This window comes from Planktomarina temperata RCA23 (genome assembly GCF_000738435.1).
Classification (GTDB): Bacteria; Pseudomonadota; Alphaproteobacteria; order Rhodobacterales; family Rhodobacteraceae; genus Planktomarina; species Planktomarina temperata.
This window is the reverse complement of the sequence record NZ_CP003984.1, coordinates 2,686,837-2,799,847: the sequence shown is the minus strand read 5'-3', so window position 1 is coordinate 2,799,847 and position 113,011 is coordinate 2,686,837. Positions and strand designations below refer to the sequence as shown.

Here is a 113,011-nt window from a genome sequence, read left to right as displayed (position 1 = left end):
AGCAGCTAGGCCAGTAGGCCAAGGACCAAGGTCCGTGGGGCTACTGCCGCAGCTGTTTACTAAGGACCGCACTTCTTGGACCTCGGTCCTTGGATCTGAGGTGAAACGCAACAATCTCACGGAGGGGATCAATCATGCATGAAGCATTCTTTGAAGCAGGGAAGGGCTGGGAGCTGGGGCCAGATTGGCCAGGAGCGCGTTGTGGCGCAAAGACACGTCAGGGAACGCACTGTCAGAACCCAGCAATGAGGGGCAAGGCGCGCTGCCGCAACCATGGTGGCAAGTCTACAGGTGCTAAGACTGCAGAGGGTTTGGCGAAGCTGGAAACCCTGCACCTAAAACACGGACGCTTCACCAAAGCCGCGAAGGCTGAAGCGAAGCGTCGTGCCCAGATTGGACGGGAGATCCGAGCGGAGCTGCGAGACATCGAAAAGGAGGCCATTGCAGCGGGGACCTTGGGCAAGGACTGGAGGGAAATGTTCAAACCCTGACAGCGGCCACCTAAATAGCGCTACTTTGTCTTCGTGACCTTGATCCGCCGCAGTGTAGCTACACCGCCTACTTTCCGTTCGACGGTGTAGCCCGAGACACTTTGGTCGATCTTGGCAAGAACCCGGCTGCGGCGGTCCTTCCCTGAAATCCCCGCGCAATCCCAGACCTGTTGCCGTAACTCCAGCGCGTCCAAGGTGGGTGTCTTCATTTTCATGAAGGCCGAGCGTCACAGCTATCAACTGTATCTGGCCATGGAAGATATTGATCACAGCAAGACAAAAGCCAACCATCCCCAAACAAACGGGATCTGTGAACGCTTTCATCGCACCATGAAAAATGAGTTCTATGACATAGCGTTCCGCAAGAAAATCTACGGATCGCTGGAAGAGCTGCAAACAGACGTTGATCATTGGTTGGCAAAATACAACGAACAGCGACCCCATTCGGGAAAACATTGCTACGGAAAAACGCCCATGCAAACATTCCGTGAAGCTCGACATTTGGTAGGCGAAAAGACTATCCCTATCACAAACCAATCTGACAGCATGTACGAAATGACACACGCTGGATGATAACAATGTCAGATTAAATAATGTCTTTTACATGTTACTCTAGCCGCAGAATAGGAACTAAATCGTCTCCGGTAAACCTGGTCTGGTTCACTCTCGTTCAAGATCAGCTTGTCGAGCTGAAGGTCCGCAACGATTTTCGTCAGCCTCTCATTTTCCTTCTTCAATGCTCTCATCTGTGAAAGTTGAGGCCGGCCAAGGCCACCAAACTTCTTACGCCAGTCATAATACGTCTTGTCCGAAATCCCCGCTTTGCGACATGCGCTCACGACGTCCAAACCATGGTGCAAATGAACATCAATCTCGCGCAATACCTTCAGCGCGTCCTCCTCCGAATACCGTTTCCGTGCCAGTCTTTGCCACTCCATTGGTCAACAAATACTGGCACAGTTTTAGGGGGCCAAGACAGAACCGCCGCTCTCGCTGAGTGGCGCCAACTATTGAGCGCATAGATTCAGGCTGCGCCAGCAATCTGATGCGAGTTCTCATTCGTCTGACAGTACCCCACGTCAGTTTTCCAGCGGCAATTCGGCAAGCAACGCCGCCCAAGATGCGCCGTGCATGTCGGGATCAAGGGTTGATCCTTGCACATGGGGGCGGGGCAGACTGAATTTCACCACATGTAAGTTGGCAATGTCAAAACGCTTGATATCTTGGGTGTTCACACCAAAGGCTTTGGCGACAGTAGCACTAAAAAGCCTCGCGATTACATATTCATAGGCATGAGGCGTGCCGCAGAAGATATCGACCGTTAACCAAAATGGGCCTGCATTTTTGGATCGTATTTTTTGTACTATTTCACCAAGATTAGCCAATTTGTACCTGTTCCAGCCGAAAGGCGCTCATTGGATCATCCAGCGTCAGGACGTGATTGAGGCAAAACTCATAGGTTTGGCCACGGGAAATTTCGGCCGGTGAAAATGGAAAAGCGAAGGTGGGCTGTTCCTCGGCTTGTGTCAGTGGATGGTGCAGCAAATAGGGGTTTAAGAATTGGCCGATTTCCATGGCCAATGCGTTGGATTTTGCAGTGACGATCGCCAGCACGCCTATTTCATGGGGTTGTGCAGCATGGGTTTCCAGCGTTCCAAAGCTGGCGTTCTGTCCCATCAGGCGCAGTTCAATTTCAAATTCTTCTGGGGCCACCCCAAGCCGCCTGATAACCTTGCTGCGACATTTGCTGATGATGTCATTGGCCCAAATCTGCGCATTTTTAACATAATGCGCATCGCGCAACAGGCACAGCAACACGCATTGAAAACCCGCAGGTCGCGCACCCTCTAGCTTGACGGTATAACGATCTGCCGGTACCCATTTTGACCCTGTGACGCGCACGCGGGTATCGTCAAGCGCAGCATAGGTCGCGTCTGTTACATCCAGATACCCACCCGGTTCATACAGGATAAACGGGTCAGAATTTTCATAAAGCATATGGGCGGAAACCGTATGGGGCGTGGCTTTCGCGCCATCGGCCAGCGGGATCACAGTAAAGCCGTCATTGTCAAATTCCATCATTACTACGCCGGATTGCGGGTTGGATGCGCAAAGCGCGCCGCATTCGCCGATTTTTGCCCCATGCCAAGCGGCTCCTGCATCATTGCCGCGCATTATGGGCAAGGCGGCAATAATGGCGGTATCTGTGGTGCGACCAGCGATTACGATGTCGGCGTTAGTTTCAAGCGCTGCGGCGATTTGTTCGGCGCCAGCTAGTGCGACGATATTGGTGCAGGTGGCAAAATCGTCTGCGGTTACATTTGGCGCGGCGGGCAGGGGAGTGATGCGACCATCGGAAAAGGCTGTGCTCATTACCGCTGTATCTTGGGAACAGCGCAGCACTGCGATTTTCAAACTTTGCCGCAGATCGGTGGCGATTTCACGCGTGATATCCAGCATCCAATTTACCGCATTGTCGGCCCCGCAAGTGCCAGATGTGCCTATAACCAATGGTACACCCGCCTTTGCTCGTGCTTCCATCAAGCCGCGCCATTCGATCTTTGTGGATGCACGTGAATATTTTGACACACCTCGCCCTAGATAGGCAGGGCCACTGTCGGTTGATCCCCCATCGATTGCAATGATGTCAGGTTTCATGGCGATGCCACGGTCCAGTGCTACTTGGTCATAGTTCAGGCCAAGGGCACCAGAGGGGATCAAAACACGTGTTGTCATATTAACCTTTTATGGCTTGCGGTTTTGTCAGTATTTTACGCAAAAACATCGGTGCGACAAAGCCCGCAATTGCCGCGATCCAAAAACCTATCGCAATGGGTGAGCTGAACAAATACATAACATCCCCGTCGGACAATGTCATTGCACGACGTAAAGCGTTTTCCATATGACCACCCAGAAGAATGCCAAGGATCACTGGCACCGTAGGAATATCCAGCTTGCGCAGGATGTATCCCAGCATACCAAATCCCACCATCATCAGCAGATCAAAGTAACTGCCTGACAGGGAATAAATGCCTACGAATGACACCATGGTGACGCCGGGCAATAGAACCCATGCCGGAACTGTCAGGATTTTCACGAAAATTTTGACCATGGGCACGTTCATCAACAGCAAAACAAAGTTGGCGATTAGCAATGATGCAATAAGGCCCCAAACAACCTCGGGCCGTTCGGTAAATAATGTTGGTCCAGGCGTAATATTTAACGTCATCAATAGTGCCAACAAAACCGCGGTGGTGCCTGAACCTGGCACACCCAAGGTTAGCATTGGCACCAAGGCACCTCCAGCAGCTGCATTGTTTCCGGCCTCTGGTGCGGCGATACCTTTTGGCACGCCAGTGCCAAAGCCGCCTTTTTCACCGGCAATGGATTTTTCCGTCATATAGGCCAAGAATGATCCGAGCGAGGCACCCGCGCCGGGCAAGATGCCTGCAATGAAACCAACGCCAGAAGAGCGCAGCATAGTCCATTTGGTGGAAAAGATATCAGCCCAAGGGATGCGCACTTTGTCCAGTGTTACACCGATAGACGACCCTTTGCCGTGGCTTTCGATAAACAAGAATACCTCAGAAATAGCAAATAAGCCGACGATGGCGACAAGAAAATCAACGCCGTCATAAAGGTGCAGATTGCCCCCCGTAAGGCGCGGCAAGCCGGATGAGGTATCGACACCGATCATTGCAATACCTAGGCCCAAACAAGCAGCAATTGCTGATTTGGCCTGATTGTTTGATGCCATGCCGCCAAGCGTGCAGAAGGCTAATAAATACAGCGCGAAATATTCGGCAGGACCGAATAAAAAAGCGACACGCGCTAGCGACGGGGCCAAAAGCATCAGCCCGATTGTGGCTAGGAGCGCTCCTACAAATGAGGCAACGCCTGATAATACCAAGGCGTCCCCTGCGCGCCCCGCTTTGGCCATGGGATACCCATCAAGGGTTGTCATCAACGCAGGTTCATCGCCCGGGATATTTAACAAAATAGACGAAATGCGCCCTCCATACATGGCGCCGTAATAAACCGAGGTCATCAATACCAAGGCACTGGTTGCATCAAGGCCAAGGGTAAAGGTGATTGGAATCAGAATGGCCACGCCATTAGATGGGCCAAGGCCCGGCAATGCACCGATCACCGTGCCAAGAAAACAGCCACATACAGCCAACATCAGCGTGTAAGGTGACAATGCAACGCTAAAACCAAGCGCGAGATTAGCAAGAATATCCACGTCAGTGCCCCACAAATGGAATAAGAACTGAAATTGCTTCCCACAGTTTTGCGGGGGTCGGAATACGGTAAGCTACGATGTTGCCAAGGCCTAAGAGGAACTTGAACAAAACGAACAATCCTAACGACAAGCCCACACCGGAAAATAGAGCAGGTAACTTGCGTGGGGAAATTTGATAGCTGACGATGCCTGCTGCAAATGCAGTCGGAAAAATAAAACCAAGGGGTTTCAGAAAAATGGAATATAGCGCCAGAACAGCAACGGCGATGGCCATATTTTTCCAAGCTCTGGATGCCGGCCATTCAGGTTCTGGGTCTGGTTTGAAAATCATCACCAGCGCTGAGATCGCCGCCACCGTGCCAATCATAATTGGAAAAAGTTTAGGCAGGTACTGGCCTGAGAAAAAGTTTGTTTGAATCTGAGTGGCGGCCGCGATGTACGCGACCGCCGTGATCAGAGTGACCAAACCAAAAATTCGGTCAGAGGCCATTACTGAATAACTCCCAGCTCTTTTGACATGGCGTTGATATCGGCCACCAGGCCGTCAACATAACCTTGGAAGTTGCCACCAACTTTGGTGAATGGCGCTAAACCATTTGCGGCCATAGCTTCTTTCCACTCAGCGCTGTCTGCAACCATTTGCAATTTGTCAGCCCATGAATTGAATGTATCGTCCGACACACCTTTTGGAACATAAAGACCACGCCAGTTCACAGCCACAACCGAGTAACCCTGTTCAGTTGCCGTTGGGATGTCTTCAAAACCTGGCACTCGTTCATCTGTAAGGACCGCAATGACACGGATGTCACCATTGGCCAAGAACGATACAACTTCTGACATGTCGCCAGTCATAGCTTGAGTAAAGCCTCCAACTGTTTGTGTGATCGCATCTGCACCACCATCAACACCGATATATTTGATTTTGGTGATGTCGGTGAAACCGGCTTCTTTTAGAACCATCAACGGCTTCAAGTGATCAAAGCCACCGACCGCAGAACCGCCAGCAAAGGCAACTGAACCCGGATCAGCAAGGATTGCGTCCACCAGATCTTTCAGCGAATTATAAGGGCTGTCAGCCGCAACCGCAATGATGCCGGGATCGGCTCCGATGGCACCCACAAAGCGAACCTCGTCAGCCGTGCGACCAGCGTAAGCATTTTGTGCCAGACGTGTTGTTGTAGCAGAGGATGCCGCGATGATTAGATCGGCGTCGTCGTTCCGTTCGTTTACAACTGTGTTGAAGGCCAAGCCGCCGCCCGCACCGGGCATATTGGTAACTTGAACTGGTTTATCAACAGCACCAATATCGTACATGATTTTGCCGATTTGACGGCATGTGAAATCCCAACCACCACCTGGGTTTGCTGGGGCGATACATTCAGCCGCGGATGCAGCAGAAGCCACACCAACAGTAATTGCCGCGCTGGTTGCCAGCGCTTTGAAAAAGCGATTTGTCATTAGTTCCTCCCATTTGACATAGGCGGGGTTCCCCGCACATGGTGACAACAGAACCAGGAAAGCTGACAGCAACCTGTCACCATGAACGAAAGTGGAAATTGATGCGATTTCTCTTGGTAGAAGATAATGCCCAACTGGCTCGTGCCGTCTGCGAGCGTTTTGCATTGGATGGTCATGCGGTGGATCACGCCGCTGGGCTTATTGATGCCAGTGCTTTTGTCGATACAACCGATTACAATCTGATTTTGCTTGATATTATGTTGCCAGATGGTGATGGTCGCGATTTTTTGGCGCGCCACAGGCTGGCCAAAAACAAAACGCCTGTGATCGTTTTGACAGCCCGCTCGCAAGTTTCAGATCGCATAACATTGTTGGATTTGGGCGCCGATGATTATGTCACGAAACCTTTCGATTTCGCCGAATTAGAAGCAAGATGTCGCGCTGTTTTGCGTCGGCAAGGCGGGGCGGCACAGAATCGTCTGGAATTTGCCGGCGTGATTTTAGATCCGCAAGAGGCAACTTTAATTGCCAATGACAACATTCAGAATTTGCGAAACCGTGAATTACGGCTTGTTGAGATATTTTTTGCCGCACCCGCGCAAATTTTTTCCAAGAACCATCTTATCGACCGTCTGTTTTCGCTGTCTGAGGATGTCTCTGAAAATGCGATCGAAGTATATGTAGGGCGGATTCGTAAAAAGCTGGCTGGCACGCGCGCGGAAATAGAAACAGTGCGCAGTTTGGGTTATCGTTTGGTCGCAAGGCCATGACGGGCCTTTTGCCAAAAGGTTCTATGCAGAGACGTTTGGTAATCCAATTGTCGTTGATCGCGTTGCTATTGTCGCTGGTATTGTTCTTGATCGTACGTGGCATGGCCGAACGAGCAGCGGCTGATACCCAGGACAATATTTTGGCGGCTTCAGCGACGTCGATTGCCGATGCACTTTTTGTCGAGGGCGGACAGGTGCGGCTGGAATTGCCTTATTCAGCGTTGTCCATGTTGGGTACTATCAGCGAAGATCGCGTGTTTTACAGTGTATTGGTGGATGGTGAAACATTGACAGGCTATGATGATCTGGTGGTCAAAGCGGCGCTGGCCGTACCTAATCAGCCGGAATTTTCCACCTTTGAGTATCGCGGTGAACAGGTCCGCGCCGTGGTTGTAACACGCCTTGTCGGCAGCCAAAGCCAACAGGCATTGGTGCGCACCGTCGTGGCGCAGACCCGTCTTGGGCTGGTACAAATATCGTCGCGCATCACGCTTTGGGCGGTGGCAATTGGCATCGTTTTTTTCTTCGTTGCCGCCGGGCTGAGCCTATGGGCCGCCCACAGCGCACTTGCCCCGCTCAATCGTGTGGCCGGTTCTGTGACCCGCCGCGGACCCAGCGATCTACGCGCGGTTCAAACACAGGCACCGGCGGAATTGGTGCCGTTAATCACCGCGTTAAATTCGTTGATCGCGCGGCTGAAATCCAGCCTTACCCGATCTGAGGATTTCATCGTCGAAGCCGCGCATCGCGTGCGCACGCCATTGGCGACGGTGCGTACACAAGCCGAGGTGATCCACCGCGGATTAGAAAAATCCAAAAACAAAACGGCCTTGCGGGAAATGATCCGCGCCATTGATGAAAGCTCGCGGTCGGCTGGGCAACTGCTGGATCACGCGATGGTGAATTTCCGAGCCGATCAGCTTCAAACCGAGGCCTTAGATTTGCGCAAATTGACGGCAGAAACCGTTGAGCGCCTGTCGCCCACGGCGGAACTAAAGGATATTTCAATAATAATGCAGGATCAGGGCGGCGATTTCGGCTTTGATGGTGACCCGATCATGTTGCAAAACGCATTGCGAAATATCTTGGACAATGCAATAAAATATTCGTTCTCCGAAAGTGACATCACAGTTGCTCTTGGTCGTGATGCTCATAACTACATTATCAGTTTTGCCGATCAAGGCCGAGGTTTTGCCGGGGCTAATTTGAGCGACCATTTACAGCGATTTAAACGTGGCACAAACGTCAAGGACATCGTTGGTTCTGGTCTTGGTTTAACCATTGTTGATGAGGTTGCCCGTGCCCATGGCGGACGTGTCAAAATTAACAATAATACAGACACCAAAGGAGGCGGCGCATGCGTGTCACTTTATTTTCCATTGGTATGATTTTAAGCTCTTTTCACCCAAGTTTCGCTTTTGAGGTCGAGGATCGCCGCCTGTACACGGCACCCATGCCCACGCAAACCATAAGGGTGATCTCAACCGCCGACATTGCCGCCTTTGATCCATTGATCCGCACGTTTCAATCAATCAATCAAGGGATCACAGTTGATTATACTGTGGCCAGTAGCACCGAGGTAATGGCGGCAATTTATGAGGAGGGTGCGCCTTTTGATCTGGTGATTTCATCGGCCATGGATTTGCAAACCAAACTGGTCAATGACGGGTTTGCACAACAGTATGTTTCGTCCCAAACCGCGCAACTTCCGGGGTGGGCTAAATGGCAGGACCAGCTGTTTTCTTTTACCCAAGAACCTGCGGCTTTGGTTATTTCAGACGCGCTTTTTGCAGGATTGGAAATACCAAAAAACCGTGAACAGCTGATCGATTTGTTGCGCGTGCACCCAGAGATTTTTGATCAACGCATCGGCACTTATGACGTGCGCACCTCGGGCCTTGGGTATTTGTTTGCTACGCAAGATAGCCGCAATACCGACAGTTTTTGGCGTTTGACCGAGGTGATGGGCCGTCTTAACACCCAGCTTTATTGTTGTTCCGGGGCAATGATCGACGACGTTTACCAAGGTCGTTTGGCGCTGGCTTATAATGTGCTGGGCTCTTATGCGGAAAATCGGCTGGCGCATGAACCGGGCATCACGATTGTGCCGATGCAAGATTATGTCACGGTGATGATGCGCACCGCATTTATTCCGCAATACGCGCAATATCCGGATGTTGCTGGGCGTATGATAGATTTTCTATTGTCTAAACCAACTCAGGAAAGCTTGGCTGAAACAACTGGCTTGCCACCAGTTTTTGATGGTGCATCCGACAAACAAAAGGCGCTGCGCCCCATTCGTCTGGGCCCGGGATTGTTGGTGTTTTTGGATCGTTTGAAAAGACAAGCCTTCTTACGCAATTGGGAAAATTCGATACGCCAAGAATAGAAATCTTAGGGCACTACATTGATCCGGGAAAGCCGCAGTAGAATGCCTTCATCGAGTCATTCAATGGCAGCCTCCGGGACGAGTTGCTGAACGAGGAGATGTTCGACAGCCTGGAAGATGCCCGGCGAGAGCTGGCGCTCTGGCGATATGACTACAATAACGTCAGGCCGCACTCATCGCTCGCCAACCAAACACCCGCAGAAGCGCGTCGGACGCTTGAGCAATTTGAGGGCTCCGCGCCCGACGCGCTTGCCCAAACCAACGACGAAGACTATAAAACCCAAATCCGCAAACTCTCGTTATCAATGAGGGAGCCTCGGGGGGCAGGTCAGAACATTTGTTGCCCAAGCCGCCAATGAGTTTTGTTATAATCATATCGCGTCTTTTCTAGTTGATGCCAAAAGCCCTAGCGCTTCGAAATCAATGGTGACTTTCTATTTTGATAACATGGTTTCTATAAAAAATAGAAGGCGTGTATGGGGTCTTCTTTTAATACGCAAGCGTCTGAATTTTTTAGACCCGAAAGGCAGCATTACTTTGCCATGCAATTGCGGGCTTGCTGGCTGACCATGCTCTCCAGATTTGATCTGCTCAATAATTCTGACCAGTGCAGGAAATCTATTGTGATAGGTAAGGCACAAATCGCGCGCCTCTTTTAATTCGGCTTTGTATTTCAGATCATATCTTTCCGAGATTGCCGTTTTTATCAGTGAAATCGAAGCATCGTAATCTTCCAAATCTATTTGTAAAAACGAGTTTTTTGGGAAGTATTGATCTAAATTTTTACAGCCATAATATATTGGATAGGTGCCAGCTAGAAAACAATCTGTAATTTTTTCTGTAAAATATCCATCGTAACTTGAGTTCTCAATTGCTATGTGGAAGCGATAATCTCTTAGCGACTCTAACTTGTCGTCCATGGACACAAAGCCACAACCAAAAAAATCTAATTTGTTACCAAAATCAGCTTTTAATCGCTTTGCGAATTCTATGCGTTTTCTGTGCGCCTCTGTGAAAGCTTTATTGGATGTTACGATTGAAATATTTTTGGTTTTCTCTTCGAAAAATATCTGTTCCATCTGCTCATAGGATAGCAAGCCACGATCATCTTCTGCGTCAGGTTGCCAGCCAATATACCAGTTTAGAAGAGGAGGGCTTTGTATCACGCCATTGCGATAAGCATGTTTTACATGTGTTAGCAACCAGCCGAATTGATCCGTAAATTTTCTATGATATGCAAATACACTCTGTGGCTCTGTCGTGATGTGAATAGTGTTTTCAACAGGGCATTTGGGTGACATAATTTCATGCAAATCGTAAAAGGCTACGAGATAATCATAGGGTTGATCATCAGCATTAAAAATGAATTTATAACCTCCCCATTCAGGCGATTGATTGGGGAATTGCCTGAGCCAAGGAACTCGGTGTGGAGTGGAAATGTTGATAGTGCACATGTCGATTGCTCTCCTTCTTACCAGTTAGAATCTTTTCATCGAGTTCACACCGGCTCATGCAATTACAACAGGTATCGAGCTAAATTTTAGAGATCACACCTGATTGAATTTTGCTCACTGATCGTTTTGTCCAGTTTTCCCAATAAAATGTATAAAACCATGTTCTTTTGTTATTTAAAGCTAGGGGCTTAGTTATCTTTTTGCGCATTTGAACAGCTTGTTCAATGAAATTGTATTTGGCAGTCTCCTACCACATCCAGGGCACTGTCAGACAAAACGAGCTTGAGACGGGGCGGGAGGCTTTATATCCTCTCCGCATGACAAAACACGCCCCATTCAGGTACGTCAAAACAAGCCCAGGGATCATCCACCTGGCTGTGATGCTTTATGTTCGGTTTCCGCTTTTGCGCCGTAATGTGGAGGATTAATTGAGAGCCTTTGTCTGTCCGAGGACCGCTTTCGGGACCGCTTTTTGAAACCGAAACCAATCTAAGTAACTGATTAAATACTATATTGCTGAAGTCATTTTGCCGTGTGAGGCGCCATTCAAGAAATTGAAAATAAACGATAAAAGAAAAAGAACCTCTCGATGTCGGAGTCATTTCCAAACGTTTTTCAAACACAAGAGTGTTTAGTGATCGCTTGTTTCCACTACTAAGAACCCAAAGAGCGGCGTTGATTGGAAATGCGTTGCAACATGAGTGGAAGCCGCGCTGACCAGCAAAAAGTCAAAATACCTATAGCTGCGGTGGCACTGGCAAGAATACGAATGTGAAGTTCGTCAAAATCAGTTGTCTCACCAGCAGTAAGCCACTTGAAGGCAAGAGCTAAGAAAAGTGCCAAATAGTAAATTCGAAACAACATTAATTGTCCGAGTGCCATATCTTCATCATCTTGCTTTACGAGTTTCGTCATTCGTGAAGCCTCATCGCTGTCTTTTGCGTTGTCTTGCGTAACCGAGAAAGGCGAACTCAGCACAGCAATTACCGCAAGAGATACGCCGATTAGTATCGAAACTATCGTAGCTAGCAAATCGATTACACCTGCAAATTTCTCTGCATCACAAAAGGCAAAATACCCCGCTGAAGCCGCAATTGAGAGACTAACAATTAGCCAGAATATGGAACTACGTGCTGCCATGTCAGGCTCCAAGCGATCCATCACTTGCCAAAGCCTTGTAGTATTCCTCTAGTTCCATTTTAGCATTTTCGAATGAATAGCTATTGGCGTGCCGTCGAAGTTGCACTGATTTTGATTTACGCAAATTTGAGTTGGAAATCTTAGTTTTATCTTCGAGGACGATTGTGAAATGATCGGATGAACCTGCAATCATCAATTCTTTTCCAATTGCCGTGAGCCATGCATCCTTTGGGATTTCATCGCGTTCGAATCTTCCGCGCTTAAGTGTCATTCGGCCAATCGCATTTGCACGCTTTCTAAGCTCAGCATCTTGTGCTGGCATAGCAAGAATCATTCGCATAATGCGAGAGCCAGCTTGATCCCTAGTGGATATGTTTAGATTTTCCATAAACGAGGTAATAGAAAAATCTACTTACTTCACACCAACGGTCGCAATCTGCTCTAACGTTGTTTTGTCTGGTACATCCGCAATTTTCATTTTTACATCCTGACCCAAAACATCTCCCTTTTGTGCCAACTGTAGCACATTGCTAGCCAATGTTCCCTTTTTGTTCTTAACGTTGCAAGCGACTATATGATCTCTAACAACATAAAATACGATCTCTTCCTTTAAGAAGTCTTGTTTGGATGAAAAAATTCTTCAACCGCCGCGCTATTATCTGTCGTATCCAAGTTGATGACACCGATAGCACCTTGTTCAAATTCAAGAATTCGAACAAAATACCCTCACCGCTGTTTGCCTCTTCAAAGCCTGCAAATAGTTGGTTGGAAACTAGATCTACCGTGACGATTCTATCTTGCGCTTTAGGTAATTTTAAAAATGCATTCCTTAATGTATTTTCGAGCGTATCGTTGAAGCCTTCATTGAAATATGCTCGTTGCAGGGAAAGCGTTTTTGTTCTGAATGACATTGATAACCTTATAATTAAATCTCGAATATTCACGTATACTCGCGCATAGGATGTAATGAGTCAAATGTACTGCGCTGATACCTAGAGCACTCTAACACTGATGGGTATCCGAGTTTTCGAGAGTTTCTAATTGAGTTTGATTATATAGTCCGTATTCCAAAATGAAATTTCAGAACAGCAATGTAGCCGTCCCTGTGAGGTTACATGAGAAGGCATTCAGGCTTCATTTCCGCAATCCAACTTTGTAACGGTTGGAATTCTTGTCTAGCCCCAATTTCTGTACCATAAATTCGCGTTTCTTTAATAAGGTTTCAGGAACAGGCGGTCGCATACCAAGCGCGTGGTATGGCCTGATGTGATTGTATTCTTTAAGCCAGATGTTGATAGCAACCTGGGCCTGTTTGACGCTGTAGAACCACGTAGAATTTCCTCATTTGATACTTGATTTGTGAGTCCATTTTCGCCACGCGCCCGCCCGCCTGCGCATCGCTGCAAACAGGTTTGCTTTGGCACGGGGTTGCGCGGCTGTTTGCGTGTTGTGGCCGTAGTTGTCCACTGAAGGCGCCACAAGGGCTGGGTGTTGGGCTAGGTTGGGCGTGTGGGGCTGCCGGAGTTCAGGCTGCGCTAGCAATCTGATGCGAGTTCTCATTCGTCTGACAGCTCTGAGCGGTCAATTGCTTGCGCTGTCAATTCCGAAATACTTGACTGTTAAAGCACATGCGTCATTGTGGAATCCATAGCCCATTGGGGCACAGGTTTATTCATGTGATGGACGGTGGAATGCGCCAGAACGAGATCGATGATTTACGGGTTCGGCTCGTTTCACCTCCTAAAATGATAATTGGTGGCGCCAGTGTTAATGCTGTTTCCGAAGCCGTTTTGGATGTGGTTTCACCAATTGATGGCTCGCTTTTGGCAAAGTTACCAGATGCCTCGGAGGCGGATGTGGCGGATGCGGTCGCGGCTGCGCGCAGGGCGTTTGAAACGGGTTCTTGGGCGAAAATGGCTCCGGCTGCCCGAAAGAAAATCCTGCTGGATTGGGCACAGTTGATTGATGATCACGCGCTTGAATTGGCCGTGTTAGGCGTGCGCGATAATGGCACTGAAATTTCCATGGCGATTAAGGCGGAGCCAATGTCCGCCGCAAATACAATCCGCTATTATGCTGAAGCCATCGATAAGATTTATGGTGAAGTCGCGCCAACCGATGCTTCTACATTGGCCATGATCCTAAAAGAACCCATTGGTGTCGTGGGTGCCATTGTGCCATGGAATTTCCCGCTGATGATATCCGCCTGGAAGATCGCGCCGGCGTTGGCGATGGGAAATAGTGTTGTCTTAAAGCCTTCTGAGATTGCCTCACTCTCTGCTCTGCGATTGGTGGAATTGGCGCATGAGGCTGGCCTGCCCGATGGTGTTTTGAATGTGGTGACCGGGCAAGGCGCTGTCGCAGGACAGGCGTTGGCAAGGTCCATGGATGTCGATTCTTTGGTTTTTACGGGATCCGGCCGCGTTGGGCGACTGCTGTTGGAACATGCCGCACAGACCAATCTCAAGCGTGTCTATTTGGAGCTTGGGGGTAAATCGCCGCATGTGGTTTTTGAGGACACCGATGACTTAGAGGCGGCGGCACAGGCCGTCGTTGCAGGAATTTTTCGAAATTCTGGACAAGTGTGCATCGCAGGCTCGCGGTTGCTGGTCCAAAACAGTATTCATGATGCCTTCGTGGAGAAAATCGTTGCGGTAACTCAGACAATGCGGGTCGGAGATCCACTCAGTCTCGCAACACAGATCGGCGCTATGAGTTCGGAGGCACATTTAAATCGGGTTTTGCAGTCGCTCGAGTCTGTAAAGTCCATTGTCGCGGGTGGTGACAGAATTTTGACAGAAACCGGAGGCTATTACATGCGCCCGGCAATTGTCACCAACATGGGCCCCGAAGATCGGTTGGTGCAAGATGAGGTGTTTGGACCGGTCTTGACCGTCACGCGCTTTACATCAGAAAAGAATGCCATCGATTTAGCCAATGCGACAGAGCTTGGCCTGTCAGCCGGTGTCTGGACATCTCAGTTGAGCCGCGCACATCGGATGGTGTCAGCGCTGCGCGCCGGAGTGGTTCATGTGAATACATATGGCGGAGCCGACAACACAGTGCCTTTGGGGGGATATAAACAATCGGGAAATGGTCAGGACAAATCTCTGCATGCCTTGGATAAATACGTGAACACAAAAACGGCTTGGATTAAGCTATGAGGGCGCCAGTAGATAAAAATAACGACCTGTTTTTGTTTCCAGAGGGGCTGCCATGCACGCAAGCTGAACAATTTCGCAGTGAGTGCCCACCAGACAAAAAAACCAAGGTAGAAGACCTGTTCCAATTCTCGCGGGGACGTGGAGATTTGCATATCTCCATCATTGCAGCCTGTCTTGCCCTGTTCTTTTTCGCAATGTTTTTCACCCAAACCGGCTGGGATAATCGAAAGCTACCCGATGGCGTTGCCAGCTACCTTGCGCATCAATTTGGGTTGATAGATTTGGACGGCAAAATCACAAGGTTCGGCCGTATTCTCAAACAATCTTGGGTTGCGCCCATGTTCTGTCTGACGGTCCTAGTGCCAACGGCGCTTTGGAACTTGCGTGCCTCTTTGAAAGAACATCTTTGGCGCAAAAGGTTTTTGCTTCCAACCAAGGCCAGTTTTGAGGTTGCAAAATACATCGAGGCGTTTGAGTTTGTCATCTATTTCATTGCGTACACAATGCTCGTTCCAATCTTTGGGTATTTACTGGCAACGGTGTTCCTAGGCGTGTTTTTGCCATGGCGCCTTGGCTACCGTGGCCGGGTGTGGGTGCTGCGCAGCTTTTCTTGCAGCGTTGCAGTGGTGATCGTGTTCCGCACATTGCTCCAGATTAAAACGCCCGTATCAATTTGGCTTTATGACCTGATGCCGACACCCCTGCGCGGCTTCTTGTTAACGTATTTTTAGGACCAAGCGCTTGGATGCATTTCTTCTCGGACTTGAAAGCTTGCTGCAACCGGCAGTGCTGCTGGCTATTGTGATTGGCTCGGTCGGGGGCGTTGTGATCGGCGCTGTACCCGGGATTGGTCCAGCCATAGCGATCGCTATTTTGTTGCCCGCAACGGTTTTCCTGGATGATTTGGTGAGCCTTGTGCTGCTTCTGGGGATTTATGGCTCGTCCATGTATGGCGGTGCGATACCTGCGATTTTGATCAATACGCCCGGCACACCCGTGAATGCGCTCACGACCTATGACGGCTATGCTATGACGCGGCGCGGGGCTCCATCGCGCGCGCTGTCATTGGCCTATTCAGCATCGTTTTTTGGCGGGTGTTTTTCTATTGCAGCGGCTTTGATCGCCCTGTTTGCCTTCGGGCCCTATTTGCGTGATTTAGGGGCTTTGTTTGGCCAACGCGATATTCTAATGGCCGCGATACTGGGGGCCGTCTTATTGATTGCCGCACATCGAAAAACCATGGTGATCGCTGCAATGCTGTTCGGTTTTGGGTTTTTGATTGCAATGATCGGGCGCCAGACGACACGGAAAATCGATCGATTTACCTTTGATATTGAGTACCTCTATTCCGGGTTTAATCTTATTGTCGTGATCGTTGGTATCTTTGCGCTGAGCCAAGCTCTGAACTTGATGGTCGGCAAGGATGATGACCCGCCGGAGGCTCGGATTTCTGGGGGGTTATTTACCGGATTCAAAGATCTAATCTCTCATAAGCTCATTGCAATTATATCTGCCTGCTATGGAACCGTCATGGGGATCATCCCGGGCGTTGGTGAATTTGTGGCTCAGTTTTTCAGCTACTCCACAGCGCGCGCCATTTCGAAAGATCCTGCACGATTTGGGCATGGGTCTCCAGAGGGATTGCTGGCCTCGGAGACGTCAAACAATGCGGTGCCTGCGGCCGCAATGATACCGCTCTTGGCACTCGGCGTGCCGGGCGAAGCGCTAACGGCGATGATGATGGTTGTGTTTTTTGACGCTGGAATTAAGCCAGGACCAGATATTTTTGAAAACAACCCAGATTTTTTATTCAGCCTGTTTTCCGCTTTGTTTTTGATCAATGTGTTTGTCCTGATAACTTTGCTTTTTTCGACAAGGTTTATTGCGAAAATGATATATATTCCCAATCGCTTTTTGGGAGCGATGATCATGATCCTGTCCTTTGTTGGTGTTTACTCGATCCGTAACAGCTTTGCAGATTGTATTTTTGCGGTCATTTTTGGCTATATTGGGTTTATTCTGCGGCGCCTGGATTGGCCGCTTGTGCCTATTGTCTTGGGATTGGTCTTAGGCTCTATTATATTGGAGCGCCTCACGGCCGGAGCTGGACAAATAAAAACGGCGTTAGACTTAATCAATCGCCCAGTCTCCGGAACGTTATTCGTGGTGATCCTAATGGTCATGGGGTTCATCATTTGGACGTCGATTAGGAACCGACGAAAACACTTTCAATAATGGCCAAGATAATAGGGAGTTTGAAAATGAAAAAATTAGCAGCAATTGCGGCCTTCTCCGCATCGACGGTCTTGTCTGGGGCGATGCCTGCCCTGGCCGAATATCCAACAACACCCGTTCAATTTGTTGTGCCGTGGCCGCCGGGTGATTTTGAAGACATTCTCACACGGATGATTGCCGCCAAAATGGAGGAAATGACGGGCGTCTCGGCTTCGGTTGTGAACAAACCCGGCGGCGGCGATGGGCCTTTTCCTGGTGCCTTAGAGGTCTTGAATGGTCCGGCAGATGGCTCAATGGTTGGGTCTTTTGTGATTGGTGTTCCAATCGTTGGGCCGATGATCGATATTGGAATTGAGGAAGATAGCTTCACGCCCGTTGGAATCTTTCTCACATACCCCTTTGTATTGGCGGCCTCCGGGGATGCCCCTTACAGCAACATGGCTGAATTGGCCGCCCATGCCCAAGACAACGATGTGGTTCTCGGGCATTTCGGAGCGGGTCTGACGCCAACCAAAGCCTCTTTCGCGGCTGCAAAGAAGATGGGATTTGAATTTGCAGATGACAGCGCCTTTGACATGCTGGATTGCAATACTCTGTCCTCGGGTGATGCTGATGTTATCAATACGACCTTAGCCTTGATTGAGCCATGTTTGGGTGAGATTAATGTTTTGGCCAATATTGGATCAGAGCCGATTGCTAAATTGTCAGGCGTTCAAACCTTGGCGGCGCAATCGGGGATCAATGATCTGGAGCTTTGGAACGGTCTATTTGTGAAAAAAGGCACGCCACAAGAGGTTATTGATAAGCTCGATGAAGTGGCCGCTGCGACCATGGCAAGCGCCGAGGCACAAGCGTTGATGGCGGAAACCGGTGCAAGGGTTTACTGGCAAGATATGGCAGCCTCCAAACAACGTATAGAAACGGATCGTGGAAAGAACGCTGAATTGGGCGCCATTCTGGACAATTAAAACATTGAGGATGGGCGTTCGGCGCCCATCCTTCCTATGAGAGCGCATCAATTGGAGAGCCTGCATGCGGCGCATTAAACTTGGCATTTTGCAAACCAACCATGACAAATCCGTCGAGGTGGGCGATGCTTTTCCAGATGACGCGCACCGCTTCCGCGACCTTTTCGATCTACAAGATGAGCGCTTCACTTATCGAATATACATGACCATTGGCGGAGAAGTGCCTCAGGATTTGGATGAGCAAGACGCCTATATGATCACAGGTAGCCCGCTCAGTGTTTTAGATCAGCATGTTTTCACCGATGCCTTATTGGATTTCATTCGCCGCTGTGACGCGACGCAAAAACCTTTGTTGGGCGCGTGTTTTGGACATCAAGCCATTGCACTGGCTCTGGGCGGGACGGTTGAGAGATCAAATCAGGGGTACAATGTTGGTGTCGAAGAAACACGGTTTCATGAAACGAAAGATTGGATGGAGCCACCACGGGACAGCTTGCAGCTTTATGTATTTCATGAAGATCAAGTGACCCGCTTGCCAGAAGGCTGCACGCTTCTAGGATCAAGTGAAAATTGTAACATTGCCAGCTTTGCAAAGGGCGATCATATCATAACCACTCAAGCACATCCTGAATTTACCTACGACTTCATGGCTTGTTTGCTGCGCTTTACAGAGGGTAAAATGCCCACCGCCACCACAAAGATGGCATGGGACAGTTTGGCGCTCGATCAAGATGGATCTGTCTTTGGCTCTTGGGCGACAAATTTTTTCAGGAAGGCTTTGGGCGATGCACGATGATGGATATCTGAACCTCCTAAGCCACGACAGCTTTGCTGGCGGCGTGCCCCACAAGACATTCGCGCGTCTGCGCAAAGACGACCCTCTGCATTGGAATGAAGGGGATGCCGACACCAAAGGCTTTTGGAATCTTACACGACATGCCGATATCGCTTTTGCGAATAAGGAAAACCAGATCTTCAGTTCCGCCCAGGGAATCCGCCTTGAAGACCAAAGCGCCGAGGAATATCTGGCGCGCCGGACGTTTCAAGAAACGGACCCACCCGAGCACACCAAGGTTCGGCGCCTTGTGAATCCCAATTTTGCCAAGCCAATTGTAGGTGAATTTGAACCGGTGATCCGCGAATTGTCGTCAAATATTGTTGATAAGGCCCTTAGAAACACAGAATTTGATGCGGTGGAGGTGATTGCCAAGCAGTTGCCTATGCTAATGCTGGGCCGTATTTTGGGCGTCCCTGATGAAGACTTGGATTGGTTGGTTGAAAAGGGTGATGCGCTGATCGGCAACTCTGATCCTGACTTCACCGAACATGTGATTGACCAAGTGGACACCAGTGCCTACCGAATGATGCCGTTTCGCAGCCCGGCCGGGCTTGAGCTTTACGACTATGCCAGTGATTTATTGTCCAATCGCCGCCCCCTTGCACAGGAGGGGATTTTGGCAAAAATCACAGGTGATGAGAACGGCTTGAATGAATTAGAATTTAAGAATTTTTTCTGCCTTTTGGTGGCCGCGGGCAACGACACAACCCGTTATTCAATCGCGCAGGCCCTCAGCCTATTGGCCCATAATCCAGATCTCATTGCACAACTGAAGACCGGTAAATACTGGGACAGTTGCGCAGATGAATTCATCCGATTGGCCTCCCCAACCATGCATTTCAGGCGCACCGCAACTCAGGATTTTGAGATGCACGGCAAGAAAATTCGCGCAGGGGACAAAGTCCTGTTATGGTTTGTTTCCGGCAGTCGTGACGAAGCCCTCTTTGAAGATCCGAATGAGTGCATATTGGGGCGATCGCCAAATCGGCACCTGGCCTTTGGACAGGGTGGAATTCATGTGTGTTTGGGAATGCATTTGGCCAAACTTGAAGTACGCATTGCAATCGAAGAGCTGGTTAAGCGCGTCGCATCATTTGAGGCAACCGCTGACCCAACCTGGACACGATCCAATTTTATTTGCGGCGTCAAACAACAGCACGTCCGTGTCACAAAGGTAGCTTAAAATGGCTGAGGAGATGTCCCGCACCCGCGTTATGTTCAATGACATGTTGAATCTTCCGCGGGGAAAATATGTTCCGGTCGATGTGGCGGCCGGCGGCAAAATTGGTTTTGCCCGCGGGGCTTTTGCTGTCTCTTATGACCGGGATTTACTACCCGTTCCTGGCTGCGGTGTTTATGACGGGCTGCCTGACATGGATCTCATTTTGGACGCCGAGCGACGCAAGGGCTGGCAGGCCGGCACGGAGATAGCGCTGGGCGATTTACATGTAGATGGTGAACCTTTTGGGCTGTGCCCCCGCTCAACGCTCAAACGTGCGATTAAAGATTGGGAAGCCCTAGGGTTGAGCCCAATGGTGGGTCTCGAGACCGAGGCTTATATCTTTCAACGTGACCAAGATGGTATTTGGCGTCCCTATGAAACGCCTGGAGCTTTCGTTTACGGAACAGGCCCTGAAAATGATCCACGGGGTGTCATGGACGATATCTGGGAGGCCGCTCATCACGCAGAAATCCCCATCGAAAGCATGAACGGAGAATATGACAATGGACAGTTCGAACTGACATTGCGGTTCGATCATGCGCTTAAAGCCTGTGATGACGCCTTTCTGATGAAGACATTGGCAAGAGAAATCGCACTGAAAAAAGGGCTTTTGCTGACATTTATGCCAAGGCCAGTGCCGGATCGTGGTGGATCGGGGCTCCATGTTAATTTCAGTTTTGTGGGCAAAGACAACCAAAACCAGATTGCTCCAAACGGCGCTTTGTCAGACCTTGGACAACACTGCATCGCAGGGCTGATCCATCACCATGAGGCGCTCGCGGGCCTGCTTGCAGTGACTGTGAACAGCTATGACAGATTGGCCGCTGGAAGCTTGGCTGGGTATTGGGCAAATTGGGCGGAAGATCATCGCTTGGTGACCACACGTTGTTCAACAAGTTCGCCCAAATCGGCGCGTCTTGAACATAGAATGGCCGATTGTGCGACAAGCCCCTATCAGGCTGTGGCCGCTGTATTGCAAGCTGCGCGCTTAGGCGTGGCGGGAAATATGCCACTGCAACCAGCTGAGGATTTAGATGGGTTGGAAAATGTGCGGGAGCGGCGCCACATTCCATCGGGTTTGGACAAATCCTTGGAGGCCTTGGACAAAGATGTGATGTTGCGCCAAGCGGTAGGCGAGGCCTATTGCGATGGGCTGCTCTACCTCAAGCGAGATGAGTTCAAGCGTCTCCTCAACAAAAGTGTCGACGAGATCCGCGACTTTTATTTGCCATTTGTTTAGAATGTCCCGTCTCAGGCCATTTTTTGAGTGAAGGTTTGGGGATTGTACATGGCACCCCCCGGACCCCGTGACATTGGCTCCGAAAAATCCTTGCATAAGATGGATAAATATTTCCTTCTGAGAGCCAAGCGGATCAAACTGTCGGGGCTTTGCAATGATGAACAAGACCATTTTGGTAATTGGCACCTATGACACCAAAGATGACGAGTTAGGGTTTCTGGCCGAAGTGATCCAGGCGCAAGGTGGTCAAGTGGTCACCATGGACGTGTCTGTGTTGGGTGACCCATCCAAGCCTACTGATTATTCCAAACACGATGTTGCGCAAGAAGGTGGAAGTTCGATCCAAGCGGCCGTCGCCTCGGGCAATGAAAACCAGGCAATGCAGATCATGGCCACAGGAGCGGCGTTGTTGGCGGCGCGATTGTTCACCGAAGGTCGATTTCATGGGTTGATTGTTCTTGGCGGCACAATGGGGACAGACCTTGCGTTAGATGTATGTTCCGCAGTGCCGCTTGGGGTGCCGAAATACATTGTGTCCACGGTATCGTTTTCGCCGCTCATTCCAGCGGAACGGTTGGCAGCGGATACGCAAATGATTTTATGGGCCGGGGGGCTTTATGGCCTGAATTCCGTGTGCAAGGCCTCCTTAAGTCAAGCAGCAGGCGCCGTTCTAGGCGCAGCACGCGCGGTGCAAATGCCAGATCCAGATAAACCCTTGATTGGGATGACGTCGCTGGGAACCTCTGCGTTAAAATACGTCATTCCGCTGAAGCCTGCGCTTGAGGCCCGTGGTTTTGAGGTCGCCGTGTTCCACGCAACCGGTATGGGGGGGCGCGCATTTGAAAGCCTCGCAGGACAGGGGGCGTTTGCTTGTGTTTTCGATCTTTGCACACAGGAATTGGGCAACCATGTGCACGGATCCAATATATCTGCTGGAGCGGATCGTTTGACCAATGCCGGCTTAAATGGCACTCCGCAAATCGTGGCGCCGGGATGTTATGATCTTGTGGATATCGTTGGTTGGCAACCTTTGCCAGACAAATGGTCAGATCACTTGAAACACGAACACAATCGCTTGCTGACTTCGATTGTCTTAAATGATGATGAACGCCGGTTGGTGGCGCATGCGCATGGCGCGCAATTGGCCAAAGCAACCGGGCCAGTGGCCATGCTATTGCCTGAGAAGGGTCTGGGAGAATGGGACCGAGCGGGTGCTGATTTACACAATCAGGCTGGACTCAACGCGTTTTTGCTGGAACTGGAACAGACACTGCCAGGCAATGTGATTGCTCACCGGATAGAATGCCACATCAATGACGCGGAATTTGCCGATAAAGCGCTGGAAATTTTTGATGACTGGCGCGCAAAAGGCGTGATCGCGTGATTAACACTTGAGAAGGCACCGTCAAACAAAACAAACTTGAGACGGGGCGGGCGGTTTCAAAGCCTCGCCATATGACAAAACACTCTCCATTCAGATACTTTAAATCGAGCCCAGAAATCATCCGCCTTACGGTATGCTGTTTCCCACTGAGGCCACTCCGAACCGCTTAAGGCGCTACACGGGTCGGGTGTAGGGGACCGATTGGCTGCGTAGGGCTGCCCTAAAGCCACGTCTACTTACGCACCAATTTAAAGCGAAACCGAGCCGCTGCTCTCGCTGCGCGGCGCCAATTATTGAGCGCATAGAGTCAGGCCGCGCCAGCAATCAGATGTGAGTTCTCATTCGTCTGACAGCACCCATTTTTCTTGCAATCAAGCGGCGCGGTCACCCCGTAAAGGGAGTAAGTAGTGGCCTAGGATCAGCATTAGAGCAAGGGCCAGGCCAATCCACATGATCATTGCCGATTTCCACAAAATCAAAACAGCCGCCAACAATCGAAGCGCAACTTCCAAGATGTTCATCGCAACCTTGTCAAACTTGGCCAGAGCCGATGCCATTAGGTACAGCGCAACGGCAATGCGCAACCCAAGTGCGGAAAGGCTGGGCCAGTCCACAGAACCGGAATACCCATCTATCAGGGCGCGTTGGCCTTGATCATTCGTAATGGTCACCGCTTCCTCGATCAGTAAAAGTTCCGGGTACCATGCGAAGACGAACGGGATCGTAAACATGACAATGCCGATACGCACTGCTGCCAAACCGGTGCGCATCGGTTCAGTTCGTGTGATCGAGGCCGCCGCGAACGCAGCAATTGCCACGGGTGGGGTGATCGCAGAGGCTACGGCAAAGTAAAAGACAAACATGTGGGCTGTAAAAAAACTTACACCAAGGTTGGCGAGAAGTGGGCCGAGAAGCAGAGCGACATTCACATAAGCAGGCACAGTCGGCATGCCCATTCCCAAAAGAATCGCACAGCCCATGGCGCAGGTCAGTGCCAGCATCAGATAAACGCCACCTACTATTTTGATATCAAACCCAAAGAGGCTGAGTACCTGGGCCTGTTCTAACCATGTGGTTATGGCACGGGTTAGCTCTCCGGTCAGGCCACTTTCGTTCAGGAACGCCGAAATGATGGAAACTGCGAAGAGTAAAAGAAACAACCGCGAGACTAGGATTCCACCATCCGCCAAGGACAGCAGTATCTTGCTGGGCTTCGCACGGGTTTCGGGATCAAGAAAGAGCAGCGGAACAAGGACGGCCACAGCCCACCATCCAGCAGATACAGCATCACCTGTCGCGTTGACAAGCGTCTGTGTTACGAAGGCGGGTAAAACAGAGGCGACAAAACCAGAGCTAATGACGTCTTTATTCCCGAGCAAAAGTGACAGGATCGTAAAGATCGGAGCGAAGATGATGATAAGGTTCAGCCAGTCCTGTCGCGACATGATCAGGTCGCCCGGGATTTCGCGCATTGCCTTGACGTTCTCACGCCGAGCCTGGAACACGACGGCAAGAAAGATCGAGAAGAAAAAGAACATCGCGGGCAGAAACGCGGCTGTGATGACTTTTGTGTAAGGGACTGCTGTCAAGGCAACCAGGACAAAGGCCGCCACCCCCATGACCGGCGGCATTATCTGCCCACCAGATGAAGCCGCGGCCTCGACGCCGCCAGCAAATTGCGGGCTAAATCCGTTGCGTCGCATCATCGGGATTGTGAGCCGACCTGTTGATAACACATTGGTGACCGGCCCGCCTGTGATGGTGCCAAACATCGCCGACGACACGATGGCCGCATGGGCTGGGCCTCCGCGCAGGCGGCGTGTGGCACGGACCGCCAGCTTGATCAACGAGGTTCCGCCAGCTGAGGTTCCGAAGAGGGCGCCGAGGATCACATAGGGGAACACCTGATTGACCACGATATCCATGAACCGGCCCATAAAGCCATCGGGGGTGATGAACACATTGGTTGCCTTTTGGATTGCTGCGGCGCGCGCGTCGCCACCATCGGCCCCCAACTTGGTCAGTAAGAAATTGTTGTCGCTGAGATCGAACATCCATAGCAGCGCGGTGCCAACGGTGTAGACCACCACCACAGTGGCGACCATGACGAGCGGCAAACCCCAAACCCGCACGTTGTAAAGAAAAAATAGTGAAATGATCGTAAAGAGTAGCGGAATGATCCATATGCCGAACCGCGCCTGACAGGATGGGACTTCCGCCTCGAATGAGATGCCTGGTATAAGCCCCGCTGATCTTTCCGATGCCTCTTGGATCAGGCGCGCCCGCTCTCCCGTGATCTGATCGATGAGACAAAATGAATCGATTTCAACCAGAAACCCTAAGGCGGCTAGGAACGCGGCAAGAATCAGCCCAGCGTCTAGTAACAGACCAAGCCATGCCAAATGGGGCCGGTCTTTCTTCAAGGCACGATAGACACTAGCATCAAGCGCGACAATGACCATCATCACAAGAAAAATAGGCGGGTAGAAGAATTCCGGAGGGAAGCCAGATACTCGAAAAAAGGGACGCCCTGTCAGATCTCTCGCGAGGTCTTGCAGTCCTGGTATTTCCGGCATGGTGTTGATCAGCCCAACCATGACGAGGATGAAGGCTAACACGAGGGCCAGATAGTGGCCTTTGTCTCTCGAGGGCGATTGATCTGACATTGGGGGCCATTCGTTAGGATGGGGGCCGGGCAGGGCGGGCCCCGTCCGTGCGGGAATGCGCGTTTAGGGGCGCAGACAGTCGGCAATCGTATGCCCGGCGTCTTCATATGCGCGAATGGCGCCAGGATGCATTTTGATCTGAACCGCACCGCAGGCGCCTTGGCTCACCCCATCGATATCACCAAAGCTCATCCGCACAAACGGCCCCCGCGGTGATCCTGTGAGGAAGCGCTCTTCGCCTGCAAGAAAGGCCGTCACGATGTCGTAGACCAGCTGTTCGCCCATGCCCGCTGGGACGATCTGACCAAAAGCGGTCGCGAAGCTGTCAAAGCTATCGTCGTCGACCACAACGGTGATGTCGTTGCCGTCATAGGCTTTGCGGAACGCTTCTATCGGAACCGAATAGGGGGCGTGGCCCGGTGCCTTCATGATCTGTTGTCCAAGCTCGCTCGCCAGAAGATCAGACGGGACATCATGGATTGTGATGCCGCCCGAGGCCGCGATTGCAATCTCGCGACCAGAGGGCAAGCCCTCGGGAATGGTCCAAGCGTCGACACCGCCACCGGTGATTGTTGGAACCGTATCCGGCCATGGGCTCTGAATACCTTCATAGCCCTCTCCATCCTTGATGCCAGACAATAGTTGGATCATGGCACGACCAGAGGTCAGCGCCGCGCCGCGGGGCGGACCGTTCCAGATGCGCTTGCCTGACAGGTCGCGGATGTCTTCGATTGGATTGCTATTATAGTAGCCAAGTATCTGTGCAGATCCGGCATTGAAGAATATCACCCGAATATTGGCGGCAAGCTCGGCACCCTTGTCAGGACCAATGCCGCTATAAGGGCCGATCCCCCGCGACATCAGGAAAGGCAAGATCAGCGGCGCAGGGGCCATATCCAAACGCCCCTCGGCGACTGCTTGAACCGAGTTGGTAAGGGTCGCGCCCTCGGTGATCTGCATCGTTGCCACACCGGCGCTGGCAAGGACCGCAGCCAAAGTCGAGTCGATGTAATGCGGTGTTGAGCCGGGTGTGGTGGTCTCAGCCGTCAGGGTTGTCTGAGCATTTGTGATCAGCGGCGCGAGCGACAGTGCGCAGCCCAAAAGTGTTTTCTTCAACATTGTTTTTCTACCTCCAAAGCGCAAATTACCCCGACAACGAGGCGCATTCTGAAAAAGCTGGCATAAAATATATGACTTGTCACGCATTAAGTCTTCGGGCTAGTCCACAGGTTAGAGGAGGGCGCGATGGCCAATCTAAATGAACGCGATAAAGAACGAATCGCGGCGCGGCGTGTTCGAGAACACTTCAATTTATTTGCGCGCCTGCCTGCGATTTATGCGGCCTCTCGCAAGCAAGGGCAGCATTTGCTGCAAATAGGAGGTGGGCTATCGATTGTCGAATGGCGCGTGCTATGGGATCTCTGCGAGGCCGGGCAGATGACGATCAAAGACCTTGCATCAATGCAGCGCGCGGATCCTTCCTTGCTAAGTCGTGCCTTGCCCGAGATGCGCCGTAAAGGGTTTGTCACCATGCGGCGAAGCGAGACAGACAGCCGCCAAACCATCGTCGAAGTTTCGCAGGCTGGGCGCGCGGCTTATGATCGAGCCGCACCTGTTATGGCCCGTCGGCGCGCCGCCTTGAAGGAGGTCTACTCAGAGGAGGAACTGGTGGAGTTTGTCAATTATCTTGATCGCCTCGACATGTTTTTACGGGCACCGATTGAAGACATTGTTGCGAAGGAACAAATATGACCGATAAGCCGAACATCTTGTGGATCATGGCGGATCAACTGCGGTTTGATTATCTCAGCTGTTACGGTCACCCGCATCTGGACACGCCAAATATCGATGCGTTGGCGGCTCGTGGGGTACGATTTACAAATGCCTATGTGCAATCGCCTGTCTGTGGTCCCTCCCGGATGTCCGCCTATACGGGTCGCTATGTGCGCAGCCATGGGGCAACATGGAACGGCATGCCTCTGCGTGTTGGCGAACCCACGCTCGGGGATCACCTGAGGCAGGTTGGTGCCCGGGCGGTGCTGGTGGGCAAGACGCATATGACGGCCGACCTGGAAGGCATGGCATGGCTTGGGATTGATCCCCAAAGTGAGATTGGCGTGGCCCGATCCCAATGCGGGTTCGAGCCTTTCGAACGAGACGATGGCTTGCATCCTGATAGCCCGCGCCAGAACTGGTCCGCCTATGACGACTATCTGGTGGCGCATGGTTTTGCCTCGGATAACCCATGGGAAGACTTCGCCAATTCCGGGTTGGATTCGGACGGCGAATTGCTCTCGGCATGGCTGTTGAAGAATTCGCGCTTGGCGGCAAATGTGCCCGAAGAACATTCTGAAACCGCCTATATGACAAATCGGGCCATGGACTTTATGCGCGAGGCGCGGACCGACGGGCGACCGTGGATGTGCCATCTGTCCTATATCAAGCCGCATTGGCCCTATATCGTCCCGGCACCCTATCACGAAATGTATGACGAGCGGCACATTCTTCCGCCGGTGCGTTCTGACATGGAGCGTGAGACCGATCACCCCTTAGTGCGCGCCTACCATAACGCGCGAGTCTGTAAAAGCTTTTCGCGAGATCACCTGCGTGAACACGTCATTCCGGCCTACATGGGCCTGATCAAACAATTGGACGACAATCTAGGGCGGCTGTTCGCGTGGATGGATGCCGAAGGGTTCAGCGAGAACACCATCATCGCGTTTACCTCGGATCATGGTGATTACTTGGGTGATCATTGGATGGGCGACAAGGATTTCTACCATGAAGCCGCTGTCAAAGTGCCGTTGATCATCGCCGACCCGCGCCCTGAGGCCGACGGAACGCGTGGCTTGGTCAGCGATGCGTTGGTTGAAATGATCGACCTGCCTGCAACCTTTATGGAAGCACTGGGCTGTGCACCCAAGCCCCATGTGATCGAAGGTCGCGATCTGACTTCGATCCTGCACGGCAAAGATGGCTTCTCACGCCGCTATGTGATCAGTGAACATGATTACCACTGGTCTGAAATGGCCGTCGCCCTTGGGCAGCCGCAAGAAGACGCCCATACGACGATGATTTTCGACGGGCGTTGGAAGTATATCCGATGTGAGGGCTTCAGGCCCGTCTTGTGGGATTTGCAAAACGATCCCGATGAATTGGTCGATCTTGGCGCGTCTGAAGACCCATTATGCGTCAAAACCCGCGCGCGCATGGAATCTGCCCTCTTGAAATGGGCGACACGCCATCACACGCGAATAACGGCGACCCCCGAGGTGCTGGCGCGCCAGAAGATCGCGGCGGAGTCAGGCATTCTGATTGGGTTTTGGGATGAGGCGGAATACCAAGATGCTGTTGGCAAACCCTTCTCCTCCCTCACGCCCCAAGGGCGACCTTGAGCACATCGCCGCTGCGCGCGCAGAGTTACGCTATTTTTGGGGCTGCATAAGTAGGGTCACTGGCCACCCAGGCGCTTAAACAGTGGCGCCCACCGCTATTGTTGCTGGAGCTGCATTTAGCATGTCTTTGGCAAATCCTGCCGCCTGCTTATATTTGCCCATAAACGTGTCACGTTCCTGAGCAGGAATGACGGTTTCAATGTCGTCAAATACCCCGCCGCAACGATCATGAAGCAGGTTTAAGAGGCCAAATGGACCCGCGCTTCGATTGCGCAACACAAGTTGCGAGATAGGCTCGCAAAGTTCCGCATTATATTCTGACAGGGCCCGGGGGCCAATTCCATGCGCGATTAACTTTGCCCCAATGATGCGCGCGTCCATGATGGCTTGGCTGGCACCATTGGAGCCAGTTGGATACATAGGATGGGCTGCATCGCCCATCAACGCGACCGGGCCATCAACCCATGATGAGATAGGATCCCTATCGATCATTGGATTTTCATAGGCGCAATCTGCCGCCCTCAGCATCGCTGGAACATCGAGCCAATCATAATTGAAATCCTCGAAGTGATGCGCGAATTCATGCAACTTGGTTTCGCGAAACCAGCTGTCTTGTTGCCAGCCGCCGCTGCTGTCTACTGTCACCTCAGCAATCCAGTTGATGAGCGATAGCCCCTGATCGTCGGGTTTGGAGATTGGATAAATTACCATGCGCCGTTGATGCGTGCCGAGCCCTATGAAAGATGAGGGGCTGCGCATTGGTTTAGCGCGCAGGGTGCCGCGCCACATAATGGCACCGCCCCAATGAATGGGCGCTTGATCGGGGTGCATTTGGGCGCGGATTGCCGAATGGATGCCATCGGCTCCAATCAATAGTGTGCATTTGTAGCTCTGTTCCTGCCCGTCACCTGTTTGAACATGGCAGACTGGCTGCTTTGGGTTTGATCTGTCATATCCGAGGGCTCTTGCACCGAGTTTGACTGCATCGGGGCCCATTCGTTCAATGACTTGGTGATAGAGCAGCATATGCAGATTGCCGCGATGCACGGCATATTGTGGCCAGTTGTAGCCTGCAAATGTGCCGCGCGGCTCGGCGTAAACCTCTTTGCCGTTCAGCCCAAGTAAGGCCCATTCTTGTACGGGAAGGCCGACTTGATCCAGCAAATCTGCCCCAATCCCTAAAGCGAAGAGTTCGCGGACGGCATTGGGTTGAATATTGATTCCGACCCCCAGGGGCCGCATGGCTCTGGCCGTTTCCAGCACCACGGAAGACACCCCTATTTGATGCAGCGTGAGCGCTAGGGTTAAGCCACCGATCCCGCCGCCGGCAATGACAACATCAACATCTTTCATGAGGCGCTTCCCCGTGGGTATTTTGGATGCGGAAAATTACCTGGCATCGCGTTGGTATGAGTGGTCCGTTTCATCTTAATTTAACAGCACCGGCAGGTTGAGCGGCTTGCGAAAGCCAAAACCGCGCCATTTAGCTGCGCTTGGGTCATCCTGCGTTTCATTCCGTTTCTCCAAGCAATCGCATGGCATTTTCCTTGAGTATGAGAGGGCGCACTTCCTCTTTGAAGGGCGCCTCCGCGAAGTCTTTGAGCCAGCGGTCCGGGGTAATGGCAGGCCAGTCTGACCCAAATAACATTTTGTGTTTCAGAATGGAATTTGCGTAGCGTATGAAAGTTTCAGGAAAATATTTCGGCGACCAGCCGGACATATCATAATAGACATTGGGTTTGTGCTGGCAGACTGCGAGACCCTCTTCGGTCCAAGGAAATGACGGATGTGCCAAAATAATTGGCATATCAGGGAAATCTACGGCCACATCATCAAGGTGCATCGGATTTGAATATTTCAATCGCATCCCCATGCCGCCGCGCATGCCAGAGCCCACGCCCGTTTGTCCGGTGTGAAAGAGTGTAATAGCCCCTTCTTCTGCACAGGCTTCTAGAACCGCGTAACAGGCCTCTCGGTCATTGGGATAAAATCCCTGCATGGTCGGGTGAAATTTAAAGCCCCTGACGCCAAAATCGCGGACCAAGCGCCGTATTTCTCGTGCGCCGGCCTTTCCTTTGTGGGGGTCCACACTGGCGAAAGGGATCAATATATCATCATTTTGAGCGCAGATCTGCGCAACCTCTTCGTTGGAATAACGCTTGAAGCCGGTTTCTCGTTCTGCATCAACCGGAAAGATCACCGCGGCAATATTGCGTGCGCGATAGTAATCGGCTGTGTCCTGAACTGTTGGCAACATGCCCTCCGCTCCGGCTGGATTTTTAAAATAGGCCGCCATTGAAGATTGAAATTCATTATAGCCATCGTCTCTACAGGTGTTGCAGGGTTCCTCGGCATGGGTGTGAAAATCAATCGCGGTAACTTTTGAAAAATCGACCATGGGACCTCCAACATCAAACACAATGTAGAAATTGCTATACAGGAAAACTGTTTCATCGTAAAACAATTTTAGAGTTCAAGAAAAGATGGTGATCTGATGCCCGATGGTGGACAAACCCCAAGAGTTTTAAAGGTTGATCTGTCCGATAGGATTGCAACAGTCACCTTTAACAGGGCTGACAAACGCAATGCGGTCAACGACAGCTTTATAGAAGAATTGGATCGGTTTTTCTCATCGCCCCCTAAAAATGTGGATGCGGTGGTTCTAGCCGGTGCGGGCGGGCATTTTTGTGCTGGGCTCGACTTGGCTGAACATGAACAACGCAAGTCCATTGATAATGTGTACCATTCGCGCAACTGGCATCGCGTGATGGATCAAATCGAATTCGGTGGCCTTCCCGTGGTGTCGGCTTTGACCGGTGCGGTGATTGGCGGTGGGCTTGAGATTGCAGCGGCCAGCCATGTGCGCGTCGCAGAACCTTCGGTGCGATTTCAACTGCCCGAGGGTCTGCGCGGTATTTTCGTAGGTGGCGGGGCAACCGTGCGCGTAGGGCGCATTTTAGGCCCAGATCGGTTGCGCGAGATGATGCTGACGGGCCGCAGCTATGGGCAAGAGGAAGGGCTGAACCTTGGATTGTCCCACTATAGCGTTGGGGAGGGTCAAGCCTTAAGCCGCGCGCAGGATTTGGCACGGCGCATTGCTCAAAATGCTGAATTTTCGAATTATCTCATGATACAAACCATACCACGGGTGGCCAATATGTCCGCCGATGATGGACTTTTTGCAGAAAGCCTCGCGGCTGCCATGTCGCAAACAACAGAAGGTGCAAAAGAGGGGTTGCGGGCGTTTTTGGAGAAAAGACCGCCACGGTTTCGGGATTGACATAACTAAAGGACATAAAGTCCGTTGTTTCAACTGGGAGGAATACATGAAACGTATACACACACTAAAAACAGCACTGCTTGGAGCGGCTGCTCTGGCCTTCGTGGGTGGCGCTGCGCTTGCGCAGGACGTAACGCTTAGGTTGCACCAATTCTTACCGCCGCCGGCGCCTGTGCCGAAGCTCATATTGAAGCCTTGGGCGGCGAATGTGGAGGAAGCCTCGGGCGGCCGGATTAAAATCGAACATTTTGATGCCATGTCTCTGGGCGGGCGTCCTCCTGAGCTTCTGGGGCAGGCCCGCGATGGGGTGGTGGATCTCGCCATGACCGTCGCAGGCTATACGCCCGGATTGTTTCCACGCACGGAAGTCTTCGAGCTGCCCTTTATGATGACAAACCCGGTGGCGACCTCTGCGGCTTATTGGCAAAAAGTGGACACAGATTGGTCATCCAACGAATATAAGGATGTGCAAGTGCTTGGCGCATGGGTGCATGGACCGGGTCAAATTCATTCCAAAGATGGGGTTAACAGTCTCGAAGATATGAAAGGTTTGACCCTGCGCGGCCCAACTCGGATCATCAACAATTTGTTGGGCGAATTGGGCGCCGAGCCTGTGGGCATGCCGCTACCGGCCATTCCAGAGGCGCTGTCCAAAGGCGTGGTCAAAGGCACTGTGATTCCATGGGAGGTGACAACTGCGATACGGCTGTCGGAATTGGTGGGCAATCACACTGAATTTTCGGGCGATGAGGCCTTCTACACCTCAGCAATCATCCTGGTGATGAACAAGGATAAATACAACGCACTTCCTGACGATCTGCGCGCAATTTTGGATGCAGAATCTGGGGAGAAATTGTCAAAATTCGCGGCGCAAGTTATGTGGGATATGGACGCTGGTGCGCGCAAAATTGCACAAGATGCGGGCAATACGATCACCGTGTTGGATGATGCGGAAGTGGCGCGCTGGAAAGCGGCTGCGGAGCCGGTGGTTGATCAATGGGTCACCGACATGGATGCACAGGGCATCGATGGCGCGGGTCTGATTGATGAGGCCAAACAGCTCATCAAAAAATATGGTGGCTGATGTCACAACTTGAAATATAAGAGGGGGCCGTCTGGCCCCCTTTGTTTATGAGGAATTGAAATGTACGCGCAATCGCAACACATAGCTCAAGTCATTGCCCGCACTCTGGCTCTCGCCGGCGGCGGTGCGCTCATAGTTTTGATCGTACTTACATGCCTGTCAATTATTGGTCGCGTCTTTGTGCCTTTGGATATCGGCATCGGCCCCATTCGTGGGATTTATGATATTACCGAAATTGGAATTTCGGCGGCTGTCTTTGCCTTTCTGCCCTTGGCGCAATTGCGCGAGACTCACGCCCGGGTGGATCTTTTCCAATGGGCCATTCCGCGCCGCATCAACCAGGGGTTGGATTTGCTGTTCAACCTGGCCATGGCATTTGTCGCCACAGTCGGGTCCCAGCGGCTTTACTTGGGTATGCAGGACAAAATCACCTATGGTGAGACGACGCTTATTGCGCAGATTCCCGTTTGGCAGGGCTATGCATTGGCCTTGATTGGCGCCTTGGGTTTTGTTCTGGTCGCCATATTTTGCGTGATACGCGCCGCCCGACGTTTGGCCGGGTTTGAGGAGTAGATGATGACGAACTTTGACCTCGCACTCTGGTCGTTTCCCGTTCTTTTGGTTCTCATTTTCCTACGCGCGCCAATTGGCTTGGCCATGATCGGGGTGGGCGTTGCGGGTACCTATATGGTCATCGGCTCAACGGCGATGACGTTGAACCAACTAAAAACGCTCACCTATGGCACGTTTTCAAACTATTCGTTTTCAATTATCCCGTTGTTTTTGCTGATGGGACAGTTTGCAACCCTGTCGGGGATGTCTGCCTCTTTGTTCAAGACCGCTGAGAGCTTTCTTGGCCATCGCAAAGGCGGTGTGGCGATGTCAGCGGTCGGGGCCTGTGCTGGGTTTGGCGCGATTTGTGGCTCCTCGCTCGCGACAGCCGCAACAATGGGGCAGGTGGCCTTGCCTGAATTGCGCCGCTTCGGCTATCCCGATTCCCTGTCCACCGGCGCATTGGCGGCAGGGGGTACGTTGGGCATTTTGATCCCGCCTTCTGTCATTTTGGTGATCTATGCGATCCTCGCGGAACAAAATATTGCGAAACTTTTTGTTGCTGCCCTTATTCCCGGTATTTTGGCTGCGCTTGGTTATATATTGGCGATCTCAATCTGGATGCGCGTTTGGCCGAATGCGGCTGCGGTCAGCCCGCGGGTGGCCTGGCCGGATCGTTTGAAAATGCTGGGCACTGTTTGGCCGGTCGTGGCGATTTTCGCCGGCGTTGTTGGCGGAATCTACGGCGGTATTTTCACCCCGACAGAGGCCGCCGCGGTTGGGGCCGCGGGAACAGGGCTCATCGCATGGTCGAGCGGTCAGATGAGCTGGGGACGTTTGCAAGAGGCGATCCTGTCTACGGCCTCATCAACCGCAATGATTTTTTTCATTATTCTGGCAGCGGGAATTTACAACAACTTCCTGTCCTTGACCCAATTGCCGCAATCGACCGCGGCCTGGGTGGGGGAGCAAGGATTCTCGCCTTGGTTGGTTTTGACCCTTGTCTTGCTGATGTACCTGCTTTTCGGCTGCATCATGGATAGCCTGTCGATGGTCTTGCTCACGGTGCCTATCGTTTTTCCCATTGTCTCCGTTCTCGATTTTGGCATGAGTTACAATGATTTCGGCCTGTGGTTTGGCATCTTGGTGCTTATTGTGGTTGAGGTCGGATTGATCACACCACCGGTTGGGCTGAATCTCTTTATCATCAACAATATGGCCAAAACGACACCTATTTCGGAGACCTATCGGGGCGCTTTGCCTTTTGTTGTTACGGACCTTATTCGGGTTGTGTTTTTGACCTGTTTCCCGTCGATCACCCTCTGGCTCGTTTGGGTGATGGGCGGTTAGAGTTTTGCCAGGTAAACTTCGCCGGCGCCTCGGTAAAGAGCCTCTATGATCTGCTCATGAGCGCGGCGCATCGCGCGCTGGTTCAGCGAACCTTTTTCGGTCACCTCGCCTCGGTCAAAGCTCGGCTCTTGCGGCAAAACCGTGGCGCGTGTCACCCGGCTGGCCGATCCAGTTGCGCGCTGTGCCGCATCGCTCAATAGAGCGGCAATACGCTGGTCCCGTTCCGTCGGACTGAGAGATTTCCCCGTCTGTGAGAGAAGCAACAACGCGCCCAATTCTGGCCTGTTTTCGCCGACAATCACCACATCGCGCACGAGCCCCTGCATGGTATTCACCAGGCTGGTACGCAGCGCACCGACAGACACCCAGGTCCCCGTGCTGAGTTTGAAGTTTTCCGCCAATCGTCCGTCAAAGAAAAACCCTTGGGTTAAGTCTTCTGGATCGGCTGGACGCAAGGCATCGCCCATGCAGTAATAACCCTCCTCGTCAAAAGCTTCTGCAGTTTTTTCAAGATTTTTGTAATATCCGGGGGTGATGCTCGGGCCTTTGAGGCGCAGTTCGAGTGTCCCACCATGGGGCACAAGTTTCATCGACAGGCCCCTTGCAGGCACCCCAACATTGCCAGATTTATCCTGAATTTGCGTGCAGGCAAGGGCAAAGGGCGCGGTTTCAGTGGCACCCAAAGAGGTGGCGAGCAGCACGTCGCGCCCAGTGGTTTTGCGCGCAATGGCTTGCAGCCGGTCCCATGTTTGTTGTGACAAGCCGGCGCCGGCGTAAAACATCATTCCCAATTTGGAAAAGAACGTCGCTGCCAAATCTGCATCACGTTCCAGTTCTGGCACCAAAAGGTCCCAGCCAATCGGTACGTTGAAATACCAAGTGCAGGCAATTTCATTCAGATTGCGCAGGGTTTGATCGATTTGCCCAGGAACGGGACGGCCATGGTCAATGTAATAGGATCCGCCGTTTGTGAGCGCGAGATAAAAGACCTTATTGCCCGCGGCTGTATGGTTCCATGGCGCCCAATCGAGCACCACCGGAGGCTCTTTTTCCAAATACCTGTAGCAATCGCGTACCATCGCCTGCATGGCGCAGATCATGCCATTGGTGTTTATCACCGCTTTGGGCGCGCCGGTGGAGCCAGAAGTAAAGAGGTATTTCACGACATCATCTGCGCAGATGGCAGCGCGCGCGGCATCCGCCCCCTTCGGATCATAGTTTAACAGGTCTTTGTATTGCAACGCGTTGGGCTGACCAGGCGTGACGTTTATAACCTGACACTCTGAGGGAAATGCGGCCAAAATGGCGGGTGCGAAAGCTGCGCCATCATCGGCAAACACGGCGCCTGGCAGGAGGAGCTGTGCAATATCCTTCAACTTTTTATGGTCTTGCGACAGCAGGGAATAGGCTGGAGACACCGGCGCATAGGGAATGCCAACATAGAGGCAGGCCAATCCCATCACCGCATGGGCCAAGCTATTTTTTGACAAAATCACGAGTGGTCTGTCTGCGCAAAGCCCCAGTGCAAGCAAAGCGGATGCCACACAACGGGTTTGATGAAGTGCCTCAGCATAGGTGATGGTTTCCCATTGCCCCTGCTCATCGCGGCATCCCAGAAAAATCGTATCCGGCGTGTCCGCCGCCCATTTGTCGAGGTAATCCGCAAGGGTCGGCAAATAGCCCATCAAGGGATCAGCATTGGCCATTAGAATTGTGCCATCGGGGCGATGCGTAATGTTAAACTCTGGCGTCCAAAAATCACTCACCATATACACCTCTTGCCAATCGCGCTAGTTTTGGGAGGGGGCGGCTGGGTCCCTCGCCCAAAAGGTGCACTTTATGTCTTTTGATATCGGATTTTTTGCAAAATCGATATCAATGCGTCTCGTTGACCCGCATCAAGGCCGCCCAACAGGCGGGCCTCATGGGCTTGGACTTTGCCAAGGGCAATCTTATATGCCTCTTCGCCAGCCGGCGTCAGTTGAAGCGCCTGTCTGCGCCGGTCTTGCGGCACAGGTTTACGGATGACATAGCCTCGACCTTCCAATTCATCAATCATGGCGACGATGCCGGATCTTTCAATACCCAATTGACGCGCTAAAGCGCTTTGGGACAGGCCGGGATGTGCTTTTACCAAGGCCAAAGCCGAGAACAGGCGCGGGGAGAGATTGTCGTGTTTAAGGGCGCGGCGAAAATCATCGCTCACCGTGACATAGGCTCGTTTGAGATTGTAACCGATTAGACCTTCAAGATCCGGGCTCGGATGGTGTTCTGGTATCTTCGTCATGCCTGGCCAAAAAATTATTGCCAAACATATATAATAAATTGTTATATTGGTAAACAGTTTTCAAGAGAAAGTTCATAGGATGTTGCCAGAGCCGAAGTTAGAGTTTTTCTGTGATCTGCAAGTTGAACTTGATCCTATTCGTGAGCTGGGAGCGGGTCGTGCTGGGCAGCGGCGCATAATTCCGATCATTGGTGGCCGAGCTTCTGGCCCTCATTTCAGTGGTAAGGTTCTGAACTTGGGCGCTGATTGGCAAACGATTTTTGCCGATGGCCTCGCCGAGCTTGACACGCGCTATGCGATTGAAACGGACGATGGTGCTACGATTGAAGTGGTCAATTACGGGTTTCGCCACGGACCGCCAGAGGTGATTGCAGCGATTGGGCGGGGAGAGAAAGTTGCACCGGACCAATACTACATGCGCACCCATGCCCGTTTGGAGACCGGGGATGCACAATATGCCTGGATGAACAATTTGTTGTTTGTCGGCGTTGGCGCGCGAGAAGCGTCAACCGTCGTGCTGAAGCTTTACGCCATCAAATAGGATTAGCAGCACCTAGATCACATGCACCTATAACATTCTCACGAAAATTCGCTCAAAATACACATTCTCAAGGTGCCTTAGGACAAGCCCCACGTCTTTGGAAAGGGCGTAACGGGGAGCGTGACCGTTGGCTCACCCACCCATTGGCTGCATCGTATAGGCGATGTACTCGACGCCGTTGTTTTTATCCCACTGCACCTGCTCTTCATTCATCATCGGTTCACTGAGTGCTGAAAAATCTGTTATATTGGCCAGGAATACCAAGGAGTGATCGCTTTCTTTAGCGACAGTCCAACCAGTGTGCGCCGCACTTATAGTGGACATGTTATGTTCAAGCCTGGCGATCATCTCCTCCCAAGTGCATTTAAAAGTTGCACGCATACAAACATTCATGTCTCTTCTCCCATTGCGTGACGGTAGTGGAACCTTAATCTCTACATACATTATTGCAAGCAAGGTTGCTTAATATGCTTTTTCCGTACCCTTAATGTCAAAGTAGAGCGATCATAATTTTCCCTTCTTGTGCGAATTTTCTAGGTCATGTTTTGTTTATGAAGATTTAATATTAGAATTTGACACTCGAAAAGTAATTTAACATTGACATAAGTCACCGTGTTATCGCCACTAAAGAGATACGGAATATCATGACTGAAGATGAGGGTAGCCTGAGATGCAAATGAAAATTTATATTCGCACATTTACGACACCGGTTGACGCACAGATGTTCAACAGTGTGTTACATACCAAATGGCCTGACATGATTGCATCCATAGAGGGAGCGCGCTTTAGGCTGTTATACAATGAAAGCACACCTAACGTATCAACGGTGATTTGGGAATTCTCAAGCGTTGAGGTGCAGCAAAAGATTGAAGCGCTGATTGAGGCTGAAATAGCGAAATTCACTCAGGCTTTACCGAACCGCCAAGTTCACTATTCAGGCACTGTTGAACTCGATTTCGTTGGCGGCGTTTAGGGCGATTCCGTTTCAACGCAAAATCTGCGCGATTTTCCACTTCAATATGCCGCTTTAGCAATCATGCAGCGGGTTTCCCGTGTATCGACTGCCATTACCTCGATGTTTTCTCAAAGAGAGTGGTGGGTTGGATTCCGAAGGGTTTAGCGCAGTGGACAGGGCGGAATTCGCCAAGGCTGCTAGTCGCAATCGAGAATATGAAAAAAAACTCCAACAGAAAAAAATTGATAAAGAATGGGAAGAATCTCGCGTAAAACGTGAAGCACAAGCTTTAGACAGAGCAGAACGAGCCTTTGGACAAAAAACTAGCGTGTTACTGGGAAGAATTGAAGATGCAAGAAACAAACCCCTAGAGTTTTTGAGCACTATGGTAGTGATACCACTTTTTATGACTTGGTGGCTTTTTATTCTGGTGCCGGGGTTTTTTCTCATGATGCTGGGCGATCCTTTCAAAATTGCAAGCACGCTTATCGGAGTTGGTGAAAGGTTTGATAAGTTAGAGCCAAAAGAAACTGAAGAAGTTAAAAAATGGAGACGGGAATTAGAGAAAATCTATAAATTAAGGGATCAGTTCAGTCAAAAAGACAAAGAGGCATTTTATGATAGAGCTTCAAATAGTCAGCGGACGCTCAACACTAAATCTATAAATTCAAATACGAATTTTAATTCTTTGGATGTTACTAAAGAAAATGCTGATATCAGTGACTCATATAATGAGGCTAATACTGATCCTTTCCTGAAAAATTATCAGGCCAACGAAAAAGAAAGGCTGGAACGGCTAGCTAAAATAAAAGCTTATGATCCAAGTCTGATTGTCTCACGCAGTGATACCATCAGTGGGAAGTCACATGAGTTTAGACCCACTCAGAAAGTCATTTCCCTTAAGCGTGAGACGCCGTCAATAAAGCATTTTTTACAAATATTTAGAGAATATAAAAATGAAAAGCGTCAAACAAACCCACCTTTAGCAAAGCCCGCGAAACGCCCGGTTTCAGACAAAGAAGCGTATAACAAAAAATCTAAATCCGATATATTTCTGGAAAATTATCAAAAACAAGAAAAAATCAGATTAGAAAAATTTGCGAAGTCCAAGGCAAATGGAACATATATTAAACAAATTGATATCTCTCCTGACAGTTTGATCGATTCAAAACAGAATGTTAAAAAATCGAACTGGAAAAATTTTGAATCCCAAATTAAATCGCTAAATGAACCAAGAGACAAGGATGGGCAGACAGCCTTGCATCATGCTGCTATCAGCGGTGATTCAGTTACAATACTTAATCTGATCGATGCTGGAGCTCACAAGACGCCCAAGGACAAACACGGTAAAACTCCATGGGATTATGCAAAAAAAATAAAAAGCTGCTGGGAAGTACCGCATATTACGTTTTGAAGAGTCGCGACACTTAACTTTTAAAGCGCGTGGTAAGATCAACGAAACTTCACAAGGGCTCATATCTCTAGATAGCAAACCGTTTACCAAAAACATGGCCCAAGGCTTGCGGCCCACGAAGGCCCACCTGCGATCTGCTGACCGAGCGCGAACAAGCCAGATAAGTTACTTCCAAAAGCGTGACGGGCCCCTGAGGTTTTTTTGAGCTGGCAGCGTATTAACATAACCGCAGTTGGTGCGTGGTACGGTAATTTTACCTTTGCAAAACGATCTGACGGGCCTGCAGCGTCCAATGTTTCTAAGCTCAACCGAATCGTGGTAGCTTGTTGTGCGGAATATCAGGCTGATTTGGACATAATTAACGACAAAGCCAAAGTTTTTTGGAACCCATATGGAACCCGAAACGGTAGCACGCTCAGTGAGTTATAATCTAAGTAATTGATTTAATTGGCGTCCCCTGAAAGATTCGAACTCTCGACCTGCCGATTAGAAGTCGGCTGCTCTATCCAGCTGAGCTAAGGAGACGCATGCAAGCTTCCTAATACGCCATGCCGGTTTTATCTAGTGAAAAACCTCACTTTCTCAGCTGCTTTTGGCTATGTGACATCCGGGGGGCTTTGCCTGTTGCGTGCGCGATTTGGTCTTTTTCGGTTGGCTGCGGGTTTGGCACTTGATCTATTGGCAAAACTGTTCAACCCTGAGCGAACTTACTCTAGGAGGTCACTCGGTATGGTAAAAGTCTCTGTGTTCATTGCCACTATGGTCGTTCTGTCCGCCTGCGATGTTCCCTTCATTCCGGGAATTTAGGCACGTCAACCCGTGTCATTTATGCCCCTGTGAGCTCATTTGCTTCTCTGGATGCGATTTGGACGAAACAGGCTGGACAGATACGTCTGCGCCAGACTAGCGTTGAATGAGTTAAACGCGGATGAGGAGATCTAAAATGGCGACGTATCGTTGTGGTGTGTGCAATATGGGGGTCGATGCCAGTTGCACCGATTGTAAGGAAGCGCTGGTCAATGACAATTTGACCCTGGGAGATGGCACTGTTGTGCAGATCTCCAAATGTCCAAAATGTGAAGGTAAAATCAAGTCGCCGATGTGCTGCGGTGCGGATATGAGCTGCGCGGTTTAGCCGGCCAAGGCCTGACCCGCGCGCCTATCATGGGCAATGATCCAAGAAAAAGCCCCCACCGATGTGTCGATGGGGGCTTGTTTTTTGCGGCATGGTAACCGGCTTTCGTTTTACCAGTCCTCGCGCTGCACAACGCGGGTTTTGATTGGCAATTTCATCGCAGCAAGGCGCAGAGCCTCACGCGCGACGACATCTGAGACGCCATCGATTTCAAACATAACCCGGCCAGGCTTGACTTTGGCGGACCAAAAATCAACGGAGCCTTTACCTTTACCCATCCGAACTTCGGTTGGCTTTGAGGTTACGGGCAGATCTGGGAAAATCCGGATCCACACACGGCCTTGACGTTTCATATGACGTGTCATGGCACGACGCGCCGCTTCGATCTGACGCGCAGTAATGCGCTCAGGTTGCGTCGCTTTTAGGCCGAACGAGCCGAAGTTCAGGGTGCTGCCACCCTTGGCTTCGCCGTGGATCCGGCCTTTGTGCATCTTGCGGAACTTAGTGCGCTTTGGTTGAAGCATTGTTCTTCTCCTTAGCGGTCGTTGCGGCGATTGCCACCTGCACCGCGGGGTGCTGGGCCATCTTGCAATTCTTGCGATTTACGATCACGCGCGGCTGGATCATGTTCCATGATCTCACCTTTGAAGATCCAAACTTTGATCCCGATGATACCATAGGCGGTAAGACCCTCAGCATGTGCGTAATCAATGTCAGCACGCAGTGTGTGCAGCGGAACGCGACCTTCACGGTACCATTCAGTACGCGCGATTTCAGCGCCGCCCAAACGACCGGCAACGTTCACACGAATGCCCAAGGCGCCCATACGCATGGCGCTTTGCACCGCACGTTTCATGGCACGGCGGAAAGACACCCGGCGTTCCAATTGCTGCGCAATGCTCTCGGCAACCAAGGCTGCGTCAAGCTCAGGCTTGCGAACTTCAACAATGTTGAGGTGCAATTCGCTGTCTGTCATCGCGGCAACTTTGGAGCGCAGACCTTCGATGTCCGCACCTTTTTTGCCGATGATCACACCTGGACGGGCTGTGTGGATTGTGACGCGACACTTTTTGTGCGGACGCTCAATGATCACACGGCTGATACCAGCTTGCTTACATTCTTCACCAATGAATTCCCGAATTTTCAGGTCTTCCAACAGCAGGTTGCCATAGTCTTTGGTATCTGCATACCAACGGCTATCCCAAGTACGGTTGATCTGAAGACGCATACCGATTGGATTGACTTTATGTCCCATTACGCTTGCTCCTCAACCTGGCGAACCAAAATAGTCAGTTCGGAAAATGGCTTAACGATCTTGCCAAAACGACCGCGCGCCCGAGGACGACCGCGTTTCATGGTCAAGTTCTTGCCGACATAGGCTTCTGCCACAACCAGCTCGTCAACATCCAAATTGTGGTTGTTTTCAGCATTTGCAATTGCAGACTGCAGACATTTCTTCACGTCATCAGCAATACGCTTCTTGGAGAAGGTCAGATCTGTCAAAGCATTGTTGACTTTTTTACCGCGGATCATCGCAGCAACCAAGTTCAGCTTTTGCGGGGATGTCCGAAGCATGCGCGTTTTCGCCATTGCTTCATTGTCAGCCACGCGGCGGGGATTTTTATCCTTGCTCATAGCTTATTTCCGCTTCGCTTTTTTATCAGCCGTGTGTCCGTAGTAGGTACGGGTTGGCGAAAACTCACCAAACTTTTGGCCAATCATTTCTTCAGTCACATTGACAGGAATATGCTTCCGGCCATTGTAGACACCAAAGGTCAAGCCCACGAATTGGGGCAGAATTGTTGAACGACGCGACCAAATCTTGATAACGTTGTTGCGATCACTTTCGCTGGCAGCTTCGGCTTTCTTAAGCACGTAAGCATCCACAAAGGGACCTTTCCATACGGAACGAGACATCGATTAACGCCCCTTCTTCTTGGCGTGACGCGAGCGGATAATGAGCTTTTGTGACGCTTTGTTTTTATTGCGCGTGCGTGCACCTTTGGTCGGCTTGCCCCACGGGGAAACCGGGTGACGACCGCCAGATGTCCGACCTTCACCACCGCCGTGCGGGTGATCGATCGGGTTCATAACCACACCACGAACGGAGGGGCGCACACCTTTGTGACGCATCCGGCCCGCTTTACCGAAGTTTTGGTTAGAGTTGTCTGGGTTAGACACAGCACCAACAGTGGCCATGCATTCTTGACGAACCAAACGCAGCTCACCTGAAGAGAGGCGGATCTGAGCGTAGCCACCATCACGGCCAACAAATTGAGCATATGTGCCAGCGGCGCGTGCGATCTGCCCGCCTTTGCCAGCTTTCAATTCGATGTTGTGGATGATTGTGCCAATTGGCATGCCTGAGAATGGCATTGCGTTGCCGGGTTTGATATCGGCTTTTGCAGCGGCGATCACCTTGTCACCAACAGCCATACGCTGCGGGGCTAGGATATAGGCCTGCTCGCCATCATCATATTTGATGAGAGCGATAAATGCTGTCCGGTTCGGGTCATATTCGATCCGTTCCACAGTTGCTGAAACGTCAAACTTGTTCCGTTTGAAGTCCACAATACGGTAAAGGCGTTTTGCCCCACCGCCACGACGACGTGATGTGATCCGCCCGGTATTGTTCCGGCCGCCCGATTTTGTCAAACCCTCTGTGAGAGTCTTGACAGGACGTCCTTTCCAAAGCTCCGAACGGTCGATCAGTACCAGCCCACGCTGGCCCGGCGTCGTCGGTTTATACGACTTGAGTGCCATGCTTTCTGTCTTCCGTTTGCTTCGTGCAGCCCTTATGGGCCGCTGGTGTTTAGGCCCCCGTAGGTGCCCGATGAATTTGGGTTCCCCCAAACGACACCACCCCAGACGAATCTGGGGTGAATGACGATGAGCGCTGATAGCAGGGGGCGGGGAGGGAGGCAAGAGGGCCAGGCGAAGGTTTTAGGAGACTTTTGTACCGTGCCGGTCGGACAAAATGGCGGGTCTTTAAAAGAGGGCCCCCCGTGCCAGAGGGCTGTCCATGAGGCCGTCCCAGATCAGTTTGATCGATATGATCATCAAGGCCCAGGTGACGAATTTGAAAAACAGCGCTTCGGGAATTTTTTTAACCCAGAAAACCCCAAGATAGACGGCAAGCGCGGCAGGCAGCATCAAAAAGAGCGAGACAAAGGAGCTTTGCATATTGACTTGCCCAAGCCAAATATAGGGGATCAGCTTGATGGCATTACAATAGGAAAAAGCAATGACCGAAGTGCCAACGAAAACTGACTTTTGCAACTTCAATGGCAGGGTGAAAATTTGCCAAGGTGGGCCGCCGTTGTGACTGATGAAGCTGGTGAAGCCGGCGATGGTTGTCCAGAATAACCCGCGGCCTGTATGGATTGGCTTCTTTGCGGGATCGCCTCGTTGGGTGAGCATCCGCAGGGCAAAAAGCCCGCCCATCAGGCCAATCAACACTGTAATCAGCCATTCTATGATCAAATGTGCCGTAACACTGCCAATCGCCACCCCCAGAGTCATTCCTATTGCCGCAATCTTTAACACCTGGCGGTTAAAGTCTCGGCGATAGGCGATAAGCGCAAAGGCATCGGAGACAATATACACCGGCAAAAGCAAGCCTGCGGCGGCAATGGGAGACATGTAAAGCGACAGGCTCGGCACGGCCAAGGCTGCGACCACTGGAAGCCCTCCCTTGCCAAGCCCAACAGCAATGGCTGCCAGGGTTGCGAAAAACCAAAAACCAAAGCTGTAGTCCATAAATGTTCTTCACTTTACATGAGTGGCAGGCGCCTCAGCCCCTGCGCATTGGCGCCTATACGACCGGGCAGAGCCCGCCATCAAGATTAACGGCCGTGCCGGTGATGTAAGAGGCCCTTTGCGAACTCAAAAAGGCCACGAGGTCGGCATATTCTTCAGCCTCACCCATCCGGCCCATTGGTATTTTTTGGGAGAAATTTTCGTAAATTGAACTGGGATCGCCATTTTCAGCTCGGCGGATCCATTGCATTGATTTCAAGTAGCCAATGCAAATGGCATTGACGCGGATATTGCTGGCAGCAAATTCCTGCGCCAAAGATTTCGTTAAATTCAACCCAGCCGCGCGCATGACGCTTGTGGGCAGCGCGCCTGCATTTGGCGCTTTGCCGCCGCCTATGCTGGCATTGACAATGGCCCCGCCACCGCGCGCTTTCATTATCGGAATAGCAAGCCGCGATAAGCGCACGGCCGCCATGACCTTGAGATTGAAATCTGACAGCCACAGGTCATCCTCCACCAAAGCCAAACCCATAGCGGCGGATGCGCCGGCGTTGTTGATTAAAATATCAATGCCGCCGTGACGGTGCTCAATTTCGGCGATCAACGCGTCACAATCCTCTGCATTTGTGACATCGGCACGAAGGCCCACAACCCGGCCACCGTTGTTGCCCGAGGCTTGCACCGCGGCTGTCATATCCTGTGCGGCCTGTTGCGCATGTGCGGCCCGCCGGCCGCAAATGACAACCAAAGCCCCTTCCGCCGCCAGCCGGTGCGCCGCAGCGCGGCCCAAGCCATCACTGCCGCCGGTTACGAGGGCCACTTTCCCGCTTAATTCCAAATCGAACACAGCTCTCTCCTGTTCTTGCGCGCAGACATCTGTCTTATCGCCTTGACCAAAAGGCTGACCCAATTGCTGCGGTAACGCAAGCTGCGTCGCTGTGGAATGTTTGGTTGAGCATGAGTGAGGAGCAAAGCTATACCCACGCAGCCAAAGGATGTACCGGGCGCGGTGGCGCTTGACTTGGGGCAGGAAGGCCGGCGATACAGGGCGCAGTGCGTAAATAGTTTTAGAGTTTGAGATGAAAAAAGTGATGATTTTTGTCGTTTTGGCAACCGCTTTGACCGGCTGCTTGCAATCCCAGCCTGAGCCGGCGTCTGTACCTGAGCCGGCCGCAGAGCCTGAGAAGGTGGATCTTCAAAAGTTAGTGGACCAATTTGACATTTCCGCGATGTTCGATTGGCTCAACGGCTATCGCGCTGCCAATAAAGACAGTGAAGCTGGCGAGTAAAAGCGCCAAACACCCGTGAAATCACAATCGCTCCCGAGCGACCGTGTGACCTGCATTTGCGCCGTGAAGCGTCAATATGTTGTGGATAACTCCTTCGAACCCACAGGATAAGGGTCGGCGGCGTTGACTCCGCCCCTATCGCTTCGGCACACTCAAGCCAGAAGAATCACGAGGGCATGTTTCGGTGCGGTTTTCGAAATTACGATTGAACGGGTTCAAAAGCTTTGTGGACCCCACAGATTTAATTATTGCAGATGGCTTGACCGGAGTGGTCGGCCCCAATGGCTGCGGCAAATCGAATTTGCTAGAGGCGCTGCGCTGGGTCATGGGCGAGAACCGCCCGACGGCCATGCGGGGTGGCGGGATGGAGGATGTCATCTTCGCAGGAACCGCCACACGTCCGGCCCGTAATTTTGCAGAAGTCAGTTTGCAAATCGACAACAGCAAACGGCTGGCTCCGGCGAGCTTTAATGAAAGTGATCTTTTGGATGTGGTCCGCCGCATCACTCGCGATATTGGCTCTGCCTATAAGGCCAATAGCAAAGACGTGCGGGCGCGGGATGTTCAGATGCTTTTTGCCGATGCCAGCACGGGTGCGCATTCTCCTGCTCTTGTTCGGCAGGGGCAGATCAGTGAATTGATCAATGCCAAACCCAAGGCCCGGCGTCGGATTTTGGAAGAGGCGGCCGGAATTTCGGGTCTCTATGCGCGGCGGCATGAGGCGGAGCTGAAATTACGCGGCGCTGAAACGAACCTGTCACGCGTGGATGACGTGATCGAACAATTGGCCAATCAATTATCCCAATTGGCGCGGCAGGCGAAACAAGCCGCCCGCTATCGAGAGTTGGGGGCCAGTCTGCGTTTGGCTGAAGGGCTCTTACTGTATCGCCGTTGGCAAGAGGCAGAAGAGGCCCGCGCGGCCGCAGAAGAGGCTCTGCGCGCCGGTACGCTCACAGCGGCACAGGCTGAAACCGCAGTTCAGAAATCTGTGAAGGCCCGCGAGATTTGCGAGGCGGCCTTGCCGCCCCTGCGCGAGGAGGAGGCCATCGCCAATGCCGTGTTGCAGCGGCTGAATGTGCAAAAAGACACGCTCAGCGATCAAGCGAAGCGGGCTGAGCAAACCATTCACACTTTGGAGCAACGCATCGCCCAGCTGGCGGCTGATATGGCGCGGGAGCAAAACCTGAATGCCGATGCCGGCGATACAATCGCGCGGCTGCGCGAAGAACTGGCAGAGCTTGAAGAGGCCGGGGCCGGGCAGAGCGAAAAAGTGCAAAAAGCGGCCGCGGAGGCCTCACAGGCGGCGGCTGTTTTGCACGATCGTGAATCGCAATTGGCGGAGATTACCGAAGATGTAGCCCGTCTCGCCGCCAGCCATCAATCGGCGGATCGCTTCGTTGAGGATGCCCAAAAACGCCTGTCCAAGGCTGAGGCCGAAGAGATCAATGCCAAGTCGGCGGTGGCTGAGGCCAGCACACAGGCCAGTGACGCCGCAGCGGCCTACGCGCAAGCCCATCTTGATGAGGCGGCCGCTGTTGAGGCCGTCGCCCAGGCCGAAACGGCTTTGGCTGAGGCGGAGGCGCGACGGGCGGAGTGCCTGACCCAAGAAAACAGTGCACGGACTGCCAGGTCCGAGGCAAATGGGGTCGTCAATGCGTTGCAGGCAGAAGTCTCCGCACTGGCGAAATTGGTGGAACGCAACCGCGGTCAAGGCGACCAATTGCTTGACCAAGTGCATGTTGAAAGCGGATATGAAAAGGCTTTGGGCGCTGCCTTGGCCGATGATCTCAAAGCCCCGGCCGTGACCGCGGACGGGCGCTCAGGCTGGGCTCAGCTGCAGGACTATGACACCGCGCCCCGCCTGCCGGAGGGCGTTGAAAGTTTTGGGCAATACGTCACTGTTCCCGGCGTGTTGAACCGCAGGATTGCACAAGTTGGTCTTGTGACAGCCGAGGAAGGTGCGCGGCTGCATGGGTCTCTTTTACCAGGGCAAAGACTGGTCAGCCGAGATGGCGATCTTTGGCGTTGGGATGGGTTTCGCGCCCAAGCCAAGGACGCCCCCTCTGCGGCGGCCTTGGCGCTCGAGCAACGCAATCGCCTTCAGGCTTTGCAATCACAGTTAAAAGAGGCGCAGGCGGTGGCAAGCCAAGCGGAAACTGCGCATCAAGCGCTGGTTGGTCAATTGCAAACCCTGACAAAAACCGATCAAGAGACCCGCGAGGCGCGCCAGGCCGCAGATCGGATGATGGCCGATGCGGGGCGTGCTTTGTCTCGGGCTGAGGCGGAGCGCAATCTTGCCGGCGGGCGCGTTGAGGCCCTGGCGCTCGCTGTCACACGCTATGGGGAAGAGGCGAGTGAAGCGCGCGTGCAGCTGCGTGACGCACAAACCCACCGCGAAGGCTTGGAAGATCTTGGCGCTGCGCGGGCACGGGTGGAGGACATTCGGCTGACCGTTGAAGCCAGCAGGGTCACTATGATGAGCCGCCGTGCGGCACATGATGAGCTGCGCAGTGATGGCGAAGCACGGGTCAAGCGGATTGCGGCAGTGAACAAAGATATTAGCAGCTGGCAAGAGCGTTTGGGAAATGCCAAAACGCGCGCCGTCGAGCTGGAACAGCGCCACAGCAAGGCTGAAGCAGACTTGGCAACAGCACTTGCAGAGCCCGATAACATAAGAAGCCAGCGGGCAGAGCTCATCTCCGCGTTAGAGGAAGCGGAAACGCGCCGGAAATTGGCCGCTGATACCTTGGCGCGGGCCGAGATGGACATGCGCCAAGCGTCTGAGGCCGAGCGTGATGCTGGGCGCGTGGCCACGGAAAGCCGCGAAAAAAGGGCTGGCGCTGAGGCGCGCTCTGAAGCTGCTTTGGAGGCGGTGGGTTTGGCGGCGGAGCGCATCCGTGAGGAGCTGCAAACAGAGCCGCAAAACCTGCTGGAACAATTGGAGGTCGACCCGCTGAAAATGCCGCCCTCTGAACAGGTGGAGGCAGAGGTGGCGCGTTTGCGCCGGCAACGAGAGGCGCTGGGCGCGGTCAACCTGCGGGCGGAAGAGGATTCTCAAGAGGTGCGCGAGGAATTTGATATGCTCACCAAAGAGAAAACAGATTTGGAAGAGGCAATCAAAACGCTGCGGGGTGGGATTGCCAGTCTCAACAAAGAGGGCCGGGAACGCTTATTGGCCGCTTTTGATGAGGTGAATCGCAACTTCGGCACTCTGTTTTCGCATTTATTTGGCGGCGGCGAGGCGAATTTGGTTTTGGTGGAGAGCGATGATCCGTTGGATGCTGGGCTGGAAATTTTGTGTCAACCACCGGGTAAGAAGCTCTCGACCCTCTCGCTGTTGTCGGGCGGTGAGCAGACTTTGACGGCGATGGCGCTTATTTTTGCAGTCTTCTTGGCCAATCCCGCGCCGATTTGTGTGCTTGATGAGGTGGATGCGCCATTAGATGATGCAAATGTCACAAGGTTCTGCGACCTGCTCGATGAGATGACCCGCAGGACGGACACGCGGTTTTTGATCATCACCCACCATGCGGTGACCATGGCGCGTATGGACCGTTTGTTTGGTGTGACGATGGCGGAGCAAGGGGTCAGCCAGTTGGTTTCGGTTGACCTGAAGAAAGCCGAGCAACTGGTGGCCTAGCGCCTCGGTGTGTCGCATGAAGCCGTTAAAAAGACCTCTGCATAACCCAGCGCCAAGCCAAAAAATTGTGCCCGGTGGCAACACCGGGCAGCGCCTGCCTGCCCAGTCCGGCGCTGCCCTCATGTCGTGTTGAAATGGCGTGATGCAGAGGTCTTTTAAAGCCGATTGAGCAATTGCGGGGTTGGCCAAGCATCGGCGGGTAGATTGAGCCTGTCCTGTTCTGCTTGCACAGCCGCGCGGGTTTTGGAGCCTAAAATACCATCGATTTTGCCGACATCATGGCCTCGGGCCATGAGTTTTTGTTGCAGGGCCTGCATTTCTTGCCCGGTCAAGCCCGTGTCCGGCGTTCCAGGATAAAACTGCGGTTCGCCCGATAGCAGCGTGGCAAAATAGGCGGCTGTGGTGACATAAACCAGGCTCTGGTTCCATTCAAAATAGACGTTGAAATTGGGATAGGTCAGAAAGGCTGGACCTTTATGGCCAACGGGCAATAAAACAGAGGCTTGGCCCGCGCTGGGCTCGAGGGGGCCATGTCGCCCGGTCACCCCAAGCGCCTGCCAGCGCGCGACGGTCTGGCTTTTGTCGAGGCCAGTGAGGGTGAGATCAAGAGTCTCGGGCAGATCAATTTCCTGCAACCACGGGGCACCGGCCTGCCAGCCCAATCGGCGCAGCATATGGCCGCCGCTCATAAGTGCATCTTCGGCAGAGTTTTGCAGATCAACGCGGCCATCACCATCCCCGTCCGTGCCGCTGTCCAAAATATCTTCGGGCAGCATTTGGATCATACCAATCTCGCCGGCCCAAGCGCCTTGCGTCTCTCGCGGATCAAAATCACCGCGTTTGTAAAGCTCAAGCGCTGCAAAAACCTGTGGACGAAACAGCTCAGGGCGCCGGCAATCATGCGACAGGGTCAGCAGCGCATTGAGCGTGTTAAAATTGCCTTGATTGACCCCAAAATCCGTTTCAAATGCCCAAAAGGCCAGTAAGACCCCAGGTGGGATCCCGTAATCACGGGACACCCTGTCAAAGGTCGTGGCGTATTTGCCCGCGTTTTTCTGTGCATGCACCAAGCGATGTTCCGAGATCAAGGCTTGAGAGAAGCTGATGAAGTCTTTTTGAAACACCCCTTGTCGGCGGTCTGCTTTGATGACCTTGGGATCTTGCGCCGCGCCATCAAAAAAGCGCGTCACCAATGGGCGCGGGTAGCCCTGTGCCAGAGCCTCTTGTTTTACGTCTTTGATAAACGATGCCCAATCTGTGCCGCAAGTGGCAGAGGCCAGGCCAGCGTAACACATTAAGGCACAGGACAAGAAGAGGCGGTGCATATCAATTCTCCAACAAAAACCCTTTGTAATTAGGCCTTTTTACAACAAAAATGCAAGGGTCATGCCCGCCACCAAAAGCGTCATCGCGCCCCAGGTCAGCCAGAGAGTTTGAATAGATTTTTCAATCGCAACCGGACCAATGTTTTTGCGGCCAGCGGCGTTGACCCAAGGAAATTTCTCGAATTTCCCCTCATAGCTGCGGGGGCCTGAGAGGCTGATATCAAGCGCATAGGCCATCGCAGCCTCGGGCCAGCCGGCATTTGGGGAGCGGTGCAATTTCGCCTCAGAGATGATAGTGCCCCAGGAGGTGCGACAGCCGGTGATCAGCCAAATTCCAAAGGCGGACAGCCGGGCGGGCGCCCAATTCAGCAGATCATCCAGCCGGGCGCAGGCCCATCCGAAGTCCCGATATGTCTCGTTCTTATACCCAATCATACTGTCCGCGGTGTTGATCATTTTATAGATAATCACCCCGGGCAAACCTGCCAGTGCGAACCAAAAAACGGGTGCTGCAATCCCATCGGAAAAATTTTCTGCCGCGCTTTCAATGGCCCCGCGGGCCACCTGCGGGGCATCCATCTGGGCTGTGTCACGTCCAACAATCATGGCCACGCTCCTGCGCCCGGCGGCAAGTGACAGCCGCAGGGATTGGGCCACGTCTTGCACATGCTGCATTAAGGATCTCTGTGCCACGAGGATTGCAGTGACCAAAATTTCAGCCAGAGGCCCAAGTTGCGCCAAAACAAGCCCGGCGAGCCCGCCTAGCCCAGCCAATCCGATGCATAAAATCACACCTTTGGGTTTTTGATGGGGTGCATGATTGAACATGCTGGTGGCGCGGGCGATGAGATTGCCCATGAGCACGGCTGGATGCGGCATGCGTGACCAGAGCCACTTTGGCTCGCCGAGCAGCGCATCCAGAACAAGGGCCAAAAACAGGGTCACAGGGCGGCCTCCAACCGCGCCCACTGCGCCTGCGGCGGCAGGCCAAGTCGGATCCATGTTGGGCTATAGGGGAAAACCCGCGTCCAAATCTTGTGTTGGGCTAAGTGGTGTTGCAGTTGCCTGGCATCCGCGACCTCATAGGTACGAAACAGCGCGCAGGCGCCCATAGGACGGGCGTTTTGGCGCCGCATGAGCCGGTCAAGACGTTCTGCATCCGCGGCCAGCCGGGCCCGGGTTTGCTCGGCCCAAGTGGTGTCACCCAGGGCCGCGGCACCAATTTTCAACGCGATCCCAGAGACGGGCCAAGGGCCAAGCCTTTGTCGCAGAGTGTCGATCAACTCTGGATCTCCAATTGCAAACCCCAAACGCAATCCAGCCAATCCCCAAAATTTTCCAAAACTTTTCAATATTATATGGCCAGGCTGTTTGGCTTGCGCGATGTGGCTTTGCGCCGGATCGATATCGCAAAAGCTCTCGTCAATCACCGTCAGCGGCGCGGGTGTGATCTGAGTTTGGAATATGCCTGTGGGGTTGTTGGGATGGACCACAACACGGGCCACAGGAGAGGAGGGGTGTTCGTCTACGTCCCAGCCATGAAATCGAAAGGCGGCGGCGTGTTCGTTGTAGCTGCGCAGGGCGATCTCGGCTTGGCCTGCAGCTTGAAGTGCAGGAATTTGAGCGATGGCAGCAGAGCATCCCGGCACAGCCAGAACATCCGCCTGCGCTGGCACCCGCCAAAATCGCCGGGCGGCGGCACATAGCGCCGCATCTGCGCCGCTATCAGGCAGCGCCGTCCAATCATTTGGCGTCAAATCGAGGCTCGTTATTGGGTAGCTTTCCGGATTGATCCCGGTGGATAGATCAAGCCAGTCACCGCGCGCGCCGCCAAATTCTGCTGCTGCCGCGTCAAGACCGCCCCCGTGATCTCGCCCATTGCCTGCCATTAGTCCGTGTCCGGCAAAGGGGTCATGCGCGTGGTGAAATGGCCTTTCACCGCTTGTGGCCAATCGCGGTAGGGCACTTGGCCGGTTTCTGAGGCTTGATGCAGTGCCGCATAATCTACAATGGCTTGGGCATTTTCGGGGCTTGGCTCAAATGTTCCCAAGACATAAGACAGCTTTTCAGGAGCTTGCACCGCCACATTGCAGGCCCGCACGCAGCCCATCATGCAGGAGACACGCCTGGTTTTTACCCCTGCGCTTGCGGCTCTGTCTTCGATTAAGCCTGCGAATATTTCGCCATCGGTGAGGGGCTGGGTCTGTGGTGTCCAGCCCTCGCGTTTGCAGGTGTCGCAAATGGTAATCCATGACGTCATTGGGTTCTCCTGCGATTGACAGATCTTGGCGAATAGTTGCGTTGGCTGCACCAAAAACGCAAGGGCCTGGTTGCTGGTTAATCGCCGCGCCCATGGGGGGCGTTCCAGTCGATGTCTGGATTGATTGGGATGATGCGATTGGGGTTAATCGTATCATGGCTATAGTGGTAGTGGCGGATGACATGATCCATATTCACCGTCTCGGCGATGCCCTCATATTGGTAGAGCTCGCGGGTATAGGCCCAAAGATTAGGATAATCTATGATGCGCTTGCGGTTGCATTTGAAATGCAGGTGATAAACGTTGTCAAAACGCAGGAGGGTTGGAAACAAGCGCCAATCGACCTCGGTGAGCCTGTCGCCCATGATATAGCGCTTGCGCGACAAGCGGTCCTCTAGCCAATCCAATGTGTCAAACAAGGGGCCGACCGCGGCATCATAGGCCGTTTGGGTGGTGGCAAATCCGCAGCGGTAAACGCCATTGTTGAGCGTGTCATAAATGCGTTGGTTGATTGGCTCCATCGCCTCGTGCAGCTCTTGGGGGCAAAAATCCATAGTATTGCCTGTCAGCCGATCAAAGGCGGAGTTGAACATGCGGATGATCTCGGAGCTCTCATTGGAGACAATGGTCTGCTGGTGCTTGTCCCAAAGAATCGGAACCGTGACGCGACCACTGATTTTTGGATCTGCTCGCAGATAAATATCACGGGCAAATGGCAGGCCAAACAGTCGGTCGCCTGTTGCGCCCGGCCAGTCGCTCGCAAAGGTCCAGCCGTCAGACAACATATCAGGATGCACAACATCAACGCTGATATGTGCGGTTAAGTCTTTAATCTGTCTAAAAATTAATGTGCGATGCGCCCAGGGGCAGGCCAAGGACACATAGAGATGATATCGTCCGCTTTCGGCCTGAAATTCGGTGCTGCCATCGGATGTGATCCAGTTGCGGAATTTTGCAGTTGAGCGCTCAAAGGCGCCTCCCGATTTTGTGGTGTCATACCAAATATCATGCCAAACACCGTCCACCAGTTGTCCCATCACCCGCTCCCCACCTGCGCTGCGTCCTGCGTGTCTACCTCAGAGCCGCGGCGCTGGAAATGGCAAAACCGCGGTTGACAGTTTGATAGAGGAGCATTCCATGGCGGATGCTTAGGAATTGACCGGCAAACCCTGCCAAATTTCCGTTAGGTTCTCTGTTGTCGCTAGAGCTGCGGCTCTTTGATCATCGGGCAAGTTCTTATAAAGGCCCTTGGTCGTGCCCCAAAGTTGCTCTGCGTATACGGGGCCGTCGCCATTGTATGTTTCCCCTCTGTGATGTCTAGGATTGAAAAAATAGGACGGAAAAATAGAGATGTCGGGGTTCCGTTTTTTTATGAAATCCCTGAGAGCCCGGCTCCCCACACTCTTGAACGGTGTCAACAAGCTTTTAGGTTGCAATTGAGATATTTCGTCGAGGATTTGTGCCAAAAAACTATGCCCCGGGGAGGATGCATAGAAAGGGCTCACGAAGCGCCTTGTTTTAGTTTCATGCTCGTAGGCAGTGTAAAGCGAGGGCAGCACAAACAATTCATCCACGTTTCTAAGGCATATTGAATCCGCTTCGGGCAAAAAGCCGCCTTGCTCCAACAATATTTCATAACGCATTAGGTCTGATACACCTGCATACTGTCTACGTTTCATGTATTCGGCAATTTGAGCTTCGCAACGCCAGCGCCGGCTTGAGAGATAACTGTTGTCAAACAGCTGATAGTCCCAGTCTGGATGTTTTTGCTTCCAAGTTTCCATCCATTCAAGTGGCGGCTGCCTATCCCCAATCCAAATATGCCCAAGCTTTTTGGGAATGGGGGTTAATCCGACTTTAATCGGTTGATTTTTTGAATCAGAGTCTGCGGTCTGACTTTGGATATTGCGTGGCTCCGGGTGAATTTCTTTTGTCAAGTCGGAAAGTTGTTGGTCTTGATCCTTGATGAGCGCGTCAGAGAGGCACCAAAGATCGTCTCCCACCCGCCATATGCGCAGGCCCATCGACGATACTGCGTCGACATATTCAGCCTGCCGCGCAAGGTCGCGCCCATTGCATTCAATTATGGCCAATTTGGGAAAAGTTTCAGGGTCGGACAGCGAGTTTAATACAGCGAGTTCATGTCCCTCAACATCGATGACGAGGATATCGATGCGATTGTAATTATTCTCTGACAGAATGCGATCGAGCCTTTTTGCATGGATCGTTGTGGCAACCAAATCGCCAACTTCACGCCGTGCCCCCGACAATCGGCAAGCGGTTTCAATAGAGTCATTCATGCGGCTCACATGAACAGAGGCACATCCTTGGAGCCATTTGGGGTATTTGCCTGCCGCATCTTGTGCGACGTGAAAGAGCATGAAATCGTTTTCAACGTCCGAAACGGCCAGATTGACCGGAATTACATTTGGATGGTCTGCGTAATTCTCGCTCAATCTTTCGAAAAAAATCGGATGAGGCTCGATCACCAGCGCATTCCAACCGTTTTGCGTAATGTGACCAAAAACAGGATCCCAGCGTTTCCCGTCATGGGCTCCAACCTGCACGCAAATGGTTTCGTTGCCGGTTGATTTTTGCAATGCGGCGAACGCCAAACTCTTAAATTTGATCTTGCGTTCTTTACGCGACAGAGTGCTGCTCATAGTTAATCACTTATCTGATTTTTAGTAATAAAATAAAAATTCGCTTTTCACTATCGTTTTTGGGCAACATCCGTCAAGTTAAATCACTGCGAATGGGTCTTGCCGGCTGAGACGCGGCCATCAGTCGGAGTGTTTCTAAGTATCGGTTGCATCGGCACGTGGCTTGGGGGCCATGGACCCGCAAAACGTCGCTTGCGGGTGCCGGGCGGTCGGGAATCCATTTGCCCCCGGCGCTGCAATGGCTTAGCAGAGGGTCAGACGACGTCGAAGGACCGGAGAGGAGCATGGCGCTGCGTTGACCCAAACTGGGGATGCAGACCGTGATCGTCGGATGAGACCGCATAACGGATGTGCGGCGGGGCCTTTGACCTATAAGATTAAAGGACCAAAATATGACCCGGTGTCTGTTATTTTTAGCCTGTCTTCTGCCCGCGCCGGCTTGGGCGCATTTCGGGCATGTGGAGGCCATGGCAGGAGGCCATGACCATTGGGTCATTGCCGCCGCCCTTGCAGCAGCGCTTGCGGCTGGGGCTGTTGCCGCCCTGAAAGGGTCCGAAGCGCAGGACAGTGAGGGCGAAGAGCCCGAACCACAGGAGGCGTGAAATGAGTAAAATCGGTGTCATGATTTGTGGCCACGGCTCGCGCAGCCAAGCGGCCGTTGATCAATTTAGCGTGCTGGCGGAAAAACTGCCCGCCTATCTGCCGCCTGAATGGGCCGTTGAATATGGCTATTTGGAATTTGCCAACCCTGTCATCCGCGACGGGTTGGATCGGCTGCGCGCGCAGGGATGTGACAAGATTCTGGCCGTGCCCGGTATGCTCTTTGCTGCCATGCACTCCAAAAATGACATCCCGACCGTGCTGAACACCTATGCGGCCAAACATGGGATTGAGGTCAGCTATGGCCGGGAGTTGGGCGTGGATCCCAAGATGATCGCCGCGGCTGGCGGCCGTGTGCAAGAGGCGATTGCGGCGGCCAATGCGGCCCATGGCGAGGTCCCGATGCATGAGACTTGCCTTGTCGTGATTGGGCGCGGGGCATCGGATCCCGATGCCAATGGCAATGTGGCGAAAATTGCGCGTATGTTGCACGAAGGGCTTGGCTTTGGCTGGTGTGAAGTGGGCTATTCGGGCGTGACCTTCCCCCTTGTTGAACCCTGCCTGCAGCATGCAAGCAAACTTGGGTATAAGCGGATTGTTGTGTTCCCTTATTTTCTCTTTTCGGGCATTTTGATTGACCGAATTTATGGCTTTACCGATCAGGTTGCGGCGGCAAATGCTAATATCCAATTTGTGAAAGCTGGGTATTTGAACGATCATGAGCAAGTGCTGGCGACCTTTGCAGAGAGGATCACCGAGCAGGTCGGAGAAATTCCACCGCCCAATTGCGCCATGTGCAAATATCGCACGCAGGTCTTGGGATTTGAAGCTGAGGTGGGTGCGGTTCAAGAATCGCATCATCACCATGTGGAAGGTCAGGGCGCCTCAGCGCCGGGCTCGAATGTTGAGGATTGCACCCTCTGTGACAGCTTTTGCACCGGGCTGTGCCGATTGGAAAAACAGGCCAAAGGGCACGATCATCATGACCACAGCCATGATCACAGTCACGGTCACACGCATGGACATGCCCATAGCCACGACCATGTACACGCGGAATATCCGCATGCGGATCATCCGCATGGGCCGGAAAGCGCGCGCAAGTCACCCAAGACATAAACGAACTCAATGGCGCTCCCATTGGAACCAATCGAAAGCCCCGCGCATGCGCCCTTATGAGAAAGACCCAAAGGCCATATATGCTGAAAGCTTTGCCACGGTCGCGCGGGAGGCGGATTTGACGCGCTTCCCTCACGGACTCGACAAATTGGCGACCCGGGTCATTCACGCCTGCGGCATGGTTGAGGTTGCAGATCGTTTGGCCTTCTCTGAGCAGGCCTTCCGCAAAGGTGCGGCGGCTTTGGCGGCGGGCGCACCGATCCTTTGTGATTGTGAAATGGTGGGGGCAGGGATAATCCGGCGCTATTTACCGGCCGAAAACCCTGTGATTGTCACATTGAACGATCCCTCCGTGCCCGCTTTGGCCCAAACGATCGGCAACACGCGCTCTGCTGCGGCGGTTGAGCTTTGGGCTGCGCATCTCGAAGGCGCTGTTGTGGCGATTGGAAATGCGCCTACAGCCCTGTTTCATCTGCTTGAACTTCTCGATCACGGCGCGCCAAAACCAGCTGTAATTCTTGGGTTTCCTGTTGGTTTTGTGGGTGCGGCGGAATCCAAAGCAGAACTGGCGGCAAACCCGCGCGGCTGTGACTTTGTGGCTCTACGTGGCCGGCGGGGTGGATCTGCGATTGCCTCTGCGGCGGTCAACGCATTGTCTGCGGGCCTGCCGGAGTTGGTCGCATGAGCGCTTGGCTGCACATTGTAGGTATCGGTGAGGATGGGCTGGAGGGTTTGCTGCCCGCGGCCCGCGCTGTTGTGCAATCGGCTGAGGTCATTATCGGAGGGGATCGCCATCATCAGTTGGCTGGTATCACCTCTGCGGAGCGCTTGAGCTGGCCCAGCCCATTTGATGCGTTGATCTCAACATTGCAGGGGTTGCGCGGCAAGCGCGTGGTGGTTTTGGCCACGGGTGATCCTCTTTGGTTTTCCGTTGGGGCGCGCATTGGCCGTGAAATCGATCCGAGCGAAATCACCTATCATCCGCAGCTCAGTGCCTTTCAGCTGGCCTCTGCGCGGATGGGCTGGTCAATGGCCGATGTGGAAACGCTAACGGTGCATGGCAGGCCGGTTGAGCAGATGATTGCGTTCATCCAACCGGATCAACGTTTGTTGATCTTGACCACGGGCGCACAAACCCCCGGTCAAATCGCTCAATTTTTGACGCAGCGCGGCTTTGGCAGCTCAAAGATGACGGTTCTGGCCGCCATGGGGGGCGACAGAGAACAACGCTTTGACGGTCTGGCAGAGAGTTGGTCCCATGAGGTGCCGCCTTTTAACACCCTTGCGGTTGACTGTGTGGCGGCGCCCGATGCGGCACTTTTGCCGCGCGTGCCGGGCCTGCCGGATGAGCTCTTTGAACATGATGGTACCATGACCAAACGAGAGGTGCGGGCGGTCACCATTGCCAAGCTGATGCCAATGCGCGGTGCGTTATTGTGGGATATTGGCACGGGTTGCGGTTCGGTGGCCGTGGAGTGGATGCGCGCCGCCCGCTACGCGCAGGCCATCGGCATTGAGCCGCGGGCGGACCGCCGCGCGATGGCCGGCCAAAATGCGCTGGCTCTTGGCACGCCCAAGCTGCAAGTGATCGAGGGGACGGCCCCGGATGCGCTTGAGGGGCTGGCAGCACCGGATGCGATTTTCATCGGCGGTGGTTTGAGCGACGCGGTGTTTGAAACGGCCTGGCAAGCGCTCAAGCCCCTGGGGCGTTTTGTGGCCAATGCGGTGACCTTAGAGAGCGAAACCGTCTTGATGGCGCTCCACGCCAAACATGGCGGGGAGCTGGTGCGCCTTTCGGTGAATCGCGCCGAACCGGTCGGGCCCTATCGTGGTTGGCGCCCCTTCATGCCTGTGACCCAATGGAGCTTGATTAAGCGATGAGTGGAATTTTGTATGGCGTCGGGCTTGGCCCTGGCGACCCGGGATTGATCACTGTGAAATCAAGCCGTCTCATCTCCGGCGCAAAGGTGATCGCTTATCCGAGTTTGGCCGGTGGGAAGAGTTTTGCGCGGGCCATTGCCGCAGACCTCATTTCTCCTCAGGCGGAAGAAATTGTGATGGATGTGCCGATGACGGTTGAGCGCGCCCCGGCGCAGGCGGCCTATGACATCGGCGCAAAGAGCATCGCGGCGGCTTTGGATCGGGGCGATGATGTGATTTGCCTCTGCGAAGGAGACCCGTTCTTTTATGGAAGCTTTATGTATCTCTACGCGCGGCTTGCGGCCGACTATCAGGTGGAGGTTGTGCCCGGCGTGACCTCGATCACGGCCTGCGCGGCAAGGGCGGGGATGCCTTTGGCGGCGCGCAACGAGCGTTTGACAGTTCTGCCCGGACCCTTGCCAGCGGCAGAATTGCGCGCCCGTATCGAGGGGGCAGAAAGTGTCGTGATTATGAAGGTGGGGCGGCATTTGCCTAAAATTCGCGCGGTGATTGCGGAGTTGAACCTGACCGAAAAAGCCGCCTATATCGAGCGGGCCAGCCTGCCGGACGAATTGGTCTGCCCTTTGGCTCAGGCTCCCGAAAAAGCCCCCTATTTTTCAATGATTATCTTAACGAAAGGCGCCGATCCATGGCTCTAACCCCTGTTGTTTTGGCGCTGAATGCCTCTGGTCTTGCCGTGGCTCAGTCGATCGCGCAGGCGCTGGATGCGCCGCTGCACGGCCGTAGAGGTCGCGTGGGGCAGGCGGATGCTTTTTTTGACAATGCTTTGGATCATGCGCGTGATCTTTTCGCAGCAGGGACTCCGATTGTCGGAGTTTGTGCCAGTGGGATTTTGATCCGCGCCGTGGCCCCGCTGCTGAGCGATAAGACTCAAGAGCCACCGGTGGTTTCCGTGGCCGATGATGGATCGGTTGTCGTGCCGCTTTTGGGGGGGCATCGCGGGGCCAACCGTCTGGCGCGCAAGATTGCCGAGGCTCTGGACAGCACGGCTGCTGTGACAACGGCGGGGGATGTGTCGCTGGGTGTGTCTTTGGATGAGCCCCCCGAGGGTTGGGCTTTGGCCAATCCGCAAGATGCCAAGGGCGCAATGGCAGCGCTGTTATCCGGCGGCGGTGCGGCGCTCTTGGGTGCAGAGGCGGCTCAAGCGGCGTGGTTGGCCGATATGCCCGCGGGTGATGCGGTGAAGCTGAGCTGTGATATGACGCCGCAAAGCGATTTGGGCCCCCATCACCTGCAATTTGCGCCCAAGCGCGTGACCATCGGGGTGGGCTGCGCACGCGATTGCCCGCCACAGGAATTGGCCGATTTGGTGCATACGGCCCTCAATGAGGCGGGAGTTTGTGATGCGGCGGTGCACTCTATCAACACGATTTCGCTCAAAGCAGATGAGCCCGCGATCTTGGAGCTTGCCCGGCAGTTGAACGCGCCTTTGCGGCTTTTTTCCGCAGAGGCGCTGGAGGCGGAAACCCCCCGTTTGGCCACGCCCTCTGACGTGGTATTCGCCGAGGTCGGCTGTCATGGCGTGTCAGAAGGGGCGGCCTTGGCGCAGCTCGGCTCTGAGGGCAAGCTGTGGATGCAAAAGCGTAAGACCGCGCATGCGACGGTGGCGCTTGGTTTGGCGGATAGGCCCCTGTCAGATTTACGCGGCGCTGCCCGTGGTCGTCTGTCGGTGGTTGGGATTGGGCCAGGCCAGGCGGCTTGGCGCACGCCGGAGGTGTCGCGCTTGATCGCCGATGCGCAGGAGCTGGTCGGCTATGGGCTTTATATCGATCTGCTGGGCCCGCTGGCCGCAGGCAAAGAGCGCTCCGATTTCCCCTTGGGCGGTGAAGAGGCACGCTGTCGCTATGCGCTGGAACAGGCGGGGCTTGGCAAGAACGTCGCCTTGGTCTGTTCTGGGGATGCGGGCATTTATGCCATGGGCGCCTTGGTTTTTGAATTGCTGGACCGTCCAGCCGATCAAATGGGCGTGAGCGATGCGGCCCGCCGCGTGGATGTTGTTTGCTCGCCGGGGGTTTCTGCCCTGCAAGGGGCGGCGGCACGCGCTGGGGCGCCATTGGGCCATGATTTTTGTACGATATCATTGTCAGATCTGCTCACACCGCGCGCCGATATTCTGCGCCGCTTGCAAGCGGCGGCTGAGGGGGATTTTGTCATCGCCTTCTATAATCCCGTCTCCAAAACCCGACGCACGCTTTTGTCAGAGGCGCGCGATATTTTGTTGCAACATCGCCCGGCTGATACGCCGGTGATGCTGGCCAGCTCATTGGGGCGGCCTGAGGAACATATTCGCTATCGCCGCCTAGAGGATTTGCAGGTGGATGAGGTGGATATGCTGACAGTGGTGCTGATTGGCTCGTCAAATTCGCGGCTGGCGCAGTTGGGCGAAGGGCCTCGTATGTTTACCCCGCGCGGCTATGCGCGCAAGATTGATGGGGATTTGGCCCCCATGAAAGAAGGAAACGGCAGATGACAGTGTTTTTCATCGGAGCGGGGCCCGGGGATCCTGAACTTTTGACCCTGAAAGCTGCGCGGATCATTGGTGCATGTCCCGTATGCCTTTATGCCGGGTCTTTGGTGCCCGAGGAGGTTGTGGCCTGCGCGCCCAAAGATGCGCGCGTTCTGGATACGGCGCCCATGACATTAGATGAGACCCATGCGGAAATTCTGGCCGCCCATGCCAAAGGGCAGGATGTGGCGCGGGTGCATTCTGGGGATCCGTCGCTCTATGGCGCGATTGCGGAGCAAATTCGCCGCCTGCGCGCCGATGGCATTGACTATGAAATTATTCCCGGCGTGCCCGCCTATACCGCCGTTGCGGCCGCCCTGGGGCAAGAGTTGACGATTCCTGAGATTGCCCAGTCGATTGTTTTGACGCGCATGTCGATGAAGTCGACCTCCATGCCTGCGGGGGAGACCCTTGAGAATTTTGCCATCTCTGGCGCAACGCTCGCCATTCACCTCGCGATTCGCAATATGCGTGAGATTGAACGGGTTTTAATCCCGCATTACGGGGCCGATTGCCCGGTCGTGGTCGCTTACCGGGCCAGTTGGCCCGATCAGATCATCATCCGCGGCACTCTGAGCGATATTCGCAAGAAAGTGCGGGATGCGAAAATCACCCGAACGGCCTTGATCTTGGTGGGGCCTGCGCTGAAAGAGCAGCAAGATTTTGTGGATTCTGCGCTCTATCATCCAGATATGGAACATGTGCTGCGCAATCGCAAAACTCCGGCGGCTTGAGCGCCTTAAAAAAACGCTTCACATTTTAGTGACTGCCTTGACCGTCGCGGTTTTCCCGCGCAGGCTATTGGTTAAGGAGATGTTAAAATGACAACATTTTTGCCGAAAGAAGTGGCGGAGGGTTTGGAAGCGGCTCGCAAGCAGGCGCTGCGGAAGAAGAGCCGATTGCGGGTGCAGGCCGGCACGGAGATTTTTACGGTTCTGAAATATTGGGACAGCGGATTTTCAGTGGATCTGCAAGATGCGCCGCAGTTGCGCGGTCTCGTGGACCTCTACGACGGCAGCCGCCATCTGTATCAATGTTTGATCGTCGCCTCTGAGGAAGAGGGCGGGGAGATGCGCTATGAGTTCAAGCGCAACACCCGTGCCGTTGACAGCGCGCCGCTGGACTTTGAGCGGGATGCCAATAAGCCTGTGGCCTTGATTGGCCGCAGTTAACTGGGCCGGCGGCTACTGGAGATCCGAAAAAGCCTCCTGCATGGCTGCAACCGCCCGCTCGACATTGGCGCGCTGCGTGCCGATGTTAAAGCGCAGGAAGCTTTCGCCACCTGTGCCGAAGGTTGGCCCGTGGTTGACGGCGATTTTGGCCCGTTTTTGCACCCGGTCAATGGCCTCCTGTAAAGACATGCCCGTTCCAGAGACATCCACCCAAGCCAGATAGGTGGCCTCAAGAGGCATGGATGCTAGGCCGGGAATGGCGTTGATCCCAGCGTCGAAAATCTTGCGGTTTCCATCGAGATAGACCAGCAATTCATCCACCCATTGCGCCCCTTCTGGCGAATAGGCCGCGGTAATCATATGCAGGCCAAAGGAATTTGGGGACAGTCCGAGCGCCTGCATCCGTTTGGCAAAACGCGCGCGCAAATTTGGATCTTCAATGATCACATTGCCCGAATGCCCCCCTGCAATATTGAAGGTCTTGCTGGCCGCAGTCATCATAATCAAGCGATCTGAAATTCCGTCAATCAGTGCCATGGCTGTGTGTTTCGCGCCGAAGGTCAGATCGTGGTGAATCTCATCACTGACCAAAAGCAGATCATGTTTGATGCAAAATTCTGCCACCTGTTGCAGTTCCGCGCGGCTCCATACCCGCCCGCCAGGATTATGCGGCGAGCAAAGGATGACCATTTTCGCATGGGGCGGCAGGGCGGCGTCATAGCTGTCGAAATCCATCTCATAGCGGCCATTGTTTTGCACCAGTGGCAATTCGATCACCTCGCGGTCATTGGCGCGGATCACTTTGGCGAAGGAATGATAGACCGGGGTGAATAGAACCACGCCGTCGCCTGGCTCTGTGAATGTATCCAAACAAAGCGCCGTGCCATTCACCAGCCCATGGGTGGTGAAAATACCGCCGCGGGGCACCTCCCAGCCGTGACGGTGTTTCATCCACCAGGCAATCGCGTCGAGATATTTGCTGTCATCGCCAAAATAGCCGTAGATCCCATGCTCTGTAAGCCTAGCCAGACTGTCTGCCACCGCTTGTGGCGGACGAAAATCCATATCTGCCACCCACATTGCCAAACCATCGTCGGGCGACACGCCATAGAGCGGCTCCATCATATCCCATTTGGAGGAGTGGGTGTTGCGGCGGTCAATCTGGGTGTCAAAGGTCATGGAAAATCCCAATATTTTCGCGTAAGATTACTGTGAAAAGGCCAAAGATCAAGCGCTGGGAAGGGCCCGGCACGCAAATTGCGGTAAGAATCTTTGATGCGGCAATTGCGCTGCGGGTCGGCATTGAATATCACACCGCTATGACAATACGCCCCATAATAATCCATCCCGATCCGCGCTTGAAAAAGACGGCGGCGCCCGTGGCTGAGGTGACCCCCGCGATTGAGCGTTTGGCTGAGGATATGCTTGAAACCATGTATGATGCACCGGGCATCGGACTGGCTGCGCCGCAAATCGGCGTGATGAGCCGCGTGTTCGTTATGGATTGCGTGAAAGAGGAAGGGGCCGCACCGGCGCCGATGGTTCTGCTGAATCCGGTCATCACCTGGGTCTCTGAGGCGTTGAGCACCTATGAAGAGGGCTGCCTGTCCATTCCAGAGCAATATGGCGAGGTGGAACGGCCTGCAGAGATTGATATGCAATGGCTGGGCCTGGACGGGAAAACCCATGCACAAAGATTCGATGGGCTTTGGGCCACTTGCGCGCAGCATGAGTTGGATCACCTAAACGGCAAGCTGTTCATTGATTACCTCAAACCGATGCGCCGCCAACTTATGACTCGCAAGATGCAGAAACTCAAACGTGAGCAGGCCCGGTCATGAGCCGAAGCATTGTGCCTTGGCCGCACCCTTGTTTGCGACGACTTGCGGACCCGATTGAGAAAATCACCCCGGAAATTGAAGAGATTTGGCGCGATATGATTGCGGTGATGGAAGCGATGCCTGGCGTTGGTTTGGCAGCGCCGCAATTGGGCATTGGGTTGCGCTTGGCGGTGGTGGATGCCTCTTCGGCGCGCGGTGAGGTTCTGCGCATGGCCAATCCCGAGGTACTGCACGTATCGGCCAAGCTTGAGATGGGCGAAGAGGCCAGCCCTAATCTGCCCTATGTCTCCGCGCAGATCAAACGCCCGCGCGGCGTGACGGTGCGCTATATGGACGAAGCTGGCGCTTGGCAGGAAAAAGATCTGGTTGGCCTCTGGGCCCGCTCGATGCTCCATCAGGTCGATCACCTCAATGGGCGGATGTATTTTGACAATCTCTCCAAGCTCAAGCGCGACATGCTGATCAAAAAGGCTCGAAAACTATGCGCGTAGTTTTCATGGGCACGCCCGATTTTTCGGTCGCCGCTTTGCGGGCCTTGGCCGAGGCTGGCCATGAGATCGCAGCCGTCTACAGCCAACCGCCGCGTAAATCCGGCCGGGGGCAAAAACGTCGTACGTCGCCGGTGCAAGCCTATGCCGAGTGCCAAGGATGGACGGTCTTTACACCCAAAAACTTCCATGATCCGGCTGAGCTGGCCAATTTTGCGGCTCTTGAGGCGGATATCGCCGTGGTGGTGGCTTACGGGTTGATCTTGCCACAAGCGCTTTTGGATGCCCCGCGCTTTGGATGTTTGAATATTCATGCCAGCCTTCTGCCGCGTTGGCGCGGCGCGGCGCCAATCCATAGGGCAATTATGGCCGGGGATGCGCAGACTGGGGTGTGTATCATGCAGATGGATGCGGGTCTGGACACTGGGCCGGTGCGTCTGCGCCGCGCGCTGGATATTGCGGCGCAAGAGACCACCGCCGAGCTGCATGATCGCCTTGCCGCGCTGGGCGCTGCGGCGATTGTGGATGTTTTGGCCGATTTGCCGGGTCATCCGCCCGAAGCACAGCCCGATCTGGGCATTTGCTATGCACAGAAAATTGACAAATCTGAGGCACGCATTGACTGGACGCGGCCGGCGCTTGAGGTGGACCGGCAAATTCGCGCCCTGTCTCCCTTTCCCGGTGCCTGGTGTGAACTGGCGGGACAGCGGATGAAACTTTTGGCCTCCCAAACGGGCCAAGGTTCTGGTGCGCCGGGGCAGGTGCTTGGCGGGTTTGAAGTGGCCTGCGGTCAGGGATCAGTGACCATTACGCGGCTGCAACTGGCGGGCAAAACCGCGCAAACCGCCGCTGAGTTTCTACAAGGCCATGCGCTGCCCGAAGAGCTCATCTAAGCCCAGCGGATCAGGCCGATGATGGCGGATCCGGCGTAGAAGGCCTGAAGCAGCAAAAAGGTCCAACGGCGGTCAATCACAGCCCAGGCGGCAAAAAGGCTGGCTGAGATGAACAGCAGAGAGAACCCCAAAATCTCATTGCCTGTATTCGAGGCGATGAGCAACGCGTAGACCATCGCCAAAACTGATCCAGAGATTTCAAAAACGGAAGTGAGTTTTCGTTTCTTATCCATGTCGTGCTTTCCGCCCTGCGGGCTTAGTCCTTGAATGGTGCCATGCCGGCACGGGCCAATTCATCAGCCAATTCGTTTTGAGGATGCCCCGCATGGCCCTTGACCCATTCCCAAGTCACCTGATGCCGAGCTTGGGCGGCATCCAATTGTTTCCACAGGTCTTCATTCTTGACCGGCTTTTTTGCGGCGGTTTTCCAGCCGTTTTTCTTCCAGCCGAAAATCCATTTGGTCACGCCATCTTTGACGTAAACGCTGTCGGTGACGATTGTGATTGCCGAGCGTCGGGACAGGGCTTCAAGGGCGGAGATCGCCGCCATGAGCTCCATACGATTGTTGGTTGTCTCTTTCGCCCCGCCTTTGAGTTCGCGCTGCTTGGTCACCGTGTCGCCCGTTTTGGCCTGCATCACCACACCCCAGCCGCCCGGGCCGGGATTGCCACTGCAGGCCCCGTCGGTATAGGCGATTAGATCATGCATGGGCGGCTATCATGATGAAGGGTTCCACATCTCCGGCCAGCCCTTTTTCCTGTCCCTCGCGCTCGAAGGTGAGAGTGAAGCCGGCTTGCGTCAAAATATCTTTCAGCTCTTCGGCGGTGTAATAGGTATAAAAGCGCCCGAGATCATCGCGTTTCTCGCCCGTGCCAAGCTTCATGGCGAGGTGCAAGATCCCACCAGGATGCAGCGCTGCGTGGCAGGCTTGAATATGGCGATTGAAATCTGCGCGCTGGGCGTGCAGCAGTGAAAAATTGGCATAAATCCCATGGTATGTGGCCTGTGATGGCAATTCGTCAAATGTGGCTTGCTGGGCTGTGACGCCGGGGTGTTTTCTGGCGGCGGCCACCATCTCTGCGCTGCCGTCAATGGCCTCCACTTTGCAGCCCTGGCGCGCCATTTCTGCAGCGGCCAGACCGGGACCACAGCCCAAATCCAAAACGCGCCCACCCTCAGGGATGGCCTTGATGAAGGCCAAGAGTGATTTGCTGGGCGGCGCTTGGGTCAAGCGCAGGTAATCTTCAATTTTGGCGTCATAGACGGCGAGAGTTTGCGCATCAGTCATGGGCGGGCGCTCCGACCTCCCGCAGGATGCGCGGCACTTTGAAACTGACGTTTTCTTTTGCCGTCTCTACCGTTTCGATTGTGACCGCATAATGCTCCGAAAAGGCGTCAATCACCTCTTGGATTAAGACATCTGGCGCCGAAGCGCCGGCGGTGATGCCGATGGTCTTGATCCCATCCAATGCGCGCCAGTCAATATCTTTGGCGCGCTGCACCAATTGCGCATAGCTGCATCCGGCGCGCGCGGCGACTTCAACCAGACGCTTGGAATTGGAAGAATTGGGCGCCCCAACCACCAAAAGCGCATCGCAGAGCGGGGCAATGGCTTTGACCGCTTCTTGGCGATTGGTGGTGGCGTAGCAGATATCTTCTTTATGTGGCCCGGCGATATTTGGGAAGCGGCGTTGCAGGGCCGCGACAACCCCGGCTGTATCATCGACCGATAGGGTGGTTTGGGTGATATAGGCCAGCCGATCTGGGTCACGCACGGCGACGGCTTCAACATCGGCTTCGCTCTCGACCAAAAGCACCTCGCCATCGGGCAATTGTCCCATGGTGCCGATGGTTTCGGGATGGCCGGCATGGCCAATCATGATCATTTGAAGGCCGTTCTCACTGTGGCGTTCGGCTTCGATATGAACTTTACTGACCAAAGGGCAGGTGGCATCGACATAGATCATATTGCGCGCCTGCGCGGCGCTTGGAACGGACTTCGGCACCCCATGCGCGGAAAAAATCACCGGGCGATCATCCGGACATTCGTCCAGCTCTTGCACAAATATAGCACCCTGGGCGCGCAGGCCGTCGACGACAAATTTATTGTGCACGATCTCATGGCGCACAAACACGGGTGCACCCCATTTTTGCAAAGCCATCTCTACGATTTTTATCGCACGATCCACCCCCGCGCAAAAACCTCTTGGCGCGGCGAGATAAAGTTTGAGCTCAGGTTTTGTCATGGCAACGGTCCTTTGCTCGGCACGCTAAATGTGCCGAGCAAGATCGTCCAGAGCTTGGGGCGAATTAATCAGCTTCCGCCGGGGCCACAAAGTCATCGGTTTCGCGTGCTGGGCGACCGATCACGTCACGCAACGCATCCAATTCGATGAAATTGTCGCACTGGCGACGCAGTTCATCGGCAATCATCGGCGGTTGGCTGCGAATTGTGGAGACCACGGACACGCGCACGCCCTGGCGCTGTACACTTTCGACCATTGGCCGGAAGTCACCGTCACCGGAGAAGAGCACGATATGATCAACATGCGGGGCCAGTTCCATCGCGTTTACGGTCAACTCGATGTCCATGTTGCCCTTGATCTTCCGGCGGCCTTGGCTGTCGGTAAATTCTTTTGCCGCTTTGGTGACCATGGTGAAGCCGTTGTAATTCAGCCAATCAACCAAAGGTCTGATTGGTGAATATTCATCGTTCTCCAAAAGCGCGGTGTAGTAGAACGCCCGCAGCATTTTTCCACGGCTCGTGAATTCTTGGCGAAGCAATTTGTAGTCGATGTCAAAGCCCAAGGCTTTCGCGGCTGCATATAGATTTGCGCCATCAATAAAAAGCGCTAAGCGCTCGTCGCGGTAAAACATACCAAATATATCCTTTTTAAGTACCGAGTGCCGCGAGATGAGTAAGTTGCAGCCTAGGCTTCTTTAAGATAGTTATTAAAATAGTTTATGTAAATGTCACCCATGCAAAATAAAATGACAACCCAGCAAAAAACAATACTGGTCGCAATGGGCGGCAATTTAGAGTCTGAAATTGGCCCGCCGCATGTGACTTTAGGCTATGCAATAGCGTCACTTCGGTCAATGACCAATAGCCTCCTGCGAAAAAGTAAATATTTCGTTACCCCGTGTTTTCCCGTTGGATATGGGCCCGATTACGTCAATGCGGCGGTTTCATTTCAATTTCAGGGCGAATCACACGAGCTTTTGGCGATTCTGCATCGCATCGAGGCCAATTTTGGCCGACTGCGCAGCCAGCGATGGGGCGGCCGGGTTTTGGATCTGGATTTACTGGCCTTTGGGGATGAAGTTGCACCAACGATTGAGGTTTATGAGGCCTGGCGCGACAAACCGCTGTCTGAACAAATGTCTCAAACCCCGCAAGAGTTGATCCTACCGCATCCAAGAATGCAGGATAGAGCCTTTGTTTTAGGGCCGCTGATGGATGTCGCACCCAATTGGCGTCACCCGGTATCGGGTCTGACGGTGCGCCAGATGTTTGAGCGTTTGCCATCCGAAGACCGTGCGGCCCTCAAGCCATTGCCATAGGTGCGCGCCCGAGGCGTGAATGCGCGATTCACCCTTGCGTTTCTTGGCATTCGCTCCTAAATAGCGAACTTCATCACAGGTGCAGGAGATCAGACATGGCGCGTGTCACAGTTGAAGATTGTGTAGACAAGGTTCCAAATCGTTTTGATCTGGTCATGCTGGCGGCTCATCGGGCGCGCGAGATTGCCAGTGGGTCTCCGGTGACTGTAGATCGCGACAACGACAAAAACCCTGTCGTTTCCCTGCGTGAAATTGCCGATGAAACTCAAATGGTCGATGATCTGCTTGAGCGGTTGATTGAAAGCAATCAAACTCAAATCGAAGTCGACGAGCCGGAAGAAGATTCCATGGCCCTGTTGATGGGCGGCGAGCCTGACAAGCCGGCTGAAGATGATTTGAACGACGAAAAATTGCTGCGTGCTTTGATGGAAGCTCAAGGCCAACCTTAAGGAAACATAGGCATGATCACAGCCGATGACCTGATCGGTCTGATCCGCGCCTATAATCCGTCCACCAACGCCGAGCAGATTGCGAAAGCCTATGGTTTTTGCCAAGAGATGCATGAGGGACAGTTTCGCAGATCTGGCGAGCCCTATTACACCCATCCCGTAGCAGTCGCCCGCATTTTGGCCGATCAGCATCTTGACGATGCGACGATCATCACCGCGCTGCTGCATGACACGATTGAAGACACCAAAGCGAGTTTTGGTGATGTCGAACGTATGTTCAGCCGCGAGGTGGCTGAACTGGTCGACGGGGTGACAAAGCTCACCAATCTGCAACTCTCCTCCAGAGTGAACAAGCAGGCGGAGAATTTTCGCAAGCTGATCATGGCCACTTCAAAAGATATTCGGGTCACTTTGGTTAAATTGGCGGACCGTTTGCATAATATGCGCACCATCCGCTCGATGACGCCGGAAAAACAGCAACAAAAAGCTCTGGAAACTATGGATATTTATGCGCCACTGGCCGGGCGCATGGGGATGCATTGGCTGCGCGAAGAGCTGGAAGACTTGGCCTTTCAAGTGCTCAATCCTGACGGGCGCAAATCCATTATGCGCCGTTTTATCAAGTTGCAAAACGAAACCGGCGATGTGGTGCAACAGATCAAAGGCGACTTGCTTGAGGAATTGGAGCGCGCCGGGCTTGAGGGCGCGGAAATTCAAGGTCGGGCCAAAAAGCCCTATTCCATATGGCGCAAAATGCAAAATAAGGAACTGTCCTTCTCGCGCTTGTCAGATATCTATGGGTTTCGGGTCATTGTAGATCATGAATCCGATTGCTATCGGGTGCTCGGGCTGATCCATCAGCGGTGGCGGGCCGTGCCGGGGCGGTTTAAAGATTACATCAGCCAGCCAAAATCTAACGGTTACCGCAGCATTCACACCACGGTTTCGGGGCGCAACGCCCGCCGGGTGGAGGTGCAAATCCGCACCAAATCGATGCATCAAGTGGCGGAAAAAGGTGCGGCGGCGACTTGGTCTTATCGCGACGGTGCGCGGGTGGATAATCCTTTTGCTCTGGATCCTTCGACTTGGATTTCATCGCTGACAGAGCGGTTCAGCTCCGAAGGCGATGATGGGGAATTCCTCGAAGCGTTCAAATTGGAAATGTACACCGACCAGGTGTTTTGCTTTTCGCCCAAAGGCGATGTCATCAAACTGCCGCGTGGCGCGACGCCCATTGATTTTGCCTATGCGATCCACACACGCATCGGCGCGGCCTGTGTCTCGGCAAAGGTTGACGGTATCCGCGTGCCGCTTTGGACGCGCCTGCGCAATGGGCAATCTGTGCAGATCATCACCGCAGAGGGGCAAACCCCGCCGGCCAGCTGGATTGATATCGTCGCCACGGGCCGGGCGAAAACAGCGATCCGCCGCAGTCTGCGCGAATTTGACCGCGAGAAATTTATCAAGCTGGGGAAAGAGTTTGCCCGTGTCGCTTTCGAGAATGTCAACAAAAAGGCCACCGACCGTGCTTTGAAGACCGCGGCGAAACATTATGGATTGCCAAGTGCCGATGAGCTTTTGGCCCGGCTGGGCAGCTCTGAAATCGCCGCGCGCGACGTGGTGGCGGAGCTCTATCCAAATCTTAAAGTGCGCGACACCGATGAGGTGGGGCCAACGGTGGCGTTGATGGGGTTGGAGCCAGGACAGAAATTCACCCATGGTGTCTGTTGCAACCCTTTGCCTGGAGAGCGTATTGTTGGGATCATTTTCAAAGGTCATGGGGTTGTGATTCACACCATCGATTGCCCCAACCTGTTGCATTATGAAACCCAAATGGACCGGTGGTTGGATCTGCATTGGCGTGACGGACAGCATGCCGCGACCCACCCGGCGCAGATCATCACGACGATTTTGAATGGTGCAGGCGTCATGGGGCGGATTTGTACATTGATTGGCGATCAGAATGCGAATATCTCTGACATTCACTTTTTGGACCGCAAGCCGGACTATTTCAAACTGCTCGTCGAATTGGAGCTGAGGGATGTGTCACAATTGCACATGGTGCTCACGGCGCTGGAGGCCGAAAGTGACGTGGCAGAGGTGAGCCGCCACCGGAATCCGGAACTGGGGCGGGATATCGACTCTATGAATGGTGAGTGGGGCGAAATTGGTGTTTAAACGTCGCGAAAAGCGTGGGCTGCACAGAGCGCTTTGGGAATGGCTTTACCCAAAGGGCGGCTGGGCCCGTGCCTATTCTTACATCAAACACCGTTTGCGCCGCCTGCCAGGAACGCCGGAAGAAATCGCGCGCGGCGTGGCGATTGGCGTGTTCACCTCCTTCACCCCGTTTTACGGGTTACATTTTTTCGTGGCTTGGGTGCTCGCGCTTGTATTAAGGGCCAATGTTCTCGCCTCGCTTTTGGGAACTTTTTTCGGCAATCCGCTGACCCACATCCCCATTGGCGCAACGGCGCTTGGTTTTGGACATGCGTTTTTGGGCAAGCGGCCAGAGAGTGATTTGCATTTGGGCCTGGGTGAAATGTTTGCCCGCGCGGTGACAGAATTGGGCGCGAATATCGCAGCATTTTTCTCCCAAACCCCGGGAGATTGGACTTATTTGGTCGAATTTTGGCACACAGTATTTTTCCCTTGGATGATCGGCGGGGTGGTGCCGGGGGTCATCTCAGGGCTGGTGATTTACGCTATTACGGTCCCAGCTATTCGCGTATATAAAAATCGCAGAAAGGGTCAATTGGCGGCCAAAATTGCAGAGTTACGCCGCAAAACCCTCCTTACACGCGAAGACGATTCGGGCGTCTGAGGTAGAAACGGAAAGAGTTTTTTATGTCCATAGAGCAACGCCTTGGCGTCAATATCGATCATGTTGCGACCTTGCGCAATGCACGGGGTGGCGCTTATCCCGACCCTCTGCGCGCGGCCTTGTTGGCGCAGGCCGCGGGGGCCGACGGCATTACCGCGCATCTGCGTGAGGATCGCCGGCATATTCTTGATGCCGATATTGACGCTTTGATGGGTGCGTTGCGCATCCCTTTAAACTTTGAAATGGCAGCAACCGCCGAAATGCAAGCCATAGCCCTGCGGCACAAGCCCCATGCGGTCTGTCTCGTGCCAGAAAAGCGCGAAGAACGGACCACCGAGGGCGGGCTGGATGTGGTTGGCGATCAGGACCGTCTTGGTGATTTCATTGCGCCACTGGCTCAGGCCGGCTGTCGGGTGTCGCTTTTTGTGGCCGCAGATGAGGGGCAATTGCAAGCCAGTGCGCAGGTGGGGGCCGCTGTGGTTGAGCTTCATACAGGCGCCTATTGTGATTTCCATGCCGAGGGCAATCACCAGGCTGCGAAAGAGGAATTGGCGCGGATCACCCGCTGTGCGCAATTTGCAGCCGATCTGGGGTTAGAGGTGCACGCCGGTCATGGCTTGAGCTATGAAACCGTGGCGCCGATTGCCGCCCTTCCAGAAGTGGCCGAGCTGAACATTGGACATTTTTTGATCGGGGAATCTGTCTTTTTGGGTCTTGGACCGGCCATTGCCGAAATGCGTCGCTTGATGCAAAACGCCCGGCGATGATTTTAGGTATCGGAACAGATTTGGCGAATATTAAGCGGATTCAAGGCACATTGGATCGCTTTGGGGATCGTTTTAAAAACCGGGTCTTTACGCAGGTTGAGCAACGCAAGTCGGAGGCGCGTAAAGATGTGGCGGGCACTTATGCCAAACGCTGGGCCGCGAAAGAAGCCTGCTCAAAGGCGCTCGGGACGGGCTTGGCCATGGGCATCAGTTGGAAAGACATGGCTGTGACCAATATGCGCAGCGGTCAGCCGGTGATGGCGGTCACGGGCTGGGCGGCGGAGCGTTTGGCGCAGATGACGCCCGCAGGTCATACGGCGGTGATCCATTGTACGTTGACCGATGATCACCCCTGGGCACAGGCTTTTGTGGTTATCGAAGCGCGCCCGAATGAGGGCGGGGCAACTTGACTCTCGACCGTAAGCGCCGCACATAGCCCTAAATCAAATCCCGAGGATGTTATGGACGACATTGAAGAAAAAAGCTTTGCTGCGAGTGCAATAGAGACGGTCAAAACTGTGGTCTATGCCCTGCTGATTGCTGGGGTGTTTCGCACCTTGTTTTTTCAACCCTTCTGGATCCCCTCGGGCTCGATGAAAGACAGCCTGTTGATCGGGGATTTTTTATTCGTCAATAAAATGGCCTATGGGTATTCCTATGCCTCCTGTCCGAAAATTCAAATTGCCGCGCTGGGCTTAAACATTGATGCGGATGATTTTTGTGGCTTCATCAAGGACCGTGACACGCGGATTTTGGGCGGCGTTCCTGAGCGCGGCGATGTGGTTGTGTTTCGCCATCCGGTGACAGGCGCTGATTATATCAAACGCTTGGTCGGTCTTCCGGGCGACAAGATACAAATGCAAGGCGGGGTGCTGCAGATCAACGGCACGCCGGTTGAGCGCAGACAGGTGGAGGATTTCGTGGAAATCTATGAGCCACAAGGCTCACAGCGCAACCGTCCGGTCTGTTCCAATGGTGCCGTTGGGTTGGGCGCAGATTGCATCAAGGCGAAATATATCGAGACGCTGCCCAATGGCGTCGAGCATGGCGTGTTGGACACCTATGACCAAGATGCGATGCGCCTTGGAGGTCGGATGAATGTGGACACAACAAAAGTCTATGCGGTACCGGCGGGGCATTTCTTTTTCATGGGGGACAATCGCGACAATTCCTCTGACAGCCGCGTGCCGCAGTCCATCGGCGGGGTGGGCTTCGTGCCGCTCAAAGACATTGTCGGGCGCGCAGATCGCATTTTGTTTTCCTCTGCCGGCGCCTCAATTTTGGCCTTCTGGACGTGGCGCAGTGACCGTTATTTCAAGGCGATTGATTAGATGCTCTGTATCTTCCAGGTCTCGCTATGATCAAACTTTCTTCTGAGTTACGCCAGTTTTCAGCCGATATCGGCTATGAGTTTAAAGACCCGGGGCTCCTGATCACAGCTTTGACTCATTCCAGTATCTCCTCGGCAACCCGCTCGGACAACGAACGGCTTGAGTTTCTGGGTGACCGGGTTCTTGGGCTCGTGATGGCGCAGGCTTTGTTGGATCTGGATGCGAAGGCGACCGAGGGGCAATTGGCGCCGCGTTTTAATGCTCTGGTGCGCAAGGAAACCTGTGCAGATGTGGCGCGCTCTATTGGCATTGGCAACCTGTTGAAATTGGGTCGCTCTGAGATGATCAGCGGCGGGCGGCGCAAGGAAGCATTGCTGGGCGATGCCATGGAAGCGCTGATTGCTGCGGTGTATCGCGATGGTGGCTTTACTGAAGCGCAGGCGCTGATCTTGCGGCTTTGGAATACGCGGATCACCTCCGTCAAGGCCGATGCGCGCGACCCAAAGACCGCTTTGCAAGAATGGGCGCAGGCGCGCAAAGGTCCTCCACCAAATTATGTTGAACTGTCCCGCTCCGGCCCGGATCACGCGCCGCAATTCGAGATTGAAGTGAGATTGCATTCCGGCGAAGCGGCGCAGGCCAAAGCTGGATCGAAACGCCAGGCCGAACAGGCTGCGGCAAAATTATTGTTGGAAAGGTTAGGGGCATGAGCACACGCGCCGGATTTGTGGCCCTGATCGGGGAACCTAATGCAGGGAAGTCGACCCTGCTCAATCGTATGGTGGGGGCCAAGGTTTCTATCGTAACCCATAAGGTGCAGACGACCCGCGCCCGTATTCGCGGTGTCGCACTCGAGGGGGAGGCGCAAATTGTTTTCGTCGATACTCCAGGCATCTTCCGCCCCAAACGCCGTTTGGATCGCGCGATGGTGAAATCTGCCTGGGGGGGCGCTGCCGATGCCGATCTGACGGTGTTTTTGATTGAAGCGCATCGCGGTGTCACAGAGGGCGTGGATGCGATTATGGAGGCGCTCAAGGATCTTCCCAAAGGCAAATCAATTGCATTGGCGATTAACAAAATTGACAAGGTGCAGGCCGCAGAGCTCTTGGCTTTGACCAAGGCGATGAATGAGGCCTTTGATTTTGTGGAGACCTTCCTGATTTCCGCAGAGAAGGGGCACGGCTGTGCGGCACTGAAAACTTGGATCGCCGGCCAGCTGCCTGACAGCCCTTGGCTCTATCCTGAAGACCAAATTGCCGATCTGCCGCTGCGGATGCTGGCCGCGGAAACCACGCGGGAAAAATTGACCCTGCGTTTGCACCAAGAATTGCCCTATCAGCTGACTGTTGAGACGGAGGCTTGGGAAGAGCGTAAAGACGGCTCGTGTAAAATCGATCAGCTCATCTATGTCATGCGAGATGGCCACAAGGGTATCGTGCTCGGCAAGGGCGGAGAGACGATCAAAGCCGTGTCCACCCAAGCGCGGACAGAGTTGGAAGAATTCTTGGGCCGCAAGGTGCATCTGTTTTTACAGGTCAAAGTGCGCCCGAATTGGCTGGAAGACAAAGAGCGTTACGAGGAAATGGGCCTCGATTTTCGCGACGGAAACGAATGATCCGCCTGACAAGCGATATTTGGGTCTCTGCCTATCTCACGCGCCTGCGCCTTGCGGATATCCCGGCCTTCGTGGTTCAGCGCGGAGACGCCACGGCGGGGGCGGTTTTGGTCAAGCTCAACCTTTTGGATGGGCAGGGCATCGTTTTTCAGCGCTCATTTGACTTACAAAGCGGTGCGCGCAATTGGGTTGAGCTGATTTCGGGCGATGAGGCTGATTTGGACCGTGCGGTTGCCCGCCAGCGGGGCTTTGATCCTGACCTTTGGGTGATTGAAGTGGAAGACCGGCTTGGCCGTCATTTGCTCGATGAACCCGGCTTGAGCGAATAGCGATGGGCCGCGGCAAAACGCTTAACATTATTCAAGCGTCTGGATAGTCTGGGCCTAGGCGGGGCTGATCTATCCCTGTCGAATGTGAGTTGGGGTCTATGTTTTGATAGAATGGCGGGATGAGGGGGTTTTATTGGCCGTGCGCAAGCATGGTGAAGCGGCCGTCATCGTTGAGGTGTTCACAGAATATCATGGAAAACACGCGGGTGTTGTGCGCGGTGGCGCTGGGCGCAAGCAAGCCCCTATGTTGCAGCCTGGGGGTCAATTTGAGGTGGTCTGGAAGGCCAGGCTTGAAGAGCATATGGGCGCATTTACGGTTGAACCTCTGCGCAGCCGGGCCGCGCAGGTCATGGCGGATCCTTTGGCCTTGGCCGGTTTGACATCTGTTGTTGGGCTTTTGAGCTTTGCCCTACCCGAGCGCGAGGTGCATGGGGCACTCTATAGCGCCTCGATCAATCTTTTGGATTTGATTTGCCTGACAGAGGCTTGGCCATTGGCCTATTTACACTGGGAAATGCAGCTGTTGGAGGATTTGGGCTTTGGTTTGGATCTCAGCTGTTGCGCGGTGTCTGGGGCGACTGAGGATCTGGCTTATGTGTCGCCAAAATCCGGCCGGGCTGTGGCGGCACATCATGCGGGGCGCTGGAAGACACAGCTGTTGCCACTGGTGCCCTGTATGATCGGGCAAAGTGTGGCGGATAATGGCGAGATTGCCGAAGGGCTGCGCACTACTGGGTATTTTTTGGAGAAATGGTTGGCGCCATCACTGGGGGATCGGGCATTGCCCTCCGCCCGAAAGCGGTTGGTTGAGCGCTTGTTTCGCGCGGCCCGCTTAGACCAGCGTCCAAGCGGCGAGGCCAACCACGAGTAACATCGACAAGGCCATTGATATATTGATCGCCCGTTGCGCGGTGGACGAAAGGTTAAGCCGCTTGAGGGAGACACCAAAAAGGACCCAAACCACATGGATCGGGACCCAAATGAGATTTAAAATGACAAATTTTATTGCGACTTCGCTCCAATAGGCGTTCTCATAGAGTGGAAATCCGGTGATCAAAGCGGTGAGCACCGCATAGGCCTTTGGGTTGATGGGTTGCAAGAGCAAGCCGGCCATGAGCCCTGGCGGGGTTTCGGATCTAATAAAGGCCACTTGCGCGCCGGCAAAAGCGATCCGGCTTGCCAAATACAGCAGATATAGAAACGACAGCGCCATTAATGTAAGCCGCAACCAGGGCGTGTCGAGCACAAAGGCCGAGAGGCCAGCCGCGACGGCCGCATAAACCAAGGCCTGCCCAATGCAAAGCCCGGCCACGTAGCGCAGCCCTGCCGCGGCACCAAACCCAGCACCAACGCCTGCGGCAGAAAGAACCCCCGGACCGGGGGTGGCAAGCATGAGGACTATGGCAAGGGCAAATGTAATCATGTGCTGATCCTAAGGCCAAAGGCCGAAGGTGACCAGCGACATAGATCACATGGGAGTAGAATTTGCGATTGTACCGGCAAGGCAATGCGTTACACTTATCTTTCAAATAGGGAGAGTGTGATGAATAAGACCGTTGTGATCAAAGAATTTGGGGGTTCCGATCAACTGAAGATTGTGGACATGCCAGCCGGAGAGCCCGGCGATGGGCAGGTTCGCATTGCTCATAAAGCCTGCGGGCTTAACTATATCGATGTGTATCAACGCACGGGTCTGTACCCTCTGTCCCTTCCTCAAGCCCTTGGTATGGAGGCAGCCGGTGTGATTGAAGCCGTAGGGGCAGGGGTCACCCATGTGAAGGTTGGGGACCGTGTGGCCTATGCTTCGATGCCGCCAGGCTCTTATTGTGAGCGCCGGGTGATGCCGGCGGCGCAGGTTTGTCCTTTGCCCGATGAGATCAGCTTTGAGCAGGGCGCGGCCATGATGCTTCAGGGCATGACCGTGCAATATCTCTTTCATCGCACCACGCCGCTGAGTAAAGGCGATACGGTATTGTTTCATGCGGCAGCCGGCGGCGTCGGTTTGATTGCCTGCCAATGGGCGAAGTCAGAGGGCATTACCCTCATTGGCACTGCTGGCAGCGATGAAAAATGCCAATTGGCCTTGGACCATGGGGCAACGCATTGCATCAACTACACGACGGAAAACTTCGAAGAGAAGGTCAAGGAATTGACCGGGGGTGCAGGGGTCGATGTGGTGATGGATTCTGTGGGAGAGAGTACTTTTGAAGGATCCCTCAATAGCCTCAAGCCGCTGGGCATGATGATCACTTTCGGCAATGCTTCGGGGCCAGTTCCACCGTTTAACTTGGCACAATTGGGGGCGAAAGGTTCGTTGAAGATCACCCGTCCGACGCTCTTTACTCATATTGGCAAGCATGAAGATTGCCAGGAGATGGCGCGGCATCTCTTTTCCAAGGTCATATCTGGCGATGTGAAAATCGTGATCGGGCAAGAGTTTGCTTTGGACGATGTCACAGCGGCGCATGACGCATTGGAAGCGCGCCGCACAACTGGCTCGACCATCCTAACGGTCTAGGGCTTGGCCCTTGTCCCTGCCTCAACCTTCCAAGGTCAGCAGGGGCAGGGGTTTGGCTTCAATAAGACCGCGGCAGATCTAAAACATGTTCCGCAAGATAGGACAGGATCAGATTTGTTGAGATCGGTGCCACTTGATAGAGTCTCGTTTCTCTAAATTTGCGCTCAATGTCATATTCTTCGGCAAAGCCAAACCCACCATGGGTTTGCACCGCAACATTGGCCGCTTCATTTGAGGCATCCGCCGCCAGCATTTTGGCCATATTGGCCTCAGCGCCGGGATTGCCACCGGTTTCATACAGGGCCAGCGCCTGTTTCACCATCAATTCAGCGGCGCGCATATTGGCATAGGCCTTGGCAATGGGGAATTGTATGCCTTGGTTTTGCCCGATCGGGCGATCAAAGACTTGGCGGTCTTTCGCATATGCTACGGAGTGTTCGATAAACCATTTCGCATCACCAATGCATTCAGAGGCAATCAAAATGCGTTCGGCATTCATGCCTGAGAGAATATAGCGAAATCCCTTGCCTTCTTCGCCGATCAAGTTTTCCACTGGCACGCGGAGATTGTCAAAAAAGACTTCTGTGGTGGCATGGTTCATCATGGTGCGGATGGGCCGTAGGGTGAGACCGTTGCCCAGTGCTTGGCGCATATCGACCAGCAAAACCGACAGGCCTTCGGTCTTCTTCATCCCCTCCTCCAGTGGCCTTGTGCGCGCCAAAAGCAGCATGAGGTCGGAATGCTCGGCCCGGCTGGTCCAAATTTTCTGCCCATTGATGATATAATCTGACCCATCGCGCTTGGCGGTGGTGCGCAACGCGCCTGTATCAGTGCCTGAGCTGGGCTCTGTCACGCCAAAGGCTTGCAATCGCAGGGTTCCATCTGCAATTTTAGGCAGATACTGGCGCTTTTGCGCCTCTGAGCCATGCCGCAACAGGGTTCCCATGGTATACATCTGTGCATGACAAGCGCCCGCATTGCCCCCAGATCTGTGAATCTCTTCCAAAATTATCGCCGCGGCAGAGAGCGGCAGGCCGGATCCGCCAAAATCCTCAGGAATTAAAGCCCCCAGCCATCCAGCCTCCGTCAGAGCCTGCACAAAAGCGGCCGGATAGGCCATCCCCCGATCCAATGCACGCCAGTAGCTTCCGGGAAATTGCGCGCAGAGTTTGCCAACGGCCTCGCGGATATCGTCATAGGTTTCACCGGGCTGATGCATGCTGTGCCTCCTTGGGGACTTATCCCGTAGGTAGGCCGTCCTGCGCAACATGACAAGAAACAGATGGTTGGGCCCTTGCGTTTTATTTCAGCCGTAGGCCCGTAACTCACTCATGGCCGCCTCATCTGATTGAAAGTGGTCCCCGCATGTGGTCGAAAATCTTTCCATGATGCGTCGGTGGTTTTTGAGGAACTCTTGCCGCGCACTGAGGGTTGCTAGGGCCGGTTCTATGGTCAGGGTGCAAATCGCGCTGGTTTCTGCGTGCCAGCTAAACGAGATCGACGGCAGGGTCTTGTCGAGCACATAACCACGCATCCGGGCTTTGTGGATCTCTTCGTGGTATTTTCCCATGCGCAGATAGGTCTGCTCCTCTGGGGTCGCCTGGATCATGGCCTTGGCGATGAGCGTTTTTTGCATTTGCTCAGACATTACCGACTGCGCAGAAAGCGCCGCATTTGAGAAAAACAGCGAATGTTCCGCGGCCCAGTCGGTCGGCGGCTTGGTGCTGTCGACATCTGCGAGATGCATTTTGTTTTTGAACATTGAGAGTGTGAGGTCGTAGCACCCCTCCACCTTTGCCATGGCCAAAACCGGCTGGACTTGGTCCACTTCAGGAGCTGAAAATTGCGCTGAGGCAAAAAAATCATCAGTGGCATATGTGAGAACATAGGCTTTGTCCGAGACCCGGCGCCGCGCCCAGTTCAATGCTTCAAGTTGGGCGCAAATCCGATGCAAGGCAGAGCGAGAGAACGATACATGCGCCTCAAGATCCCGCAGCTTAATTGGCCCATGGATGCCAATGAGGCGTATGGCCTCAGTGGAACGGGCGAGGGGGCTGTCGGTGATTGCAGGCATTTGATCATGTCCCCTTTCAGGCTCTTTATGACACTTCTGCACGGTGGCTATCTCACCTTGGTAATATCTAAACTTCCTCTGAGATGGCACTATCGAATAGATTATATTAGGAGAAAAAAAGTATATTTAAATATAATAATATACTTTTGGATAGGTCGAAATATACTGGTAAGCCTCGAGACGGCTGAGGATATTCGACGGTGCCCGCTTGTAGGTGGTCAGCTTTGGGCGAAGCGCATCAGGTGATCGTCTTGATCGCCCCATTCATGATCAATCATCACAAGCCGTTTGGCAAAATGCCCCAAATCATACTCCCAGGTCATTCCAATGCCGCCGTGCAGTTGGATCGCCTCTTCGGCAACGGCGCAGCCAATGCGGCCGATGGAATATTTCGCCGCAGAGATGGCGCGGTTGCGTTCATCACTGGGAGCCTGCAAATCATTCGCGGCATTGATAACCGCCGATTTTGCCTGCTCAATTTCGAGCAGCATCTGCGACACGCGATGTTGCAGCGCTTGAAATTTGCCCAGCACGCTGCCGAATTGTTTGCGCGTGCGCATATAGTCGATGGTCATATCTTTGATCCGCTCCATCAACCCCAAGGCCTCGGCGCAGAGGGCCAAAGTGGCGCGTGCGGCTGCAGCATCGATCAACGGATAGGCCGCACCTTCGACACCCAACAGTTGAGCTGGTGTCTTATGCAGCGTGATCTCGCAGGCATTGCCCCCATCGACGGTTTGGAACGGATGTTCCACAAGCCCCGCAGCGGAGGCCTCAATCAAAAATAAGCTGATCCCCGGCGCCGATGGCGTCTGCGCGCTGACAATTATCGCATCAGCCCCATGGGCGAATTTCACACAGGTTTTCACGCCGCTCACGTGCCATTTATCGCCCGATTGGCGCGCCAGTGTCTCTGGCGCGCCCCAATCATAATCGGCACCATTTTCGATAAGACCAAGCGCCACCCGTTTTTGGCCAAGGATGATCTGTTCCACCAGCTTCAACTGGCCAGTCTGCGCCAGAATGTAGCCACTGGTCAGAGCGGTGTCATTGAGCGGTTCAAGCACCAAACCTTTGCCCAGCTCCGTGAAGACAGTGGCGATGTCAAATCCTGAACCGCCAAAGCCGCCAACCTCCTCGTCAAATAATGCGCCGATCAAACCCAGCTGTGCCATTGTGCTATAGGCCTCGGGGCAATAGCCCAAAGCGCTGGTGCCCGCTGCCAGTCGCGCGTTCAGCGGATAGTCATTTTGAATGAATTTGCCGATCATATCGGCCAGCATGCGGCGCTCTTCCGTGGGTTGAAAATCCATAATTTAAAGCCCCAATATCATTTTGGTGATGATGTTTTTTTGTATCTCATTTGAGCCGCCGTAGATCGACACCTTGCGTTTGTTGAAATAGGCGGCAGATTGATTGGCCATATCTTGTGGCGCGACCTGTGGTCCGTTGTAGCCCGGTTCAAACACCTCGGGAGTATGGGCCTGTGCCTGCCGTCCCAGGGCGCGGCGGGTGAGATCGTCGAAGTTCTGTTCTAACTCCGATCCGATGATTTTCAACATAGAGCTTTCGGGCCCTGGTCCAGCGCCTTTGGAGAACCCATCGAGGACCCGCAAATTTGTGGTCTCCAGATTGCGCAGCTCAATCTCCAAACGCGCCAGCCTTGCTGCAAACAATGGATCATCGGCCAGAGGCTTCCCCCCGCGTTTTTGGGTCAGGGACAGGCGTTTGAGCCGTGCAAGTTTCTGGCCTGAAATGCCCACATTGGCGATGCCATTGCGTTCATGGGCCAGTAAATATTTCGCATAGGTCCAGCCTTTGTTTTCCTCGCCCACCAAATTTGTAACGGGAACGCGGACATCTGTGAAAAATACTTCATTCACCTCCTGCCCTCCGTCCAGAGTGCGGATGGGGCGCATCTCGATACCTGGCGTTGCCAAATCCACCAATATGAAAGAAATTCCAGCCTGGGGTTTGCAATCGCTGTCCGTGCGCACGAGGCAAAAGATCATATTGGCGTATTGGCCCAATGTGGTCCAAGTTTTCTGACCATTGATCACATAGTGATCGCCCTGTTTGACAGCGCTCGTTTTGAGACTGGCCAAATCAGATCCAGATCCTGGCTCTGAATAACCTTGGCACCACCAATCCGTGCCATCGCACATGCGCGGGAGCCAGTGCTCTTGCTGCTCTTTTGAGCCAAAAGCCATCAATACAGGCGCCAGCATCTTAAGACCAAACGGCAAGATACGCGGGGCACCAGCGGCGGCGCATTCTTCTTCGAAGATAAATTGCTGCACGGGGCTCCAACCCACACCGCCAAAGGACTTGGGCCAATTGTACGTCAGCCAGCCGCGTTTATGTAAAACCGCATGCCAAAATTCTGTGTCCTCTTTGCTCACAGGCAGGTCCGCATGAACCCTCCGTGAAATATCAGCTGGCAATTCGGAGTTCAAAAATTCGATGACCTCTTGGCGAAATGCCTGGTCAGCTTCGGTGAAGTTCAGATCCATAGCTCTATCCTTTGTTCAGGTCGTTGAAAGTTTGCCCCGAGGCCACCAGCTCTACCAGTAACGGCGAGGCTTGCCAAAATATCGGATCGTGCTGCCCATAGCGGCGGATGTCGTCCAGCATACGAGCCAGACCATAGCTGTCAGCAAATTTCATCGGCCCGCCCCGATATCTCGGGAAGCCATAGCCGTGCACGAAGGTCACATCGATATCGGAGGGTTTCAAGGCCACCCCTTCGCGCAGAACTTCACAGGCTTCATTGACCATTGCGGCCAGATAGCGCGCCATGATCTCTTCGGCGGTGAATCTGCGGGCTGTGATGGATTTTTTGGCGCGTTCCGCCTCTATCAGAGCAAGAATCTCAGGATCTGGCGCGCCGATGCGTGCGCCGTCAGGGTACAGATAAAAGCCGCGCCCAGTTTTTTGCCCAAACCAGCCGCGCTCACAGATGCGATCGGCGATCTCAACATAGCGTTCCACCGGGTTGCGCTTGCCCTGTGCGGCTTTGCGGTTGTCCCATCCGATGTCCAGCCCGGCCAGATCATACATGGCATGAAGGCCCATTGGATAGCCAAACTCCACAATAGCGGCATCAATCTCATAGGGCGTGGCGCCGTCCTCCATCATATGGGCGGCACAATCGCCATATTTGCCAAGAATGCGGTTGCCAATAAACCCAGGGGAATTGCCAGCGCGCACGGGGATTTTGCCCAAAATTTTGGCCAAAGCGAAGCCTGTTGCGACCACATCATCGGCGGCGCTTTGCGGGACGACAATTTCCAGCAGCTTCATGATATTTGCCGGGCTGAAGAAATGCAGGCCGAGCACATGTTTACGGCGGTTGGTGACGCTGGAAATTTCATCTATGTCGATATAGCTTGTGTTGGAGGCCAGAACCGCGTCGGGCTTTAGCACTTTGTCGAGCTGTTCAAACACAGCTCGTTTGACATCAAGCCGTTCAAAAACGGCTTCGATCACCATGTCGGCCTCCGACAGATCGGCAAACTGCGTTGATCCTTGATATCTGGCCATAATATCAGATTTTTGCGCCTCGCTCATGCGCCCCTTGGCAATCAGGCGATCATAGACCTGCTCAACATTGGCCCGGCCCCGCGCCAAGCTGTCATGATCGCGCTCGATCATCGTGACGGGCAGGCCGCTGTTCAGGGCCGCAACGGTGATGCCCGCGCCCATCGTGCCGCCGCCCACCACCCCAAGGCGGTTGAGGGGGCGCGGTTCTGCGCGGCTGGCTTCGGGAACTTTGGCACTGGCGCGCTGGGCAAAAAAGGCATGAATCATACCTTTAGATTGCTCCGAGGCGAGGCATTCGAAAAAGCAATCGCGTTCGAACAGGCGCCCATCGGCGAAAGGTTGGGTGATGCAGGCGCGCAGGCATTGGACAATCTTGAGCGGGGCCATTTGCCCGCGCATGCGGCTTCTGGCCGTCTCTTCGGCATCTGTCAACGCGGCTTCGAAGGCGGCTTTGTCTGCGAGGCCTGAGGTGGCCTCTCGGCTGCGGCGCGGGGTTTGGAGCTCTGCGGCATAAATCAAAGCAGCCTGGCGCAAATCTCCCTCTGCCAAACGGTCGATCAATCCGGCGGCCAGAGCGTCTTGCGCGCTGATGGGTGTGCCTTTGAACATGATATCCAGCGCCATGGCAGCGCCACATAAGCGCGGCAAACGCTGCGTGCCACCGGCGCCGGGGATGAGCCCGAGATGAATTTCCGGCAAGCCCACCCGCGCTGAAGGCACAGCGATGCGGTAATGGCTGCCGAGGGCAATCTCAAATCCACCCCCCAAAGCCGTGCCATGCAGGGCGGCCACCACGGGCTTGCTGCAGCTTTCAATACGATCAATCACATCCGGCAAATGCGGATCCTGCATCGGTTGGCCAAATTCCTTGATATCCGCCCCGGCCGGAAAGCTCCGCCCCGCCCCAAGGATCACAATGGCTGTGACGGCCGCATCTGCATCCGCCTGCACCACCGCATCAAGCAAGCCTTGCCGTACGGCCTGGCTCAGCGCGTTGACTGGCGGGTTATTGATCTCAATGACGGCGATAGAACCGGCCGTTGAGAGTGTCACAGGTTGGGTCATTAAAGCGTCCTTTGCGATTGCAGCGCCCGGCCAGCGTAAAACGCAGGTGTTTGGGAGATCAACATCTCATTATGTCATTGTGGCATTGCCACTGCGCCCAAAGCCATATTGGCCAATTGTTCGGCAATGGTGGCGATATTTTCTGCGTCGCGCGGCTGGTACCAATAGATCGGCGCATGCAGCATCATCAAAAAGCTCCGCACCGCGATCGAAATGTCTTGGTCGCGAAAATGCCCGCTGGCGATACCTGTCGCCAATGTGCTGCGGAAAAAGCCCTCATATTCCGATTGCAGCGCAGCGATTTCGAGGCGCAAAGCCCGCTCTGCCGGTGTCGCGCCGCCGGTCTTTGAGCCGCGCATCTCCTCAACCACGACCCGGTGATAGGCCAGCTCTGATATCATCGCGATGACATGCGCTTTGGCCATTGCGTGAAATTTTTCCGGCGGTGACAGGGGGGCATCGAACTGCGGGCGGACTCGTTCTAACGTGAGCTGTACGGAATGTTTGCGAATGGCGCAGACCAATTCACTTTTTGACCCGAAATGATGGTAAATTTTGCCCTTGGTGGCGCCAAGGTCGCGGGCGATGTCATCAATCGAGGTCTGATCCACCCCATGGGTGGCAAAGGCCTGAGCGGCGGCATCTAAAATGCGTCCCTTAACCGAAGTGCTGTCGAGCATCATGACACGCGGCCCTGAGCGGTGTGTTTTGCGGCCTGGGCCAGAGTGGCAATGCTGCGGCTCATCGTATTCATGCCCCGGGGGTTTGAGGCATTTCCCGATTGGGCACGATGCAAAACGCCTTCCAAAATGGCTGCCAGTCGAAAGAAGGAAAACACCATATAAAACGCCCAATTCTCAGGTGGCGCTATGCCTCTTAGAGCGCAGTATTGCGCGACATAGTCCGCTTCTTCCGGCAGGCCCTGCGCCTTGCGGTCAATGCCCTCAAGCCCCTTGATCATGCCATCTTGCGGCAGGCGCAGACCCATGCATTGATAGGCAAGGTCAGCAAAGGGATGCCCCAGCGTGGACAATTCCCAATCCAAAACTGCGATCATATCGGGAGTGTCTGCGTCGAACATGACGTTGTCCAAACGATAATCCCCATGCACGATAGACGTTTGCCCATCATCTGGCACCATGTTGCGTTCCAGCCAAGCGATGGTCCAATCCATATCGGGACGTGTTTGTGTCTCACAGGCACGATATTGCCCGGTCCAGCGCGCGACTTGCCGCGAAAAATAATTGCCCGGCTTGCCAAAGTCAGCCAGTCCAACGGCCTGTGGATCCACATCATGCAGAGCGGCCAGGGTCCGCACGAGGGCGTGATAGGCGTCTTGGCGAAACTTTGGAGATTGCTCGGGGAGGGCGGGATCCCAAAACACCCGCCCCTCCAGATGTTCCATCACCAAAAATTGCGCGCCCAGGAGACTGTCCTCGCCTGACAGATGCAACATTTGAGGTACGGGCACAGCGGTCGTGGCCAAAGCGGTCATGACGCGAAACTCGCGATCTACCGCATGGGCGGATTTGAGCAAAGTGCCCGGTGGCTTGGCGCGCAGCACAAAATGGCGGCCGGCCGTGTCTGTCAGCTTATATGTTGGGTTGGATTGGCCGTCGGAAAATTTCACGATCTCCGCCAATCCAGAAAATTCGGCCACATGGTGCTGCAAATATGTGCAGAGGCGTTCAGGATCATATTTGTGAAGGGTTTGGCTCATATCTGCCGGGCCTCATGGCGTGGCTGCGGTGCTGAGAAGACGGCAACATTGATCCAATCGGCGACCAGGGCGGGCGTGTCGCTGTGTTCAATCTCAACGGTTAGCTCTGTCACGATGCGCAGGTGATTGGCCTGGGTTTTCGTGACGTCTTTAAGTTTAAAGGCGCCCCGAATTCTGCGGCCGCTGGGCAGCGGGGAGATAAAGCGCAAGCGATCAAATCCTGCGTTGAGATTCATCACCTGGCCGGGCAGGTTGGGCAGAGTGTCTTGTGCCATGCGACTGGCCATGGAGAGGGTCAGAAACCCATGCGCGACAGTGCCCTCAAAAGGCGTTTCTGCCCGAGCGCGGGCGGGGTCAACATGGATGAACTGTTGATCTTCGGTGATCTCGGCAAAGGCATCGATCCGCGCTTGATCAATCAATATCCAGGGGCTGTGCCCCAAGTGCACGCCGATCTGCCCGCTTTGCGCGGCGAAGGCCTGTTCCAGATCTGACATCACTTGGCTTCCATTGACAACATACTGGCGAGTATGTTTCATGAAAGGGAGGCCTGTAAAGGGCAAAATATCACTGGAACATTGAGGGCGCGGATATGGAAATGAACCTTGGACTGTCAGAGCGTGTCGCCAAGCTGCGGGACCGCGTTTCTGAAATTATTCGAAATGATATTATGCCCTTAGAAGCGGAATATCATGCGGAGGTTTCCAAGGGGGACCGCTGGACATTGACCGATCGTCAGGTGGAGATCATGACCGGGCTGAAAGATAAGGTCCGAGCGGAAGGTCTGTGGAATTTTTGGCTGACCGGCAGCGACAAAGGCTTTGGCCTGACAACGGTGGAATATGCCTACATGGCTGAGGAGCTGGGCAAATCACCCTTGGCCGCCGAGGTGTTCAACTGTTCGGCGCCCGATACGGGCAATATGGAAGTCTTTGAGCGCTATGGCACTGAAGAGATGAAAACCCGCTGGCTTGCGCCGCTTTTGGCAGGGGAAATCCGATCTGCCTATGTGATGACCGAGCCGGATGTGGCATCCTCGGATGCGACGAATTTGAGCTTGAGCTGCGTGCGGGACGGCGATGACTATGTGCTCAACGGCGAAAAATGGTGGGCCAGTGGCGCGGGTGATCCGCGCTGTGCGGTCTATATCGTGATGGTGAAAACCGGTGCCGAAGATGCGCCCAAGCACAAGCGCCATTCAATGATCGTCGTTGATGCGGCCACGCCGGGGATTGAGAAACTGCGGCCCATGGAGATTTACGGCCATGATGACGCGCCGCATGGGCATTATCACTTGCGCTTCACCAATGTGCGAGTCGCGGCCGAAAACATGCTGCTGGGCGAGGAGCGCGGTTTTGAGATTGCCCAAGGCCGGCTTGGTCCCGGGCGCATTCATCATTGCATGCGGGCGATTGGCCAAGCGGAGGCGGCGCTGGAGCTTATGTGCAAACGCAGTTTGAGCCGAACAGCCTTTGGCAAGCCCTTGGCGCAATTGGGTGCGAATTTTGACATCATCGCGGATGCGCGCATGGAAATTGAGATGGCGCGACTGCTCTGTCTGAAGGCGGCTTGGATGATGGACCAAGGCGATCCACGGGCCGCGGCGCCTTGGATCTCCAAGATCAAAGTTGTGGCGCCACTCATGGCTTTGAAGGTGGTGGATGAGGCCATTCAGCTGCATGGGGCGGGCGGTATCAGTCAAGATACCCCTTTGGCTGCCTATTGGATGCATCTGCGGACCCTGCGCCTGGCGGATGGTCCGGATGCGGTACACCGGCGGCAAGTGGCCCGGGCGGAGCTGCGTAAGCACACGCAGGAAAAAATCTAAGAAGGACTTGGGCCTATGATGAACCCCTTCAGTTTTAACACCACCCCGAGCCTGCGTATGGGGGCGGGCTTGGCTGGTGAGTTGGGGCAGATCACGCGCCCAATTTGCGGCGATCGGGTGCTTTTGGTCACTGACCCGGGCATGATGGCCACCGGCCTTGTGCAGCAGGCGACAGATTGCCTGCGCGCGGCTGGCGTGGGGGTGACGCTCTTTGATCAGGTGCAAGCCGATCCACCAGAGGAAATCGTGTTGCAGGCCGCTCAGCAAGCGCTCGGAAAAACCGGGGTGATTGGATTTGGTGGCGGGTCGTCCTTGGATGTGGCCAAACTGGCCGCGCTTTTGGCCGCTTCAAATCAGCCATTGGCGGAAGCTTACGGGATTGGCAACGCACAGGGTCCGCGCTTGCCGCTGGTTTTGGTGCCAACCACTGCGGGGACTGGCTCAGAGGTGACGCCAATTTCGATTGTAACCACCGGGGCATCGGAGAAAATGGGCGTGGTGAGCCCTTTGCTTTTGCCGGATATGGCACTGCTTGATCCGGAACTGACGCTTGGATTGCCGGCGCATGTGACGGCTGCAACTGGTATTGATGCCATGGTTCATGCGATTGAAGCCTACGCCAGTGTCAATGCCAACAACAATCCAATCAGCCGTGCGCTGGCAGTCGAGGCGCTGGGGCTCATGGGCCGTATGCTGTTGCGGGCCGTGCAAAAGCCTGATGATCTCGAAGCGCGTACGGGTATGCTTTTGGGCTCCATGTTGGCCGGTCAAGCCTTTGCCAATTCGCCCGTGGCGGCCGTGCATGCCTTGGCCTATCCAATTGGGGGACACTATAAGGTCCCGCATGGGCTCTCGAATGCTTTGGTTCTTCCGCATGTCTTGCGCTTCAATGCGCAGGTTGCGCCCCAGGCCTATGCGGCGCTCTTGCCACATGTTTTCCCGGATCTACCCGCAATGAGCGTGGCGGAGGCGGCCCTGCAGTTTGCTGAAAGTATGGCTGATTTGAGCCGGGCTTGCGGGCTTGAGCAAGGCTTGCGAGACATGGGCATCGCGCGCGAGGCGCTGCCAATCCTGGCGCGAGACGCCATGAATCAAACGCGTCTTTTGGTGAATAATCCGCGTCCTGTCGATGAGGCCGCGGCTCTGAAAATTTATGAGGCCGCTTGGTGAGACCCGCTCCGACCACCCGCGCGCAATATCGCGCCTTTTCGACCCTCACCACCCGTTGGATCGACAACGATATCTATGGGCATATGAACAATGCTGTGCATTATCAGCTTTTTGATACGGCTGTGAATGGGCATTTGCTGGAGCAGGGCGCATTGGATTTCCGGGGCGGCGCTGGGGTGTTTTTGGTGGTCGAAACGGGCTGTCACTATTTCAGCGAATTGGCTTTTCCTGATCTTGTCACAGCAGGGATCAAATTGCGTAAGCTGGGCACGTCATCGGTGACCTATGAGGTCGGCCTCTTTCGCGGTGAGGCGCAAAGCGCCGCTGCGCAGGGCCACTTCGTGCATGTCTATGTGGATCGTGAAACGCGGCGGCCGATGCCTATGACAGCTGCGCTGCGGGCTATTTTGGAGCGGCTGCTATAGATGGGGTGCGCGCCACAGGCGATAGGGCCCCCTGTGGCGCTCAGTGCTCAAAAATTGACTTGAAGTTTTACACCAAATGTATTGGCTGAATTGCCGGTGTAAACGGGCGAGGCGGGGCCATATCCCGTGATGGTCACATCATCAAACTCTGTTCTGCTGTAGCCTGCGCTGATGCTGGTGGTCTCGCTGAGCGTATACTTTACTCCCAAGTTATAGGATTGATTGCCCCCTGAAATTGTGAAGAGGCTGGTATCGGTTGCTCCAACACCGGCTTCTCGGGTGTAGGACAGCGAGGCTGAAATCTTGTCTGAAAACTTGCGCCCAAGTCCGATGCTGTATTTCGTTGAATCGCTAAAGCTGTTGTTGATCGCGGCTTGGCCGTGGGTTGTGGCTGCGCCGACGGTAATCGGTGTTGCGCCCCATTTTGCGCGATGCACGGAACCGAACAGCAATGTATCCGCGGCGATGCCAGATTGAAAATTCAACGTCATGGTTTGCGGACGTTTGAGAGATGTTGCGAGAGGCGATGGAAACGGCGTGGTGCCGGTTGGAGAAGTATAGTTTGTTGTCGTTGATAAATCAGACTCGCTTTGCAGCCGCAATTCGACTCGCAGTGCGATAGCGGGTCGCGAATAGGTGACGCCGGCAAGGTAGCCCGTGCCTGAGCTGCTTGAAATGTCATAGCGACCTGCCGGTGTGCTGATGACAGATGTGCCGAGTTTATCACTGTTGATGCCAGCTAAGACTGAAAAACTTTCACTTAAGTCATATTTAAGCAATGCCGTAAGCGTTTCAATATTCGCATCTGCATTGGGGATTGGGTTAGGTGATAAGGTAGGGCTGGCCGCACCGCTCATTTGGATGGCACCAGAGCGATATGTGGTCAGCCCGACGTCGAGGGGTCCAACTTTCGACTTGATCGAAAAACTCGTAAAATTTTGATCTTTCAAAATCTTCGTGCCGTTTGCCTCGGTGAGGTTGGAATTCAGTGACGCAGTGGAGGCGGTTAAAACAGCGCCCTCTTCGTACATGAAGCCCGTGTCGAGGGTTTGAGCTTCAAACCCACCGGCCTGTGCGATGGATGCAGTTGTGGTCAATAGAATCGCAGGTAGTAGGCTCAGTTTCATTGGTTTTCTCCCGAAATTACTTAATCGCATTATAACTCTGCAACTGGCCACAGTTTGGCCGCGTTTGAGCTTTTGTACAACATATTATTCATCGGCAAACTTGGTTCAGCTCGTTGCCTCGAGCGCAATCTTTTTATCGTTCGGCTTTAAAGTCAAATAAAAAAGCCCGCTCTTGCGAGCGGGCTTTTCTAATTTAGTCGGTGTTTGGTTGTGGATTAAGCCAGATCGAAACGATCTGCATCCATCACTTTTGTCCAAGCGGCAATGAAGCGTTTCACAAAGAGCGGTTCAGCGTCCGATGTTGCGAAGGCTTCGGCCAAGGCGCGCAATTGCGAGTTGGAGCCAAACACCAAATCGACCCGGCTGGCGGTCCATTTCACGGCACCAGTGGCCCGATCGCGGCCTTCAAAGCGAGTCTCGTCACCGGAAACATCGACCCATTTTGTGCCCATATCGAGCAGGTTGACAAAAAAGTCGTTGCTCAAGGTTTCAGGACGATCGGTGAAGACGCCGTCTTGGACGCCATGGCTATTGGCGCCCAAAACCCGAAGCCCGCCGACCAGCGCAGTCATCTCAGGGGCGTTGAGGGTCAACAGCTGGGCGCGATCTATTAGGAGCTCTTCGGCAGAGACGCTGAAGCTTTTCTTCTGATAGTTGCGGAACCCGTCAACCTGTGGCTCTAGCACGTCAAAAGACTCTGCATCCGTTTGCTCTTGAGTGGCATCGCCGCGCCCGGGTGTGAAGGGCACGCTGACCGAATAGCCCGCAGCTTTCGCGGCCGATTCAATAGCCGCCGCGCCCCCGAGCACGATCAAATCTGCCATTGAAACAGGTTTCTTGAAGCCTGCCTGAACGGTTTCAAGGGCGTTTAAGACTTCGGCCAATTGCTCTGGTTGGTTCACATCCCAATCTTTTTGCGGCGCAAGCCGCAGCCGCGCGCCATTGGCGCCGCCGCGTTTGTCAGAGCCGCGGAAGGTTGAGGCAGACGCCCAAGCGGTTGAGACCAATTGCGAGATCGACAGGCCTGTGCCCATGATGGCCGCTTTCAAATCTGCGATATCCGCTGCGCTGACCTCCACATTGCCGGCGGGGATGGGATCTTGCCAGATCAGATCTTCTGCAGGCACCTCTGGACCTTTGTACAACACTTTCGGCCCCATGTCGCGGTGGGTCAGTTTGAACCATGCGCGTGCGAAGGCATCAGCGAAGGCATCGGGATTGGCGTGGAAGTGCCGCGAGATTTTCTCATAAGCGGGATCCATGCGCATGGCCATATCGGCGGTTGTCATCATCACGGGAACAGTTTTGCCCGACCCGTCGACCTGAGGCGCATGGTCCTCATCTGAAAGGCCTTTGGCATGCCAAATTTGCGCGCCAGCGGGGCTTTTTGTCAATTCCCAGTCATATCCGAAGAGAAGATCGAAATAGCCCATATCCCATTGTGTGGGATGAGACGTCCAGGGGCCTTCAATGCCGCTGGTTGTGGTGTGAATGCCCAGGCCGCTTTCGAAATCATTCTTCCAACCGAAGCCTTGCTCAACAATGCTCGCGCCTTCCGGCTCTGCGCCCACCAGCTCGGGATCGCCGGCGCCATGGGCTTTGCCAAAAGTGTGTCCACCGGCCACAAGCGCCACAGTTTCTTCATCATTCATGGCCATGCGTGCGAAGGTTTCGCGGATGTCATAGCCAGAGGCGATGGGATCAGGGTTGCCATTCGGGCCTTCTGGGTTCACGTAGATCAAGCCCATTTGCACGGCCGCCAGCGGGTTTTCCAACTCGCGCTCGCCACTGTAGCGGTTGTCGTCAAGCCAGCCCTCTTCGGTGCCCCAATAGATGTCTTCTTCGGGTTCCCAAACATCGACGCGACCGCCTCCGAAGCCAAAGGTTTTGAAGCCCATAGATTCAAGCGCAACATTGCCGGCCAAAATCATCAAATCGGCCCAGGACAAAGCCTTGCCGTATTTTTGTTTGACGGGCCAAAGCAAGCGCCGGGCCTTGTCGAGGTTGCCGTTGTCAGGCCAGCTGTTGAGCGGTGCAAAACGCTGTTGCCCCGCCCCCGCGCCGCCGCGCCCATCAGCGGTGCGATAGGTGCCAGCGCTGTGCCAGGCCATACGAATGAAGAAGGGACCGTAATGCCCGTAATCTGCGGGCCACCAGTCCTGGCTGTCGGTCATCAACGCGGTTAAATCGGCTTTGACAGCAGCCAGATCCAATTTGGCAAATTCCGTTGCATAATCAAAATCGGCGTCCATCGGGTCCGAGGCTGGCGTATTTTGAGCGAGAATCTTTAAATTCAGCTGATTGGGCCACCAATCGGCATTCGACCGCCCACGGGAGGCCGCATTGGTCGCGGTTCCATGTATTACCGGGCATTTGCCGCTGTTGGATATGTCATTTCCGTCCATGTTCTGTCTCCGAATGATGCGGGTGGATTTGGGTGTCTTGGTAAATTGCCTCGGGCCTGAGGGCAACAGGTATCAAATAAGCCGGCAAACATTATCTTCAACCGCCGGCTGTGTCATGACAGGGGATGGATGGGCGAATGCACCGAACCGCCGCGCTCCGCAGTGTCGGTGTTGCGGGGGCTTGTGAGCCTTTCCTGACCAAAGGTCCATAAAACTGCCTGCCGCATGCGCTGTGTGCGAGGCCTGAATAATGTCTCACCAAGTGCGGTTGGGGCAGTGTTTCATGGTTGCCGCGAGGTGGTCTCAAAAGCTGTGCACCTCTCTCACCTTTTGAACTTCTTTTAGAAATTTGAGAGTGACACTATCCTTTAGTGCATTGAATTTAATACATTTAGAGATTTGAGGGCTTTCCCTGTTTTTGATAGGATCATCTTTAATTTTATACATCTAGTGCAAACATTTTTAACACCTTTAAGGGCACTTTAACCGTCGAACCTTAGCAATCGCACGCGGACCCACACTCACGGCTGCTTTGAAACCATTTGCTCTCGAAGGCGAAACTATCGGAATTAACAATGAAAGACCTTTTTCATTTGCCTGTACATTTTTCACGCCAGTTCATAGCGCTTTGTTTGGCCCTGCTCACGCTCTTCGCGACGCCGGCTTCGGGGCAATTTCTGTCCGACGGTGTGACCCCTGTGAACCCGATTCCCAATTCAAACGCCATATTGTTGGCGCATATCGGAAACTGTCTTGCTGAACAGCCGGTGACCGGGCTGTGTACCACTTGGGGGGATAACTCTGGATTTGGGGCGATCCCGAGCTGGGATGTGACCAATGTGAACGATTTCGGCAATGCGTTTTTGAACAGAACCACCTTTAATGGTGACATTTCTCAATGGAATATGAGCAACGCAACCTCGCTCTACCGCATGTTCCAAAATGCTCTCGCCTTCAATCGAGACATTTCAGGGTGGACTGTGAGCAATGTGAAGAATTTCGATGGCACATTCTACATCGCGCAGGCCTTCAATCAGGATATCAGCGGTTGGGATACGTCTGCCGCCACCGACATGAAAAACATGTTCCAGCAAGCGAATGCATTTAATCAGGACATCCGCAAATGGACGGTCACGGCTGCAGCGAATCGCACCAAGATGTTCCTAAACGCTTCTGCGATGACGGCTGTCTATGGCACCCATCCGCTTTATGGCGACACCCCACGGCGGGAATTTTTCTATGCGGATAATGTGGCGACCTTGGAGGAACTGGCATTCCCAAACAATGGCCTCGCCACGATTAACTTCCAACGAAACACACTTAATTACAATGTAACGATTTTTGATGAGAAGGGCATCGAAATCCGGGTGAGGCCGACCGAGTTCGACAATGTCGGGCACGCGAATGCATCTGTGTCCATTGGCGGGAGTGGGCCTTTGGTTCTAGACGCGCAAGGCTATGCGACCCATACTGTTCCAGTCACAATGACCCGCGCAAACCCAGCCCAAACTGTTTCCATCGACGTGACCTCGCCTGATGGGACCACTGTCTTGACTTACACTTTGAATTTATCCACCCAGGTTATCGATGATACGAACATTGCGTCATTTGTTGTTGACTGTTTGGCAGAGGATCCTGTCGGCGGAATTTGTCCAAACTGGGCGTCTGGTGCGGGACTTCCGACGATGCCGAATTGGGACGTGTCCGACGTCACCCAGATGAACGCGGTTTTCGCGCGCGCTGCGACCTTCAACGGCGACATCTCGAAATGGGACACCAGCAATGTTACAAATATGCTTGGGACGTTCCAACAGTCGGCAAATTTTAATCAAGACATATCTGATTGGGATGTCTCCAATGTCACTCAATTTAGCAGTATGTTTTCTGATGCGACGGCCTTTAACCAGGACATTCGAAAATGGGCGGTCACGGCCGGTGCAGATCTGCGTGGGATGTTTCCCAGGGCAAATGCGATGCATGCTAGATTTGCTGGCACCACCTATTTTGCAGATACACCGCGCGCGCCTTTCTTTTATGCGTATGATACTGACACATTGGAAAATTTGTCGTTTCCCAATGATCCGAGTGTTGCCATTTCGTTTAATCGACAAACAAGAGTGTACAATCTGACGGTTCCAGACAACCCCAGCATAGATATTTCCCTTGGTGTGTCCGATTTCTCGAATGTGAATGGCCAGACGGCTACGGTCACGGTAGACACAAATCCGGTTGTGCTCGATCCTCAGGGGAATGGGAAGTATACGCTTCCGCTCACCGGTACTGTGGGAATACCTCAGGTGGTCACCATTGAAGTGACCGCCTCTGACGGTGTGACCGTCGGCACCTACACGCTGAATTTGACGATCGATTTCCTTACCAACGCCAATATTGCCGCTGCGGTCAACGCATGTCTCTCCGAGGCGCCCATAACGGGGAATTGCACGAACTATGCCGCCACCACTGGCCGCCCCATTATGTCGAATTGGAATGTCATCCATGTGACAGATATGAGCAGTTTGTTTAAAAACTATGCCAACTTCAATGGCAATATTTCAGCCTGGAATGTCAGCAACGTCACAAACATCCAGGCAATGTTTAATAATGCAACCGCATTCAATCAAGACATCTCCACGTGGCTTGTTGGCAACGTCACCGATATGTCTTCGATGTTTGGTAATGCGACGAGTTTCGACAAGGCGCTGTCGGTCTGGAATGTTGGCAACGTCGCAAATATGTCCTCGATGTTCGAGTCAGCGGCGGCATTCAATTCCAGTCTCAAGGATTGGAATGTGTCCAGTGTGACGGACATGAGCCGTATGTTTGAGAACGCAACAATATTCGATCAGGATATTGGTGGTTGGACTGTGACCAATGTCTCAGACATGAGCCGCATGTTTAAGGACGCAAGGGCGTTCAATCAGAATATTGGCCCTTGGCGCCCCCAAAATTTGACGAATATGAGATCCGTGTTCTCAGGCGCACACAGTTTCAATCAAGACATCCGTCATTGGGATGTATCAAAGGTCACGTCCATGAGCAGACTCTTTTATGACGCTCGGGTATTCAACCAAGATATTTCTGGTTGGAATGTGTCCAATGTCACGGACATGGGCGGTATGTTTGCCTATTCGGCATTTAACTACAATATCGGTGGTTGGAACGTAGGGAACGTCACAAGCATAGCTGGTATGTTCCAGTCGAACACAGTTTTTAATCAGGATATTAGTCTTTGGAACACGTCGAACATGACCTCAATGGGCGGTGCTTTCGAAGGGTCAAGATTTTTTAACCAGGATATCAGCACTTGGGACACGAGTAAGGTTACCTCCTTTGATTATATGTTTAAAGACGCATTATTTATGAATGCTGATCTGCGCCGTTGGGAAGTCGGACCGACGGCAACCCTCACGAATATGTTTGATAATGCCCAGTCTCAACAGGCGAAATTCAACGCACATCCCTTCTTCGGAAACACACCGCGCCGTGAATTCTTTTATGCGCGGGATGTGGCAACCCTTGAGGACTTGAACTTTCCGAATGAGCCAAATGTGGCCATCGCGTTCAACCCGGCAACACTGGCTTATAATGTGCGAGTGCCAGATAAGCCCACTTTGGATATTGGCGCCTGGGTGACTGAATATGACAATGTTCAGCGTCCAAATGCCACTGTCAAAATTGATGGAACCCCGGTCACGTTCAACACTCAGGGTGTCTTAACGCATACTGTTCAGCTCAATATGACCCCGAGCACCCCCAGTCAGGTGGTTCTGGTTGAGGTCACATCACCGGATACCGGGACAACCCAGACCTATACGCTTACCTTGACCGCTGAGATCATCACCGACGCCAACCTGGCGGCTCATGTTGCTGGATGCTTGAACGAAGCCCCCGTTACAGGCTTGTGTACAAATTATGCCGCCGCACAGCTCATCCCAACCATGCCTTTCTGGAAAACGAAATATGTCACCGACCTCAGCAATGTCTTTCAAGGGCGCGGAACCTTTGATGCCAATATCTCCGCTTGGGACACGTCGGGGGTCACAACTCTGGCCTCTGCTTTTGCCTCGGCCAGCGCGTTCAACCAAGATATTTCTCTTTGGGACACAAGCAAGGTCACCGATATGTCCTCGGCATTCCAGCAAAGCACCGCCTTCGATCAGGATATTGGCCGTTGGGATGTCAATGCGGTCACCAGCTTCGGTAACATGCTGGATTCTGCTGCGACCTTTGATCAAGAGATCCGAGGGTGGAACCTCAATCCGGCGGTTACAGCAGCTGATTTGACGTCAATGTTCTCTGGCGCAACTGGAATGCATGCGACCTACACGGGCGTAAGCGGGTTTGCCAACTCCCCAACACTTAGCTTTTTCAATCGATCTCCGGATGCCACATTGGCGAGCCTTTCAGTCAATGGGGCCCTTTCGCCCATTGCCTTCACTCCGGGTGTTCAAACCTACTCCGTGACTTTGCCCTATCAAACCAATGCGATTGTGAATATCACTGTCAATGAGTTTGATCACACACAATTGAGCTATGCTTCTGCGGCCGTAAACGGCACATCGTTGACTTTAAATACAACCGGCAGCGGCATTGCATCCGTCCCGCTCACAGCAACCCCAAATACCGCGCAAGCGGTGAATATCGTTGTCACCGCACCGGATCGCAGTACTTTGACCTATACGGTCAACATTACGCGACAATCTAATGACGCGTCTTTGTCTAATTTGATCTCGAGTATCGGTAGTCTCTCGCCGGTGTTTGCTCCTGCCACGACAGCTTACGGCGTAACCGTGCCCCATGCAGCCACGACTGTGACCCTCACACCGACGGTTAATGAGCCAAATGCAACGGTCGTCATTAACGGTGGCAATCCTATTACATTGTCCGTAGGCCTCAATCCTATTGCAGTCACGGTGACGTCCCAGGATGGATCAACGACACTCACCTATACGGTGACCGTGACCCGCTTGCCGTCCAGCGACGCGACGCTATCGAACCTGACCAGCAGCACCGGCACGCTCACCCCCAGTTTCGCGCCGGCGACGACGGCCTATAGCTTCACAGTGGCCAATGCGGTGACAACACTGACGCTGACGCCGACGGTGAATGACCCCAATGCCACTGTGGTGGTGAACAATGGCAATCCGATTGCGCTTGCGGTGGGGGCCAACCCGATCCTGGTTGAGGTGACGGCGCAAGACGGCACGACGAAGATCATCTATACGGTCACCGTGACCCGCGCGGCTGCTTTGCAGGCTGTGATTGCAGGGCCGACAACGCCTGTTTCTGGCGCGTTTTCGGTTGTGATCACCTTCTCCCAAACGGTCACACAATTTACCATAGCCGATGTTACGGTGGTAAATGGAACCGCGACACTGATGACTGGCAGCGGAACAACGTATACGCTTACGGTGTCCCCCACCTCGGCATCAAATGTCTCGATTTCGCTAACGGGCGGGGGCGGTTTCCGGCGCAGGGGGGACAGTTAATACCGCTTCTAATGTGATAAATGTACAGGCGGGGACACCGGCGAGCGCATTGGCGGCGGCGCAACCAACACTTGAACAGATCGTTTTGCGACAGGCGCAGAAGACGCTCTCCTCGCAAGCTTCGATTGATCAACGCATGATCAGATCTGGCATGCAGCGCTTGGTCCAGCGTCAAAGGTTGAATCGCCAGCAGAGCAATCGGTTCCTTCCGCTCGATGTGGATGGCGCTGCACGGTTCGATAATGGAGAGTTCCGATTGAACGGTGACTTCTTCGCGCTGTCCAGTGTTGCGAAGCAGTCGGCGGAAGTGGTGACCACCGGCGCCTTCAATTTTGTAAGTGACCGAGATGGCAATTTTAGCGGGTATTTCAATGGGCGTAGCTCGTTAGAAGTGCAGCTGGCACACGATATGGTGCTTGGATATTTCCTTGGGGTTGAAGTCGGCCGCGCAAGATTGTCTGGAACATTTTCCGGGCGGCAGGATAGTTATGGGTTGAATGCTGGTGGCTATGTGCTGCGTTCTTTCAATGACGTGTCCTACATCACGGGTTTTGCTGCACTGGGGCGCAACAAAAACCAACTGGTCGTGAGCAATGGCACTCTACAGGTGGACAGTGATTTTGACAGCACGACGCTCCGGCTTGGCGCGAGTGCCACGGGCGTGTTCAAGACGGCGCGTATTGAGATCTGGCCAGAACTGTCCTTTAGCTATGCAAAATCGCGGGTTGGCTCACAGGCTGTGGAGGCGCAAGCCTATGGGTTGACCGCCAATAACCTAAATCTTGCCGGCGGCGATGTGGAGATGGGGCAGCTGATGTTCATGCCGCAAATTAAATGGCCGCTGGGCGATGGCCGCGATAGCGCCGCAGTCGCAAATTTCTCTCTCTCGCCACGATTGACCTGTCGCGTAACCAGGGGTGCGGGGGGAGGCCGCGCTTGCGGAACCGGCGCGGCACTTGGATATTCGGCGGCCTCTGGGGATGGCTTGACCCTTTTCAACGCCACCGTGGAGTTTGACAATGTCGCCGACACGAAAAATGGATCACTGACGTTCAATGTCGAGCATAATTTCTGATTTGGCAGAGCCGCTTTGGCAGGGCAGCGCGATGCGCGGGGATAATTCTTTTGATTACCCCCGCGTAATCTCTTAAGTCAGAGGGTATGACAGATAAAACCGTGATCATTATCCCCGCGCGTTATGCGTCAACGCGATTTGAAGGCAAGCCTTTGGCAATGTTGACCGGCTCTACTGGCGCGCGCAAGTCACTTATTCAACGCAGTTGGGAGACAGCCTGCGATGTGCCCAGCGTTGATGGGATATTTGTGGCCACGGATGATCAGCGCATCGCTGATGCGGTTCATAACTTTGGCGGCCAAGTGATTATGACCTCACAGAACTGTCGCAACGGGACAGAGAGGGTTGCGGAAGCCGTTCAGAAATTGCCAGAGCCTGCGGATATTGTGGTTAATTTGCAAGGGGATGCGCCGCTGACCCCGCCGTGGTTTATCACAGCTTTGATAGAGGAGATGAAAGGCGATTCGACTGTTGAGATGGCGACGCCGGTGCTGCGATGCGATGGGCTGACATTGAATATGTTTCGTGAAGATCGCCGCAATGGACGGGTTGGTGGCACAACCGCAGTCTTCGATCAAAATTGGGATGCGCTATACTTTTCGAAAGAGGTATTGCCCTTCACCGACAAAACCTATGCTGACGATGAGCAAACCCCCGTCTATCACCATGTTGGGGCCTATGCGTATCGCCCGACCAGTTTGGCGCGATATATCCGCTGGCCGGAACGAAGTTTGGAGCGTCTGGAGGGGCTCGAGCAGTTGCGTCTACTCGAACATGGCGTAAAAATTCGATGTGTTTTGGTGGATGCTCAGGGCCGCGTTTTTTGGGAGCTGAACAATCCTGTGGATGTGGCCCGGATCGAGAAGGTGCTGCAGGCCAAAGGCTGGCCCTAGCGCCCCGTCTTAGGCAACACCGCGCTGCAACAGCTGTAACACTGTGACCAATCCAATCGGGCAGCCATCGTCTAAGACAAAGGCGGCAGAGATTTTCCTTGTTTGCAGCGTATGCAAAGATCGTGCCCCTAGATTTTCCGGCCGCAGGGTGACAGGGGCCGGACTCATGATGTCTTGGGCCTGGTTGGACCACATCACATCCTGCATCATGCCATTGGCGTTTTTTTCTAAATATCTGCGAATGTCACCGTCCGTTATCACGCCGCTCAGATGGCCGGCCGCATCAAGCAAGCCGACAATGCCAAATTCTTTATTCGAGATTTCGGCCACCACATCAAAGACAGGGGCAGATTGATCCAGAAGTGGCAGCTCATCACCCTGGTGCATAAATTCACGAACCGGCTGCAGGACAGCGCCAAGCTTCCCACCGGGATGGAAGTTGCGAAAACTTTCCTCAGTGAAACCCCGCATTTTCAGCAAGGTAATGGCCAGCGCATCCCCCATTGCCATTTGCAACAGGGTCGAGGTGGTGGGCGCCAGATTATGCGGGCAGGCCTCTTGGGCTGCAGGCAGAACGATGGGATATTGCGCGCGGCGGGCCAATGTGCCCTCGGCTTTGCCGGTTATCGCAACAATGGGTACGTCAAAGCGCGCGGCATAGGCGATAATATCGGCCAATTCACCCGTTTCACCCGACCAAGAGAGAAGCATCACAACATCGTCATTTTGGATCATACCCAGATCGCCATGGCTGGCCTCGGCCGCATGGACAAAATAGGCCGGCGTGCCGGTGGAGGCGAAAGTCGCGGCCAGTTTCCGCGCCACATGTCCGCTTTTTCCAACCCCCGATAGAATGAGCCGGCCCTTCATGGCAAAGATCAAATTCGCAGCTCCGGCGATCACGCCGCGCATCTGCGCTGAGTCTACGGCTTGCTGCAATTGGGACATGCCGGCGGAAAAACAAGCCACGGCCGAGAGGGCGGATGCGGCGGGATCGATCGGGTTTTTCATGGTCGACTGGCCCCAAGTCTGCTCAAAGAAGTTGCCGAAAACTACACTGATATGACGAGATATCCAAGGGCAAAGGTGATGGCTTTGAAACCTGTCAAACTATGCTATGAACAGGCTAAAGAGATCTGTAGAAAGCCAAAGATATGACTGAAATCGCCGTCGCGAATATGACCCTAGGCAATCATCGACCGATGAGTTTGATCGGTGGAATGAATGTGATTGAGAGCCGCGATCTGGTGATGCGCGTGGCCGAAGCATTCGTGCAGGCCACGGGTGAATTGAGCCTGCCCTATATATTCAAAGCCTCTTTTGACAAGGCCAATCGCTCCTCCATTCACTCTTTCCGCGGACCCGGACTCGACGAGGGTCTCAAGGTGTTGCAAGAGGTCAAGCAAACATTTGGTGTGCCGGTTTTGACGGACGTGCACGAAATTTCCCAGGCCGCGCCAGTGGCTGAGGTCTGCGATATCTTGCAAGTGCCCGCCTTCTTGGCGCGGCAAACCGATTTGATTGCGGCTGTTGCGGCGACTGATGCGGTGATCAATGTCAAGAAACCACAGTTTATGAGCCCACCGCAGATTCAAAATTTGGTTGGAAAAATTCGTGAATGTGGCAATGAGAAAATTCTGCTCTGTGAGCGTGGGACCTGCTTTGGCTATGACAATTTGGTGGTTGACATGCTGGGCCTTCGGACGATGAAGGATTGCAGCGATGACGCGCCGATTATTTTTGACGTGACCCATGCTTTACAAACCCGCGCGGCCGGCGCTGCGGTCTCTGGCGGGCGGCGCGGACAAATTGCTGAGCTGGGCCGGGCAGGCTTGGCCGTGGGTATTGCCGGATTGTTTCTTGAAGCGCATCCCGACCCCGATCAGGCTTTATGCGATGGGCCGAGCGCCCTGCCTTTGGATTTGATCAAACCATTTTTGACGCAGATGAAAGCGGTGGATGATTTGGTGAAATCCTTGCCGGCATTGGTGATTGACTGAACCGTCAGAGCCTCATTGCCGGTAATTTGAGGGTGACAAGCGGCCTGTGCTGTGGCTAAGGTGGTGTCATGAAGCATATTCCCAAAGAAACCACCGATGACGCGCTTGTGCAGGAATTTCTGAACAATGGTGGGAAAATCAGTGTTGGAAAAACCAAGCCCTTGCCCAGTGAGCTGGGCTTGAGCAACAACACATGGAACAATAAGCTCACGCGCGAAGAAAAATCTGCCCGCGACGAAAAATGATCTTCCGCCCTAAAACGGCGATGAAGGTATATTTTTTAGGAAAATTTGAATTTACCAGCGATATTCACAGTCTGCGTGTCCTTCGGTTTGTTTTGCTCTGCTGCGGTAGAGAAAGGTGACCTGCCACAAGTGGTGGCGCACCAAATTTGCAATAATGTTTGTGAAATTTACACGAAACTGCTATCGGGTCCGCGAACATAGCAGGGATGTATTAGCATGGCTCAGAATGATCTCGACCAACGACACTTGGAAACTCTAGATCGAGATTTAAATCGATTCTCGGCCCTAGAGCAGGCAACGGCCTATGCCTCCCGCCCGATGATGGGGCTTGGGGTGTCATTGGTCTTTATACTCCTTGCGGGACTTGTTGCTTTCTATCTCTTTGGTCAAACCGGCAATACGCTTGTCGTGGTGATCGCTGCTGGCTTTGGGGCCTATATGGCGCTGAATATCGGCGCCAATGATGTGGCCAATAATATGGGGCCCGCAGTGGGGGCCAATGCTTTGACGATGGGCGGGGCCATTGCCATTGCAGCAGTGTTTGAAAGTGCTGGCGCCATGCTTGCAGGTGGAGACGTCGTTTCGACCATCGCAAAGGGCATTATTGCTCCTCAAAGCATGCAAACAGCGTCCATCTTTATCTGGGCCATGCTCGCAGCGCTATTGTCCGCCGCGCTCTGGGTTAATCTGGCCACTTGGGTCGGCGCGCCTGTTTCGACCACCCATTCTGTTGTTGGCGGCGTAATGGGGGCAGGGATCGCAGCTGCGGGATTTGCAGCTGTGAACTGGCCAACCATGTATAAAATCGCCGCAAGCTGGGTAATTTCACCGGTCTTGGGCGGGATAATTGCCGCCCTGTTTCTTTGGTTTATCAAAAACCGGATTGTATATCGTGATGATAAAATCTCCGCGGCGCGTGTTTGGGTGCCGGTTTTGGTTGGGATTATGGGCGGGGCATTTTCCGTTTATTTGGCGCTCAAGGGCCTAAAGAAAATCATGAAAATCGATTTTTCCTCGGCCTTGATGATTGGTCTTGTTTTGGGTGTCATCATTTGGTTGGTCATGATCCCGGTCGTGCGCAAGCAAGCTGAGGGGTTGGAAAACCGCAATAAGTCTCTCAAAAAGCTCTTCGGCATCCCCTTGGTTGTATCCGCAGCGTTGCTCAGTTTTGCTCATGGAGCAAATGATGTGGCCAATGCGGTTGGACCGCTGGCCGCGATTGTGCAGGCTTCGGCCTCAGGCGGTTTCGCAGATGCAGTGTCTATTCCGCTCTGGGTGATGGCCATCGGTGCCTTGGGGATTTCGTTTGGCCTGTTTTTGTTTGGGCCAAAATTGATCCGCATGGTGGGCGGTCAAATTACCAAACTCAATCCGATGCGGGCCTATTGCGTGGCGCTTTCAGCGGCCATTACTGTGATTGTCGCCAGCTGGTTGGGCCTGCCGGTCAGCTCAACCCATATCGCTGTTGGCGGTGTTTTCGGCGTGGGCTTCTTTCGCGAGTGGGACTCGCAGCGCCGGATGAAACGGGCGCGGATGACCGTTCCACAGGCCGTAGAACAGCCAAAAGAAGAACGCCGCCGTCGCAAATTGGTGCGCCGCAGTCACTTCCTGACAATCATCGCCGCATGGGTGATTACCGTGCCGGCCGCGGCGACGATCTCAATGTTAATTTTCTGGATCATTTCGAGTTACATGGGCGGCGCAAGCTAACCTCGCAGGTCACCGCGCAGGGCTTCGGCTCTGCGCGGAGTAGATTTGATCGCATTGAACGAAAAAAGCGTTTTTTCCGCGCAATTTAATCAATTGTTAGAACAAACCTGCAACTCTCTGATCATGCGAATGCTTGTTGAAATACAAATGTATATGATATTTGGGTTGGCCTACTGGATATAGCGGGAAGTGAGAATGTTTATACTAATGCTTGACGTGAAGGCCGTTTGAACCGCAGAATTCGCTTACTGAAGTCACGAAATGAACTACAGCAGCAGTAGAGGAAAGAAATCATGTTAGCAAATGCAAAGAAAATGGTCACCAGTTTGACCGAAGTAGCCATCGCGCTCCTGGCCCTTGCCATTGTCGCATCCGTGTTGGTTGGCCCCGATAATATGGCATTTTTGGGCGATGTGGTGGGCAATATCACAGCGCTGGTACAGCAGCTTGGAAGCGCGGGTCTGGCCGGGTTGATCGCCCTAGGTGTGGTCTTGGCTCTGTTCCAAAAATAGGCCATTTGTAAAAACCGCTTCTCCCAACAATCTAGGCGTATAGATGAAACATTTAGACAGTTACCTCACGCAGTTGAGATCCTGGCTTTTGCGTGCCGCGGAGCTCATGTCCTTGGTGCTTGTTGTCCTCATCTTGGTATACCTATTGTTGGGGGAGGCCTCCGGTGACTATGTGGTCAGCGTCATGACGAATGTGTCACTGTTGATCTCTGCCGTGACGCCGCAAGCGATTATTGGCGTGGCCCTCATCGCGGCTGTTGTGGCCTATCTGCGCCGGTAAAGGCGCATCAGCTTAGGACAGGGTGATCTCAAACAGTGCACCGCCCAGCTGTGGGCATTGTGTCACCGTGAGTGATCCGCCATGGGCTTCGATAATCTGCTGGCAGATATATAGCCCCAAGCCGGAGTTCCCCTCCCGCGCGTCTTGGCCCTCGCGGGCGCTATAGAAACGCTCAAAGATTTTGCTGCGATCGGCCATAGGAACGCCCGGCCCGGTATCGGCGACAGTCAAGACGATGCCTTGACGCCATGTTTTCGAAAGAGTGACACGCACCTGCCCTTGAGGATCGGCAAAACTTAAGGCATTTTCAACCAGATTGATCACCACCCGCGCCAGACGATCTGGCAGACCGATGAAATGAACGTGACTTTGTATGTCGAAAGTCAAACGCAGCTGCGCCTCCTTAGCCGCTGGCTCAAAGAACCCAATCAGATCACCTATTGTCTCAGAAAAATTGAACCACTCGCGTTTGGCAGCCACCAGATCATGATCGACAATCGCCGCCTCTGAAATTTCTGAAATCAATTTGTTCATACGCACCGCCTGATTTTGAATGGCGGCAAATTTTTCTCGCTCGGCTGTATTGGCCTCAGCCATTGCATTTTGCGTATTGGCAATAATCGACGCGATTGGATTTTTGAGCTCATGTGAGACATCGGCTGCGAAGCGTTCTTTATCATGGAACAGTGTGATGATTTGCTGATGCAACCGACTGAGGTTGCGGTAGAGACGCCCCACCTCATCGCGCCGTGTCTCAAAAGCTTCGATTTCAAACCCCTCCAATTGCTCAACCAAAGTTTCAGCTTTCAATCGTCGGTTCAGCCGCCGTGAGAGCCGGCGAATGGGCATCGCGATTGAAATTGCTAAGAGCGCACCAAAGACAATGGTGATGCCCGATAGGCCAGTCAAAACCATGAGCCGCGACTTGTTTTTCCCAAAATAGGCCTCACGCAGATAGTAGCTGTCCGAAAGTTCCAGCACAGCGCGCGGGCGCCCATCCACACGGATTGGCACGAGATAGCTCAATTCATACAGATCCGATACTGGATTAAGCAGTTGAAACTGCCGAGTGAAACGCGCACGTTTTGGCTCATAGGGCTCGGTCACAATCTGCAAATCAAATAGGCTTTTATACAGCACAAACAGCTGCTCAAACGGATCGAAGCCATGCGCCTGTGGTGTGAAGTCCGGCTCCGGCGCATCCGGCAGTGGCCGCACCTCAATCGGTGCGCTGATCCGCGGATTTGCCCCATCGAAATAGGTGAGTTGTGTATCCGCCAAAAGACTGGACAGTTTGAGGCGGTCCGTACCGGCCAGAGCGCTGTCCAGCAGCACGGCTTCAATGGCCAGACGGCGATCAAATTCACTCAATTCGTCCTGCTGAAAAATGGGTTGGAGCAATTTTACATAGAAATTGGACCGCTCAAATAGCCGGTCCTTCTTGCTGCGGATTTCCACCAAAGCGGCATCTTCGGTCGCAATGACAAAGGCCCAAAGCGCGAGATTGAACATCACCAACAGGCCGAGGATTTTTGATAATATTCCACGAAACATTGGGTCTAGCCCTGAAGCCGATAGCCGAGCCCGTGGACTGTCGAAATGATATCGCAGGTTGGATCCACGGCTTTCAGCTTTTGACGAATATTGCGAATGTGACTGTCGATGGTGCGGTCACTGACGTAAATCGCTTCTCGATAGGCGGCATCCATCAGCTGGTTTCGGGTTTTGACGACACCGGGCCGCTGCGCCATCGCCAGAAGCAACAAACATTCGGTCACTGTTAAATCCACCGCCATAGTCGCCCAGGTTACCAAATGGCGATCCTGGTCAATGGTTAGCTGCCCGGCGCGCACCGGTGCATCCAAATTGGTCACAGCGCCGACCGAATGCCGGCGCAAGACGGCGGCCACGCGGAACAGTAACAGATGTTTGCTAAAGGGTTTGGTGATATAATCATCGGCCCCAAGGGTGAAACCGATGATTTGATCTTGCTCCTCCGCCTTAGATGATAAGAAAATGATCGGCAGATTGGGCATTTTCGCCCGAACGGATTTCAGGAGAGAAAACCCATCCATTTCGGGCATTTTTATGTCAAAGATCGCGAGATCAACGCTGTGTTGCTGAAGATGCGCCTGTGCGGCCAGGCTCGAGGAAAAGGCGCTGACGTGATACCCTTCTTGGGTCAACATCTGCTCCAGTGGTGCAAGTATTTCAACTTCGTCATCTACAATAATGATCTGTGTCATGCGCTGAGCTCACCTGTGATTGCGTAGACAGTGGCATAGCCCGGCTATGAGCACAAAGAAAATGCGGCCGGCTGCACAGGATCTGCATAAAGGATCACAAAATTTGCACGCGGCGCTGAAATGCTCTGCAAAAGCGGGCCCTAGGGTCAAAGGGGTCAGGCTCGAGGATGGGCCGGGTTGGATGCACTTCTCCCTCAGCATATCGCGCAGCCCGGCCCATTGGTGTAACCCGCAATGAAAGGACAGTAGATGGGCATTCTACAGATACTAACAGCGACAGAGATTTTGGTTTTCTGCTCAATATTCTGCATTTATCTGTTTCGGTGACACCCTGGCTTGTTTCCGGCCGTATCGACTTGACCACCGATTGATAAGTTTTCATTATGATCCTCACTAAGATGAGCCGAGCGGCTGTTTCGAGCTCCGGCTAACATCTGCATTCAAAGGGCGTGGCGCATGACAACTTCAAAACGGCATGAGGAGGGGTTGGCCACGCGGCGCGCTGTCTTAGGCGAGGCGCATGTTGCGCGTGCGCAGGCGCAGACATCGGCGTTTGACGCGCCTTTTCAAGATTTGATTACCGAAGCGGCCTGGGGACATGTCTGGTCGCGGCCAACCTGGGATCACCGGCAGCGATCGATTGTGACCCTGGCTTTGCTCTGCGCGCAGGGGCATTGGGATGAGGTCGCCATGCATATCCGCGCCACCGCCAATACAGGTGCAAGCCGCGCGGATATCCAAGAGCTGATCTTGCATGTGGCCATTTATGCCGGCGTGCCGACGGCCAATCACGCGATCAAAATCGCCAAGGAGACCTTTGCGGACATGGAGGATGCATCGTGAGTGAGACCGACCCCTTTAACCCGCAGGATATGAGCCTGCAGCCGCCTGCCTTGACCCCAGATTATCGCTCCTCGCGGCTTCGCGCGCCCAGCCATAAGCTCTTGAGCCTCGAGCAAGGGCCGGGAGAGCTGACCGGGCCCACCTTTGGGCATGATGTCATTGGCCCCAACGACAATGATCTGATCATAAATTATGCCGCACCGGGCTCTGCGGCCATTGGCGAGCAAATCATGGTGCATGGTCATCTTCTGGACGAAAATGCCCGGCCGGTGCCGCAGGCCCTGCTGGAGTTTTGGCAGGCCAATGCTGGCGGGCGTTATCGCCACAAAAAAGATGGCTATCTGGCGCCTTTGGATCCCAATTTTGGCGGCTGTGGCCGGACGCTGACGGATGAGAATGGCTATTTCTCCTTCCGCACTGTGCGGCCCGGTCCTTATCCTTGGCCGAACGGTGGCAATGATTGGCGGCCAGCGCATATTCATTTCAGCTGCTTTGGCCAAGGCTGGGCGCAGCGGTTGATCACGCAGATGTATTTCGAAGGCGACCCGCATATTCCACTTTGCCCCATCGTTCAAACCATAGCGGACCCAAAGGCGATTGATCGATTAACTGCGCGGTTGGACATGGCGCATACGGTGCCGATGGGGTTTCGGGCGTTCCGCTTTGACATTGTGCTGCGTGGCCGCGCGTCCACCCTGTTTGAAAATAAGTTGGAGGGGAATTGATGTCCGGCTCGCAAAGCGCATCTCAAACCGCCGGTCCCTATGTGCATATCGGCTGCACGCCCAAGGTTGCGGGCTTGAAAAATATGTATGGTGGTCATGTTTTGGGCGCAGATATCTTTCCGCCTGATGTACCGGGGCGCAAAATAGTCATTTCGGGGCAAATCTTTGATGGGGCTGGTGATCCTGTCTTGGATGCGATGCTTGAGTTTTGGCAGGCCGATGCCAGTGGCCGCTATGGCGCCAATGGTGCATATGGCGGCTGGGCCCGCAGGGCGGTGGATCCTGAGGCGGGCCGCTACCGTTTGGAGACGATTCTTCCTGCCGCCACAGGTGACGAGGCTGCGCATGTGAAAGTTTGGGTTGTGGCGCGCGGCATCAACTTGGGGCTGCACACACGAATTTATTTTGAAGATGAGCCCCAGGGGCAAGATCCCATTCTGGCGGCGATTAATGAGCCCAGCCGCCGGTCTACCTTGATCGCCAAGCGATCCGGTGATGATGGCTACATCTTCAACATCCACCTGCAGGGTGACAAGGAAACGGTATTTATCAATGTCTGATCTGCACAACAAACCTTGCATTTTGTGCTGCGCCATCACCGGTTCAGTGCCAACAAAAGCCGCCAACCCAGCTGTGCCTATCAGTATTTCTGAGCAGGTCGAGAGCAGCTTGGCCGCGGTGGAGGCAGGCGCTTCGATCATTCATGCCCATGTGCGCAACGCCGATGAAACACCCAGCAGCGACCCGGAAAAATTCGCCCGCCTGCAAGAGGAGCTGCGCCGGCACAGCCCGGATGTCATCATTCAGTTTTCAACGGGTGGCCGTTCTGGTGCGGGGCAAGAGCGCGGCGGAATGTTGCCCTTGAGACCGGATATGGCCTCCCTCTCTGTCGGCTCGAACAACTTTCCCACACGGGTTTATGAGAATCCGCCAGATTTGGTGGCTTGGCTGGCCAGTGAAATGCAAAAATATGAAGTGGTGCCGGAGGTTGAAGCCTTTGATCTGTCACATATCTTGCAAGCTCTGCGCCTGTATGACGAGGGGAAACTATTCGGCAAGCTCTATGTGCAATTTGTCATGGGTGTGAAAAATG

General features: G+C 53.8%; 112 protein-coding genes, 1 tRNA gene and 5 pseudogenes (1 of these 118 cut by a window edge). 66 read left to right on the top strand and 52 right to left on the bottom strand.

Going from position 1 to position 113,011, the window contains the following annotated elements; genetic code table 11:
* Positions 1 to 134: 134 nt before the first annotated feature.
* Positions 135 to 491 carry an HGGxSTG domain-containing protein gene (locus RCA23_RS13515; RefSeq protein WP_044050752.1) on the top strand — a complete coding sequence of 119 codons (357 nt, stop codon included), beginning with the start codon at positions 135 to 137 and terminating at the stop codon, positions 489 to 491.
* 20 nt (positions 492 to 511) lie between these two features.
* Here RCA23_RS13515 and RCA23_RS13510 read toward each other — a convergent pair whose 3' ends face one another.
* A complete protein-coding gene (locus tag RCA23_RS13510; RefSeq protein ID WP_044050751.1) occupies positions 512 to 706 on the bottom strand; it encodes a hypothetical protein in 195 nt (64 codons plus the stop codon).
* A 1-nt stretch (position 707) separates the two neighbouring features.
* On the opposite strand from RCA23_RS13510, the pseudogene RCA23_RS13505 reads away from it, so the two are divergent.
* A pseudogene (locus RCA23_RS13505) lies at positions 708 to 1,064 on the top strand (integrase core domain-containing protein); the annotation flags it as partial.
* A gap of 8 nt (positions 1,065 to 1,072) precedes the next feature.
* Here the strand turns inward: RCA23_RS13505 and RCA23_RS17050 are convergent.
* The 6 genes from RCA23_RS17050 to RCA23_RS13475 all read right to left on the bottom strand — a co-directional run bounded on the left by RCA23_RS17050 (position 1,073) and on the right by RCA23_RS13475 (position 6,192).
* Positions 1,073 to 1,429, bottom strand: a complete 357-nt coding sequence (locus RCA23_RS17050; protein ID WP_052377197.1) for a transposase — start codon at positions 1,427 to 1,429, stop codon at positions 1,073 to 1,075.
* Positions 1,430 to 1,570: 141 nt separating this feature from the next.
* A complete protein-coding gene (locus RCA23_RS13495; protein ID WP_044050749.1) occupies positions 1,571 to 1,876 on the bottom strand; it encodes a DUF4387 family protein in 306 nt (101 codons plus the stop codon).
* On the bottom strand, positions 1,869 to 3,227 hold the full coding sequence (locus RCA23_RS13490) for an acyclic terpene utilization AtuA family protein (protein ID WP_044050748.1): 1,359 nt from the start codon (positions 3,225 to 3,227) through the stop codon (positions 1,869 to 1,871). Before RCA23_RS13490 ends, RCA23_RS13495 begins: the two co-directional genes overlap by 8 nt.
* Position 3,228: 1 nt before the next feature.
* Positions 3,229 to 4,734: a tripartite tricarboxylate transporter permease gene (locus RCA23_RS13485; RefSeq protein WP_044050747.1), complete on the bottom strand. Its 1,506-nt coding sequence runs from the start codon at positions 4,732 to 4,734 to the stop codon at positions 3,229 to 3,231.
* A 1-nt stretch (position 4,735) separates the two neighbouring features.
* Positions 4,736 to 5,224, bottom strand: coding sequence for a tripartite tricarboxylate transporter TctB family protein (locus RCA23_RS13480; protein WP_044050746.1), 489 nt, complete (start codon positions 5,222 to 5,224; stop codon positions 4,736 to 4,738).
* A complete protein-coding gene (locus RCA23_RS13475; protein WP_044050745.1) occupies positions 5,224 to 6,192 on the bottom strand; it encodes a Bug family tripartite tricarboxylate transporter substrate binding protein in 969 nt (322 codons plus the stop codon). The genes RCA23_RS13480 and RCA23_RS13475 overlap by 1 nt, the downstream gene beginning before the upstream one ends.
* Before the next feature lie 101 nt (positions 6,193 to 6,293).
* On the opposite strand from RCA23_RS13475, the gene RCA23_RS13470 reads away from it, so the two are divergent.
* The 4 genes and pseudogenes from RCA23_RS13470 to RCA23_RS13455 form a co-directional block, all read left to right on the top strand.
* Entirely contained in the window at positions 6,294 to 6,962 is a 669-nt protein-coding gene (locus tag RCA23_RS13470; RefSeq protein ID WP_044051596.1) for a response regulator transcription factor, read from the top strand.
* Between the two features lie 23 nt (positions 6,963 to 6,985).
* Positions 6,986 to 8,350, top strand: coding sequence for a sensor histidine kinase N-terminal domain-containing protein (locus RCA23_RS13465; protein ID WP_236631365.1), 1,365 nt, complete (start codon positions 6,986 to 6,988; stop codon positions 8,348 to 8,350).
* Positions 8,320 to 9,351 carry an ABC transporter substrate-binding protein gene (locus RCA23_RS13460; protein WP_044050743.1) on the top strand — a complete coding sequence of 344 codons (1,032 nt, stop codon included), beginning with the start codon at positions 8,320 to 8,322 and terminating at the stop codon, positions 9,349 to 9,351. The genes RCA23_RS13465 and RCA23_RS13460 overlap by 31 nt, the downstream gene beginning before the upstream one ends.
* A gap of 11 nt (positions 9,352 to 9,362) precedes the next feature.
* Positions 9,363 to 9,710, top strand: a pseudogene (locus RCA23_RS13455) (integrase core domain-containing protein); the annotation flags it as partial.
* A gap of 75 nt (positions 9,711 to 9,785) precedes the next feature.
* Here RCA23_RS13455 and RCA23_RS16095 read toward each other — a convergent pair.
* Positions 9,786 to 10,805 carry a glycosyltransferase family 10 domain-containing protein gene (locus RCA23_RS16095; protein WP_052377196.1) on the bottom strand — a complete coding sequence of 340 codons (1,020 nt, stop codon included), beginning with the start codon at positions 10,803 to 10,805 and terminating at the stop codon, positions 9,786 to 9,788.
* A gap of 317 nt (positions 10,806 to 11,122) precedes the next feature.
* Between RCA23_RS16095 and RCA23_RS16320 the strand changes: the two are divergent.
* Positions 11,123 to 11,230, top strand: a pseudogene (locus RCA23_RS16320) (IS6 family transposase); the annotation flags it as partial.
* A 229-nt stretch (positions 11,231 to 11,459) separates the two neighbouring features.
* Here RCA23_RS16320 and RCA23_RS13440 read toward each other — a convergent pair.
* From RCA23_RS13440 to RCA23_RS17045, 3 genes and pseudogenes are all read right to left on the bottom strand, one after another.
* The gene (locus RCA23_RS13440) at positions 11,460 to 11,945 is read right to left on the bottom strand and encodes a hypothetical protein (RefSeq protein WP_044050741.1); all 486 of its coding nucleotides are present in this window, start codon (positions 11,943 to 11,945) and stop codon (positions 11,460 to 11,462) included.
* A gap of 1 nt (position 11,946) precedes the next feature.
* Positions 11,947 to 12,333, bottom strand: a complete 387-nt coding sequence (locus RCA23_RS13435; protein ID WP_169701419.1) for a hypothetical protein — start codon at positions 12,331 to 12,333, stop codon at positions 11,947 to 11,949.
* 746 nt (positions 12,334 to 13,079) lie between these two features.
* Positions 13,080 to 13,271, bottom strand: a pseudogene (locus tag RCA23_RS17045) (integrase core domain-containing protein); the annotation flags it as partial.
* A 365-nt stretch (positions 13,272 to 13,636) separates the two neighbouring features.
* Between RCA23_RS17045 and RCA23_RS13430 the strand changes: the two are divergent.
* From RCA23_RS13430 to RCA23_RS17040, 9 genes and pseudogenes are all read left to right on the top strand, one after another.
* Complete coding sequence (locus tag RCA23_RS13430; protein WP_044051593.1) at positions 13,637 to 15,109, top strand: aldehyde dehydrogenase family protein; 1,473 nt, start codon at positions 13,637 to 13,639, stop codon at positions 15,107 to 15,109.
* Complete coding sequence (locus RCA23_RS13425) at positions 15,106 to 15,840, top strand: hypothetical protein (protein ID WP_044050739.1); 735 nt, start codon at positions 15,106 to 15,108, stop codon at positions 15,838 to 15,840. The genes RCA23_RS13430 and RCA23_RS13425 overlap by 4 nt, the downstream gene beginning before the upstream one ends.
* Positions 15,841 to 15,850: 10 nt before the next feature.
* The gene (locus tag RCA23_RS13420; protein ID WP_044050738.1) at positions 15,851 to 17,344 is read left to right on the top strand and encodes a tripartite tricarboxylate transporter permease; all 1,494 of its coding nucleotides are present in this window, start codon (positions 15,851 to 15,853) and stop codon (positions 17,342 to 17,344) included.
* Between the two features lie 26 nt (positions 17,345 to 17,370).
* The gene (locus RCA23_RS13415) at positions 17,371 to 18,312 is read left to right on the top strand and encodes a tripartite tricarboxylate transporter substrate-binding protein (RefSeq protein WP_044050737.1); all 942 of its coding nucleotides are present in this window, start codon (positions 17,371 to 17,373) and stop codon (positions 18,310 to 18,312) included.
* Positions 18,313 to 18,376: 64 nt separating this feature from the next.
* Positions 18,377 to 19,108, top strand: a complete 732-nt coding sequence (locus RCA23_RS13410) for a glutamine amidotransferase-related protein (RefSeq protein ID WP_052377194.1) — start codon at positions 18,377 to 18,379, stop codon at positions 19,106 to 19,108.
* Positions 19,098 to 20,333, top strand: a complete 1,236-nt coding sequence (locus RCA23_RS13405; protein ID WP_044050736.1) for a cytochrome P450 — start codon at positions 19,098 to 19,100, stop codon at positions 20,331 to 20,333. The genes RCA23_RS13410 and RCA23_RS13405 overlap by 11 nt, the downstream gene beginning before the upstream one ends.
* 1 nt (position 20,334) lies before the next feature.
* Entirely contained in the window at positions 20,335 to 21,612 is a 1,278-nt protein-coding gene (locus RCA23_RS13400) for a type I glutamate--ammonia ligase (RefSeq protein ID WP_052377192.1), read from the top strand.
* Positions 21,613 to 21,766: 154 nt separating this feature from the next.
* The gene (locus RCA23_RS13395) at positions 21,767 to 22,996 is read left to right on the top strand and encodes a Tm-1-like ATP-binding domain-containing protein (protein WP_044050735.1); all 1,230 of its coding nucleotides are present in this window, start codon (positions 21,767 to 21,769) and stop codon (positions 22,994 to 22,996) included.
* Positions 22,997 to 23,067: 71 nt separating this feature from the next.
* Positions 23,068 to 23,154: pseudogene (locus RCA23_RS17040) on the top strand (IS6 family transposase); the annotation flags it as partial.
* A 213-nt stretch (positions 23,155 to 23,367) separates the two neighbouring features.
* On the opposite strand, the gene RCA23_RS13390 reads toward RCA23_RS17040, so the two are convergent.
* Both RCA23_RS13390 and RCA23_RS13385 read right to left on the bottom strand, forming a co-directional pair.
* Positions 23,368 to 25,662 (bottom strand): TRAP transporter permease, encoded by a 2,295-nt coding sequence (locus tag RCA23_RS13390; protein WP_044050734.1) that lies wholly within the window; start codon positions 25,660 to 25,662, stop codon positions 23,368 to 23,370.
* Between the two features lie 63 nt (positions 25,663 to 25,725).
* The gene (locus RCA23_RS13385) at positions 25,726 to 26,781 is read right to left on the bottom strand and encodes a TAXI family TRAP transporter solute-binding subunit (RefSeq protein ID WP_052377191.1); all 1,056 of its coding nucleotides are present in this window, start codon (positions 26,779 to 26,781) and stop codon (positions 25,726 to 25,728) included.
* A 126-nt stretch (positions 26,782 to 26,907) separates the two neighbouring features.
* On the opposite strand from RCA23_RS13385, the gene RCA23_RS13380 reads away from it, so the two are divergent.
* Both RCA23_RS13380 and RCA23_RS13375 read left to right on the top strand, forming a co-directional pair.
* A complete protein-coding gene (locus RCA23_RS13380; RefSeq protein WP_044050733.1) occupies positions 26,908 to 27,414 on the top strand; it encodes a MarR family winged helix-turn-helix transcriptional regulator in 507 nt (168 codons plus the stop codon).
* Positions 27,411 to 29,057, top strand: a complete 1,647-nt coding sequence (locus tag RCA23_RS13375) for a sulfatase-like hydrolase/transferase (RefSeq protein ID WP_044050732.1) — start codon at positions 27,411 to 27,413, stop codon at positions 29,055 to 29,057. The genes RCA23_RS13380 and RCA23_RS13375 overlap by 4 nt, the downstream gene beginning before the upstream one ends.
* Before the next feature lie 75 nt (positions 29,058 to 29,132).
* Here RCA23_RS13375 and RCA23_RS13370 read toward each other — a convergent pair whose 3' ends face one another.
* The gene (locus tag RCA23_RS13370; protein WP_044050731.1) at positions 29,133 to 30,410 is read right to left on the bottom strand and encodes a flavin-dependent oxidoreductase; all 1,278 of its coding nucleotides are present in this window, start codon (positions 30,408 to 30,410) and stop codon (positions 29,133 to 29,135) included.
* A 157-nt stretch (positions 30,411 to 30,567) separates the two neighbouring features.
* Positions 30,568 to 31,455 carry an amidohydrolase family protein gene (locus tag RCA23_RS13365; RefSeq protein ID WP_044051589.1) on the bottom strand — a complete coding sequence of 296 codons (888 nt, stop codon included), beginning with the start codon at positions 31,453 to 31,455 and terminating at the stop codon, positions 30,568 to 30,570.
* Between the two features lie 96 nt (positions 31,456 to 31,551).
* Here RCA23_RS13365 and RCA23_RS13360 point away from each other — a divergent pair, with 96 nt between their 5' ends.
* The 4 genes from RCA23_RS13360 to RCA23_RS13345 are packed head-to-tail and all read left to right on the top strand — an operon-like array spanning position 31,552 to position 35,323.
* Entirely contained in the window at positions 31,552 to 32,337 is a 786-nt protein-coding gene (locus RCA23_RS13360; protein ID WP_044050730.1) for a crotonase/enoyl-CoA hydratase family protein, read from the top strand.
* Positions 32,338 to 32,383: 46 nt separating this feature from the next.
* A complete protein-coding gene (locus RCA23_RS13355) occupies positions 32,384 to 33,421 on the top strand; it encodes a TRAP transporter substrate-binding protein (RefSeq protein ID WP_044050729.1) in 1,038 nt (345 codons plus the stop codon).
* 60 nt (positions 33,422 to 33,481) lie between these two features.
* Entirely contained in the window at positions 33,482 to 33,994 is a 513-nt protein-coding gene (locus tag RCA23_RS13350) for a TRAP transporter small permease (RefSeq protein WP_044050728.1), read from the top strand.
* 3 nt (positions 33,995 to 33,997) lie between these two features.
* On the top strand, positions 33,998 to 35,323 hold the full coding sequence (locus tag RCA23_RS13345) for a TRAP transporter large permease subunit (protein ID WP_044051588.1): 1,326 nt from the start codon (positions 33,998 to 34,000) through the stop codon (positions 35,321 to 35,323).
* Here the strand turns inward: RCA23_RS13345 and RCA23_RS13340 are convergent.
* Together RCA23_RS13340 and RCA23_RS13335 are read right to left on the bottom strand one after the other, a co-directional pair.
* Positions 35,320 to 37,089 carry a feruloyl-CoA synthase gene (locus tag RCA23_RS13340; RefSeq protein WP_236631364.1) on the bottom strand — a complete coding sequence of 590 codons (1,770 nt, stop codon included), beginning with the start codon at positions 37,087 to 37,089 and terminating at the stop codon, positions 35,320 to 35,322. The two genes, RCA23_RS13345 and RCA23_RS13340, sit on opposite strands and share 4 nt — an antisense overlap.
* Before the next feature lie 71 nt (positions 37,090 to 37,160).
* On the bottom strand, positions 37,161 to 37,610 hold the full coding sequence (locus RCA23_RS13335; protein WP_044050726.1) for a MarR family winged helix-turn-helix transcriptional regulator: 450 nt from the start codon (positions 37,608 to 37,610) through the stop codon (positions 37,161 to 37,163).
* A 46-nt stretch (positions 37,611 to 37,656) separates the two neighbouring features.
* Here RCA23_RS13335 and RCA23_RS13330 point away from each other — a divergent pair, with 46 nt between their 5' ends.
* The gene (locus RCA23_RS13330; RefSeq protein ID WP_236631363.1) at positions 37,657 to 38,151 is read left to right on the top strand and encodes a DUF3237 domain-containing protein; all 495 of its coding nucleotides are present in this window, start codon (positions 37,657 to 37,659) and stop codon (positions 38,149 to 38,151) included.
* A 132-nt stretch (positions 38,152 to 38,283) separates the two neighbouring features.
* Here the strand turns inward: RCA23_RS13330 and RCA23_RS13325 are convergent, their stop codons facing one another.
* Positions 38,284 to 38,544, bottom strand: a complete 261-nt coding sequence (locus RCA23_RS13325; RefSeq protein WP_044050724.1) for a hypothetical protein — start codon at positions 38,542 to 38,544, stop codon at positions 38,284 to 38,286.
* Positions 38,545 to 38,821: 277 nt separating this feature from the next.
* On the opposite strand from RCA23_RS13325, the gene RCA23_RS13320 reads away from it, so the two are divergent.
* Both RCA23_RS13320 and RCA23_RS13315 read left to right on the top strand, forming a co-directional pair.
* Positions 38,822 to 39,124 (top strand): hypothetical protein, encoded by a 303-nt coding sequence (locus RCA23_RS13320; RefSeq protein WP_044050723.1) that lies wholly within the window; start codon positions 38,822 to 38,824, stop codon positions 39,122 to 39,124.
* Positions 39,125 to 39,275: 151 nt separating this feature from the next.
* Positions 39,276 to 40,520: an ankyrin repeat domain-containing protein gene (locus RCA23_RS13315; RefSeq protein WP_169701418.1), complete on the top strand. Its 1,245-nt coding sequence runs from the start codon at positions 39,276 to 39,278 to the stop codon at positions 40,518 to 40,520.
* A gap of 448 nt (positions 40,521 to 40,968) precedes the next feature.
* On the opposite strand, the gene RCA23_RS13310 is transcribed toward RCA23_RS13315, so the two are convergent.
* A tRNA-Arg gene (locus tag RCA23_RS13310) sits at positions 40,969 to 41,045 on the bottom strand.
* A 418-nt stretch (positions 41,046 to 41,463) separates the two neighbouring features.
* On the opposite strand from RCA23_RS13310, the gene RCA23_RS13305 reads away from it, so the two are divergent.
* Entirely contained in the window at positions 41,464 to 41,655 is a 192-nt protein-coding gene (locus tag RCA23_RS13305) for a hypothetical protein (protein WP_044050721.1), read from the top strand.
* A 110-nt stretch (positions 41,656 to 41,765) separates the two neighbouring features.
* On the opposite strand, the gene rplP is transcribed toward RCA23_RS13305, so the two are convergent.
* The 7 genes from rplP to RCA23_RS13270 all read right to left on the bottom strand — a co-directional run bounded on the left by rplP (position 41,766) and on the right by RCA23_RS13270 (position 46,261).
* Entirely contained in the window at positions 41,766 to 42,179 is a 414-nt protein-coding gene (gene rplP / locus RCA23_RS13300; RefSeq protein ID WP_044050720.1) for a 50S ribosomal protein L16, read from the bottom strand.
* An 11-nt stretch (positions 42,180 to 42,190) separates the two neighbouring features.
* Complete coding sequence (gene rpsC / locus RCA23_RS13295) at positions 42,191 to 42,910, bottom strand: 30S ribosomal protein S3 (RefSeq protein WP_044050719.1); 720 nt, start codon at positions 42,908 to 42,910, stop codon at positions 42,191 to 42,193.
* Positions 42,910 to 43,290, bottom strand: a complete 381-nt coding sequence (gene rplV / locus RCA23_RS13290; protein WP_044050718.1) for a 50S ribosomal protein L22 — start codon at positions 43,288 to 43,290, stop codon at positions 42,910 to 42,912. The genes rpsC and rplV overlap by 1 nt, the downstream gene beginning before the upstream one ends.
* A gap of 3 nt (positions 43,291 to 43,293) precedes the next feature.
* Positions 43,294 to 43,572, bottom strand: coding sequence for a 30S ribosomal protein S19 (gene rpsS / locus RCA23_RS13285; protein ID WP_044050717.1), 279 nt, complete (start codon positions 43,570 to 43,572; stop codon positions 43,294 to 43,296).
* A gap of 3 nt (positions 43,573 to 43,575) precedes the next feature.
* Positions 43,576 to 44,418 carry a 50S ribosomal protein L2 gene (gene rplB, locus RCA23_RS13280; RefSeq protein WP_044050716.1) on the bottom strand — a complete coding sequence of 281 codons (843 nt, stop codon included), beginning with the start codon at positions 44,416 to 44,418 and terminating at the stop codon, positions 43,576 to 43,578.
* Positions 44,419 to 44,643: 225 nt separating this feature from the next.
* A complete protein-coding gene (locus RCA23_RS13275; RefSeq protein WP_044050715.1) occupies positions 44,644 to 45,414 on the bottom strand; it encodes a sulfite exporter TauE/SafE family protein in 771 nt (256 codons plus the stop codon).
* 55 nt (positions 45,415 to 45,469) lie between these two features.
* Positions 45,470 to 46,261, bottom strand: a complete 792-nt coding sequence (locus RCA23_RS13270) for an SDR family oxidoreductase (protein ID WP_044051587.1) — start codon at positions 46,259 to 46,261, stop codon at positions 45,470 to 45,472.
* Between the two features lie 244 nt (positions 46,262 to 46,505).
* On the opposite strand from RCA23_RS13270, the gene RCA23_RS13265 reads away from it, so the two are divergent.
* Together RCA23_RS13265 and smc are read left to right on the top strand one after the other, a co-directional pair.
* Positions 46,506 to 46,703, top strand: a complete 198-nt coding sequence (locus tag RCA23_RS13265) for a hypothetical protein (RefSeq protein ID WP_169701417.1) — start codon at positions 46,506 to 46,508, stop codon at positions 46,701 to 46,703.
* Positions 46,704 to 46,887: 184 nt separating this feature from the next.
* Positions 46,888 to 50,343, top strand: coding sequence for a chromosome segregation protein SMC (gene smc, locus RCA23_RS13260; RefSeq protein ID WP_044050713.1), 3,456 nt, complete (start codon positions 46,888 to 46,890; stop codon positions 50,341 to 50,343).
* Positions 50,344 to 50,498: 155 nt separating this feature from the next.
* Here smc and RCA23_RS13255 read toward each other — a convergent pair whose 3' ends face one another.
* The 6 genes from RCA23_RS13255 to RCA23_RS16085 all read right to left on the bottom strand — a co-directional run bounded on the left by RCA23_RS13255 (position 50,499) and on the right by RCA23_RS16085 (position 56,591).
* Positions 50,499 to 51,668: a lytic murein transglycosylase gene (locus tag RCA23_RS13255; protein ID WP_052377189.1), complete on the bottom strand. Its 1,170-nt coding sequence runs from the start codon at positions 51,666 to 51,668 to the stop codon at positions 50,499 to 50,501.
* 39 nt (positions 51,669 to 51,707) lie between these two features.
* A complete protein-coding gene (gene cbiB, locus RCA23_RS13250; protein ID WP_081870978.1) occupies positions 51,708 to 52,670 on the bottom strand; it encodes an adenosylcobinamide-phosphate synthase CbiB in 963 nt (320 codons plus the stop codon).
* Complete coding sequence (locus RCA23_RS13245; RefSeq protein ID WP_044050712.1) at positions 52,610 to 53,557, bottom strand: threonine-phosphate decarboxylase; 948 nt, start codon at positions 53,555 to 53,557, stop codon at positions 52,610 to 52,612. Before RCA23_RS13245 ends, cbiB begins: the two co-directional genes overlap by 61 nt.
* Complete coding sequence (locus RCA23_RS13240) at positions 53,557 to 53,928, bottom strand: DUF1636 family protein (RefSeq protein WP_044050711.1); 372 nt, start codon at positions 53,926 to 53,928, stop codon at positions 53,557 to 53,559. The genes RCA23_RS13245 and RCA23_RS13240 overlap by 1 nt, the downstream gene beginning before the upstream one ends.
* A 77-nt stretch (positions 53,929 to 54,005) precedes the next feature.
* A complete protein-coding gene (locus tag RCA23_RS13235) occupies positions 54,006 to 54,965 on the bottom strand; it encodes a glutathione S-transferase C-terminal domain-containing protein (RefSeq protein ID WP_044050710.1) in 960 nt (319 codons plus the stop codon).
* Between the two features lie 111 nt (positions 54,966 to 55,076).
* Complete coding sequence (locus RCA23_RS16085; RefSeq protein WP_052377188.1) at positions 55,077 to 56,591, bottom strand: FkbM family methyltransferase; 1,515 nt, start codon at positions 56,589 to 56,591, stop codon at positions 55,077 to 55,079.
* A gap of 392 nt (positions 56,592 to 56,983) precedes the next feature.
* Here RCA23_RS16085 and RCA23_RS13225 point away from each other — a divergent pair, with 392 nt between their 5' ends.
* From RCA23_RS13225 to RCA23_RS13190, 8 genes are all read left to right on the top strand, one after another.
* On the top strand, positions 56,984 to 57,193 hold the full coding sequence (locus RCA23_RS13225; RefSeq protein ID WP_044050709.1) for a DUF6732 family protein: 210 nt from the start codon (positions 56,984 to 56,986) through the stop codon (positions 57,191 to 57,193).
* Between the two features lies 1 nt (position 57,194).
* On the top strand, positions 57,195 to 58,307 hold the full coding sequence (locus tag RCA23_RS13220; protein WP_044050708.1) for a sirohydrochlorin chelatase: 1,113 nt from the start codon (positions 57,195 to 57,197) through the stop codon (positions 58,305 to 58,307).
* Positions 58,308 to 58,353: 46 nt separating this feature from the next.
* Positions 58,354 to 58,992: a precorrin-8X methylmutase gene (locus RCA23_RS13215; RefSeq protein WP_044050707.1), complete on the top strand. Its 639-nt coding sequence runs from the start codon at positions 58,354 to 58,356 to the stop codon at positions 58,990 to 58,992.
* Positions 58,989 to 60,188, top strand: a complete 1,200-nt coding sequence (locus RCA23_RS13210) for a bifunctional cobalt-precorrin-7 (C(5))-methyltransferase/cobalt-precorrin-6B (C(15))-methyltransferase (protein ID WP_044050706.1) — start codon at positions 58,989 to 58,991, stop codon at positions 60,186 to 60,188. The genes RCA23_RS13215 and RCA23_RS13210 overlap by 4 nt, the downstream gene beginning before the upstream one ends.
* Entirely contained in the window at positions 60,185 to 60,886 is a 702-nt protein-coding gene (gene cobI, locus RCA23_RS13205) for a precorrin-2 C(20)-methyltransferase (RefSeq protein ID WP_044050705.1), read from the top strand. Before RCA23_RS13210 ends, cobI begins: the two co-directional genes overlap by 4 nt.
* Positions 60,877 to 62,718 carry a precorrin-3B C(17)-methyltransferase gene (gene cobJ, locus RCA23_RS13200; RefSeq protein ID WP_044050704.1) on the top strand — a complete coding sequence of 614 codons (1,842 nt, stop codon included), beginning with the start codon at positions 60,877 to 60,879 and terminating at the stop codon, positions 62,716 to 62,718. Before cobI ends, cobJ begins: the two co-directional genes overlap by 10 nt.
* Complete coding sequence (gene cobM / locus RCA23_RS13195; RefSeq protein ID WP_044050703.1) at positions 62,715 to 63,488, top strand: precorrin-4 C(11)-methyltransferase; 774 nt, start codon at positions 62,715 to 62,717, stop codon at positions 63,486 to 63,488. The genes cobJ and cobM overlap by 4 nt, the downstream gene beginning before the upstream one ends.
* Before the next feature lie 87 nt (positions 63,489 to 63,575).
* Positions 63,576 to 63,926, top strand: coding sequence for a hypothetical protein (locus RCA23_RS13190; RefSeq protein ID WP_044050702.1), 351 nt, complete (start codon positions 63,576 to 63,578; stop codon positions 63,924 to 63,926).
* Between the two features lie 12 nt (positions 63,927 to 63,938).
* Here the strand turns inward: RCA23_RS13190 and RCA23_RS13185 are convergent, their stop codons facing one another.
* A complete protein-coding gene (locus RCA23_RS13185; RefSeq protein ID WP_044050701.1) occupies positions 63,939 to 65,105 on the bottom strand; it encodes a MalY/PatB family protein in 1,167 nt (388 codons plus the stop codon).
* Between the two features lie 140 nt (positions 65,106 to 65,245).
* Between RCA23_RS13185 and def (RCA23_RS13180) the strand changes: the two genes are divergently transcribed.
* The 3 genes from def (RCA23_RS13180) to fmt are packed head-to-tail and all read left to right on the top strand — an operon-like array spanning position 65,246 to position 67,148.
* A complete protein-coding gene (def, locus tag RCA23_RS13180; RefSeq protein ID WP_044051583.1) occupies positions 65,246 to 65,767 on the top strand; it encodes a peptide deformylase in 522 nt (173 codons plus the stop codon).
* A complete protein-coding gene (gene def, locus RCA23_RS13175) occupies positions 65,764 to 66,258 on the top strand; it encodes a peptide deformylase (RefSeq protein ID WP_044050700.1) in 495 nt (164 codons plus the stop codon). Before def (RCA23_RS13180) ends, def (RCA23_RS13175) begins: the two co-directional genes overlap by 4 nt.
* Positions 66,249 to 67,148 carry a methionyl-tRNA formyltransferase gene (gene fmt / locus RCA23_RS13170; RefSeq protein WP_044050699.1) on the top strand — a complete coding sequence of 300 codons (900 nt, stop codon included), beginning with the start codon at positions 66,249 to 66,251 and terminating at the stop codon, positions 67,146 to 67,148. Before def (RCA23_RS13175) ends, fmt begins: the two co-directional genes overlap by 10 nt.
* On the opposite strand, the gene RCA23_RS13165 is transcribed toward fmt, so the two are convergent.
* The 5 genes from RCA23_RS13165 to RCA23_RS13145 form a co-directional block, all read right to left on the bottom strand.
* Positions 67,145 to 67,381, bottom strand: coding sequence for a hypothetical protein (locus RCA23_RS13165; RefSeq protein ID WP_044050698.1), 237 nt, complete (start codon positions 67,379 to 67,381; stop codon positions 67,145 to 67,147). The genes fmt and RCA23_RS13165 overlap by 4 nt on opposite strands.
* 23 nt (positions 67,382 to 67,404) lie before the next feature.
* The gene (gene rnhA, locus RCA23_RS13160) at positions 67,405 to 67,857 is read right to left on the bottom strand and encodes a ribonuclease HI (protein WP_044050697.1); all 453 of its coding nucleotides are present in this window, start codon (positions 67,855 to 67,857) and stop codon (positions 67,405 to 67,407) included.
* A complete protein-coding gene (locus RCA23_RS13155) occupies positions 67,850 to 68,437 on the bottom strand; it encodes a class I SAM-dependent methyltransferase (RefSeq protein WP_044050696.1) in 588 nt (195 codons plus the stop codon). Before RCA23_RS13155 ends, rnhA begins: the two co-directional genes overlap by 8 nt.
* On the bottom strand, positions 68,430 to 69,395 hold the full coding sequence (ispH, locus tag RCA23_RS13150) for a 4-hydroxy-3-methylbut-2-enyl diphosphate reductase (protein ID WP_044050695.1): 966 nt from the start codon (positions 69,393 to 69,395) through the stop codon (positions 68,430 to 68,432). The genes RCA23_RS13155 and ispH overlap by 8 nt, the downstream gene beginning before the upstream one ends.
* Before the next feature lie 64 nt (positions 69,396 to 69,459).
* Positions 69,460 to 70,026 carry a LabA-like NYN domain-containing protein gene (locus tag RCA23_RS13145; RefSeq protein WP_044050694.1) on the bottom strand — a complete coding sequence of 189 codons (567 nt, stop codon included), beginning with the start codon at positions 70,024 to 70,026 and terminating at the stop codon, positions 69,460 to 69,462.
* 114 nt (positions 70,027 to 70,140) lie between these two features.
* Here RCA23_RS13145 and folK point away from each other — a divergent pair, with 114 nt between their 5' ends.
* The 11 genes from folK to recO all read left to right on the top strand — a co-directional run bounded on the left by folK (position 70,141) and on the right by recO (position 78,896).
* Positions 70,141 to 70,713, top strand: coding sequence for a 2-amino-4-hydroxy-6-hydroxymethyldihydropteridine diphosphokinase (gene folK, locus RCA23_RS13140; protein ID WP_044050693.1), 573 nt, complete (start codon positions 70,141 to 70,143; stop codon positions 70,711 to 70,713).
* A gap of 95 nt (positions 70,714 to 70,808) precedes the next feature.
* Positions 70,809 to 71,162, top strand: a complete 354-nt coding sequence (gene rpoZ / locus RCA23_RS13135) for a DNA-directed RNA polymerase subunit omega (protein WP_044050692.1) — start codon at positions 70,809 to 70,811, stop codon at positions 71,160 to 71,162.
* A 12-nt stretch (positions 71,163 to 71,174) separates the two neighbouring features.
* Positions 71,175 to 73,340, top strand: coding sequence for a RelA/SpoT family protein (locus RCA23_RS13130; RefSeq protein WP_052377187.1), 2,166 nt, complete (start codon positions 71,175 to 71,177; stop codon positions 73,338 to 73,340).
* Entirely contained in the window at positions 73,333 to 73,983 is a 651-nt protein-coding gene (locus RCA23_RS13125; RefSeq protein ID WP_236631362.1) for a DUF2062 domain-containing protein, read from the top strand. Before RCA23_RS13130 ends, RCA23_RS13125 begins: the two co-directional genes overlap by 8 nt.
* Before the next feature lie 23 nt (positions 73,984 to 74,006).
* The gene (locus RCA23_RS13120; protein ID WP_044050691.1) at positions 74,007 to 74,750 is read left to right on the top strand and encodes a pyridoxine 5'-phosphate synthase; all 744 of its coding nucleotides are present in this window, start codon (positions 74,007 to 74,009) and stop codon (positions 74,748 to 74,750) included.
* Positions 74,747 to 75,160, top strand: a complete 414-nt coding sequence (acpS, locus tag RCA23_RS13115) for a holo-ACP synthase (protein ID WP_044050690.1) — start codon at positions 74,747 to 74,749, stop codon at positions 75,158 to 75,160. Before RCA23_RS13120 ends, acpS begins: the two co-directional genes overlap by 4 nt.
* A gap of 51 nt (positions 75,161 to 75,211) precedes the next feature.
* A complete protein-coding gene (lepB, locus tag RCA23_RS13110; RefSeq protein ID WP_044050689.1) occupies positions 75,212 to 76,081 on the top strand; it encodes a signal peptidase I in 870 nt (289 codons plus the stop codon).
* Between the two features lie 29 nt (positions 76,082 to 76,110).
* Positions 76,111 to 76,791 (top strand): ribonuclease III, encoded by a 681-nt coding sequence (gene rnc, locus RCA23_RS13105; RefSeq protein ID WP_044051580.1) that lies wholly within the window; start codon positions 76,111 to 76,113, stop codon positions 76,789 to 76,791.
* Entirely contained in the window at positions 76,788 to 77,696 is a 909-nt protein-coding gene (gene era, locus RCA23_RS13100) for a GTPase Era (protein ID WP_044050688.1), read from the top strand. Before rnc ends, era begins: the two co-directional genes overlap by 4 nt.
* Complete coding sequence (locus tag RCA23_RS13095) at positions 77,693 to 78,025, top strand: DUF1491 family protein (protein ID WP_044050687.1); 333 nt, start codon at positions 77,693 to 77,695, stop codon at positions 78,023 to 78,025. Before era ends, RCA23_RS13095 begins: the two co-directional genes overlap by 4 nt.
* Positions 78,026 to 78,131: 106 nt before the next feature.
* Positions 78,132 to 78,896 (top strand): DNA repair protein RecO, encoded by a 765-nt coding sequence (recO, locus tag RCA23_RS13090; protein WP_052377287.1) that lies wholly within the window; start codon positions 78,132 to 78,134, stop codon positions 78,894 to 78,896.
* Here recO and RCA23_RS13085 read toward each other — a convergent pair.
* On the bottom strand, positions 78,858 to 79,448 hold the full coding sequence (locus RCA23_RS13085; protein WP_044050686.1) for a LysE family translocator: 591 nt from the start codon (positions 79,446 to 79,448) through the stop codon (positions 78,858 to 78,860). The genes recO and RCA23_RS13085 overlap by 39 nt on opposite strands.
* A 120-nt stretch (positions 79,449 to 79,568) precedes the next feature.
* Here RCA23_RS13085 and RCA23_RS13080 point away from each other — a divergent pair, with 120 nt between their 5' ends.
* Entirely contained in the window at positions 79,569 to 80,543 is a 975-nt protein-coding gene (locus RCA23_RS13080; protein WP_044050685.1) for an NADPH:quinone reductase, read from the top strand.
* A gap of 58 nt (positions 80,544 to 80,601) precedes the next feature.
* Here the strand turns inward: RCA23_RS13080 and RCA23_RS13075 are convergent, their stop codons facing one another.
* From RCA23_RS13075 to RCA23_RS13040, 8 genes are all read right to left on the bottom strand, one after another.
* Positions 80,602 to 81,762: an acyl-CoA dehydrogenase family protein gene (locus RCA23_RS13075; RefSeq protein WP_044050684.1), complete on the bottom strand. Its 1,161-nt coding sequence runs from the start codon at positions 81,760 to 81,762 to the stop codon at positions 80,602 to 80,604.
* 87 nt (positions 81,763 to 81,849) lie between these two features.
* Positions 81,850 to 82,617 (bottom strand): IclR family transcriptional regulator, encoded by a 768-nt coding sequence (locus RCA23_RS13070; RefSeq protein WP_044050683.1) that lies wholly within the window; start codon positions 82,615 to 82,617, stop codon positions 81,850 to 81,852.
* 218 nt (positions 82,618 to 82,835) lie between these two features.
* On the bottom strand, positions 82,836 to 83,930 hold the full coding sequence (locus RCA23_RS13065; protein ID WP_044050682.1) for an acyl-CoA dehydrogenase family protein: 1,095 nt from the start codon (positions 83,928 to 83,930) through the stop codon (positions 82,836 to 82,838).
* Between the two features lie 3 nt (positions 83,931 to 83,933).
* Positions 83,934 to 85,130 carry an acyl-CoA dehydrogenase family protein gene (locus tag RCA23_RS13060; RefSeq protein WP_044050681.1) on the bottom strand — a complete coding sequence of 399 codons (1,197 nt, stop codon included), beginning with the start codon at positions 85,128 to 85,130 and terminating at the stop codon, positions 83,934 to 83,936.
* Positions 85,131 to 85,134: 4 nt separating this feature from the next.
* The gene (locus RCA23_RS13055; protein WP_044050680.1) at positions 85,135 to 87,225 is read right to left on the bottom strand and encodes a 3-hydroxyacyl-CoA dehydrogenase NAD-binding domain-containing protein; all 2,091 of its coding nucleotides are present in this window, start codon (positions 87,223 to 87,225) and stop codon (positions 85,135 to 85,137) included.
* A gap of 74 nt (positions 87,226 to 87,299) precedes the next feature.
* Positions 87,300 to 87,908: a TetR/AcrR family transcriptional regulator gene (locus RCA23_RS13050; protein WP_044050679.1), complete on the bottom strand. Its 609-nt coding sequence runs from the start codon at positions 87,906 to 87,908 to the stop codon at positions 87,300 to 87,302.
* Positions 87,905 to 88,945: a phosphotransferase family protein gene (locus tag RCA23_RS13045; RefSeq protein ID WP_044050678.1), complete on the bottom strand. Its 1,041-nt coding sequence runs from the start codon at positions 88,943 to 88,945 to the stop codon at positions 87,905 to 87,907. The genes RCA23_RS13050 and RCA23_RS13045 overlap by 4 nt, the downstream gene beginning before the upstream one ends.
* Positions 88,942 to 89,484, bottom strand: a complete 543-nt coding sequence (locus RCA23_RS13040; protein ID WP_271548394.1) for a MaoC family dehydratase — start codon at positions 89,482 to 89,484, stop codon at positions 88,942 to 88,944. The genes RCA23_RS13045 and RCA23_RS13040 overlap by 4 nt, the downstream gene beginning before the upstream one ends.
* A gap of 53 nt (positions 89,485 to 89,537) precedes the next feature.
* Between RCA23_RS13040 and RCA23_RS13035 the strand changes: the two genes are divergently transcribed.
* The 3 genes from RCA23_RS13035 to RCA23_RS13025 are packed head-to-tail and all read left to right on the top strand — an operon-like array spanning position 89,538 to position 92,368.
* Entirely contained in the window at positions 89,538 to 90,773 is a 1,236-nt protein-coding gene (locus RCA23_RS13035; protein ID WP_044050677.1) for an acyl-CoA dehydrogenase family protein, read from the top strand.
* 15 nt (positions 90,774 to 90,788) lie between these two features.
* Positions 90,789 to 91,943, top strand: a complete 1,155-nt coding sequence (locus tag RCA23_RS13030) for an iron-containing alcohol dehydrogenase (RefSeq protein WP_347721363.1) — start codon at positions 90,789 to 90,791, stop codon at positions 91,941 to 91,943.
* A complete protein-coding gene (locus RCA23_RS13025) occupies positions 91,940 to 92,368 on the top strand; it encodes an acyl-CoA thioesterase (RefSeq protein WP_044050676.1) in 429 nt (142 codons plus the stop codon). The genes RCA23_RS13030 and RCA23_RS13025 overlap by 4 nt, the downstream gene beginning before the upstream one ends.
* Positions 92,369 to 92,415: 47 nt before the next feature.
* Here RCA23_RS13025 and RCA23_RS16080 read toward each other — a convergent pair whose 3' ends face one another.
* On the bottom strand, positions 92,416 to 93,495 hold the full coding sequence (locus RCA23_RS16080; protein WP_052377185.1) for a hypothetical protein: 1,080 nt from the start codon (positions 93,493 to 93,495) through the stop codon (positions 92,416 to 92,418).
* A gap of 215 nt (positions 93,496 to 93,710) precedes the next feature.
* Complete coding sequence (gene katG / locus RCA23_RS13015; RefSeq protein WP_044050675.1) at positions 93,711 to 95,900, bottom strand: catalase/peroxidase HPI; 2,190 nt, start codon at positions 95,898 to 95,900, stop codon at positions 93,711 to 93,713.
* 575 nt (positions 95,901 to 96,475) lie between these two features.
* Here katG and RCA23_RS16075 point away from each other — a divergent pair.
* The 3 genes from RCA23_RS16075 to RCA23_RS13000 all read left to right on the top strand — a co-directional run bounded on the left by RCA23_RS16075 (position 96,476) and on the right by RCA23_RS13000 (position 103,357).
* Positions 96,476 to 101,389: a BspA family leucine-rich repeat surface protein gene (locus tag RCA23_RS16075; protein WP_052377184.1), complete on the top strand. Its 4,914-nt coding sequence runs from the start codon at positions 96,476 to 96,478 to the stop codon at positions 101,387 to 101,389.
* A gap of 13 nt (positions 101,390 to 101,402) precedes the next feature.
* Positions 101,403 to 102,464 carry an autotransporter domain-containing protein gene (locus RCA23_RS13005; RefSeq protein WP_044050674.1) on the top strand — a complete coding sequence of 354 codons (1,062 nt, stop codon included), beginning with the start codon at positions 101,403 to 101,405 and terminating at the stop codon, positions 102,462 to 102,464.
* Positions 102,465 to 102,550: 86 nt separating this feature from the next.
* Entirely contained in the window at positions 102,551 to 103,357 is an 807-nt protein-coding gene (locus tag RCA23_RS13000) for a 3-deoxy-manno-octulosonate cytidylyltransferase (protein WP_044050673.1), read from the top strand.
* A 9-nt stretch (positions 103,358 to 103,366) separates the two neighbouring features.
* Here RCA23_RS13000 and RCA23_RS12995 read toward each other — a convergent pair whose 3' ends face one another.
* Complete coding sequence (locus RCA23_RS12995; protein WP_044050672.1) at positions 103,367 to 104,368, bottom strand: KpsF/GutQ family sugar-phosphate isomerase; 1,002 nt, start codon at positions 104,366 to 104,368, stop codon at positions 103,367 to 103,369.
* A 143-nt stretch (positions 104,369 to 104,511) separates the two neighbouring features.
* On the opposite strand from RCA23_RS12995, the gene kdsA reads away from it, so the two are divergent.
* From kdsA to RCA23_RS12970, 5 genes are all read left to right on the top strand, one after another.
* Positions 104,512 to 105,357 (top strand): 3-deoxy-8-phosphooctulonate synthase, encoded by an 846-nt coding sequence (kdsA, locus tag RCA23_RS12990; RefSeq protein ID WP_044050671.1) that lies wholly within the window; start codon positions 104,512 to 104,514, stop codon positions 105,355 to 105,357.
* A gap of 68 nt (positions 105,358 to 105,425) precedes the next feature.
* Positions 105,426 to 105,602: a hypothetical protein gene (locus tag RCA23_RS16595; protein ID WP_044050670.1), complete on the top strand. Its 177-nt coding sequence runs from the start codon at positions 105,426 to 105,428 to the stop codon at positions 105,600 to 105,602.
* 216 nt (positions 105,603 to 105,818) lie between these two features.
* Positions 105,819 to 107,312 (top strand): inorganic phosphate transporter, encoded by a 1,494-nt coding sequence (locus RCA23_RS12980; protein WP_044050669.1) that lies wholly within the window; start codon positions 105,819 to 105,821, stop codon positions 107,310 to 107,312.
* Positions 107,313 to 107,605: 293 nt separating this feature from the next.
* Positions 107,606 to 107,824, top strand: a complete 219-nt coding sequence (locus RCA23_RS12975; RefSeq protein WP_052377183.1) for a hypothetical protein — start codon at positions 107,606 to 107,608, stop codon at positions 107,822 to 107,824.
* A gap of 43 nt (positions 107,825 to 107,867) precedes the next feature.
* Entirely contained in the window at positions 107,868 to 108,104 is a 237-nt protein-coding gene (locus RCA23_RS12970; RefSeq protein ID WP_044050668.1) for a hypothetical protein, read from the top strand.
* Between the two features lie 12 nt (positions 108,105 to 108,116).
* Here RCA23_RS12970 and RCA23_RS12965 read toward each other — a convergent pair whose 3' ends face one another.
* Both RCA23_RS12965 and RCA23_RS12960 read right to left on the bottom strand, forming a co-directional pair.
* A complete protein-coding gene (locus RCA23_RS12965) occupies positions 108,117 to 109,658 on the bottom strand; it encodes a sensor histidine kinase (protein WP_044050667.1) in 1,542 nt (513 codons plus the stop codon).
* A 5-nt stretch (positions 109,659 to 109,663) separates the two neighbouring features.
* A complete protein-coding gene (locus RCA23_RS12960) occupies positions 109,664 to 110,350 on the bottom strand; it encodes a response regulator transcription factor (protein ID WP_044050666.1) in 687 nt (228 codons plus the stop codon).
* A gap of 456 nt (positions 110,351 to 110,806) precedes the next feature.
* On the opposite strand from RCA23_RS12960, the gene pcaC reads away from it, so the two are divergent.
* The 4 genes in view from pcaC to RCA23_RS12940 are tightly spaced (each overlapping or abutting the next) and all read left to right on the top strand, a layout consistent with a single transcriptional unit that may run on beyond the window.
* On the top strand, positions 110,807 to 111,193 hold the full coding sequence (pcaC, locus tag RCA23_RS12955) for a 4-carboxymuconolactone decarboxylase (RefSeq protein WP_044050665.1): 387 nt from the start codon (positions 110,807 to 110,809) through the stop codon (positions 111,191 to 111,193).
* Positions 111,187 to 111,918, top strand: a complete 732-nt coding sequence (pcaH, locus tag RCA23_RS12950) for a protocatechuate 3,4-dioxygenase subunit beta (RefSeq protein ID WP_044050664.1) — start codon at positions 111,187 to 111,189, stop codon at positions 111,916 to 111,918. The genes pcaC and pcaH overlap by 7 nt, the downstream gene beginning before the upstream one ends.
* Positions 111,918 to 112,478, top strand: coding sequence for a protocatechuate 3,4-dioxygenase subunit alpha (gene pcaG, locus RCA23_RS12945; RefSeq protein WP_044050663.1), 561 nt, complete (start codon positions 111,918 to 111,920; stop codon positions 112,476 to 112,478). Before pcaH ends, pcaG begins: the two co-directional genes overlap by 1 nt.
* On the top strand, positions 112,471 to 113,011 hold the 5' portion of the coding sequence (locus tag RCA23_RS12940) for a 3-oxoadipate:acetyl-CoA acetyltransferase (RefSeq protein WP_044050662.1). The gene runs 302 nt beyond the window's last position; the window shows 541 of its 843 coding nt (coding positions 1-541); its start codon is at positions 112,471 to 112,473; its stop codon lies off the right edge, out of view. The genes pcaG and RCA23_RS12940 overlap by 8 nt, the downstream gene beginning before the upstream one ends.

Bases quoted from the DNA above. Each gene is read 5' to 3' on its own strand.
- RCA23_RS13515 (WP_044050752.1), top strand. From the start codon at position 135: ATGCATGAAGCATTCTTTGAAGCAGGGAAGGGCTGGGAGCTGGGGCCA.
- RCA23_RS13510 (WP_044050751.1), bottom strand. From the start codon at position 706: ATGAAAATGAAGACACCCACCTTGGACGCGCTGGAGTTACGGCAACAG.
- RCA23_RS17050 (WP_052377197.1), bottom strand. From the start codon at position 1,429: ATGGAGTGGCAAAGACTGGCACGGAAACGGTATTCGGAGGAGGACGCG.
- RCA23_RS13490 (WP_044050748.1), bottom strand. From the start codon at position 3,227: ATGACAACACGTGTTTTGATCCCCTCTGGTGCCCTTGGCCTGAACTAT.
- RCA23_RS13480 (WP_044050746.1), bottom strand. From the start codon at position 5,224: ATGGCCTCTGACCGAATTTTTGGTTTGGTCACTCTGATCACGGCGGTC.
- RCA23_RS13475 (WP_044050745.1), bottom strand. From the start codon at position 6,192: ATGACAAATCGCTTTTTCAAAGCGCTGGCAACCAGCGCGGCAATTACT.
- RCA23_RS13470 (WP_044051596.1), top strand. From the start codon at position 6,294: ATGCGATTTCTCTTGGTAGAAGATAATGCCCAACTGGCTCGTGCCGTC.
- RCA23_RS13465 (WP_236631365.1), top strand. From the start codon at position 6,986: ATGCAGAGACGTTTGGTAATCCAATTGTCGTTGATCGCGTTGCTATTG.
- RCA23_RS13460 (WP_044050743.1), top strand. From the start codon at position 8,320: ATGCGTGTCACTTTATTTTCCATTGGTATGATTTTAAGCTCTTTTCAC.
- RCA23_RS16095 (WP_052377196.1), bottom strand. From the start codon at position 10,805: ATGTGCACTATCAACATTTCCACTCCACACCGAGTTCCTTGGCTCAGG.
- RCA23_RS13440 (WP_044050741.1), bottom strand. From the start codon at position 11,945: ATGGCAGCACGTAGTTCCATATTCTGGCTAATTGTTAGTCTCTCAATT.
- RCA23_RS13435 (WP_169701419.1), bottom strand. From the start codon at position 12,333: ATGGAAAATCTAAACATATCCACTAGGGATCAAGCTGGCTCTCGCATT.
- RCA23_RS13430 (WP_044051593.1), top strand. From the start codon at position 13,637: ATGCGCCAGAACGAGATCGATGATTTACGGGTTCGGCTCGTTTCACCT.
- RCA23_RS13425 (WP_044050739.1), top strand. From the start codon at position 15,106: ATGAGGGCGCCAGTAGATAAAAATAACGACCTGTTTTTGTTTCCAGAG.
- RCA23_RS13415 (WP_044050737.1), top strand. From the start codon at position 17,371: ATGAAAAAATTAGCAGCAATTGCGGCCTTCTCCGCATCGACGGTCTTG.
- RCA23_RS13410 (WP_052377194.1), top strand. From the start codon at position 18,377: ATGCGGCGCATTAAACTTGGCATTTTGCAAACCAACCATGACAAATCC.
- RCA23_RS13405 (WP_044050736.1), top strand. From the start codon at position 19,098: ATGCACGATGATGGATATCTGAACCTCCTAAGCCACGACAGCTTTGCT.
- RCA23_RS13400 (WP_052377192.1), top strand. From the start codon at position 20,335: ATGGCTGAGGAGATGTCCCGCACCCGCGTTATGTTCAATGACATGTTG.
- RCA23_RS13395 (WP_044050735.1), top strand. From the start codon at position 21,767: ATGATGAACAAGACCATTTTGGTAATTGGCACCTATGACACCAAAGAT.
- RCA23_RS13390 (WP_044050734.1), bottom strand. From the start codon at position 25,662: ATGTCAGATCAATCGCCCTCGAGAGACAAAGGCCACTATCTGGCCCTC.
- RCA23_RS13385 (WP_052377191.1), bottom strand. From the start codon at position 26,781: ATGTTGAAGAAAACACTTTTGGGCTGCGCACTGTCGCTCGCGCCGCTG.
- RCA23_RS13380 (WP_044050733.1), top strand. From the start codon at position 26,908: ATGGCCAATCTAAATGAACGCGATAAAGAACGAATCGCGGCGCGGCGT.
- RCA23_RS13375 (WP_044050732.1), top strand. From the start codon at position 27,411: ATGACCGATAAGCCGAACATCTTGTGGATCATGGCGGATCAACTGCGG.
- RCA23_RS13370 (WP_044050731.1), bottom strand. From the start codon at position 30,410: ATGAAAGATGTTGATGTTGTCATTGCCGGCGGCGGGATCGGTGGCTTA.
- RCA23_RS13365 (WP_044051589.1), bottom strand. From the start codon at position 31,455: ATGGTCGATTTTTCAAAAGTTACCGCGATTGATTTTCACACCCATGCC.
- RCA23_RS13360 (WP_044050730.1), top strand. From the start codon at position 31,552: ATGCCCGATGGTGGACAAACCCCAAGAGTTTTAAAGGTTGATCTGTCC.
- RCA23_RS13355 (WP_044050729.1), top strand. From the start codon at position 32,384: ATGAAACGTATACACACACTAAAAACAGCACTGCTTGGAGCGGCTGCT.
- RCA23_RS13350 (WP_044050728.1), top strand. From the start codon at position 33,482: ATGTACGCGCAATCGCAACACATAGCTCAAGTCATTGCCCGCACTCTG.
- RCA23_RS13345 (WP_044051588.1), top strand. From the start codon at position 33,998: ATGACGAACTTTGACCTCGCACTCTGGTCGTTTCCCGTTCTTTTGGTT.
- RCA23_RS13335 (WP_044050726.1), bottom strand. From the start codon at position 37,610: ATGACGAAGATACCAGAACACCATCCGAGCCCGGATCTTGAAGGTCTA.
- RCA23_RS13325 (WP_044050724.1), bottom strand. From the start codon at position 38,544: ATGAATGTTTGTATGCGTGCAACTTTTAAATGCACTTGGGAGGAGATG.
- RCA23_RS13320 (WP_044050723.1), top strand. From the start codon at position 38,822: ATGCAAATGAAAATTTATATTCGCACATTTACGACACCGGTTGACGCA.
- RCA23_RS13305 (WP_044050721.1), top strand. From the start codon at position 41,464: ATGGCGACGTATCGTTGTGGTGTGTGCAATATGGGGGTCGATGCCAGT.
- rplP (WP_044050720.1), bottom strand. From the start codon at position 42,179: ATGCTTCAACCAAAGCGCACTAAGTTCCGCAAGATGCACAAAGGCCGG.
- rpsC (WP_044050719.1), bottom strand. From the start codon at position 42,910: ATGGGACATAAAGTCAATCCAATCGGTATGCGTCTTCAGATCAACCGT.
- rplV (WP_044050718.1), bottom strand. From the start codon at position 43,290: ATGAGCAAGGATAAAAATCCCCGCCGCGTGGCTGACAATGAAGCAATG.
- rpsS (WP_044050717.1), bottom strand. From the start codon at position 43,572: ATGTCTCGTTCCGTATGGAAAGGTCCCTTTGTGGATGCTTACGTGCTT.
- rplB (WP_044050716.1), bottom strand. From the start codon at position 44,418: ATGGCACTCAAGTCGTATAAACCGACGACGCCGGGCCAGCGTGGGCTG.
- RCA23_RS13275 (WP_044050715.1), bottom strand. From the start codon at position 45,414: ATGGACTACAGCTTTGGTTTTTGGTTTTTCGCAACCCTGGCAGCCATT.
- RCA23_RS13265 (WP_169701417.1), top strand. From the start codon at position 46,506: ATGATTTTTGTCGTTTTGGCAACCGCTTTGACCGGCTGCTTGCAATCC.
- RCA23_RS13255 (WP_052377189.1), bottom strand. From the start codon at position 51,668: ATGCACCGCCTCTTCTTGTCCTGTGCCTTAATGTGTTACGCTGGCCTG.
- cbiB (WP_081870978.1), bottom strand. From the start codon at position 52,670: ATGGATCCGACTTGGCCTGCCGCCGCAGGCGCAGTGGGCGCGGTTGGA.
- RCA23_RS13245 (WP_044050712.1), bottom strand. From the start codon at position 53,557: ATGGCAGGCAATGGGCGAGATCACGGGGGCGGTCTTGACGCGGCAGCA.
- RCA23_RS13240 (WP_044050711.1), bottom strand. From the start codon at position 53,928: ATGACGTCATGGATTACCATTTGCGACACCTGCAAACGCGAGGGCTGG.
- RCA23_RS13235 (WP_044050710.1), bottom strand. From the start codon at position 54,965: ATGGGACAACTGGTGGACGGTGTTTGGCATGATATTTGGTATGACACC.
- RCA23_RS16085 (WP_052377188.1), bottom strand. From the start codon at position 56,591: ATGAGCAGCACTCTGTCGCGTAAAGAACGCAAGATCAAATTTAAGAGT.
- RCA23_RS13225 (WP_044050709.1), top strand. From the start codon at position 56,984: ATGACCCGGTGTCTGTTATTTTTAGCCTGTCTTCTGCCCGCGCCGGCT.
- RCA23_RS13220 (WP_044050708.1), top strand. From the start codon at position 57,195: ATGAGTAAAATCGGTGTCATGATTTGTGGCCACGGCTCGCGCAGCCAA.
- RCA23_RS13215 (WP_044050707.1), top strand. From the start codon at position 58,354: ATGCGCCCTTATGAGAAAGACCCAAAGGCCATATATGCTGAAAGCTTT.
- RCA23_RS13210 (WP_044050706.1), top strand. From the start codon at position 58,989: ATGAGCGCTTGGCTGCACATTGTAGGTATCGGTGAGGATGGGCTGGAG.
- cobI (WP_044050705.1), top strand. From the start codon at position 60,185: ATGAGTGGAATTTTGTATGGCGTCGGGCTTGGCCCTGGCGACCCGGGA.
- cobJ (WP_044050704.1), top strand. From the start codon at position 60,877: ATGGCTCTAACCCCTGTTGTTTTGGCGCTGAATGCCTCTGGTCTTGCC.
- cobM (WP_044050703.1), top strand. From the start codon at position 62,715: ATGACAGTGTTTTTCATCGGAGCGGGGCCCGGGGATCCTGAACTTTTG.
- RCA23_RS13190 (WP_044050702.1), top strand. From the start codon at position 63,576: ATGACAACATTTTTGCCGAAAGAAGTGGCGGAGGGTTTGGAAGCGGCT.
- RCA23_RS13185 (WP_044050701.1), bottom strand. From the start codon at position 65,105: ATGACCTTTGACACCCAGATTGACCGCCGCAACACCCACTCCTCCAAA.
- def (WP_044051583.1), top strand. From the start codon at position 65,246: ATGACAATACGCCCCATAATAATCCATCCCGATCCGCGCTTGAAAAAG.
- def (WP_044050700.1), top strand. From the start codon at position 65,764: ATGAGCCGAAGCATTGTGCCTTGGCCGCACCCTTGTTTGCGACGACTT.
- fmt (WP_044050699.1), top strand. From the start codon at position 66,249: ATGCGCGTAGTTTTCATGGGCACGCCCGATTTTTCGGTCGCCGCTTTG.
- RCA23_RS13165 (WP_044050698.1), bottom strand. From the start codon at position 67,381: ATGGATAAGAAACGAAAACTCACTTCCGTTTTTGAAATCTCTGGATCA.
- rnhA (WP_044050697.1), bottom strand. From the start codon at position 67,857: ATGCATGATCTAATCGCCTATACCGACGGGGCCTGCAGTGGCAATCCC.
- RCA23_RS13155 (WP_044050696.1), bottom strand. From the start codon at position 68,437: ATGACTGATGCGCAAACTCTCGCCGTCTATGACGCCAAAATTGAAGAT.
- ispH (WP_044050695.1), bottom strand. From the start codon at position 69,395: ATGACAAAACCTGAGCTCAAACTTTATCTCGCCGCGCCAAGAGGTTTT.
- RCA23_RS13145 (WP_044050694.1), bottom strand. From the start codon at position 70,026: ATGTTTTACCGCGACGAGCGCTTAGCGCTTTTTATTGATGGCGCAAAT.
- folK (WP_044050693.1), top strand. From the start codon at position 70,141: ATGACAACCCAGCAAAAAACAATACTGGTCGCAATGGGCGGCAATTTA.
- rpoZ (WP_044050692.1), top strand. From the start codon at position 70,809: ATGGCGCGTGTCACAGTTGAAGATTGTGTAGACAAGGTTCCAAATCGT.
- RCA23_RS13130 (WP_052377187.1), top strand. From the start codon at position 71,175: ATGATCACAGCCGATGACCTGATCGGTCTGATCCGCGCCTATAATCCG.
- RCA23_RS13120 (WP_044050691.1), top strand. From the start codon at position 74,007: ATGTCCATAGAGCAACGCCTTGGCGTCAATATCGATCATGTTGCGACC.
- acpS (WP_044050690.1), top strand. From the start codon at position 74,747: ATGATTTTAGGTATCGGAACAGATTTGGCGAATATTAAGCGGATTCAA.
- lepB (WP_044050689.1), top strand. From the start codon at position 75,212: ATGGACGACATTGAAGAAAAAAGCTTTGCTGCGAGTGCAATAGAGACG.
- era (WP_044050688.1), top strand. From the start codon at position 76,788: ATGAGCACACGCGCCGGATTTGTGGCCCTGATCGGGGAACCTAATGCA.
- RCA23_RS13095 (WP_044050687.1), top strand. From the start codon at position 77,693: ATGATCCGCCTGACAAGCGATATTTGGGTCTCTGCCTATCTCACGCGC.
- RCA23_RS13085 (WP_044050686.1), bottom strand. From the start codon at position 79,448: ATGATTACATTTGCCCTTGCCATAGTCCTCATGCTTGCCACCCCCGGT.
- RCA23_RS13080 (WP_044050685.1), top strand. From the start codon at position 79,569: ATGAATAAGACCGTTGTGATCAAAGAATTTGGGGGTTCCGATCAACTG.
- RCA23_RS13075 (WP_044050684.1), bottom strand. From the start codon at position 81,762: ATGCATCAGCCCGGTGAAACCTATGACGATATCCGCGAGGCCGTTGGC.
- RCA23_RS13070 (WP_044050683.1), bottom strand. From the start codon at position 82,617: ATGCCTGCAATCACCGACAGCCCCCTCGCCCGTTCCACTGAGGCCATA.
- RCA23_RS13065 (WP_044050682.1), bottom strand. From the start codon at position 83,930: ATGGATTTTCAACCCACGGAAGAGCGCCGCATGCTGGCCGATATGATC.
- RCA23_RS13060 (WP_044050681.1), bottom strand. From the start codon at position 85,130: ATGGATCTGAACTTCACCGAAGCTGACCAGGCATTTCGCCAAGAGGTC.
- RCA23_RS13055 (WP_044050680.1), bottom strand. From the start codon at position 87,225: ATGACCCAACCTGTGACACTCTCAACGGCCGGTTCTATCGCCGTCATT.
- RCA23_RS13050 (WP_044050679.1), bottom strand. From the start codon at position 87,908: ATGATGCTCGACAGCACTTCGGTTAAGGGACGCATTTTAGATGCCGCC.
- RCA23_RS13045 (WP_044050678.1), bottom strand. From the start codon at position 88,945: ATGAGCCAAACCCTTCACAAATATGATCCTGAACGCCTCTGCACATAT.
- RCA23_RS13040 (WP_271548394.1), bottom strand. From the start codon at position 89,484: ATGAAACATACTCGCCAGTATGTTGTCAATGGAAGCCAAGTGATGTCA.
- RCA23_RS13035 (WP_044050677.1), top strand. From the start codon at position 89,538: ATGGAAATGAACCTTGGACTGTCAGAGCGTGTCGCCAAGCTGCGGGAC.
- RCA23_RS13030 (WP_347721363.1), top strand. From the start codon at position 90,789: ATGATGAACCCCTTCAGTTTTAACACCACCCCGAGCCTGCGTATGGGG.
- RCA23_RS16080 (WP_052377185.1), bottom strand. From the start codon at position 93,495: ATGAAACTGAGCCTACTACCTGCGATTCTATTGACCACAACTGCATCC.
- katG (WP_044050675.1), bottom strand. From the start codon at position 95,900: ATGGACGGAAATGACATATCCAACAGCGGCAAATGCCCGGTAATACAT.
- RCA23_RS16075 (WP_052377184.1), top strand. From the start codon at position 96,476: ATGAAAGACCTTTTTCATTTGCCTGTACATTTTTCACGCCAGTTCATA.
- RCA23_RS13000 (WP_044050673.1), top strand. From the start codon at position 102,551: ATGACAGATAAAACCGTGATCATTATCCCCGCGCGTTATGCGTCAACG.
- RCA23_RS12995 (WP_044050672.1), bottom strand. From the start codon at position 104,368: ATGAAAAACCCGATCGATCCCGCCGCATCCGCCCTCTCGGCCGTGGCT.
- kdsA (WP_044050671.1), top strand. From the start codon at position 104,512: ATGACTGAAATCGCCGTCGCGAATATGACCCTAGGCAATCATCGACCG.
- RCA23_RS16595 (WP_044050670.1), top strand. From the start codon at position 105,426: ATGAAGCATATTCCCAAAGAAACCACCGATGACGCGCTTGTGCAGGAA.
- RCA23_RS12980 (WP_044050669.1), top strand. From the start codon at position 105,819: ATGGCTCAGAATGATCTCGACCAACGACACTTGGAAACTCTAGATCGA.
- RCA23_RS12975 (WP_052377183.1), top strand. From the start codon at position 107,606: ATGTTAGCAAATGCAAAGAAAATGGTCACCAGTTTGACCGAAGTAGCC.
- RCA23_RS12970 (WP_044050668.1), top strand. From the start codon at position 107,868: ATGAAACATTTAGACAGTTACCTCACGCAGTTGAGATCCTGGCTTTTG.
- RCA23_RS12965 (WP_044050667.1), bottom strand. From the start codon at position 109,658: ATGTTTCGTGGAATATTATCAAAAATCCTCGGCCTGTTGGTGATGTTC.
- RCA23_RS12960 (WP_044050666.1), bottom strand. From the start codon at position 110,350: ATGACACAGATCATTATTGTAGATGACGAAGTTGAAATACTTGCACCA.
- pcaC (WP_044050665.1), top strand. From the start codon at position 110,807: ATGACAACTTCAAAACGGCATGAGGAGGGGTTGGCCACGCGGCGCGCT.
- pcaG (WP_044050663.1), top strand. From the start codon at position 111,918: ATGTCCGGCTCGCAAAGCGCATCTCAAACCGCCGGTCCCTATGTGCAT.